Source organism: Pollutimonas nitritireducens (assembly GCF_002849615.1).
GTDB lineage: Bacteria > Pseudomonadota > Gammaproteobacteria > Burkholderiales > Burkholderiaceae_B > Pollutimonas > Pollutimonas nitritireducens.
In genome coordinates, this window is sequence record NZ_PDNV01000001.1 from 345,011 (window position 1) to 459,405 (window position 114,395).

Consider the following 114,395-nt stretch of genomic DNA (forward strand, 5'->3'; position numbering starts at 1 on the left):
CTACGCGCAGCTCATTACTCAAGCGCAGTGCATAGCCAGGGATGCGCGCGGAAATGCGCTGCTTTTCTCCGTCGGCACGTAATTGGGCTGCCGTGAGCAAGGTGTCGTTCAGCAGTACCGAGACCACCGGGGAAGTGCCCGAGGAGTCGGGAGCAATGGCCAGATCCAGTGCGAAGCGGGTTGGCATCTGGCCATTAGGCGATACGGCGCCCAGGGCGAACTCGCTCGTCCAGTGCCCCTGGTTCGAAACTTGGAAGCTTCTGAATGAAGCGCCGAGGCTGGATAAGCGTATCTGATTTTCGTTGGTGAAGTCGGGGCGAGAGGCTGCTTCAACTCGAACACGGCTGGATGTCAAAATCTGGCGCCAGGTATCGGAAAGCAGGCCGGCGGCCTGTGGTCCCGCTTGCGCGCGAACAGCAATGATAGGGCGAGATCCGGAAATCTCCACCCACAGGTCGGCGTTTAATGCTTCGCCCCCCGTCAAGGCGGACCGCTCGCGCCATGCGTCCATCGCCGCTGTCGCCGCGACATCTGGAGCCAGCGCCTCGGCCAGTGCATCGAGGGCTGAACCCATTTTTCTGCGTAGGCTCTCGTCGATGATGACGATATTTCCAGTCGCCGCCTGCGCATCCAGCAGAATGAGTGCGCCGATGTCCGCTTCTGTGCCAATCTCAAACCCTGATTGTGCGCGTCGTATTGCATCAAAAACACTAGTTTGACGCATGGCGTCTGGGATACGGATGCCTTTCGTGTCAATGACATCGCCGATCTTGGGGAATTGACCGACTTTGACACGCTTTCCCGCTCGTTCAAGAACAGTGGCGATACGCCAAGCCGCATCAAACGCAGCCGCGCTGCTTTGCTCGTCGCCGACGAGCAGCAGCGGATCGGGCGGCAAAGCGCCCCACGCCGACTTTAATGAAAAAGGAAGGGCGGTCCTGTAGCGATAACTTATGCCGGTTTCATCGCTGATCGATAGCGTGCTCAAACTTGCGGGCGTGACTTGGCATGCTTGAAGATCGTGGTTGGAAAACCAGTTGATACCCAGCCGGACAAAGCCGGAATTGCTCGATTGAAGTTCCAGCGGGATCGCCACTTCGACTGACCCCTCCTTATCGCTGAAAGATCTGATCATTACCGGCTGACCGTCGACAAGCAGTTGCAGCAGCGCTCCCGCCTCATCCATTAGATAGCGCGCCTTGAACTTCAGTACGATGTCATCCAATGCCACGGCCGCCGGCACTGGAAAATAGACTTCCTGGTAACTATCGGAACCTGGCGTGGCCGGACGCAACGTTATTCCCATGCTGCGTAAGGAATAGGCCTGCTTATCCCAGCCAGGATGGACGGAATGCTCCAAGGATAGATCGGTCGGCTCGGTTTCTATGGGCTGAGCGTTGGATATGAAGGAAAGGCTCAACCCAGCACCTAAGAGGATGCCATGAAGGACCCGTCGGGCCTTTGCGATGAGCCCTCGCCTTGCATCGCTCTTGGAGGAAGTGAAGTGCCGATAATTAAACATAGGAAGCCAAAACTGAATCATGAATATGTAATTCGGCAACGGGCCGCCCACATAATGCGTCAACAATCCGCCGACTTGCCAATCCATCGCCGTACGGATTGCTTCTTCTGCCGAAGCGCCGGTATTGCTCTTCGTCGTCCAGCAAAAGATTGACGTTGGCCACGATACGGCTAGCGTCGGTACCTACAAGCCTTGCCGTGCCGGCCGAAATTGCCTCCGGGCGTTCAGTAACGTCACGCATGACGAGTACCGGCTTCCCTAGGAAAGGTCCTTCCTCTTGAAGGCCACCTGAATCAGTCAACAGAATATGGGCGCGCTGCATAAACCATACGAAATCAAGGTAATCCAAGGGATCGATTAACTTCACATTCGGGGAGGAACCCAGCGCCACGTAAACCGGCCCACGGATATTCGGATTCGGATGAACAGGATAGACGATCTGTAGATCATCCCGCTTGGCCAGCTGCTTTAGCGCTACGCAAATACCATCGACGCCCGATCCGAAGTTCTCGCGGCGATGCCCGGTAACGAGCAGCAGACGGCGGGTAGGATCAAGCCAAGGGAAGCGTTGTTCGATCCCGGCGCGTAGATCGCTATCATTGAGCAACTTATCCTTCATTAAAGAAATTGCATCGATGATGGTGTTGCCCGTGACCCATAACCGTCCAGTGGCGCCAGCTTTTACCGCATTCCTGCGGGCAGCATCAGTAGGTAGGAAGAGGTGTGTGGAGAATATATCCAGAACGCAGCGATTCATTTCCTCGGGAAACGGCTGGCTCATGTCCCCAGTGCGCAGACCCGCCTCCACATGCCCGACGGGAATGCGCCGGTGAAAGGCGGCCAGACCGCAGGCCATTGCTGTGGTCGTATCGCCATGGACCAGCACATAATCCGGTTTGGTTTCTTCAAGTACATTGTCAATCTTTCGCATTAACCGCGACGCAAGTTGATTCAAGCTTTGATTGGGCTCCATGATGTCTAGATCGAAATCTGGCTTGAGGCCAAAAAGATCGATGATGGGGTCGAGCAAGCTACGATGTTGCGCGGTGACGCATAATGCGCTCTGAACATTGGCCTCTTGCTGAAGCGCGAGCACGAGCGGCGCCATTTTGATTGCTTCTGGACGGGTACCCAGGATTGAAAGAACTCTCACACTGCGTAGCCATTAAAGGTGCAATAGGAAATGTGGGATAACCACTTAAATTTTTCGGTGGAGCGGCGTAGGCTTTTGCGCTGGATTGCCATCGCGGGGCTGTTGCCAATCTCGAGCGGCGAAGGCCTACCTAAACCGTTTACGGCGACTTTTTTTCAGCCATGGAAAGAACATGTCGCGCAGCCTAATCAACAATGGGTTACGTTGATTAACAGAATGCGCCAATTCGGGTGCCGTCGAATTATCCTTCAGTGGATAGGAATTAACAAGGCAAACGATCAGTGGCAAATTGCCGACGCCACTATCAAAATGTTATTGGACAAGTGCCTCGATACGGGATTGTCTTTACAGATCGGGCTGCCATATGACGGCGACTGGTGGGATATGTTGCAGCTGAACAACGACTCCAAATTAATGGAGGCGTATCTGGAGACCACCGCGCGATATTGCACCGACTACCTTGCGCGTGCGGCTTGGCCGGATCATCCCGCCTTCTGCGGCTGGTATATCCCGTACGAAATCGAGCAACATAGCTGGTCTACGACGCAGCGCCGAGAGCTGCTAATTCCCTGGCTGGGGAAAATCAGTCAGGCGTGCTTGATGGCATACCCGGAACGCAGCCCCGGAGTTTCGACTTATCTGAGCGTCTTATCTAATAGCGCTCTGCTCCCTGATCTGTGGGACCAGATCTTAGCTGACGTCGCGCTGCATCCCATGATCCAGGACGGCGTCGGGATCAGCGGGCTATCCAATTACGTGGCGCTTGCACCGCTTCGCGGGTTGCTTGTGGATCGCGGCGTCGAGTTCGACCTGATTTTAGAGTTGTTCGAACAGACGTCTTCGCGGAGTGGAAGCGAGCCATTCGAAGCGCGTAGCGCGACCTACGGTAGGTTGCGTTCTCAACTAGAAATTGCAGAGTCCTACGGAGCGAAGGACATCGTTGCGTTTGCAGTGGATCCTTGGATGGTGGGCAACTCGCCAAGCGCACACAAGCTGCAGGCAGCATGGCGCGCCTCATATTGAGAGTGCCATCGCCTGTTCCCCGTGCGTGAAGGTTTGCATACCGCATCGACGCTTCGATGCATGGAGCGGGATTCCATATAGACAACGCTCTGGAATCGAAAATTGGTTGTTTTTGTAAGAAGATGGCGTAACCTTCTTATTCAGCCGGTTCAACTGTCAAAGGTGCGTTGTTCTCCTGGATGACCAATATTTACTTATTGTGCTTGCAATGTGGGCATAGAAAAGCTATCATACGAAACTTGCCTACAGTAGACGCCAAAGCAGCTTTGCGTAGGCAATACGAGTTTTTTTAGCAGATTTCAACCCAGGGCTGGTGCAGCTGCCAGCCTGACGGGACCAAAACTGGTTGTGTGGCGCCACTAATCGTTAGTTGCGCGGTGCGGCTAAGTTGGAACAGGAAAAATCATGATCCAAATGCAGACCACGCTGGACGTGGCCGATAACACTGGCGCACGCAGAATCATGTGCATCAAGGTGTTAGGCGGCTCGAAGCGCCGTTATGCCGCTATCGGTGACATTATCAAAGTTAGTGTCAAAGATGCGGCCCCACGCGGGCGCGTCAAAAAGGGCGAGATTTACAACGCTGTAGTGGTTCGCACCGCTAAGGGCGTTCGTCGTAAAGACGGCTCGCTGATCAAGTTCGGTGGCAACGCTGCCGTGTTGCTCAACGCCAAACTGGAACCCATCGGTACCCGTATCTTCGGACCTGTCACGCGCGAATTGCGTACAGAAAAGTTCATGAAGATCGTGTCGTTGGCTCCAGAAGTGCTGTAAGGAGCGAACCATGCAAAAAATCCGTAAAGGCGACGAAGTCATTGTGTTGACTGGTCGCGACAAAAAACGCCGTGGCACCGTGTTGCAACGTGTAGACGCCGACCATGTATTGGTCGAAGGCATCAATGTCGTCAAGAAACACGTGAAGGCCAATCCTATGGCCGGCTCGCAAGGTGGCATTATCGACAAGACCATGCCCATCCACATCTCGAATGTGGCACTCTTCAATCCCGAGTCCGGCAAGGCCGATCGCGTTGGGATCAAAGAAGTCGATGGCAGCAAGGTCCGTGTATTCCGTTCCAGCGGCGCCGTCGTTGGCGCCAAGGCTTAAGGGGCGAAGAACATGGCACGTTTACAAGAGTTTTACCGCAGCAAGGTCGCCGCAGACCTTCAAGCCCAATTCGGCTACGAAAGCGCAATGCAAGTGCCGCGCATCACCAAGATCACCCTGAACATGGGTGTGTCCGAAGCGGTGTCCGACAAGAAGGTTATTGAGCACGCCGTCTCTGACTTGACGAAAATTGCAGGACAAAAGCCTGTTGTCACGAAAACGAAAAAGGCTATTGCCGGTTTCAAGATCCGTGAAGACTACCCCATCGGTTGCATGGTCACATTGCGTGGCCGCCGCATGTACGAATTCCTGGACCGTCTGGTGGCCGTGGCTTTGCCGCGCGTTCGTGACTTCCGTGGTATTTCGGGTCGTGCGTTCGACGGACGTGGCAACTACAACATCGGGGTGAAAGAGCAACTCATTTTCCCTGAAATCGAATACGACAAGATCGACGCCGTACGTGGGATGAACATCAGCATCACCACGACAGCCAAGACCGACGAAGAAGCCAAGGCACTGCTTACAGCCTTCAGCTTCCCGTTTCGCAATTAAGGGGCGAACGTGGCAAAACTTTCACTCATCAATCGCGATATCAAACGCGCCAAGCTGGCAGAAAAATTTGCACCCAAACGTGCTGCACTGAAGGCGATCATCGACGATCAGTCCAAGACTGACGAAGAGCGCTACCAGGCCCGTTTGAAACTGCAACAACTGCCGCGCAATTCCAACCCGACGCGCCAACGTAACCGTTGCGTTGTCACGGGTCGTGCGCGTGGCGTTTATAGCAAGTTCGGTTTAACTCGCCACAAGCTGCGTGAAATGACGTTGCGTGGCGAAGTGCCGGGCATGACCAAAGCCAGCTGGTAGGAGAAATATAAATGAGCATGAGCGATCCCATCGCCGACATGTTGACCCGCGTGCGTAACGCGCAACAAGTCAATAAAACGTCGGTTAGCATGCCCTCCTCGAAGCTGAAGGTAGCTATTGCTGCCGTGCTGAAAGACGAAGGCTATATCGACAGTTACCAGATCGGCGGCGAAAAAGCCAAGCCGGTTCTGGAAATCACACTTAAATACTACGCTGGCCGTCCGGTCATCGAGCGTATCGACCGCGTTTCGCGTCCTGGGCTGCGTATATATAAAAACAGCAAATCCATTCCTCAAGTGATGAATGGCCTGGGCGTCGCTATCGTGTCGACTCCGCGCGGTGTCATGACCGATCGCAAAGCTCGCGCCAATGGCGTGGGCGGCGAAGTACTTTGCTACGTGGCATAAGGAGAATCATATGTCACGCATTGCAAAATACCCGGTCCCCGTACCCCAAGGCGTAGAAGCCACCATCAGTGCAGATCAAATTGTTGTCAAGGGTCCATTGGGCACCTTGAAGCAAGCCCTGAAGGGCGACGTTAACGTCGTTCAAGATGGCGATCAGCTGACGTTTGCTGTAGCCAACGATTCCCGCGAGGCCAAGGCCATGTCGGGTACGTTGCGCGCACTGGTTGCCAACATGGTAACTGGTGTCAGCAAGGGCTTCGAGCGTAAACTCACTCTGGTCGGCGTGGGCTTTCGTGCCCAGGTCCAGGGCGACGCGCTGAAGTTGCAACTTGGTTATTCCCACGACATCCTGCATCCCATGCCCGAAGGCATCAAGATCGAATGTCCTACCCAGACCGAGATCGTCGTCAAGGGTTCGGACAAACAGGTTGTTGGTCAGGTGGCCGCTGAAATCCGCGCTTACCGCGAACCCGAACCCTACAAGGGCAAGGGCGTGCGTTACGCTGATGAGCGCGTCATCATCAAAGAAACCAAGAAGAAATAAGCGCGCAGGCAAGGACGAATTATGGACAAGAGAATCTCCCGTTTGCGTCGTGCAGTGGCGACCCGCCGGAAAATCAGCGAGCTGCGAGTTCATCGCCTCTCTATTTTCCGCTCGAACCTGCACATATACGCGAACATCATTTCGCCGGAAGGCGATCGTGTGCTCGTTAGCGCTTCCACGCTCGAGCCGGAAGTACGCAAAGAACTCGCCGGCAAAAGCGCCAACGGTGGCAACGTTGCCGCCGCTGGTCTGGTCGGTAAGCGCGTAGCCGAAAAAGCAAAAGCCGCTGGTATAGAGCTGGTTGCCTTTGATCGTTCGGGCTTTCGTTATCATGGCCGCGTGAAAGCGTTGGCCGACGCCGCGCGTGAAGCCGGCTTGAAATTCTAAGCAAGGAATTATCAAATGGCTAAAGCACAAGGTAAGCACGCCGCAGAGAAAGAAAGCGACGACGGCTTGCGTGAAAAAATGATCGCGGTCAATCGCGTCAGCAAAGTGGTCAAGGGTGGTCGCACCATGAGCTTTGCCGCATTGACCGTGGTAGGTGATGGCGATGGCCGCATTGGAATGGGCAAAGGTAAAGCTCGTGAAGTGCCCGTCGCCGTTCAAAAAGCAATGGAACAGGCCCGCCGCGGACTGCTTAAGGTCAACCTGAAAAACGGTACCTTGCATCACACGGTATTTGGCAAGCATGGCGCCGCTACAGTCATGATTTCACCAGCACCTGAAGGTACTGGCGTTATCGCGGGCGGTCCTATGCGCGCTGTATTCGACGTAATGGGCGTGCGTAATGTGGTCGCAAAGAGCCTCGGCTCCAGCAATCCTTACAACATGGTCCGCGCAACGCTTAATGGCTTGCGTGCCTGCTCGACTCCTGCTGACATCGCTGCAAAACGCGGCAAGTCGGTAGAAGATATTCTGGGGTAAGTCATGGCACAAAAGCAAATTAAAGTAACTCTCGTACGTTCTGTTATCGGCACCAAGGAATCCCATCGCGCGACAGTTCGCGGTCTGGGCCTGGGTCGCATGAATAGCAGCCGCGTATTGGTCGATACGCCCGAGGTGCGTGGGATGATCCGGAAAGTGGATTACCTCGTTACCGTCTCGGAAGCCTGAAAGGAATCGAGATGTCAGAAACTCAATTAAATACGCTGAAACCAGCCGCAGGCAGCCACCCCGCTCGCCGACGTGTTGGTCGCGGTATCGGCTCCGGCTTCGGTAAAACCGCTGGTCGTGGCCACAAGGGTCAAAAATCGCGTACTGGCGGTTTCCACAAAGTCGGTTTTGAAGGCGGTCAAATGCCTTTGCAACGCCGTCTGCCGAAACGTGGCTTTACTGCGATGAACCAACATCTGTCCGCCGAAGTGCGTTTGTCCGACCTCGAGCGCCTGCCTGTCGACCAAGTTGACGTGCAGGTTCTCAAGCAGGCAGGCGTCATCGGCCAGGCCGTGCGTTACGTGAAGGTCATCAAGTCCGGCGAACTGTCGCGCAAGGTTGTCCTTAGCGGAATCAGCGCAACGGCCGGTGCTCGCAGCGCGATCGAAGCTGCCGGCGGCTCGCTGGCTTAAGGGGTAACGGTGGCTAAAGCTCAGGCACAGAGTAAATCGGGTTCCCGGTACAGCGATCTAAAGCGCCGTATCGTTTTCCTGATACTCGCCCTGGTGGTCTATCGGTTGGGAACGCACATACCCGTGCCGGGCATCAATCCCGACGCGCTGGCCGAACTGTTCCAGCAAAACCAGGACGGTATCCTGGGTTTGTTCAACATGTTCTCGGGCGGCGCGCTGTCGCGGTTCTCCGTGTTCGCACTGGGTATCATGCCCTATATCTCCGCGTCCATCATTATGCAATTGATGGCGGTCGTGGTGCCTACCCTCGAAGCGATCAAGAAAGAAGGCGAATCGGGCCGACGCAAGATCACCCAGTACACCCGCTACGGCACGGTGTTCCTGGCGCTGATTCAAGCTGTTGGTATCTCGGTCGCCCTCGAATCGCAGCCCGGGCTGGTAATCGATGTCGGCATGATGTTCCGCTTTACGACGGTAGTCACACTGGTTACCGGCACGATGTTCGTTATGTGGTTGGGTGAACAAATCACCGAGCGTGGTATGGGCAATGGTATTTCCATACTGATTTTCGCCGGTATTGTCGCAGGCTTGCCTAGCGCCTTGGCAGGAATGCTGGATCTGGTTCGTACTGACGCCATGTCGGTCTTGTCGGCTTTGTTCATTCTTGTGCTGGTTGTTGCCGTCACGTATTTCGTGGTGTTCGTCGAACGAGGCCAGCGCCGCATCACGGTGAACTATGCGAAGCGACAGGTCGGCAACAAGATCTATGGCGGTCAAAGTTCGCACTTGCCGCTGAAGCTGAACATGTCGGGCGTCATTCCCCCCATTTTCGCCTCATCGATCATCCTGCTTCCCGCAACCGTTACCAGCTGGTTCTCCAGCAATCCGAATATGCGTTGGTTGGGCGATCTCGCGGCGGTACTGTCGCCCGGTCAACCGCTCTACATTACGCTGTATTCTGCTGCAATTATTTTCTTCTGCTTCTTTTATACGGCCTTGGTTTTCAATAGTCGTGAAACTGCAGATAACCTGAAGAAAAGCGGTGCGTTTGTTCCAGGCATCCGGCCAGGGGACCAGACGTCGCGTTATATCGACAAGATACTGATGCGATTGACCCTGATGGGCGCTCTCTACATAACTCTGGTGTGTTTGTTGCCGGAACTCATGCAGGCTCGCTGGAATGTACCGTTTTATTTTGGTGGCACTTCTTTGTTGATTATCGTGGTGGTGACCATGGACTTCATGGCACAAGCTCAGGCTTACATGATGTCCCATCAATACGACTCGTTGCTCAAGAAGGCCAACTTCAAGGGTGCGGGATTGCCAATGCGGTAAAAAAGAAATGGCAAAAGACGACGTCATTCAAATGCAAGGAGAGGTTCTCGAGAACCTTCCCAACGCAACTTTTCGCGTCAAGCTGGAAAATGGCCACATAGTATTGGGCCACATATCGGGCAAGATGCGTATGCATTACATCCGGATTCTGCCGGGTGACAAGGTTACAGTGGAGCTCACGCCCTATGACCTGTCGCGTGCCAGAATTGTATTCCGCTCTAAATAAGCGGCCGGTTACAGGAAACTAGGAGTCAACCATGAAAGTAATGGCATCGGTAAAACGGATCTGCCGCAACTGCAAGATCATTAAACGTCACGGCGTGGTGCGTGTAATTTGCACCGAACCACGTCATAAGCAGCGTCAAGGCTAATGGCCGACACGCAACGGATTTAACAAGGAACAGTCATGGCCCGTATTGCTGGCATCAACATTCCGCCGCATCAACACGCCGAAATCGGACTTACCGCTATTTTTGGTATTGGTCGTACCCGTGCTCGCAAAATCTGCGAGGCATCCGGTATTGAGCTCTCCAAGAAAGTGAAAGATCTGACAGACGCCGAACTCGAACGTATCCGCGAACACGTCGGTGTGTTCACGGTTGAAGGTGATTTGCGTCGCGAAGTACAATTGTCGATCAAACGTCTGATCGATCTGGGAACCTACCGGGGCATGCGCCACAAGCGTGGCTTGCCTGTACGTGGTCAACGCACCCGTACCAACGCACGCACCCGTAAAGGTCCGCGTCGCGCTGCTGCTTCCCTGAAGAAATAATCGAGGAATAGAAGATGGCGAAAGCTTCCAACAGCGGCGCATCGCGCGCACGCAAGAAAATCAAGAAGAGCGTATCGGACGGCATTGCGCACGTCCATGCGTCCTTCAACAACACGATCATCACCATTACCGACCGCCAAGGCAATGCCTTGTCCTGGGCGACATCCGGTGGTGCGGGCTTTAAAGGCTCGCGCAAGTCCACACCGTTCGCAGCGCAGGTTGCCGCGGAATCGGCTGGGCGCGTCGCGTTGGAATATGGTATCAAAACACTTGAAGTTCGCATCAAGGGCCCCGGTCCTGGCCGTGAATCATCGGTGCGTGCACTGAATGCGCTGGGAATCAAAATTTCCAGCATTTCAGACATCACGCCGGTGCCTCATAACGGCTGCCGTCCGCCCAAGCGTCGTCGCATCTAAGGGGAAGCATCTTGGCACGTTATATTGGACCTAAATGCAAACTCTCGCGTCGCGAGGGTACAGATCTATTTTTGAAGAGCTCGCGCCGCTCGCTCGACTCGAAGTGCAAACTCGAGTCCAAGCCTGGTCAGCATGGCCGTACTTCGGGCGCTCGTACGTCTGACTACGGTTTGCAGTTGCGCGAAAAGCAAAAGCTCAAGCGCATGTACGGTGTGTTGGAAAAGCAATTCCGCAAGTATTTCTTTGAAGCTGAGCGTCGCCGTGGCAACACTGGCGAGACCCTGATTCAACTGCTGGAATCGCGTCTGGACAACGTCGTCTATCGCATGGGCTTCGGCTCGACGCGTGCTGAAGCGCGTCAGTTGGTGAATCACCGCTCCGTTGAAATCAATGGCCACACTGCCGACATCGCTTCGATGTTGGTCAAGGCCGGCGACGTTATCTCGATCCGCGAAAAGGCGAAAGCCCAGCTGCGTATTCGTGAATCGCTAGACCTCGCAACAGGCCAAGGCCTGCCGCAGTGGGTCGAAGTCGACACCGGCAAGCTGACAGGTACCTTCAAACAGGTTCCTGATCGCGCTGATGTTGCCCGCGACGTCAACGAATCGATGGTTGTCGAGTTGTACTCGCGCTAATTGATACAAGCAACAAGGCAGCAATTTGCAGTGTTGTAAGCCCACTTTTCCAGTTCGCTGGTAAGTGGGCTTTGCGATGCCGCAGGAATCATTCCAGCCAGTCCATCAGCCTTATCGGTGTAACGAGCCGAGGGTATTGAAAAGGAACATACATGTCGTCATTAGGTTTTCTCAAACCCCGTTCTATTGAAGTCGTGCCTGTCGGAAAGAATCACGCCAAAATCGTGATGGAACCGTTCGAGCGCGGCTACGGGCACACGCTGGGTAACGCCTTGCGTCGCATACTGCTGTCGTCCATGGCAGGCTATGCGCCTACCGAAGTTCAGATGACCGGTGTCGTGCACGAATACTCCACCATCGCCGGCGTACGTGAAGACGTCGTCGACATCTTGTTGAACCTGAAAGGCGTCGTATTCAAGCTGCATAATCGCGAAGAAGTCACGCTGGTTCTGCGCAAACAGGGTCAGGGCATCGTGTTGGCCAGCGATATCGAGCTGCCGCACGACGTCGAAATCATCAATCCTGATCACGTCATTGCCACGCTTACCGAAGCCGGGAAGCTGGAAATGCAGATCAAGGTAGAGCAGGGCCGTGGCTACGTGCCGGGCAACGTACGCGCCTTGGTCGACGACCGCACCCACACCATTGGCCGTATCGTGCTTGACGCATCGTACAGCCCCGTGCGCCGTGTCAGCTATTCGGTTGAGAGCGCCCGTGTTGAACAGCGCACCGACCTGGACAAGTTGGTGCTCGATATCCAGACCAACGGCGTTGTGTCGCCGGAAGAAGCTGTACGTCAGTCGGCACGCGTTCTTATGGACCAGATCTCGGTATTTGCTGCCCTGGAAGGCGCCGGCGATTACGCCGACAGCCCTCAGGCCCGCGGCAATGCTCCACAGATCGATCCAGTGCTGCTGCGCCCGGTCGACGATCTGGAACTCACCGTTCGCTCTGCAAACTGCCTGAAAGCCGAAAATATTTACTACATCGGCGATCTGATCCAGCGCACGGAAAACGAACTGCTCAAGACGCCTAATCTGGGCCGCAAGTCTTTGAATGAAATCAAGGAAGTCCTTGCTGCACGTGGCTTGACGCTGGGCATGAAGCTGGAAAACTGGCCGCCAGTCGGCCTGGAACGCCCTTAAGTACCCCTGAAGTCATCCGACAGTGGCAGGACCTAGCCATAACTATGGTAAAGTCCTGCCCGCACCCGGCCCGCAGCATTGCTGATAGAAGAGCCGGATAACCAACGGAATAATCCGTTAAAACAGATTCAAAGGAAATTATCATGCGTCACCGTAGTGGATTGCGTAAATTAAATCGCACCAGCAGTCACCGTTTGGCTATGTTCCGCAATATGGCCGTTTCGTTGCTCACTCACGAAGCCATCAAGACCACCTTGCCGAAAGCCAAGGAATTGCGTCGCGTCGTCGAACCACTGATCACGCTGGGCAAAGAGCCTACGCTGGCTAACAAGCGCCTGGCATTTGCCCGCCTGCGCGACCGCGATGCCGTGGTCAAGCTGTTTGCAGAAATCGGTCCCCGCTACAAAGAACGTAACGGCGGCTACACCCGCGTCCTGAAAATGGGTTTCCGTCAGGGCGACAACGCTCCGATGGCATTTATGGAATTGGTAGACCGTCCAGAAATCGAAGAAACCGACGCTGAATAAGCGCGTGTCTTCGCAGGCGTTCAAACGGGCTTTCGGGCCCGTTTTTTATGGGAGAATGAACCATTGCCAATGAACCGGAGCTGTCCTTCATGAGCACCTTCATTCCGTCCGATCATACCGGCGGCGCCGCGGCATCTGCTGCCGTCAACGGTCGCGCCAGGCTCGAGCAGGCTGACGACATAGTGGTCCTGCTCAGCAATGCGCCTGACATGTTGCTGGCCAAACGTATTGCGCATGTGCTGGTCGAAGAACATCTCGCCGCCTGCGTGAACCTTGGGGCCGCCATGTTGTCCATGTATATGTGGGAAGGGGTGCTGGAAGGCACCGAAGAAATTCCGCTCACGATAAAAACGACGGTTACACGGGCACCAGAGCTTGTGGCCCGGCTGGCCGAGCTACACCCTTACGAGGTTCCCGAGGTGCTCGTCATGGGCGTTTCAGGTGGCTCCGCGAGCTACCTCGACTGGTGTCGAACCCAGACGGCACTAAACCGGTCCCGGATTTGAACAAAAAGGACGCAAGGCGTCCAAGAGGAAGTACAGATGTCGTCTTTGGCGCTGGCCAACTCAGTAAAGCAAGCTCCGCCTGACACCAGGCAGCCGGTTGTACCTTCACCGAACCCCCGCGCGTTGCCCGCCGCAATGCACCGAACCGTCTGGACCTTGCTTGCGGCAGTGATGCTTGTGCTGGCGTTACTGCCTTTCGGCTCTGCTCGCGCTGAGCAGGAATTCCTGGATCCGGAAAAGGCATTTGTGTTTTCCGCGGCGATGACCACGCCCACCCAACTGGACGTGCATTTTTCAATAGCGCCGAAGTACTACAAGTATCGCGAACGGTTCGAGTTCGCGCTCACCCCCGATTCTTCTCCCAGCGTACTGGGCGAGGCTGTCTATCCCGCCGGAACAGTGACCTATGATCCAACCTTCGAGAAAGACCTGGAGGTTTATCACGATCAGGTAACGGTCACACTGCCGCTTGCCACCGGCGCGAGCCAGCCCATGCGCCTCGCCATCACCAGCCAGGGCTGTGCCGATGCCGGCCTGTGCTATCCGCCCATGACGCGGGAAATTACGCTGACACCGATAGAGACGGGGTATCGCGCGGAGGGGCCCGGTGTGGCCGCCAGCGTGCCTGCCGCAAAGCCGCAGCTGGTCCAGACCAAAGGCGCCATCGCATCAACGCAAATCGCGGGCACCGTCGGCGAAGCAAGCCTGGGTAGCGCCTTGAGTCTTGGCGATACGGGGTTTGCCGCCTACCTGTCCCAGGCAGGCTGGTTGCAGGTGATCGCTCTGTGCCTGTTGCTGGGTCTGCTGCTGTCTTTCACGCCTTGCGTCTTGCCCATGGTGCCTATCCTGCTGGCCATCGTGGCGGGCGATGCTGGAAAAGGCAATAGGATCTCACGTTGGCGTGGATTGTCGCTGGCCGCGGTGTTCGTGCTGGGCATGTCCCTGGTCTATACGGCATTGGGTGTGGCCGCAGGGCTGATCGGCGCCAGCCTTGCCGTCTGGTTGCAGACGCCTTGGGTCCTGGCGTTATTTGCGGTGTTGTTGGCCGTACTCGCCTTGGCGATGTTCGATGTATTCACGCTGCAGGCGCCCACGGGAATGCAGACAGCGTTGAATGCACGCCTGGCCCGGATCCCGGGAGGTCGCTACGGTGGAGTGTTCGCCATGGGCATGCTGTCTGCGCTCATCGTCGGACCTTGCGTGGCCGCACCGCTGGCGGGCGTATTGTTGTTCATTTCCCAAACAGGAGATCTGGTGCTGGGTGGAACGGCATTGTTTGCGATGGCCTGGGGCGAGGGCTTGCTGCTGCTGGCAGTGGGGGCGTCATCGGGCGCATTGTTGCCGAAATCGGGACCATGGATGAATGGCATCAAACGCCTCTTCGGCGTTCTGCTGCTTGCCACAGCGTGGTGGATGGTCAACCCGATACTGCCTGCGTGGCTGATGATGCTGGGCTGGGCGTTCCTGGCGTTATGGAGCGCCGTCATGCTGGGGGCCTTTAATGCCGTGCCCGCAGGGACAGGCGTGGCGCGTTTGGCCAACCGCGCATTGGGCCTGATGCTGGCGCTGTGGGCGGTCATCTTGGTGGTGGGCGTAATGGCAGGGGCACGCGATGTTCTAAGGCCACTGGCTCCGCTCACTGCATCGTCCCAAGGTTCAGGCGCCGTAGCGGCCACCCGCCCGGAGTTCACGCGGGTGACCTCGGTGGCAGAGCTGGACAATTTGCTCGCCAATACCAGCCGACCGGTCATGCTGGACTTCTACGCGGATTGGTGCGTGTCGTGCATAGAAATGGAGCGGTTCACCTTCAGCGATCCGTCCGTGGCGGCGCAGATGTCGCAATTGTTGCTGGTGCAGGCTGACGTCACCAAGAATTCCGTCGAAGACCGTGAGTTGTTGAAACGGTTCAAGCTGTTCGGACCGCCGGGAATCATTTTTTTCGATGACCAGGGTAACGAGTTGAATGAGGTGCGGGTGGTTGGATTCAAGAATGCGCGCGATTTTGGCGGGGTGTTGGAGCGGGTGCTTGGGGGCGTGTAGATAGCCATTCTTGCTCCGCGCGTCAGGTCCTATGAGGCCCTGCCCCGCTGTTAAATGGAAGCTTGGGATGCCGAGATCCGTTTCGGGTAAACGATATATAGCCTTGAATACTGTTGCCACAGCTTTTATCGCTGTCAACGAGCAGATTCGTGCCGAATGCCCATTGGCAATACATGTTCACACGTTCAAGCGGCCCGGCAGGCGGGCCGCGCAGGACGAGCGCGCGAGATTTTCTGAACTTGTGAAGGCGTACGCAAGAATGCCCAGCACACAGATCGCCCTAGCGACCTTAACAACTTATACAATGCAGCCGTGGTGGCGGTGATGAGGGTGTTGGCGACTTTCGGGACCCTCCAGCAGGACGTAGGCGAAGGTAGTCCCGAAGGGGACGGACGAGCCAGGCCATGCTGGTTCGGCGCCCAGGGCGCCGAATAGGGGCACGAGGAGCCCACACCCTCATCACCGCCACCACGGCGTGTAATGTGTAGCATTACAATCGCGTGTAATTTGCATTGGCGCGTAATTTCCAACAACGGCATGTAGAACTTAACGGCGCGCAAACTAAGCCAGCGTGGAATGCGCAAGCAAATTGCCGTATGGGCCGCGCATATAACCAAGCTTCGGTAGTCTGCTTAGCGAAACGAATGCGAGTAAACCGCATGCAAATAAATTGCTACGCCTGTTCCTTCAGCAACTTCGCCGCGGCGATCGCGAAATACGTCAATACACCATCGCCCCCAGCCCGCTTGAACGCCAGCAGCGATTCCATCATCACCTTGTCGTGATCGAGCCAGCCGTTCGCCGCCGCTGCCTTGATCATGGCGTACTCGCCACTCACCTGGTAGGCATACGTCGGCATTCCGAAAGCGTTCTTCACGTCACGCAGAATATCCAGGTACGGCATGCCCGGCTTGACCATCACCATATCGGCGCCTTCCCGGATGTCGGCGGCCACTTCGCGCAGCGCCTCGTTGCGATTGGCCGGGTCCATTTGATACGTGAACTTGTTGGATTTGCCCAGATTCGTGGCCGAACCGACGGCATCGCGGAAAGGCCCGTAGAAGGCGCTGGCGTACTTGGCGGAGTAGGCCATGATGCGTGTATAGATATGCTGCTCGGCTTCCAGAGCCTGGCGTATGGAGCCGATACGCCCGTCCATCATGTCGCTGGGTGCGACGATATCGACGCCGGCATGAGCCTGCACGAGCGCCTGGCGCATCAATATCTGCACGGTGGGCTCGTTTAACACATAACCGTTTTCATCCAGCACGCCGTCCTGGCCGTGGCTGGTGTAAGGATCCAGCGCTACATCGGTCAGTACACCAAGCTCAGGGAAATTCTTTTTCAGCTGCGCCACGACGCGCGGAATCAGGCCGTCGGGATTGGCGGCCTCGATGCCGTCCGGCGTTTTCAGGTTGGCGTCGATGACCGGAAACAGTGCAATGACCGGTATCCCAAGCGCGACGCATTCTTCGGCCACCTTTAGCAAGGTGTCCGGCGAGTAGCGCACTACGCCGGGCATGGAAGGGACCGCTTCGTGTATGCCTTGGCCCTCCATGACGAAAACCGGATAGATCAGGTCGTGCGCGGTCAGGATATTCTCGCGCACAAGACGACGTGAGAATTCATCGCGGCGGTTGCGGCGCGGACGGGAGGCGGGAAAGTCGGCGGAAAGAATAAACGAAGTCATGGAACAACCTTTGGAGAAATCCAGTTCTCGATTTGTGCCGCGGCGGTATCAAGGCCGATACGCTTGGTGGCGGAAAATGGCATGGCGTTCAGCGCACCAATATCGGCCAGCTCCTTTTTGACGGCGGCCACGGCCTTGATCCGCTGCCCGTAGGGAAATTTGTCTGCCTTGGTCAACAAGGCGAGAACCGGGATGCGTGTGGGCGCTATCCAGTTGGCCAGCCGGCGATCGAGTTCCGTTACCCCGCGCCGGATGTCGATAAGCAAGACAATGCCGGCCAGGGAGGAACGCTCGCGCAGATAGCCGCCGAGGACGTCGGCCCACTCTTCGCGTGCTTCGCGTGCCACTGAGGCGTAGCCATAACCCGGCAAATCGACCAGGAAACCCAGGTGAGCCCCAGGTTCCATCGGGTCTGGAATGCCGAACAAGTTGATCAGGCGGGTGCGCCCAGGCGTTTTGCTGGAAAAAGCCAGGCGGCGTTGATTGGTCAGGACGTTGATGGCGGATGACTTGCCACAATTGGAGCGGCCCACAAAACAAACTTCGGCCGTGGTGGGAGGCGGGAGCTGGTCGAGGCGGGCCGCCGAAACGGTAAAAGAAGCGCGATGCAGAATGGACACAGGAAGTACCTAGTACGGTTTAATTTAAACGCTATTGTATAATCGCACGTTTGAAACAGTTGCGTCATCTTCGTTAGGGTAGCCCTTCAACGGAATTGGCATTGTCATCGTGGTGTTTACGACACCCGGATCGAATAGCGATCGTCGAGGTCTTCATGAAGCGTGTGCTTTCCAGTATGGTAGTTGCCAGCAGCCTGCTGCTGGGATCTTCCGCAGTTTCCATTGCTTATGCAGCCGATATAGCGGTTGCCAAGCCCGATGCCGCCAAAGGCGAACAGCTCTTTGCCAATGGCGATGCCGCCCGTGGAATACTGGCCTGTGCCAGTTGCCATGGCGCTGCCGGCAACAGCACGATCCCGGTCAATCCGAATCTTGCTGCCATGCCGCACGAATACCTGGCCAAGCAACTGCGAGACTTCAAGTCCGTAGACGGAAAGGCGCCCGCGGCGCGCCGAGGCCCCAATGGCGCCCCGTCCATCATGACGCCATTCGCAGCGGCACTGACGCCTGAAGACATCCAGAATATTTCGTATTATCTGGCCCAGCAGGCTATCGACCCCAAGACGGCGGCAACGGCAAGCAACGAAGCCACCATGGAACGCGGACAGCGTATCTGGCGTGGCGGCTTGCCTGACCGCAAGGTACCAGCCTGTGCCGGCTGTCACTCGCCGAACGGCGCCGGCGTACCGGGTGCTTACCCCCGACTTGCCGGTCAGCACCCTGCCTATATTGCTGAACAGCTCAAATTGTTCCGCAGCGGCGACCGAGCCAATAGCGCGCCCATGTACGATATCAGCGACCGCATGTCCGACGCCGACATCGCGGCGGTGGCCGACTACGCGGCGGGCCTGCGTTAATTTGACATGATCTTGCGGGAACGTATACCGCAACGATAGGTCTAGAATAGGGGAAGGCTACTTTGCCGTCCCCTTTTTTTTGAAGCTTGCCTTGTGAAATCCTCTGTTTCCACGCGCCGAACTGGCGCAGACGTTTTCGAAATGCTGGGCTCGATGCGTTTTGCCGTCAGCTTGCTGATGTTCATTTGCGTGGCGAGTCTGATTGGCACAGTACTCCAGCAAAATCAGGCGGCCAACAGCTACATCGATAAGTTCGGCCCTTTCTGGTTTTCCGTTTTCGACAAATTTTCCGTCTGGCATATTTACAATAGCTGGTGGTTTCTGTTGATCATGACGTTCCTGGTGGTTTCGACGTCCATCTGTGTGTTGCGCAATTCGCCCAAGATGTTGCGCGATGCCCGGTCGTTCCGCGAATATGTTCGTGGCAGCAGCCTTCGGTCGTTCCATCATCGGGTCGAAACCACCAGCGCGGCCAGCCCGTCCGAAAGCCTGTCAGCGCTTCAGCAATGGCTGAGATCGGAAGGCTATAAATTCAAGTTGCGCGAGGATGGCGACAGCGTGATGCTCGCGGCCAAGAAAGGCAGCGCAAATCGGCTTGGATACATCTTCGCCCACACGGCAATTGTGGTGATATGCATCGGTGGACTGCTCGATAGCGAACTTCCCGTCCGTTTGCAGGTGTGGCTGGGCGGCAAAGTGCCGATTACAGAAAACATGCTTATTTCGCAGGTGCCCGATTCCGGGCGCTTGTCCGCCGGCAATCCCAGTTTTCGTGCCAACCTGTTAATTCCCGAAGGTTCACAAAGCAGTAGCGGTGTTGTCAGCGTCGACGAAGGTGTGCTGGTGCAACCGTTGCCCTTTACCTTGAAGCTCAACAAGTTTCTTGTCGATTACTACTCCACCGGAATGCCCAGCAGCTTCAAGAGCGAAGTCGAGGTCACCGATCCGCAAACCGGCAAGTCGTTCAGCCAGACCATCGAAGTCAACGAACCATTGCGCTTCAAAGGCGTAACGGTGTACCAGTCGAGTTTTGACGATGGGGGTAGCAAGCTGCAGTTGGTGGGGTATCCCCTGGTCGGCGCGCACAACCAGTCTTTCGACATCAATGGGGTTGTGGGCAAGTCTACTGAAATTGCCATTCAAGACTCCGGTCAGCAGGTTCCGCTGACCATCGATTTTTCCGGGCTACGGGTGATCAACGTCGAGAATCTTTCCGGCGACGTGCCGCCCCAGCCCAAGGAAATGATGGATCACGTGGCATCGGTCACCGGTAGCGCGGCCGGAGCCAAGAACGAGAACATGAAGAACGTCGGTCCCAGCGTCCAATACCGCATCGTCGGTAGTGACGGGCAGGCACACGAGTACACGAACTACATGCTTCCGCTCGTGCTTGACGGAAGTCTTGTGTTCCTGGCGGGCGTGCGCGAAACGGCGTCACAACCCTATCGGTATATCCGGATTCCGGCCGATTCCCAGGGGACCATGGACGAGTTCATGGAACTTCGCGCGGCACTCGCGGATCCGGCCTTGGTAAGCCAGGCGGCCCAGCGTTTCGCGCAGAAGAATGCAAGCCAGGAAATGCAGCAGCCCTTGTTACAGAAAGCAGCCGTTGGGGCGCTGGAGACCTTTTCCAAAGCGGGATTCAATGGCATTATCGAGAAAGTGCCTGAGCAGGACCGTGAGAAAGTCCTTGGATTCGCAGTTCCCATGATCCAGCTTTCGCTGCTGGAACTGCACGACATCGTGCGAGCCCAGACTGGCAAGCCCCTTCTCGATCGTACCGGTGCGGCGGGCGAGGAAGCCGACAAATGGTTGCAGATGTCTTTATTGGCCCTGGCGAATCTTCCCGACTATCCGGCACCGGTATTCATGGCTTTGAAGGGCTTCGAACAAATCGAGGCCAGTGTTTTCCAGGTCGCCCGCAGTCCTGGCAAGAATACCGTTTATCTGGGATGCCTGTTCCTGCTCATTGGCATTTTTTCCATGTTCTATATCCGTGATCGAAGAATATGGGTATGGATCCGGCCTGCGGGGCAGGGCAGCGACCTGTTGGCGGCAATGACATCACAGCGTCGCACTCTTGACTTCAATCACGAGTTCGATCGTTTTAAAGAGGCCTTCAAACGCCTCTCTACGTAACGAGGTTTTCTTTATGTCCGAGTCCATCATCAAATCCGATATGCCAATGTGGCAAGAGTCCATGACAGCCAGCGGGGATTCCCGAGGAAGCCGCGGCAAGCCCGACTGGACCGATATCGCCTTCTTCCTGCTGCTGGCGGCAGGCGCTGTGTATGTCCTAGGCGCATACAGCGGGAGCATGGACTACTATGAAAAGCTGATCCTTGCCGGGGCGGTGGTGTGGTTCAGTTGGATGGCGTGGCTATGGCGTCCCTTGCGTACGATCATGCTGACCAGCGGACTGAGCGCCTTGTTTGCGATCTGGCTGTATAGCGATGGCAATGGGCTGGCGAATGGCGATATCACGCGGGCCGAGACTGTCTTTTTTCTCCAGTATCTGTTTTCGTCACAGTCCGCCGTCTTGTGGATGTGCGCGCTTTTTGTGCTGGCCACCATTTGCTACTGGATCGGTATTTTCAGTACGACCGCCGCGTGGGTAGGCACTGCCCTTACCTGGGGCGCCGTGTACGCCGGTGTAACCGGACTGCTGGTGCGGTGGCGCGAGGGTCATTTGTTGGGACCCGATATCGGACACATTCCGGTCAGCAATCTGTATGAGGTGTTCGTACTGTTTGCCTTGATCACGGCATTGTTCTATCTGTATTACGAGCGCCGTTACGCGACTCGGGCGCTGGGCGGCTTCGTATTGCTGGTCATCACCTCGGCGGTGGTGTTTCTTCTCTGGTATACCTTCACTCGTGATGCGTTCCAGATCCAACCACTGGTTCCGGCATTGAAAAGCTGGTGGATGAAACTGCATGTGCCCGCCAATTTCATCGGCTATGGCACTTTTTCGCTGGCCGCCATGGTGGGCTTCGCCTATCTCATCAAAGAACATGGCCAGACACGCACATGGGGAAAGCTGGTGCCCGTCTTTGTGTTGGGTGCCGTTCTTTGCGCCGAACCCATGATGTTCAGCTCGCGCGAACTGTCGGTCACGTGGATGCTCTATTTCGGCATCGGCGCACTCGTCGTAGGAACTATTCTGGTGTTTCGCGGCCCGATTGCCCAGAAATTGCCTTCGCTGGAAATCCTCGATGACATCATGTATCGAGCCATTTCGGTGGGCTTTGCCTTTTTCACTGTTGCCACTATTCTGGGCGCGCTATGGGCGGCCGATGCCTGGGGTACATATTGGCAATGGGATCCCAAAGAAACCTGGGCGCTTATCGTATGGCTGAACTATGCAGCATGGCTGCATATGCGGTTGATGAAGGGGCTACGGGGTACGATGGCCGCTTATTGGGCGCTTGCCGGTTTGCTTATTACCAGCTTTGCCTTCCTGGGCGTCAACATGTTCCTTTCGGGGCTGCATTCTTACGGCGAATTGTAGGCAACGTGGGCATCAGCTCGCAAGTTCGTATTGAAAGGGCCGCGATCTAACCGATGCAGAGTCGACAGGCTCGCGGCTTGGCATTTGTAAGAAAATAATGCTGGTAAATTGGCACATTTGCTTTAAAATTCATACAGCTGTGCAGATTACTCATCGCAATTCATCCGGCACCGCCGTCTGGTGCCCTAAACCTGCATAATTTTTGGTCTCTCGACGCTCAATAGCTTTATAGCCACTTCAAACTTGTTATCAAGAAGATCATCTAAAGAAGACAATTATGTCTCCAGTTAAAGAAGGTCCCGGTATCGAAGTTCGGGCGAATCTTTTGGCTAATAAGGCGCTTGCTGCTCAGCTAAGGGTTTTGCATGCTTTTGTGCCATTGGAAGGATGGCTGGTCGGACCCTGCGCCGAACAATCTTCGTTGTTCGCAACCTCCGGGCGGTTTGAAATCCTGTCTTCGACTGATCTGGCATCACTATTCCAGGGGAACTGGATTCCCGATCCTCTCAACGACGGATTTTTCTATCGTCACGTCGTGGAACACGAAAAGCAGCGCCTTGCGCTGGACTCGACCTCCGGTCGAGGCGCGGCTTACCTGATACGGGCCGATCTGCAAGCCCCTGACTCCGAAAGTCGAGGTTCCGCCATAGGCCTGGCATACGACTGGCCGTTCAGCATCGCCCGGCGTACCCAAGAGGTCCGCTCATGCTTGACCGCATTAGCCCTGACGCTTGCCCTCCACGCGGAACTCGGCCTGGCTGAGCGTCTGATGCTCGAACTGCAACGTGATGCGTTTCTGGATCCCCTGACCGGTACGCTGAATCGTGCAGGCTGGATCAACCGGCTCGCACATATCGACGCAATGACTGGCAACGATGGCACCGATGCGGCCATATTCATGCTCGACCTTGACTACCTCAAGACAGTCAACGACACGCAGGGTCATTCTGCGGGCGATGAACTCATTCGGCTGACGGCGCAAACCATTTCCGCCGTGTTGCGCAATAACGATGCGGTAGGCCGTCTCGGCGGCGATGAATTCGGCATCGTGGCACAATATGCCACGCCGGCTGGCGCCGCCGCCCTGATGCAGCGGCTCAAAGAGTCCTTCATGAAAGTCGGCATCAATATTTCGTTGGGCATGGCGCTAAGGTCGGAAGCCGGTTCATTGAAGAAAACCATGCATATGGCCGACGAGCGCATGTACGAAGAGAAACGCACCAAGACCGCGCCGCGCCGCGTTACGCTTACCAGCCAGCCAACCCGTGTCGCCAGCTACGCCGCCGCCCGATCAAGCACCTGATAAAACCGCATTTTCACCGGGGTTGTAAGCACCGCGCTAGCGCTTGCGTAACCGATGCCGGTCATCGTCATCACGATGTTTCGCGGCAATCTCTTCAATGAACTTCAAAACGTCCTTGTCGTTGATCAGGTCGGCTAAGGAATTGGCGCTTAATATATCTGCTGGTGATTGGGCTTTGGAGACGACAAAGCCTTGAACGTAGTCGACGCCCATGTCCCGGAGGGTACGTAAAGTAGCGTAGTCTTCTGCCCACTCGGCAATGCTCTTCATGCCCAGGTTGCGGGCCAGTTCGATGATCGTACGAACAATGGCCGTGTTGGTTTCATTGGCCATCATATCCTTGATCAACGCACCGTCAATCTTGATGGCATCAGCCGCCAATTCCTTAAGATATGAAAATGAGGTGTATCCGGCGCCGAAGTCGTCCAGTGCCACGAAGGCACCCATCTTTTGCAGACGTTTCATGAATACACGGGTGCGGTCAAGGTCTTGCAATGCCACACCTTCGGTGATTTCGACACAAAGCCGACTGGCAACCGTTTCGTGGCGTTCCAGCATGGCGAAGAATGAGGTGATGAATTTTTCATCGTTCAGCGATACGCCGCTCAGGTTGACATTCACCATTTCCGTATTGGCCAGCCGATGCTCATGTTTAGCCAACCACTCAAGCGTCGCAGAAAAGACCCATTTATCAATAATGGTGATCGTTCCGTTTTCCTCGGCCGCCGCAATAATTTTCCCTGTCGGGACCAGCGCGCCCGTGGAATTTCGCACGCGCAGCAGGACTTCGAAGTTGAGTGTTTGCAGCGGATTTTTCATCGACATGATGGGCTGCATTTCGAGGTATAAGCCGCGCGGTGATTCGCTGCCCTCCAGTTCATCGAAAAGCCGCAGTTCTTCGGTGTGCTCCTGCAGTGCTTCGGAGTCCTGTTCGTAGACTACGATGTCCCGGTGTTGCTTGCGTGCGTCCCTGCACGCGCGTCCCGCTGCCGAGATCATGTCCTTGGAATCCATGTTCGAGGTGATTTCAATGATTCCGATGGCGCTGTTTAACTGGTAGGCTCGTTCCCCTACGTACAGGGCGGTGGAATTGAGATGCTGAATGACCGAGACGGCTGCGACACGCGCCTGAGCTATGGTGGCATTTGGAAATAGGATAAGGAACTCGTCCCCGCCGATACGGCCTACCTGCTGTTGTGGCGTCAGGGCTTTTTTGATGCGTTCGCACACCCGTTTCAGGACTTCGTCGCCCGACATGCGGCCGAACAGACTGTTGATGCGTTTAAAGGGGTCCAGGTTGATGTAAGCCAGAGCGCAAGGTTCCCCGGTGCGCAAGCGCTCCAGAGACGTATTCAACGCTTTTTCTATCCCCCGCCGATTCAGTACGTTGGTAAGCGGATCGTTATCGGCCAGTAGTTGCAACTGATTAATGGTCTCGATGCGCGAAGTGATGTCTTGCAACGAACCTTCAATTTGCTTGTCGGCGAGTGCGATTCGGATGACGAAATGCTGAGGAATGCCAGGTTGGCTGGATTCGGGCAGCCGTTCCAGCTCAACTTCGTCACCCGATTTGGTCTTTTCGGCCAACGCGAGCCAGTCCTGGGAAGGGAAGTAGTCGGTCCAGCGCTGCACATTGCTACGACCAAGCGAAAAGCCGAGCATCCGTTCGAGTACCGGGTTGACGCGCACAAAGACGCCGTCGAGACCCAGAGTAAACATGCCCAGGGGCGCCACCGCATAGTTGCTGACCAGTTCCGTTTGAGCGCGTACGCGCTCCTTGCGCTCTTCGCGCATTCGTTCGGCGACCGCCAAGGCGACGATGATGTTCGACAACAACAGGGCAATCACACTATTGAAGGTGTCAACGAAGGCGGTACGACCAAAGATGGCCAGCATCGTCCCAGACAGTACGATGCTTAGAGACATGCCCAATATGATGAGATGCCAGATCCACCTTTGTGTTCTTGCAAGAAATACGCAGCGTGTGAGCATGAGGATAGCCACCAGGACGCCGAAGCCGCAAGTCAGCCACATAAAGGTCTGGAAGAACGCAGAAGGCAAGACCAGGGCGCCGATCAGTAACGCCAGGCCAGCCCATTTGGCAGCACGCCAGAGCCCGGAGAATCCTGGCGGGAAACCGATCTGATACAGTTTGGTCAGCAAAGAATAGGTAAGCAGATAGTAGGCTGCAACCGTGAGCCGCCTGATAAGCGGCATCCAGTCCAGTGGAATGGCATGGCCCAGCCACAGGCTATCCCATCCCAAGGCAAAGGCTCCCAGACGCAGATTGCCCACGAGCCATGTGGCCAGCAATAAGTAGATCCATTCCCTGTTGGTGATCGCTATGACGAGGATGAACAGGGCGATGGTAAGCAGCCCGCCTTCCAGAAGTCCCGTTCCGCGATCGAAGCGACTTGTCGAGGCACGAAGGTCGGGTTCGGTCCAGAGTTCGGCCGAAAGAATTCCGGTGTCGACAAAGCTTGCATAGCACAGGAGCGATGTGCGAACGGGAACATGACCGAGCGATACAGCGAAGCCCATCTTGCTGCTGCGCACTGAACCGATTGCTTCACTTCGGCTTGCAACGCCCAAGTTGCGCAATAGGTTTGCGTCAGCTTTCCAGCATTCCAGCGTTTGCGTCAGGGGCGAGGGGATGTGAAGCACCGCTTCGTCAATTTTGGGAGACGCCGGGATGTCCGCCAAAAACCAGCTGGGCGATGATGCCTTTGTCAGTTGCACCGCTGGCAGGGTATGCAGCGCCGCCAGCGCCCGTGAAGGCGTGTATTGGGAATCATTCTCCGGCAAGAGCCGGATGGAAACACGGTCGCCATGAGTAAGCGGATATTGGGTACTCAGGGCGTACAAAGCCAGGCCTGACAGGATGATGATCGCAGCCGGCACCACATAAAGCGAGAAGTAGTAAACCAGTTGATCGGCTACTGTGGTGAGCTTCTTGAGAGAAATAGTGCGAAGCGCGTTTCGAGCCGTCATGTTTTGCTTTTATACGGGCCTTTTCCCAGGAAGCTGCTACCAACAATTCCGATTGAACTCAATACTACTGACTTTTGTGGGAGCTTGTTTACTTCATGAGAGAAAAGAGCGTCTTTCATTGATATGTCGATTAGCTACGCAGCATTTTGGGTAGATGGAAATGTATCGGGAACCAACATGCATTAACGGCTGATTATCATATTTCTTTATAGACGAATAACACAAGGATCACTCCAGCGTGGTCTCCGTGGCAAAGAGGCTTTCGAGTGTCTCTCGTGGACGAACGACGTGCGCGTTCGAACCATCGACCATGATTTCAGCCGCGCGCGGCCGGGTGTTGTATTGGCTTGCCATGGTGAAGGCATACGCGCCTGCCGACATGATGGCCAGTACATCGCCTTGCTCAAGACGCAGGCTGCGGTCACGCGCGAGCCAATCGCCGCTTTCACATATCGGACCGACAATGTCGTAGACGCGGGCGCAAGCCGCATTCTTGCGCGGCACCACGGCCTCGACGCTGTGCCAGGCGTCGTAAAGCGTTGGCCGTATCAAGTCATTCATGGCGGCGTCCACTATCGCAAAATTCTTCACATCGCCATGTTTAAGGTATTCAACCGTGGTCAACAAGACCCCCGAGTTGCCGACCAGCGACCGGCCGGGTTCCAACACCAGTTGCAGGTGCGAAAGACCGTGCGCGTCAAGCGCCTGGAATACCTTGTCCAGCAACACTGTTGGCGAAAGTAGCGTTTCGTCGGTGTACCGGATGCCAATTCCGCCGCCCAGGTCGAGGTGCTTGAGTTCGATACCCTTATCGGCCAGGATCTTGATAAGAACGATCAGTTTGTCCAGCGCATCCAGATAAGGGCTGATCTCGGTAATTTGCGAACCGATGTGACAGTCCACGCCCACGATTTCTATGTTGGGCAGGGTAGCAGCGTGCTGGTAGACGGCTACCGCGGTCTCGATTGCTATGCCGAATTTGTTCTCTTTGAGTCCAGTGGAAATATAAGGATGGGTCTGGGCGTCGACGTCGGGATTCACGCGCATCGATATGCGTGCTATGGCGCCTGATTGCTGTGCCACGTCAGACAATCGGGCAAGCTCAGCTTCCGACTCGATATTGAAACACTTCACTCCCGCTTTCAGGGCGGCTTGCATTTCCCAGACCTGCTTGCCTACCCCGGAGAAAACGATTTTTGACGGGTCTCCTCCGACGGCCAGCACCCGTGCCAGTTCGCCGCCCGAGACGATATCAAAGCCGGACCCCAGTTTTCGGAACTCGTTAAGGACTGCCAGATTGGAATTGGCCTTCATGCCAAAACAAACCAGCACATCGCGGCCCCGCGTAGCGATCCGGTAAGCCTCCCAGGCATCGTGCAAGGCTTGTCGCGAATAGACATAGAGCGGCGTACCAAACTGATTGGCCAGATGAGAGAGAGGGGTGTCTTCGGCGTGCAGGACGCCGTCGCGGAATTCGAAATGTGGAGAGACGGTCATGGTCGGCGGGGTGGCGAAAGAAGGGTTAACGATGCGATGCAGGATTACTGCGCGCGCACGGGGCTGGTGGAGGCGGCGCCTCCATTGTCGTTGTTGTTTGCAGATCCGGTCTCCGGTGCGCCGGCAGGCCGCGGCGGTGTTGTCAGCGACTCTTCAGGCGGAGGCGGTGGCGGCATGTAGAGTGGCCCTTTATACCCGCAAGCAAGCAGCGTGGAAAATATGGCGAGGCTGGCTGCCAGGCGACATAACGGACGAGCAGCGGTCGATGCACGGGGCGCTTGCATGATAAGACTCCAAAGGTGGCCGGGTAGCGGAAATGTTGATCGTATTGATCGACAATGGAATGATACGCGAGGCAGCCCCCGATGTCGGGGGCGCCTGGCAATCTTTTCGGAAACTGTCGACCGGCCGCTAGGGGTAAGGTCTAGAAGGGAACATCAGGAGGTTGTTCGCGGCGAGGTCCGCCGCCGCTGGTGAGTTCGTGCAGCAAGTTGCCGATTCCATCCAGCCCGCCGCCGTCCACAGGGGTTTCAGCCGGAGTGGGCAGCCCCACACGGGCCACTGCCTGGCCTGGAGGGAACTCTGAAAAGTAGTAGTCGCCATTGATCTTGCTGAGTCCGGCCGGCATGGGGCCCGGTGGCGTTTCAGGTTGACCTTTCAATGCAGAGCGCATGTAATCTAGCCAGATAGGCAAGGCGGCTCCGCCCCCTGTTTCGCTGGAACCCAGCGATTTGGGTTGGTCGTAGCCCATCCAGACCACGCTCACGAGCTTGGGCGTGAACCCGGCAAACCATGCGTCGTGGGATTCATTGGTTGTTCCGGTCTTGCCGCCAATGTCGTTGCGCTTGAGTTCGCGATATACGCGGGCACCGGTGCCTGAAGTGGCAACGCCGCGCATCATATCGTTCATGACATACACCGTGCGCGGGTCGATGGCACGGGCAGCCGTGTCGCCCGCGATGATGGGCTTGGCCTGCATGATGACCTTGCCGCTACTGTCGGTGACGTGATCGATGAGATAAGGCGGGACACGGTAGCCGCCATTGGCGAACACCGAATAGGCACCGGCCAGTTGCAGCGGCGTGACGCTGCCGGCGCCTAACGCAAGCGGCAACACCGCGGGCTGCCGTTCACGGTCGAAGCCGAAACGCGTCAGGTAGTCCTGGACATACTTAGGACCGACGGCCTGCATGATCCGTATGGAGACCATATTCTTGGATTTGTACAAGCCCTGGCGCATGGTGAGCATGGGCTCGTAGGTGCGGCCGTAGTTCTTGGGCGCCCATGCCTTGGATCCCGTTTGCGCCGCAGTCAGGACAAAGGGCTCGTCGGAGATCTGGGTGGCCGGCGTCAAGCCGCGTTCAAGCGACGATGCGTAGATGAACGGCTTGAACGCCGATCCGGGCTGACGCCAGGCTTGCGTGACCCTGTTGAACTTGCCTTCCTGGAAGTTGAAGCCGCCGACCAAGGACTGGATGGCCCCGTCTTGCGGACGTACAGCCACGAATGCCGCCTGCACGGTGGGCATGTTGATGACTTCCCAGTACTCTCCGTTTTTGTGCAGGTAAACCACTGAACCGCGCTGGATGCGAACTTTCTCTTTGGCATTCTTGACCAAGCCGCGGGCTACGACCTTCAGGGCGCGCTTGTCGGTGACTTCGATGATTTCCTTGGCACTGCGTGCCACGGTGATTTTAGTGGGGCTGGCTTCCAGGACTACCCCGGTCAGCACATCGCCATTGTCGGAGTATTTTTCCTGCAGGTCGTCCAGTATGGCATCGAGCTTGGTCGGGTCGTTTTCGATTCCGTCGGGGAGATCCAAATTGGTCTCTGGACCGGGATAGACTGAGCGGCGGGTGTAATCGAGGATGCCTTCCCGTACGGCCTTGTAGGCGTTTTCCTGATCTTTGGAATTGACCGTGGTGTATACGTTAAAGCCGCGGGAGTAAATGTTGTCCTGGTAGACGCCATACAATAGCTGGCGCGCCAGTTCGGCGACATACTCGCCATGCACGGAATAGCCGCCCGCAGGAGTTCCGAGCGCGGACTTGATGACGATTTCTTCGTCGGTTGCCTTCTGGAACTCTTCCTCGGTCAGGTAGCCCAGGCTTTTCATGCGGCCCAGGACATAGCCTTGGCGGGATTTGGCGCGTTCGAAGTTGGCAATCGGGTTGAAGCGCGAAGGGGCTTTGGGTATGCCTGCCAGCATAGCCGCTTCGGCAGGCGTTATTTCGCCCAGCGGCTTCCCGAAATAGGCGCGCGAGGCGGCGGCAAAACCATAGGAGCGATGGCCCAGGTAGATTTGATTCATGTAAAGATCGAGAATCTGATCTTTGGTGAGTGTCGCTTCTATCTTGAAGGTAAGCAGCAGTTCATAGAACTTGCGGGTGTAGGTCTTTTCTGACGACAGGTAGAAATTGCGCGCCACCTGCATGGTAATGGTGCTGGCGCCCTGGCTTTTTGACATATTGGTCAGGTTGGCCAGTACTGCTCGTGCAACGCCGGACCAATCGATACCGCCGTGCTGATAGAAACGGTCGTCTTCGGCTGATAGAATCGCCGACTTCATGACATCGGGAATTTCATTGAAGCGCAGGACATTGCGCCGCTCTTCTCCGAATTCGCCAATGAGCACCTTGTCGGCTGAAAAGACGCGCAGAGGCACCCTGGGCCGATAGTCGATCATCGCTCCGAGATCAGGTAAATTCGGCCAGGCCAGGGCCAGTGCGAGTGAGCCGAGCAGAGCGCCACACAGACCGAGTCCCGCAACGAATATGGCTATCTTCAGAAAGAAGCCGCCAATCCAGGAACGGGACACGTCGGGATTACTATTTGGGGAATTGGTAGAAGAACTCATTACGGGCGATTTTAAGTCTAACCATGGTCAGACTATGATTTACGCATCAGGTTTATGTAACCGAAGGATGCAGTGTAGCGGCGTATGGTCGGATTGCAAGTGGGATAATACACAAATGAATGATTCTTTACCTATGGGCGCAAGCCCGGACAACACCATGGCAGGGGGGCCGGAAGACCCTGCCATAGTGCTATTGCCTTATGATCAGCCATTATTCCTGGTGGGCATGATGGGAGCCGGAAAAACAACGATAGGTCGTAGCCTGGCTCGCATCCTGGACCGTGAGTTCCTGGACCTGGACCACGAACTGGAAGCACGTTGCGGTGTCAGGGTGTCATTGATTTTCGACATCGAGGGCGAAGAAGGCTTCCGTAGACGTGAGACCACCGCACTCGACGAATGTTCCCGTCGACGCGGTATTGTACTGGCCACAGGAGGCGGTGCCGTCCTTTCGCCCGAGAATCGTAAATATTTGAAGGAGCGGGGTGTTGTCGTTTATTTGCGCGCCAGCGCCGATGAACTCTTTCGCCGCGTATCGCGCGACCGGAATCGTCCGCTGCTGCAGACGTCTGATCCCAAAGGGCGTCTTCGTTCCCTGCTTCAGGAGCGCGAGCCGCTCTACGAGGAAGTTGCCAGTATTACATTCGACACGGGCTCCATGGCCGTGGCCCAGGTGGTGCGCAGCCTCGTTCCCCTGCTTCAACACTACAAGGTAAATCCATGAATACGGTTCAGGTTGAAACACCAGGCGGTTCCTATCCCATACACATTGCATCGGGGCGGCTCGATCTGCTGGGGCAGAGCATACCGGACGATGCAACAGCGATCGCGCTGGTCAGCAACCCCACCGTGTACGCGTTATATGGCCAGCGCGCTTCTCAGGCACTGGCCAAGACCGGTAAGCGTCTTGTCCATATCGAGCTGCCGGACGGAGAGGCTTATAAAAATTGGGAAACCTTGAATCTGATTTTTGACGGATTGTTACAAAATCGCCTGGACCGCAAGGCCGTGCTGGTGGCGTTGGGCGGCGGCGTCATCGGCGATATGGGGGGCTACGCGGCTTCCAGTTATATGCGCGGGATCCGGTTTTTGCAGGTTCCAACCACCTTGCTGGCGCAGGTCGATTCGTCAGTGGGCGGAAAGACCGGCATCAATCATCCCCTGGGCAAGAACATGATAGGCGCGTTCTACCAGCCTGTGGCCGTGGAAATAGACACCGATGTGCTCGCGACCTTGCCCGGGCGCGAAGTCGCTGCCGGACTGGCCGAGGTCATCAAGTATGGCCTGATCATCGACGCCAAATTCTTTGCCTGGTGCGAGGAGCATGTCGACGCGCTGCGCGCGCTCGATTCGCAGGCCATTACGTACGCGATCCAGCGTTCTTGCGAGCTCAAGGCCTATGTCGTATCGCAGGACGAGCGCGAGTCGGGCCTGAGAGCCATACTGAATTTCGGCCATACGTTCGGTCATGCGATCGAATCGGGACTCGGATATGGCGAATGGCTGCACGGCGAAGCGGTGGGTTGCGGCATGGTGCAGGCAGCAGAATTGTCGGCGATCACCTCTGGACTGTCGGCAGAAAGCGTGCAGCGTGTCAGAGCGCTGACCGCCGCCATAGGCTGTCCGGTGCGTCCGCCCGATCTGGGCACCGATCGCTGGCTCGAACTCATGCAGGTCGATAAAAAGACAGAAGGAGGTCGGCTTCGATTTGTCCTCATTCCCGAAATCGGTCAGGCTGTATTTGAATCTGTGCCAGCCGAGGCACTACGCCGCGTGCTCGACAACGCGGCTTTGCCACAGGAATAGGCGCCGCCATGAATGCCATCGCGTCCTACGCCTGCGATCCTGATCAGACTCGGGGGCGCCGCCACGCCGAAGCGCCACCCATAGGCCGCAGTCAGTTCCAACGCGACCGGGACCGCATCATTCATTGCAATGCATTTCGCCTGCTTGAGTACAAGACTCAGGTCTTCGTCAACCACGAGGGCGATCTGTTTCGCACGCGGCTTACGCATAGCATTGAAGTCGCGCAGATTGCCCGCACGCTGGCACGCAACCTGGGGCTGCACGAGGACCTGACGGAAGCCATATCGCTGGCGCACGATCTTGGTCACACGCCTTTCGGGCATGCCGGACAGGACGAACTCAATGCGTGCATGCGGGAATTGGCGCCCGGCGCGGGTGGTTTCGAACATAATCTGCAAAGCTTGCGCGTCGTGGATGAACTCGAAGAGCGGTATGCCGAGTTCAACGGCCTGAACCTGTGTTTCGAAACACGCGAAGGCATACTCAAGCATTGCTCGATCAAGCATGCACGCATGCTCGGCGATATCGGCGAGCGGTTTGTCGCACGCGCACAACCTTCCCTCGAAGCGCAGATCGCCAATCTGGCCGACGAGATCGCCTATAACAATCACGATATTGACGACGGTATCCGGTCTGGCCTGATTTCGATCGATCAATTGTTGGGGCTGGAAATCTTCGCCACGCACCATGCGCAAGTGCAGAGCAGGTATCCTGATATCGAGAAGCGCCGGCTCGTGGCCGAGATCATCCGCGCCATGATCAACACACTGGTCGTGGACCTGACGGAAACCACGTTGGCCAATATACGCCAGTACCGCCCGGACAGCGTGGATGCCGTCAGGATGGCGCCTCCCCTGGCCTCTTTTTCCGAGTCGATGCGACGCCAGGCGGATGCGCTCAAAAGCTTTCTCATGGACAACCTGTACCGGCACAGCCGCGTGATGCGAATGTCGATGAAGGCGCGCAACATCGTGCGCGAACTGTTCGTCGCGTTCCAGAACGAGCCGCGCTTGCTGACCATTGAATACCGGCGCACCGAGCCGCTGGAACAGGCCCGTGCCATCGCAGACTATATTGCCGGGATGACGGACCGCTACGCAATCCGTGAACACCGGCAGTTATTCAGCATGGATGCCGGCTAGGCGTTTTAGAACGTCATAATTCCTTGTGGTTACAGCAAGGGGCCCAGGTAGCCGCCCGTGTGGCTCGCTGGACACGCGGCGACATCTTCCGGCGTGCCTTCAACAACAATGCTGCCCCCGCCGTTGCCTCCTTCGGGGCCCATGTCGATGACCCAGTCCGCGGTCTTGATGACATCCAGGTTGTGCTCGATGATGACCACGGTATTGCCGCCTTCGACCAGTTTGCGCAGGACTTCCAGCAGCAGCGCGATATCCTGGAAATGCAGGCCGGTAGTGGGCTCGTCAAGAATGTACAAGGTTCGTCCGGTGCTGCGTTTGGACAGCTCCAGGGACAGTTTCACGCGTTGGGCTTCCCCCCCGGACAATGTGGTGGCGCTTTGGCCCAGCCGCAAGTACGAGAGGCCGACGTCCATCAGTGTATGCAGCTTGCGTGATACCGTTGGCACTGCATCAAAGTAGGTGAGCGCCTGTTCGACGGTAAGGTCCAGCACTTCGCTGATGCTGCGGCCGCGGTATCGGATTTCCAGTGTTTCCCGGTTGTAACGCTTGCCCATGCAGACGTCGCAGGGCACGTACATGTCGGGGAGAAAGTGCATTTCCACCTTGACGACGCCGTCGCCCTGGCAGGCTTCGCACCGGCCACCCTTTACGTTGAACGAGAAACGGCCAGGGTCGTACCCACGCGTGCGGGATTCCGGAACGCCAGCAAACAGTTCGCGTATGGGCGTGAACATGCCGGTATAGGTGGCCGGATTGCTGCGCGGCGTGCGACCGATGGGACTTTGGTCCACGTTGATGATCTTGTCGAAGTGCGACAAGCCTTCCAGCGTATCGTAGGGCGCCGGTTCGGTTTGTGCGCGGTGCAGTTGTTGCGCAACCGCCGTGGCCAGCGTGTCGTTGATCAGGGTCGACTTGCCCGATCCGGACACGCCGCTGATGCAGACCAGGCGTCCGGCCGGAATGGCCAGGTCTACGGACTTGAGGTTGTTGCCGCGGCAACCCTTGATCTGCAAGCGCGGAAGATCGGCCGTGACTGGTCGACGTTGTGGAATCGCAATGCTGCGCCTGCCGCTGAGATACTGGCCGGTGAGCGAGTGTTCATTGCTCGCCAGTTCGTCGGGCGTTCCCTGGGCGACGATCTGTCCGCCGTGCTCGCCTGCGCCCGGGCCCATGTCCAATACGAAGTCGGCGGAGCGGATCATGTCTTCGTCGTGTTCGACCACGATGACGCTATTGCCCAGGTCGCGTAGATGCTTGAGGGTAAGTATGAGTCGGTCGTTATCGCGTTGATGTAGCCCTATGGAGGGCTCGTCAAGCACATACATGACACCTGTAAGTCCGGAGCCTATCTGGCTGGCCAGGCGTATGCGTTGCGCTTCGCCGCCTGAAATCGTGTCGGCGCTGCGGTCCAGTGACAGATAACTGAGTCCTACGTTATTCAGGAACTGCAGTCGTGCTTCAATTTCGCGAACGATGCGGTCGGCAATTTCTTTCTTGGCTCCGCTGAGCTCCAGTTCCTGGAACCAGGCCAGGCAGGCCGAAAGTGAAAGCGCTTCGACTTCAAAAATGGCGCGCCCGCGGCGTTCAGCCAAGCCCGGCTCGTTTCCGATCAGCACGTGGCGCGCTTCAGGGCGCAGGCGCGAGCCTTCGCAGGCGGGGCATACTTTGCTGTGCCGATATTTGCCAAGTTCTTCCCGGACAGCGCTTGAATCCGTTTCGCGCCAGCGTCTTTCAAGATTCGGAATCACACCTTCGAAGGGATGCTTCTTGACGGTTGTTCTGCCCTTTTCATTCAGATAGAGAAAGGAAATTTCCTCGTCGCCCGAGCCAAACAGCACACGCTGCCGGAGTTCTGTGGAGAGTTCCTCAAAGGGCGTTTCGATATCGAAATCGTAATGGGCGGCCAGGCTGGTCAGCAGCGTATGGGTAAAGGCGTTGCGTCGGTCCCAGCCATTGATGGCACCACTGGCGAGGCTGAGGTCGGGAAAAGCCACGACGCGTTTCGGATCGAAGACATCTACATTGCCCAGGCCGTCACAGGTTGGGCACGCGCCCACGGGATTGTTGAAGCTGAACAGCCGGGGTTCCAGCTCGGTGAGGCTATGGTGGCATACAGGACAGGCGTAGCGACTGGAGAAGGCATGTTCTTCACCTGTGTCCATGTTCAAGGCTATGGCGCGGCCCTCGGCCAGTCCCAATGCAGTCTCGAAGCTCTCGGCCAGGCGCTGCTGGCTTTCAGGCTTGACGCGCAAGCGATCCAGCACCACATCAAAATCATGTTTCTCGGTTTTCTTCAGGGGCGCCAGCTCGTCGATACTGACCATTTCCCCGTTCACGCGCAGCCTTACAAAGCCTTGAGCCTGCAAACTGGCGCATTCATCCTCGAAGCTGCCTTTTCGGGACCGTGCCAGCGGCGCCAGGATGGCGAGTCGCGTTTCGGGCGTCCAACTCAAGACCTTGTCGACCATCTGGCTGACATTCTGCGCCTGTAGCGGCAAGCCATGTTCGGGACAATAGGGGGTCCCGACCCGCGCGTACAATAGCCGCAGGTAGTCATGAATTTCAGTGATCGTGCCCACGGTGGAACGCGGATTATGTCCTGCGGATTTCTGTTCTATTGATATCGCCGGCGAAAGCCCTTCTATAAGGTCGACATCCGGCTTGTCCATCAGTTGCAGGAACTGCCGCGCGTAGGCTGAAAGACTTTCCACGTAGCGGCGCTGTCCCTCGGCGTACAAGGTATCGAATGCCAATGACGATTTGCCCGAACCGGACAGACCGGTCACCACCACGAGCTTGTGGCGTGGCAGGTCTACAGAAATGTTTTTCAGGTTGTGCGTACGGGCGCCCCGGATGCGGATCGCTTCCATCAAGTTCACGAAGGTCTTTCAAAGGCTAACTTGCTACTATAACGCGCAGCGCTGTTACGTGCGAAGTACAGCGCTCAGATATGTTTTGATACAGCGCCGGCCGTAACGTTAAATTTACCGAGTTTTTCATGAGCACCCCTAGCACCCATCACGCTGCATCTCCCCGGACCAGGCTCAGACTGACCCCCGTCGAACGGCGTGCCAGCGTCATGCTCGCCTTGCTGTTTGCCTCGCGCATGTTGGGATTATTTCTTCTGACACCCATTTTTGCGGTGGCGGCCCAGGCGATACCTGGCGGCAACGATGCTGCGCGTGTGGGCCTGGCTCTAGGGGCTTACGGCTTGACACAAGCCTTCATGCAGATTCCCTTGGGCATGGCGTCGGATCGCTTCGGACGCAGACCGGTGATTGTTTTCGGGATGGTGCTCTTCATTATCGGTGGCGTGATCTGCGCCCTGGCACCGAATGTCGATTGGATCATCGTCGGGCGCGTCGTGCAGGGACTGGGCGCAATTTCTGCAGCCATCACGGCGTGGGTAGCCGATGCCACCCGTCCCGAAGTACGTACCCGTGCCATGGCCATGGTGGGTGGTTCCATAGGAATATCATTTGCCGTTTCGCTGGTGGCGTCGCCCATGCTGGTGGGCGAATTCGGATTGTCGGGTCTTTTCTGGGCCATCAGCATCCTTGGCTTTGTATGTTTGCTGATTGCCGCCTTTGCCGTCCCGGCTGTCCCCCGGGCCAAAGCGCCGATCGTACAAGCCACGCCCCGTGATGTGCTGGGACACTCCGATTTGTTGCGTTTGAACTTCGGGGTATTCTGCCTGCACTTTATTCTGATGGCCCTGTTCATCGTCGCCCCCGGATTGATTTCCACCCTGGGCGGCTACGAATCGGCGCGCTTATGGGAGGTGTATCTGCCGGTCATTCTGCTGTCCTTCGTATTGATGGTGCCGGCGGTTTTCTATACCGAGACGCGGCATGCGCACAAGGTGGCCATGGAGATCGCCGTGGCGGGGCTGGTGGTGGTGTTGGCCCTGATGCCCCTGGCCAGCAGCAGTTTCGTTGGAACGGTTGCCGCCCTGGTGGGATTCTTCATTGCCTTCAACATACTCGAAGCACTGCAGCCGTCGCTGGTTTCCCGCGTGGCCCCGCCTGAATACAAGGGGCTGGCACTTGGCTTCTACAATACGGCCCAGTCGCTGGGCATATTCGCCGGCGGAGTCATAGGCGGCCTGCTGGCTGCCGGCGGTCGCTCGTCTGACGTTTTCCTGGTTTCAGCCGGCCTGGCATTTGCGTGGTTCCTGACTGCGCGCGGGTTTAGAACGCCGTCATGAGGCGGTTGTTTCGGTCCAGCGCAATAGTACGCAAGTATATGGAAAGTAGCGCTGTTATCGTCGATAATAGCGGTAATGTGAAAATTTCAAGTTAAAGGTATCGTCATGGCCTCAGTCAACAAAGTCATTCTCGTCGGCAACCTCGGACGAGACCCCGAAGTCCGCTACAGCCCAGACGGCGCAGCCATTTGTAACGTATCCATTGCCACCACGTCGCAATGGAAAGACAAGGCCAGCGGCGAAAAGCGTGAAGAAACCGAATGGCATCGCGTCGTGTTCTACAACCGCCTCGCCGAAATCGCCGGCGAATACTTGAAAAAAGGGCGCTCGGTGTATGTGGAAGGGCGCCTTAAAACGCGCAAGTGGCAAGACAAGGATACCGGCGCAGACCGCTTCAGCACCGATATCGTCGCCGACCAAATGCAAATGCTGGGCGGTCGCGAAGGCGACGCCAGCATGGGCGGTGGCGGCAACGAATACAACCAGGCGCCCGCACAGCCTCGCGCGCAGCGTCCCGCCCAGCAACCTCGTCCCGCCGCGCCACAAGCGTCGCCTGCGGCCAACTTGGCCGATATGGACGACGACGTTCCTTTCTAGCGGGTACCGCGCTAAATAGTGTTAATAGAGCCCCAGCAAGAGTTGTTTTTGCTGGGGTTTTTTCTTGTTTACATTTTTTGCTTCAGGCTATGCCTTAAACGGATGTAAACAATGAGTGTTGGGTATAGGGTGAAACTCCTGAAATCTACCTCTGCCGAGAGATTTCCATTGCTTCTTGATAGGGTAGGGACGCCGCTGTTCGAACCAACCGTCTGCGCATTGACGGAGCTGCGTGCGAGGAATCAAGCAACCAACACCATTGGCGCTGCACTCGGATCGATTCAGGTTCTTTACCTTTTCTTCGAGCAACATTGAGAGCTGCGCCGGCGTTAAATGCACCACGCCTGACTCGGCATTGGGCCACACGAAGTGACCGTGTTCCAGACGTTTAGCCAACAGACACATGCCATCGCCGCTCCACCATAAGACCTTAATGTGCGGCCACGGAACACGAAGACGTGCCCGCTAAACGGATCCTCCTCAAGCTTGACCTGAACAATAACAGCGAGGCCGTCGAACCCACGCCTCATATCGGTGGCCCTGACGCCAGCCAGACACGCGTAGCGTCAACAAGTAGCAGTATCGAAGGCAAGCCCACGCGCGCAGGCCGCGACGGGAGATCGGTCAGCCCTGGCGCAATGCCTGCGCTAGCGCTTAGCCGTTATAGCGTTGAAAAATCAGGGTTGCGTTAGTTCCGCCAAAGCCGAAGCTATTCGACATGATGGTATTTAACGTAACGTTATCCTGACGCTGGCGAACAATAGGTATGCCTTCAGCCGCCGGATCGAGCTGGACAATATTGGCGGAAGCGCTCAGGAAATTCTGATTCATCATCAATAAAGAATAAATCGCCTCGTTGACACCCGCAGCCCCCAACGCATGGCCAGTCAGCGACTTGGTTGAACTGACCGGAGGCACATCGCGTTCGCCGAACACGGCGCGCAACGCTTCCAACTCTTTGGTATCGCCGACCGGTGTGCTGGTGCCATGAGCGTTGATATAGTCTATCTTTCCATTTACAGTAGCCATGGCTTGCTGCATGCAACGGACAGCGCCTTCGCCCGATGGTTGAACCATATCGTAGCCATCGGAGGTAGCACCATAGCCCGTAAGTTCGGCGAGTATTTTGGCGCCGCGAGCCTTGGCGTGCTCGAGTTCCTCGATAACCAGGACGCCGCCGCCACCAGAGATGACAAAGCCATCCCGGTTGGCATCGTAAGGCCTTGAAGCCGTTGCGGGCGCGTCATTGTATTTGGAAGATAAGGCGCCCATTGCATCGAACAACACGGACATGGTCCAGTGCTCTTCTTCGCCGCCGCCGGCAAAAACAATGTCCTGCTTGCCCATCTGGATAAGCTCCATGGCATGGCCAATACAGTGCGCGCTGGTGGCGCATGCCGAGCTGATTGAATAATTCACGCCCTTGACCTTGAAGGGAGTTGCCAGGCAGGCCGTCGTCGTACTGGACATCGTTCTTGGCACCCGGTAAGGCCCCACCTGCTTTACCCCTTTCTGGCGCAATATGTCGGCCGCCTCAACGATATTCGACGTTGAAGGCCCGCCCGATCCCATGACCAGCCCGGTTCTGAAGTTTGAAACCTCTGATTCTTCCAGGCCGGCATCGACAATAGCTTGCTGCATCGCAATATAATTAAATGCAGCGCCATCGCCCATGAATCTTTTTATCCGGCGATCGATGAGCGAATCCAAGTCTATATTCAGCGGGCCGTGGACATGGCTGCGAAAACCCAGCTCTTTGTATGTTTCTGAAAAAACAATTCCCGAACGGCCTTCTCTCAGGGAATCGGCAACCTCTATTTGGTCATTCCCTATGCTTGATACGATACCCAAACCGGTCACCACAACTCTTTTCATTGACATGGCCTTTAAAAATCCTTTATGGATGTGAACAGGCCAACGCGCAAATCAGCCGCTTTATAAATGACCGAGCCATCAACCTGCATGGTGGCATCGGCGATGCCTAACACTAATTTACGCAAAATGACTCTTTTTAAATTGATGTGATAGGTTACTTTCTTGTTGGTCGGCAGAACTTGGCCTGTAAACTTTACCTCGCCCACGCCTAAAGCGCGCCCTTTGCCCGGACCGCCCAGCCAGCACAAATAAAACCCAAGCATCTGCCACATGGCATCCAGCCCGAGGCATCCGGGCATGACGGGATCGCCCTGAAAATGACAACCGAAGAACCACAAATCGGGGGTAATGTCGAGTTCGGCGATTATTTCCCCTTTGCCGTAGGTGCCGCCCTCTTTCGAGATATGCGTAATGCGGTCCATCATGAGCATTGGGGGTAGCGGCAACTGCGCGTTTTCTGGCCCGTATAGTTCTCCCCGGCCGGATTTCAGCAATTCTTCGTAGGTAAAGCTGTGCTGGCGTGTCATTGTATTGAGATGAGTTGGTTAATTATGATTTCGTAGATTCTCAACGGAAGTACACCACGAGAACGGCCCAATTTCCTTGTGCGTCGTCAATTTTAACGCGGATTCGCGCGCCCGATCCCCTACAGCTATTCGACATCCCGCCAAGTACCCGAATTAACCTTTCGCCATCAGGGCATTACCGCACTCAAATCTGTAAGCATGCCGCCCGACGCGCCCACGGATCGTCCCCGGGCTATGGGACTTGAGCCATATGTCCTCCGAAAAAAAACACTCAATGACCCTGTCAGGAACTGCATTGCGTGCCGAGTTGTCCAGGCAAAGTCGTATTATGAAGTTTGTCAAATCTTTTTATGAAAAGGAATATCGTGGAACCACGCCTGAATTATGCTGCTGCCTCGCCCGAAGCAATGAAAGCCATGATGGCGCTGGAAGGCACTGTACGGAAACTTGGCATCGAACAACCCTTGATCGAGCTCATCAAGCTTCGCGCACCGCAAATTAACGGTTGCGCATTTTGCGTAGACATGCACACCATATAGCGGGAGCTTGCTTTTACGTATGGGGCATGCATCTCAAAAAGCAACTGACTGGCACTTGAGAAGGCCGCCACTGCCATGAATCCCGAGCCCCGGTCATCTGTTTTGCCATCGCGGCCACGGTGCAAACGCTGCCTGCGACCAAAATCGCATTGCCTGTGTACCCACCTGTCCAAAATTGCCAACCGTACGCGGGTGCTGATATTGCAGCACCCCTCGGAATCTCGTCATGCCTTGAACACGGGTCGCCTGGCAGCGTTGGGTCTGCAGCGATCACAGGTGCTGGTTGGCGAACACTTTCCCACCTTGGGTGCCATCGTGGCCGAATCGACGCTCGTTTTTCTACTGTTTCCGGGAGAAAACGCCATCGCACCGCAGCCGCTGGAGGACCGCTCCGATTCAAATACCGCATTGTTGATCGTGCCTGATGGAACATGGCGCAAAGCCCGCAAGATACTGTATGCCAATCCCATACTGGCGACCTTGCCGCGCCTGTGCCTGGAAAACGGAGCCCCGTCGAGCTACAGGCTGCGTCAAACCCGCGAGCCGGCTGCCGTGTCCACGATCGAGGCGGTGGTGCGTACGCTGTCGCGTCTGGAACCGGACCAGGATTTCAGTTCGGTTTTGACGCCCTTCAACGTCCTTATCGAACAACAGATCCAGGCAATGGGCAGGGAGGTGTATCGGCAAAATTATGGCGGATTGCACACTGCTGGAGATTCTGATCTGCGCTTTGATTAATACATCGCAAGGTCACACTGACCACCCGGTGTTCAAGGCAGCGGCTCGTGCACCTTCAAAGGCATGTCGTCCCGTATAGGCACTGTCTGGCGTTCGATCATGCGGTGAACTCGTGGCGGTTCTTTACCGCGGTGCAGTGCAAGCAACTGATCGGACACTACAGCATCGGCAAAGGTGCGCCGCTGATGGTGCCTGACGTATTCGACCCAGGTTGCCACATGGTAGCTTTCCGTCCAGACGCGCGGGTCTTGTAGATCGCGCAACAGGGCCCACTGGCGTGCACCGTCGCGAAGGCGTATTCGTCGCCGTAATGCCATGGCCGTGAGGAAGGCCGGTATATCGGCCTGTGCGATCTCGTAATCCACCATCACCATGATGGGACCACTGCGCGAGCTGAGATCCAGCTTCAGCTCGGGTTCGTTGAAGCGATCCAGTGGGGCGAGGTTCAGTTTGTCAAACTCCGGCAAGGCAAAGCGCAGCCCTATCAATGCTCCACCCAGTAGCACCGCGCCGGATACGATCAGTGCCTGGTCGGCTCCGTGAGATTCGGCCGTCAGTCCCCAGATCCAGCTGCCTGCCGCCATTCCGCCGAAGGTGGCGGTTTGATACAGCGCAAGCGCGCGGCCCACGACCCAGCGCGGCGTCGACAGCTGCACCGTTACGTTGAACAGTGACAGCGTCAGTACCCAGCACGCGCCAGCGGGTAGAAGAACCAGGCAGCTTAGCCATAAGTCGCGGCTCAGTGCCAGCAACACCGCGCTTATAGCGAATCCGGTGAAGGCGGCCCGAACTATGGTCTCATTACGCCAGTTTTCCCGCACGCGCGCATTGAGCATGGCACCCCCAATGGCGCCGGCACCAAAGCAGCCCAGCATGATGCCGTAGGTGAAAGCGCCGCCTTGCACCAGGTCGCGTGCGACCAGTGGCAATAAAGCGAGTACGGCTACGGCAGCCAGTCCGAACACGAACCCGCGGAACAGTACTTTTAGCAGATTGGGCGACATGGCGATGTAGCGCAGGCCGGCCCAGATAGCGCTGCCGAAGGCTTCGCGCGGCAAGCTGCGGGGTGGTCTTTGCGGTTTCCAGCGCCACAAGGCGTAGATCAAGGCGATGTAGCTGATGGCATTCAAGGCGAATGCAAAAGCCGCGCCGGCCAACGCGACGATCAGACCGCCGACGGCGGGTCCGACGCTGCGCATGAGGTTGTAGCTCATGCTGTTCAGGGTGACGGCGCCGGGCAGGTCCTCCCGTGGAACAAGATCACCCATGGACGCCTGCCATGACGGATTATGCAGCGCGGTTCCGCAGCCGATGAAGAATGTGAAGGCCAGCAGCAGCCAAGGCGATAGCATCCCGGAAATGGCAAACACTGCCAGAACGGCGGATACCAGCATCATCAGGACTTGGGCCGCCAGCATGATGTTGCGGCGGTCGAAATTATCGGCGAGCGCGCCTGCAGCGAGGGAAAAGATCATGATGGGCAGCGTTGTTGCCGCTTGCACCAGAGCCACCATGTCGTCCGAATCGGAAATCGTTGTCATGAGCCACCCGGCACCTACCGCCTGGATCAAGCCGCCTAGATTGGAGGCTAGCGTCGCCGTCCATAATGCACGGAATGTGGCATGTCGGAACGGGGCTAAGGCTGAGGCTCTTTGCGGAATTGGTAAGCTCCTTGCACATGCCTGGATCGTATGACGTCGCCTGCTTCATGAGTGAATTTATTGTATCAGCAGATTGCTCGGATCAGCGCCGTTCAGCACGCGAGCGCCTCCAGGCTGGCGAGTTGGTCTTCGATGGGAAGGCTCGCGTCGAGGATGGAAATGCGGCCATCCTGCACGGCGTATGGCCGCTTCAACGCAGTGGTGTATGCCTCCCAGTGAGTGAGTTTCCACTGGTCACGCGGATCATTCCGGTCCACGATGCGTTGCCTTCGCACAGCCAGCGGCAGTTCCAGCCACACGTGGCGTAGCCTGGTCTGCGAGGGGAACCCGAGTTCCTGAGCGGAGAAAAGCGCCGACGATGCGGTCTCACGGCTCCAGGGACCCGGGAAAATCACATCCAGGCCGATGTCCAGTTGATCTTTTGCGATGCGCAGGGTGCTCTGGTATTCCAGGTCGCGGACCTTTGCCTTGAACAGCGGACTATCACGGTCGTTGGGATCCTGACCCAGGGCTGCCAGCATCGGTCCCGCCCATTTCTCGCTTACCACGTCCTTATCAAGCACGCACCAGGCGCGCCCCTTGTCACGTTGCCGCAGAACGAAATGCGTAGTCAGGTAGGATTTGCCTGTTCCGGCATGACCGAGCACGAACAGGGCTGTTGGATCATTCATTTGTGTGCCTCGTCGACATTTCTGGCGTGGTTGCGCATTGCGGCAACGAATTGTGTTGCCGCCGGGGAAAGAGTCTGGTTTCGCCGCGTGATGAGATGTATGGGTTGCAGGTGTATGGGAAGATCGACCGGCAATACCCGTATGACTCCCAGGCGACCGTAGTGCTCAGCCAGTGACGCCGGCATGACCGCTACCATGTCGGAGATCTCAAGCATGGCCGTGGTTGCGATGGTTGAGGCAGTTTCCGTGATGTTCAGATGCATGTCGACGCCGGCTTCGTGCAGTGCCGCTTCGAAGCGGACTCGTTGGGGCGCGCCGGCGGGCTGAAGTATCCATTCCATGGATATCAACTCGTCGAATGAAACTGTATCGTGCTGGACCAGGGGGTGCGATGCCCGCGCCACCACGACAAGTGCCTCGTTCAGCAATGGGGCGCTCGAGTAATCGCCTTCGCCGTGACCAGCGGTCAGGCGGCCCAGTACCAGATCCACTTCACCGCGTGCGAGCTGACGTATCATCATATTGCTGGTGTCAACCAGTATTGAAACTGCTACGTGGGGATGTTGTTGCTTGTAATCCACCAACATCGGGGCAAGCAACTGGGGAATGGCTCCCGGCACGGTTCCGATCCGCAACGCGCCCTGCAGGCCGGAATGTAAGGCGATGATTTCCTGGTGCATGTAGTCAAAGTCGGTCAACATTCGGCGCGCGTAACGCACAATGACCTCGCCGTAAGGTGTTGGCGCCATGCCGCGAGCATGGCGCTCGAAGAGCGGAACGCCGAAGGTATCTTCTGCCTGTTGAAGCAATTTGCTGGCGGCGGGTTGGCTAATGTTCAACGCGGTGGCCGCGCGTCCCAGGTTGCGTTCGGCGTCGAGCAGGCTCAGCAGTGCAAGCTGACGCGTTCGCAAGCGCAGAAGCAAGGGCGGATATCCCGGCGGAGTAAGCATGAATGAATTATATACATAGGTGTATGTAATCTTGCTTTAATTCTATTGGAGTGGAATGACGGCTTCCTTTAAGCTGTTGCGAGTCCCCGGTTGTACAGGAGGATTCATAAAGGAGACATCACATGATCACCCGTTCGCTGCTGCGCGTTTTCCTGCCCTGTGCCCTGGCATTCACCCTGAGCCTGCCTTCCATTGGCAGCGCGCAGGACTTTCCCAGCAAATCCCTGAGGATATTAGTGGGCGCTTCGCCAGGTGGGGGTACCGACATCCTGGCACGTGTTCTCGCCGATAAGTTTTCGGCCGGCCTCAAACAATCTGTTGTAGTGGAAAACCGGCCAGGTGCGTCGAACACCATTGCGGCCGCCCTGACCGCGCATGATCAACCCAATGGCCTGACCCTGCTGGTTGCCACCAACACAGGCCAGGCCATTGCTCCACATCTGATCAAGCTCTCTTACGATCCGCGCAAGGACCTTCAACCAGTCGGCCTTGTCGCCATCATGCCCAATGTGCTGGTTGTTCCGAGCTCCTCGCCGTACCAGAACCTGAAGGAACTTCTGGCAGCAATGAAAGGCAAGCCGGGCGAGCTCAAATTCGCTTCCTCGGGTGTCGGCAGCACCCAACACGTGGGCGCCGAAGCGTTCAGTCTGGCGACCGGCGTAAAGGCCGTCCACATCCCTTACAAAGGCAGTGCTCAGGCGCACATGGACATCATTTCGGGACAGGTCGACATGATGTTTGACTCGACATCGTCGGCGATGTCGCAAATTCTTGCCGGCAAGCTTCGCCCGCTTGCCGTCACGTCTCCCAAGCGGTCGCTGGCCTTGCCGGATGTGCCGACGCTGGCAGAGCAGGGCATTACGGGTGCCGATGTGAATACGTGGTATGGCCTTTTCGCCACGGGCGGCACGCCTCCAGCCATCATCGGGCGCCTTCATGACGAATTGATCAAGAGCCTGCAAATGCCGGATGTCCAGGCCAGAATCAAGGGCCTGGGCGGAGAGATCGAACTCATGAGCGTTGAGCAGTTCACCGCCATGAATCGGAATGAATACGACCATTACGGCCAGCTTCTCAAAGCCTCGGGCATCAAGTTAGAGTAAAGCGTCGGGGCCGATTACGGCCCATGCGTTTCAATGCAATTCCAAAGGAAAACCCATGAGCATCAAACGTCCTCGTCTCGCCGTCCTGCTGGGCGACCCTGCCGGCGTCGGTCCTGAAATGGCTGTCAAGCTTCTGGCGCGGGCGCAGAACCGGGCGGTAGCGGATTTGCTGTTGATCACCGACCCAGTCATGCTTGCCGATGCGCAACGCATTGCCGGTGTTGAACTGGATACCCTGAACGTAACCGACCTCGGTGAAGTCCGATACGAGGCCGGCCGGGTCACACTGCTTCACCACGATTGGTTGCAGGGCAAGTCGCCTGCGCTGAGCCAATCCACGTTCGAAGCGGGACGAGCCTCGTTTCTGGCATTGGAAATGGCTCTTGACGCCGTCAAGCTGGGCGCAGTCGATGGCATCATCTTTGCGCCGCTGAATAAGCATTCATTGCGACTGGGCGGGCTGACCGAAGAAGACGAGCTGCGTCACATACAAGCCCGCTTACAGGTACATGGCTTTGTTTCCGAGTTCAACATCACCGGCGATCTATGGACCTCACGCGTCACATCGCATGTACCAATACGCGAGGTTGCCGATCTCATCACGCAGGAAGGCATTTGCGAGGCCGTGAAAATCGTCGATGAGGCGTTGCGCCAGGCGGGTATTGGCAAACCGCGCATTGCGGTATCTGGACTGAATCCGCACGCCGGTGACGGCGGTTCAATCGGGATGGAGGAGATCGAAGTGATTGCGCCAGCCATCAAGCAGGCTCAGATGCTGGGGCTGGACGCCCGCGGCCCGTTCTCGCCTGACACTGTATTCATTGCGGCTCGCCGGGGCGATTTCGATGCCGTCGTCTCAATGTTTCACGATCAGGGGCAGATTGCGATGAAACTCATCGGTTTCGATCATGGTGTCACCTTGCACGGCGGCCTGCCGGTGCCAGTGGTGACGTCGGCCAGTGGCAGCGCCTTCGATATCGCAGGACAGGGAAAAGCGAATATCGAAGGACTTCAACAAGCGTTCGAGCTTTGCGTCCGGATGGCGTCGCATCATAAATCGCACGCCGCAGCAGTATGAAAACGATGCGTCGTTCGTTGGCAGTCGCGAGCCGCGGTCGATCCGTCCAGCGCGCCGTTGCCGAGTGACGGAATGCTCACAGCTAACCAGGCGACCCTGCCGATCGCGCGCGTTGCCGTTTGCATAATTGGCATTGGCGCGGAGCCCCTCGGCCCAACGCATACCTGTTGCCACCTGCTCGACAGTGCTGCTGTAGATGCGATATTTTGCAAAGCTGGGATCGACGATCAGTATGGATGGGTCCCGATAGCGCTGATTGGGTGTGCATCCACGCGATCTTGATGGTATGGCGGTTGCTTCCTGGTGCCGGGACCTATCAATATTCGAGGACTCCTCATAATTCTGGGTTATGCGGGGTAAAAAGGAAAGCCGGTCAAAGGCCTCAGTTTCTTTTTCAAAATCAGGAGCTTGTTGCGCCGCCGGAGAAATTTCGGATCAGTTGCCCAACGTGCCGGTTCCAGTTGCGGACAACGCGACATACGCGCATGCTGGCACGTGCAGGCAGCCACACGGCATCCATGATTCCGCCTGCGAATGAATGGAAATTGAAATGCATGCAATGCTAAAGAGTCCCGTCTGGAACCCCGGGGGCAGAATGCTGGGCGTTCTCGGCGGTATGGGACCATTGGCGGGCGCCTCATTTGCCTACCGCCTTGCCCAGTTGACGCCTGCGCGCACTGATCAGGAGCATATTCCGGTTTTGCTGCGCAACGACCCGCGCATACCGGATCGCTCCTCGTCAAGATTGAATGGCGGCACAGATCCCTTGCCCGCCATGCTGGAAGGAATGCGGTTTTTAGAGCGGTCTGGTTCTGATTGCATTGCCATTCCCTGCAATACAGCCCATTTATGGTTCGATTCCCTTCAATCGGAAGTCACCGTGCCTGTGATGCACATCGTGGAGTGTGTCGTCGAAGATCTGCACCGACAGGGCATCCGAGGTGGCAAAATCGGCATCATGGGTACGCCGGCCACCCTGGAGTTGGGCCTCTATCAGCAATATTTGATCCAAGCGGGCTACGATCCGGTAGTCCCCTCGCAGACCGAAATGCAGGCCAGCTGCGTACCGGCCATCAGTGCCGTAAAAGCCAATCGGGTCGACGCGGCGTTTGCCCCAGCTTCGCACGGGATTGCCGCGCTGGAACGGCGGGGCGCCCAGGCGGTGGTGCTGGGATGCACGGAACTGCCCTTGGCAGTGCCACACCATCGGCGCGCTGAGTTTGGCCTTGTGTTGACGGATTCGATCGATGCATTGGCGCTTTCCGTGCTGGAACGCTTCTATGCTCCGGAAGCTGTCGTCCTGGCCGTCTAATGTCGATCCAACGACAGGCGGCTCAGGACGCGTCCAGGGCGGTTGCCGCAAACATCGGCGCCTGTCCAGACCTCTTCACCATTCACCCATACACCGTGTATGCCTTGGCTTGTTTGTATAGGAGCCTCGAAGGTGGCACGGTCGGTGACCAGCGCTTCATTCATCAACACCAGATCGGCAAAATAGCCGGGCCGAAGCAGACCGCGCTTCTCGAGGCCATAGTTGCTCGCGGCCAAGCCTGTCATCTTATGTATGGCCTGTTCCAGCGTCATGAGTTGCTGTTCGCGTACCATGGCGCGCAGTACGCGGGTGAATGTGCCCCATTGTCTGGGGTGCGGATGCGAGTCGAACGGCAGGCCGTCGGACCCGACCATGGTCATTGGATGCGCCATGATCCTGGCCACGTCGTCTTCATGCATGAGAAAGTAGATTGCCCCAGCAGGCATCAGACGGTCCATCGTGCCCTGTTCGTCCAGTCCCAACTCTTGCATGATTTCGGCAAAGTCGCGGCCTGCCGCTTCAGGGTAGCCTTTGGACCACGTCACCATGGTTCGTTTGGATATCATGACGCGGTCCAGGCGCAGCATGGTCGATGTCGCGGGATACGGGTGGCAGTCGACGCATACGGCTTGGTGCTTGCCCGCATCCTCGATCAGCTTCAGTGTTTCCTTTGAGCGTCCATGATTCTTGCTGCCTGCCAATTTATGGTGCGAGAATACGACCATGCTGTCCAGGGCCCGGCCAATCTCAAGCGCTTCTTCCATGGCTGGAACGATATGGTCGGCCTCGTCGCGCAAATGCGTGGCGTATAGACCCCCTCGTTGTTTCATGGCCGCGCCGACCTGAATGATTTCGCTGGTGGGTGCGTGCGATGCCGGCGGGTAGAACGTGCCGGTAGACATCCCGAAGGCGCCCGCATCCAGTGCTTCGGCGAGCAGATGCCGCATGGCCTCGATTTCCGATGGTGTCGCTGCGCGTTCTGTGTCGGCCATGCTGGCAACCCGCAAGGTTGTATGGCCTACCAAAGGAATAACATTCACTGCGGCCGGGGTTTCCCGTAGCTGAGCAATCCATGCGGCGAACGTCCTGAACCGAAAAAGTTCGGGCGGACCCAGGAGGTCCAGTGGCTGCGGCACAGCGCCGCCCGGAGGCAACGGCGCAAGGCTGATGCCACAGTTGCCGGTGACGACCGTGGTGACCCCTTGCGAGACCTTCGGCTTCATGTCAGGATGTGCCAGCAAATAGCCGTCGTCGTGAGTGTGGGAGTCGATAAAACCAGGCGTCAGAACCAGGCCGTCGGCCTTGTTCACGAGGACGCCATCACCCTTGTCGAATTGGCCAATTTCCTGAATTAACCCGCCCGACACGCAGACGTCGGCCCGAAATCGGGGGGCGCCTGTCCCATCGACCAGGGTGGCGCCTGAAATAATAAAATCTGTTGGCATAGCCACCGCCTTATCAATCTAGTTTGGGAATGCCGGCATCTTCGATGATGGATGTCCACTTCTTTGCTTCGCTGGCTATCAGACTCTTGAACTCGTCGGGAGTGCTGTACGAGCCGTCAGCGCCAAAGGTCGCCAGTGAGTTCTTGACGTCTTCGTCGTTCAAGGCATTCTGCAGCGACTTGTTGAGTTTGGCGATCACTTCCGGGGGCGTGCCGGCGGGCGCAACAATTCCGCCCCAGGACACAGTCTCATAACCGGTGACGCCGGCTTCGGCCACTGTGGGTACCTTAGGCAGCAAAGCGAGACGTTTTGAGTTGCTTACGCCCAGCGGGCGTACCTTGCCGGACTGGATCAAGGGGATGGCCTCGGAGGAATTTGAGAACATGTAGTCGAGGCGACCACCAACCAGGTCTTGCAGTGCAGCGGGTCCACTGTTGTAGGGGATGAAAAGGGCATCGATCTTGGCCAGGCTTTTAAACAGTTCGCCTCCCATATGGCCGGTTGTTCCTACGCCGGAGGCGCCGTACGACAGTTTGCCGGGATTTTCTTTTGCTGCCTTGATGAGGTCGCCGACCGATTGCGCGGGCGACCCGGCAGGTATGATGAGCACGTTGTAGATACTGAACATCTGGCCGACCGGTGCGAGGTCTTTGTTGACATCGTAAGGCAGCTTGTTGAACAACGCCTGGTTCACCGAAAGGGTATTGATATTGCCATAGCCTATCGTGTAACCATCATTGCGCGCTCTTTTCAGTTGCACGATGCCGATGTTGCCCGCGGCGCCCGGTTTATTTTCTACAACGATCGACTGGCCCAGGTCTTTTGACATGGCGGTCGCGATAACGCGCGACAGCACATCAGGTGACCCACCGGCTGCCGACGGCACGATAAACTTGATCGGTTTTTCGGGGTACATGCTTTCAGCGTGCGAGGCGGAGGCGATTCCGAGTCCTATGGCGGCGATGGTAATACCCTTGAAGATCGAATTGGTCTGCATGTTTAGTCCCTGGTTAACGATGAAAGCGACAAACTATCACTCTATTCGCCCAACATATTCATGCAAATATATGCCTAACCCATAACCTTGATATATTGATGCCCAACTTGCCACCATCGGACTACTCCCTGCCCAGCCTGCGGGACCACCAGCGCAAGACCGCCCGGGTACCCATGAGCCTGCGACAGATTGAAGTCTTCAGGGCGATTATGGTCACGGGTTCCATCAGCGCCGCGGGGCGCATGCTGCATGTATCTCAACCGGCTATTAGCCGCGTATTGGCACTGACGGAAAGCCGTCTTGGCTATTTGCTGTTCGACCGGGTCAAGGCGCGACTCATCGCGACACCGGAAGCTACGCGCTTGTTTATGGAGGTCGAACAAATCTACGAGGGTATTCAATCGGTCAATGACCTGGCCGTAAGCCTGGGCGAGAAGGGCTCCGGCACTCTCAAGCTCGTCAGCAGTGCGACATTCGGACGGCGTTTGATTCCCTGCTCCCTGAAACATCTCTACGCCAAAAGCCCGCACGCGAAAGTGAATTTTCGTACGGCCACCTTCGACCAGATGGTGGGCCACTTCCTGGCCGGGCGTGCTCATTTGGGTATTTCGCTACAGCCCTCCGACAGTCCCTCGTTGACCTCGATTGCGTTGGGTACGGCGTCCATCGTGTGCATTGCGCAGAAAGGTCATCCCCTTGGAGACCTGGACATCGTATATCCGGACGACGTGACGCGCTATCCGTGGATCGGCTATCCGGCGGATGCGCCAGCCGGGCGGATGCTGAGCGACTTTTTCGGGGAGGTCAGGCATCCACGGAACACCATCGAGGTGCACTCGCCATCAAGCGCCGTTTCATGTGTGACACATGGACTCGGCATCGCCCTGGTGGATCTATGGAGCTTGCCTGCCGAAATCCTGCCCTATCTGGAAGTAAAGCCGGTTTCGGTCGACGGCTTGACCATATGGGCCACCTACTCCAATGTCGATCCGCTCCCTTTGCTGGGCCGACGGCTGCTGGATGCTGTCAAAAAAGTCATTGATGAAGAAGTCATCAAACTTTGATCCCGGGCCATAACCCGGGGCTATCGAAATTTGCGCGGAACAGCTGTAATAAGCGGCCAAGTGCAAGGTGCATAAGGCTTTTTTGGACTTTAGTCACCTAAGGCCGGGGCGGCGCGTCTGACCGGCGGAAGGTTTACGGCTGGAGCAGTTATAGGCATGCTTGGTGTTTCATTTATAAAAAGGAATTGCCATGGGTGGATCTCACCGTAAAGTCGGCCTGGCCGTCGCTCAGATGGGTCCGGTGAATCTGGCCGACGACCGGGGCAGCGTCGTGAAGCGTCTGATCGAGATGTTGCGGGAGGCCCATGGCCGTGACGCCGATTTCGTGGTTTTTCCTGAACTGGCACTGACGACGTTTTTCCCCCGCTACTGGATGTCGATGCAAGAGGCCGAGGAGCGTTATTTTGAAGCGGCCATGCCCAATAGCCACGTTCAGCCGCTATTCGACGAAGCCAGGCATCTGGGAATCGGATTTTATCTGGGCTATGCCGAACTGACTCCCGATGGCCAACGCTTCAATGCCTCGATATTGGTCGATAAGTCGGGCACGATTATCGGCAAATACCGCAAGATCCATTTGCCCGGCCATGACGATCACAAGCCCGACGCTCCCTTCCAGCACCTGGAGAAGAAATACTTTGATGTCGGAGACGAAACCTTCGGAGTGTGGAATGTCGAAGGCACGAAAATGGGCATGTGTTTGTGCAATGATCGGCGCTGGCCCGAGACTTGGCGCGTCATGGCTTTGCAAAGCGCTGAAGTGGTCGTGCTGGGTTACAACACGCCGTCGCAAAACATTCACTGGCCGGAGCCTGTCCACCTTAGAATGCACCATCACCTTATCGCCCTGCAGGCCAGCGCCTATCAAAATTGCGTTTGGGCGGCAGCGGCGGCAAAATGCGGTTATGAAGATGGCCACCATATGATAGGCGGTTCGGTCATCGTGGCGCCCACGGGCGAGATTGTTGCGCAGGCTAGCACCGAAGACGATGAGGTCATTACCTTCAATGCCGATCTGGCGTTGGCGGAGACATTCAGGAAGAACGTGTTCGATTTCGCCCGCCATCGCCGCCCCGAGCATTACCGGATCATCGTGGATCGGGTCGGACCAGGCGAGCCGCTCAAACGCTGATCGTCCGACACACCGACAGGGGGAGTCATGGCCACACAGGAAGAAAAGGGGCGTGCATTCAGGGCATTGCACCAGCAAACATCCGCTTTCATCATTCCCAATCCTTTCGATATGGGCACGGCAAAGCTACTGGCTTACCTCGGATTTCCCGCGCTGGCGACAACAAGCGCCGGATACGCCTTCACCATGGGTCTGCCGGACTTCCGCGTCGGTCGCGAACGCATGCTGGCCCATGTGGCCGACATTGCTGCAGCCACCGATCTTCCTGTCAGCGCAGACCTGGAAGACGGGTTCGGCGACGATCCCGGCACAGTGGCTGAAACCATACGCCGGGCGGCCCAGGCGGCTGCCGTGGGCGGTTCCATCGAAGATGCAAGCGGACGAGCGGATATGCCCATCTATGACATCGGCCTTGCCGTCGAGCGTATCCATGCCGCAGCCGAGGCGGCGCGCGCGCTGCCATTTCCGTTCACCCTGACGGCGCGTGCGGAAAACTATCTCAATGGTCGCCCCGACCTGGCCGATACTATAAAACGCTTGCAGGCCTACCAGGAGGCTGGCGCCGATGTTCTGTATGCTCCCGGCTTGACCAGCAAGGATGAGATCGCAGCCGTGCTGGGGGCCGTTGATCGCCCGCTGAACGTCGTAATGGGTTTGCAAGGCGTAAGCCTGGGATTGGGCGAGCTTCAGGACTTGGGCGTGCGACGGGTGAGTGTAGGCAGTGCGCTCAGCCGCGCGGCACTGGGCGCCTTCATGCGCGCAGCCAAAGAGATGCGCGAGCACGGAACGTTCGACTTTGCCGAAGAGGCCATTCCCTACAAGGCGATTAGCGAAATATTCGATCGCTGATCCGGGATTTTTGGGGGTAATATTGCGCTTTCCGGCCAATCCGATCCCGCGTCCCCACTTGAAGAGAACCCGAATGAGTATGGTAAGTCGCCCCGTCACGATACCCATCTGCGGGATTCATCTGTCATGCCGTGACAGTGATAGCGGATCGCAACGCTTGATGGATTATTTGGACAAGCTGGACTTGCGGCGATTCGTACATCTTGCCGATGAAGGCAACGGTGTTGGTGTCAGGATCACCGACGATTTTGCTCAGCGCTACACGCCACAGTTCGATACGACCTTGTTGTGCCAGCAGTTGAGGCTGTCCACAGAAAGGGACCCTGACGACCTCGACCGCGAGATCGTGCTGGCCTTGCTGGCTAGTCCCCTGCGCTTCGATTACCCCAGCTTCGACGAGTTCGTGTCGGCGGTCAACATTCGCCGGAATATTGTCCGGAACGCGCGCGTGACGGCCCTGGCCTTTGATACGGAACATGCTGAGCGCCCCGAGGAGTATTGGAACTACGAATTGTCCAGCGGCTTTACGCTGAAGCCTGGCAAGCCGCTGATTGAAGCGCTGCAGAAAACCACCCAGCCGGATCGTTCTGGCAAGCTCTATTCTTTTTCATGTTATCGGGCGACTGAGTACGTTATTTTACTGAGCATTGCGCAGGAACTGGCTACGTGCAATCCAGCCGTCCTCGCCCAACTGCAACGGCAATGGCAAACGCGAGCCGTCATGTCGGGGCAGTTTCACGATGTATTCCTGCACGAATATGGATCCATGGAGGATCCACTGCCGCCACGCTATTACGTGCCGGGCGACCGTTTATGGTTTCGCAACCCCGACGAGCAGTCATCCAATGTCGAAGGCTATGAGGGTTCGTGGGTGTTTTATCTGGGCGACGGTTTCTTTACCAATTTCTGGAAGCGCGATCAACCCTTCACGCTGCGCTCCAAGTGTGTGGAACTGTTCCATTGGCGGAACGCCACATATCGCACGGCCGACGGCAAACTATTGGTGGACGATGATGTGGTTGATGCGCGAGTGGCGCAGTCCCTCCAAGACCCGGACGAAGTTGATCGTATCGTGAGCCGAATGCTAAGACTGCGCGACCCTCGCGGGGTTTATGGCGATGGCGGATGCATAGACACGACGCGCGAGTGCGTGCGGCGCGTGCGTCCTGGAACCGGCGAGCTCGTCTTCGATTGCTGATTCACAGAAAGTGGTCGAGCAGGCGCCGGCTGATTCGGTCCAGGGCAGGCACATCGCGTATCAGATATTGCACCCCATGCGCATCTGCAATCAGCAGCGTGCTTGCGGAAAGCCTGCGGATGTCCTCTTCGGCCTTGAGCAACAGCGTGGCGACTCCCCGGTCTGTTTCCACTTGCCAGCGGCTGGGTGTGGCGAAACTGGAGACGTGTCGTATCCGCTTTATCTCGGGCATGAATTCACGGCTCGACAGCTCATCCTCCAGCAGCGCGCGCGTGTCCGCGGGCAAATCAGCCATGCTGTCTATCCAGACAAGCTCCGAACCGTCGGGACCGACCAGCGCAATCCCTTCGTTGGCTGCCGAAATGGGAAAGCTGCGCACCGGAACAATGGTGTCATGGAGACGCCCATCGATTTGCAGGATCAGCCGCCCATGCGGATCTCGGCCAAGCTGAAAGTGTGGGGTCGTCATGGTGTACCTTGCTCTGTGTCGTCGTCCCAGCCGTCGCTGATTTCCGCCTGCTGCGCTGCCTGGGCCTGGTGCAGCTTGAAATAGTGTCCATTCCGGGCCATGAGTTCGTCATGCTTGCCCACTTCCACGATCTCTCCCCGGTCCAGCACCACCAGACGGTCGGCCTGGCGCAGCGTGCTTAGCCGGTGTGCGATGGAAATGGTCGTGCGTCCGCGCACGAGATTATCCAGCGCCTTCTGGATTTCCTTCTCGGTCGCGGTGTCCACCGACGAGGTGGCTTCGTCGAGTATTAAAATGGGCGGATCGATCAGCAAGGCGCGGGCAATCGAGATGCGTTGGCGTTCGCCGCCGGACAGGGCCTGGCCGCGCTCGCCCACCAGCGAATCATAGCCATGGGGCAAGCGCAGAATGAACTCATGCGCATTGGCGGCGCGCGCCGCGGCAATGATTTCCTGTCGGCTGGCATCCGGTTTGCCATAGGCAATGTTTTCAGCAATCGTGCCGAAGAACAGAAATGGTTCCTGCAGCACCAGCCCGATGTTGCGCCGGTATTCGGAAATTGGCAGTGCGCGAATATCGACGCCATCAAGGCGTATGGCTCCGTGCGATACGTCATAGAAACGGCAGATTAGATTTACGAGTGTGCTTTTCCCTGATCCGCTGTGGCCGACCAACCCGATCATTTCGCCGGGCGCGATGTCCAGGTCGATGCCACGCACGACGGCGCGGTTGCCATAACGAAAGCCGATGTTGCGCAATTCGATGCGTCCCTTCACATGTTCGATATGAACAGGGTTGGCCGCTTCTGGGACGCTGGACACATGGTCCAGGATATCGAAGATGCGTTTTGCACCAGCGGCGGCTTTTTGTGTAAACGATACGATGCGGCTCATGGAATCGAGCCGCAGATAAAAGCGGCTGATATACGTGAGAAAAGCGGTAAGCACCCCTACGGTGATGTCGTTGTGCGACACCAGCCAGATACCGAACGCCCACACAACCAGCAATCCGACTTCAGTCAGCAAGGTGACAGTGGGCGAGAACAGCGACCAGATCCGGTTGACACGGTCATTGACGACCAGGTTGCGGTTGTTGGCCTCCCTGAAACGCGAGACTTCCCTACGTTCCTGGGCAAAGGCCTTGACCACGCGGATGCCCGGGATCGTGTCGGCCAATACATTGGTGATTTCCGACCAGATGCGATCCACTTTTTCAAAGCCGCGACGCAAGCGATCCCGCACCAGGTGAATCAGCCACGCGATGAAGGGCAGGGGGATCAACGTGACCACCGCAAGCCACGGATTAATGGAAATCAGGACGGCGGCTGTCATCACGATCATCAGCACGTCGGTGGCAAAATCAAGCAGATGCAGCGAAAGGAAGACGCAGATGCGGTCAGATTCAGAGCCGATCCGCGCAATCAGGTCGCCCGTACGCTTGCCGCCGTAGTACTGCAATGAGAGCTTTTGCAGATGTTCATAGGTGGTTGTGCGCAAGTCGGCGCCAATGCGTTCGCTGACCCAGGCAAGGATGTAGGTACGCGCCCAGCCCAATACCCATGCCAGCAACGAAGAGGCCAGCAAGGCTCCAAGGTAGAGGTGGACCAGATTCCAATCTATGGGTACCCCATTTTGAAAGGGAATGAGGACCTTGTCCATCAGCGGCATGGTCAGATAGGGAGCCACCAGTGCGGCAGCCGTGGAAGCCAGAGTCAACAGGAAACCTGTGAGCAACAGCAGCCGGTAGGGTTTGGCAAAGCGCCACAAACGCAGCAGTGCCCACGTGGAGGGCGGTGAGTCCGTGTGCGTCGTGCTGGCGGCATGGGCTTCAGCCTCACGCAGGACCGGCGGGGCGACGCCCAGCGCCAGATTGCGCTGGCGCTCAAAACTCGCAACCCACTGCAGCGCGGCAGCGTTGTGCCCGAGGGTATAGCGCCAGACTGCCAGGCGTGCCGCGTTATCGTGCAGCTCAAGTGTGCCGATGCCTGCATGATCGTGGTGGCGCAGTTCCAGGTCGGACCGATATGGCCACGTCTGCCATTCGGTCTGGCTGGCCCCCAGGCCCAGTACTTGCACGTTGGTTATCACCAGGACGGTGGGCGCAAAGTTCAGGTGGGTATCGAGATCCACTATCAACCATGAAACCACGGTTTCCCCGTCGGCGAGCCGGTCAACCAGCGATGCGTGCCAAGGTGCAGGCAGGTCATCAAGGGCGTGACCGATATCATTTGTTTGTATCTTCATTGATTTGGGGCGATTCGCGGGCTGGTGGGCACACTGAGTAAGGGACGGGGCGTTATTGTCGCGTTGCAGTGGCCTGGGGGTGAAGAAATGAATTGACAGTGTCGTTTTTTTGCGTCTCGCTTTGCAATTTTCGTCTCATTGGATACGAATTGCAAACACTTGAAGCACGATTTGCCGTTAAATACGCTTCACTCACGGTAATGTCCTCTCGCAACATCTTCTTCCATTCTCGATGCAAAAGAAATACATAGAATTCATCAGTATGATGTCTTTGCAGGGGCCGAATATCTGGGCCTACCGCCCCGTTATCGAGGCTTTGGTCGATATAGGCCAGCTTGAAGATTTTCCGTCCAATACCATCCCCGGCTTTTATGAACGCCTGAGTACATGGATGCCGTCATTGATCGAACATCGATGCAGCGTCGGTGAACGCGGCGGCTTCCTGCAGCGTTTAAGGCAGGGAACATGGCCAGCTCATATCCTTGAACACGTCACGCTGGAGTTGCAGAGTCTGGCGGGCATGCCCGGTGGACTGGGTCGCGCCCGGGAAACCCCTATGCGGGGTGTCTACAAAGTGATTGTGCGCGCCTGGCATGAGTCGGTCACCACGGCGGCGCTTTATGCGGGTCGTGATCTGGTGATGGCGGCCATCGAAGACCGTGAATTCGACGTTCAGGCTGCCATCGATCACTTGCGGGAACTGGCCGAAACGTTGCGATTGGGCCCCAGTACGGCCTGTATCGTCGATGCGGCGGATGACCGCGATATTCCCACTATCCGACTGAGCGAAGCGAATCTGGTGCAGTTGGGATATGGCGCCCGCCAGCGTCGTATCTGGACAGCAGAGACGGACCGCACCAGTGCCATTGCCGAAAGCATTTCCCGCGACAAGGACTTGACCAAGAGCCTGCTGAGCGCTTGCGGCGTGCCGGTGCCTGAAGGGCTTCTGGTCGATACATTGGAAGAAGCCTGGGATGCCGCGGAATCGATCGGACTGCCTGTCGTGATCAAGCCTCGCGATGGCAACCATGGCCGGGGTGTGTTCACCAACCTGATGTCCCGGGCGGAAATTGAAACGGCCTACGCTATTGCTGTCCATGAAGGCAGTGGCGTCGTAGTCGAGCGATTTATCCAGGGCGACGAACATCGATTACTGGTGGTGGGCGACCGGATGGTGGCTGCGGCTCGGGGCGATGCCGCCACGGTTGTGGGTGACGGCATGCAGACGGTGCGTGAGCTGATGGAAAGTCAGTTAAACTCCGACCCCCGCCGGGGGCGCAGTGAAGACCAGCCGCTCAATTTCATACGACTGGACTCGGCGGCCATGCTGGAGCTTGCGCGCCAAGGTCTGGATGCCGAGTCTATTCCAGCAGAGGGTACACGCGTACTGATCCAGCGTAACGGCAATGTCGCGATCGATGTCACGGACGTGGTGCACCCGAGCGTGGCCGCGACCGTCACATTGGCGGCTCGCGTGATTGGTCTGGACATTGCGGGCGTTGACCTGGTGGCAGAGGATATTTCCCGACCCCTCGAGGTCCAGCGCGGCGCGATCGTCGAAGTGAACGCGGGACCTGGCTTGTTGATGCACTTGAAACCGGCTGCGGGCGAGCCGCGTCCGGTTGGCAAAGCGATTGTCGACCACCTGTTTCCCGATGGCGACACCGGTCACATTCCGATTGTCGGAATTTCCGGCAGCCGGGGCAAGACTACCGTAGCGCGGCTGGTGGCCCACTTGTTGCAGCTCAGTGGCCAGTACACCGGGCTCGCGTGCAGCGACGGGCTGTTTTTCGCTCGACGCCACGTGCAGAAGACCGATGGCGCCAACTGGGCTGCAGGGCGTCGCGTGCTGATGAATCGGGCGGTCCAGGCCGCCGTCATTGAAAATGGCTGCCGCAGTATTCTCAGCGAAGGTCTCGCCTATGATCGCTGCCAAGTTGGCATAGTGACCAATCTTGATCCCAACGAGACATTCCCCGAGTTCTACGTTTCTGATCCGGAATACATGGCCAGGGTGTTGCGTACTCAAGTCGATGTGGTGCTGCCGGGCGGCGTCGCGGTTCTGAATGCCGATGATCCGCCAGTCGCCGATATGGCTACTTTGTGTGATGGCGAAGTGGTTTTCTATGGTCTGGATTCGGAATCGTCCGTTCTGGTGTCCCACCGGCAACAGGGCGGGCGGGCCGTATTCATCCGCTCCTCGCAAATAATCCTGGCCCACGCCGACAAAGAAACTCTGTTGACCGATACAGCCAGCGTGCCCATGAGCCAGAAGGGCCAATGCGGCGGCCAAACATCGAGTTTGCTGGCCGCTGTGGCTGCCGCCTGGGCGCTGGACATAGGAACGGATCTCATACGCGCCGGCATCGAGGCTTTTGAGCCAAAAGGGCCTGTATCAGTATTCGATCCTGCAACGATGACCTCGGCGGCGTCCGTTTAGTCCGTCGTCTTGATGGCATCTGTATGGCCCTCTGGGCACCAGTGGAAATAAGGAAGTCAGTCTGATGGAAGTTTCACGTGTACGGGCCCTGCGCGGTCCGAATCTCTGGTGCCGGCAGACGGTGATAGAAGCCATTGTGGCCTGCACCGAATCCGAGTGCGTCATCGAAGATATCGACGTCTTCGAAACCCGGATGCGGGTGCGCTTTCCCGAGCTCGATATCCTGAAACCGCCGGGGCACGAGCAGCCGGGTTCGATAGCCCATGCCCTCGCTTCGGCTGCCTTGTGCCTGCAAACGAAGGCCGGATGCGTGCTTACCTATAGTCGTACAGCGCTCACAATAGACCCGGGCGTCTATCAGGTTGTAGTGGAATACAGCGAAGAAGCCGTAGGCCTGCTGGCTTTCGAGCTGGCCCAGGAACTATGTCTGGCTGCCCTGTACGACAGTCCGTTCGACGTCAATGATGCATTGGCTCGCCTGCGGGCAGTCAATGATGACGAGCGCCTCGGCCCAAGCACCGGTTCGATCGTGCAGGCCGCTGTAAAACGCAACATACCGTACCGGCGTCTGACGCGCGGCAGTCTGGTGCAATTCGGCTGGGGCAGCCGACAGCGGCGCATCCAGGCAGCGGAGACCGATCGCAGCGGAGCCATCGCCGAGTCGATCGCCCAAGACAAGGAACTCACCAAGAGCTTGTTGGCAGCAGCGGGCGTACCGGTGCCGCAGGGACGCCTGGTGGACAGCGCAGAGGACGCATGGGCGGCTGCATGCGAACTGGGCGGGCCCGTGGTCCTGAAACCGCGCGACGGCAACCAGGGCAAGGGCGTGGCGGTCAATGTCCAGGGCCGTGAACAAGTGCTAGCGGCTTATGAGGGCGCAAGAGCGAACTGCCGGGACGTTATCGTGGAACGGTATTTTCCAGGTCATGATTTTCGCTTGCTGGTGGTGGGCGACAAGCTCGTGGCGGCAGCCCGGCGCGATCCGCCGCAGGTCACAGGTGACGGCGAGCACACCATTCTGGAGCTGGTCGAGTTGATCAACGCCGACCCGTTGCGAGGCGAAGGTCATGGGTCATCATTGACCAAGATAAAGCTGGACGATACAGCCTTGGCCACGATGGCGGCCCAGGGATATCGGGCCGATTCCATACCTTCCCAAGGCACTCTGGTCACCTTGCGCAACAATGCCAACCTCAGTACGGGCGGAACCGCCACCGACGTAACCGATCATGTGCATCCGGAACTCGCCGCAGGGGCGGTCGCGGCGGCCCAGATGGTGGGCCTGGATATCTGCGGTCTCGATTTCGTGAGCCACAATGTTTACGAACCGTTGGACACGCAACAGGGTTGTATTGTTGAAGTCAATGCCGCGCCCGGCCTGCGTATGCACCTTAGCCCTTCATTCGGCAAAGGCCGCGATGTGGGCGAAGCGATCATCGATGAAATGTTCGAAACGGACGAAGATGGGCGTATACCATTGGTCGCCGTCGCAGGCACCAACGGCAAGACCACCACCGTGCGGCTGATCGCACATCTGATCGCGCATAGCGGTCGGCGCGTAGGCATGACAAATTCCGATGGCGTTTACATAGGCGCCAAACGTATCGATACGGGCGACTGCAGCGGACCACGCAGCGCGCGCAATGTGCTGCTGCATCCCGACGTGGACGCCGCCGTGTTCGAGACGGCCAGGGGCGGCATATTGCGCGAAGGATTAGGGTTCGATCGGTGCAATGTGGGTGTGGTGACCAATGTGGGAATGGGCGATCACCTGGGGCTGAGCTATATCAGCACTGTCGAGGACTTGGCTATCGTCAAGCGGGTCATCGTCGAAAATGTTGCGCCTGACGGTGTGGCGGTATTGAATGCCGCCGATCCAATGGTGGTTGCTATGGCTGACAACTGCCCGGGCGCCATTACGTACTTTTGCGCGGACCGGCAGCAGTCTGTGCTTGCCATGCACCGTGCGCAGGGTCGTCGCGTAGTGTGTGTCGAAGAGGGCGCGGTCCTGCTTGCCGAGGGCGATTTCGAACAGCGTTTTGCGCTCAATGCCATCCCTCTCACGCACAACGGCACCATAGGTTTTCAGGTGGAAAACGTAATGGCCGCATTGGGCGCCGCATGGGCCTTGAAGCTGGAATGGGACGACGTGCGGCAGGGACTTGCTTCATTTGTCAGCGATGCAGACACGGCGCCGGGGCGCTTCAATCTGTTTCCTTATGGCGGGGCCACGGTCATTGCCGACTATGGTCATAATCCGGATGCCATCCAGGCGCTGGTGAATGCCATCGACACCATGCCGGCCAAACGACGCTCTGTTGTCATCAGCGGCGCCGGCGACAGGCGGGACGTCGACATCCGTCGCCAGACCGAGATTCTTGGCGACGCCTTCCACGACGTTATCCTGTACCAGGATATGTGTCAGCGCGGCCGCACCGATGGCGAAGTCGTCGCGCTATTGCGCGAGGGTTTGGCCAATGCCGTTCTCTGCACGCATATACAGGAAGTCCGTGGTGAGTTCCTGGCCATCGACACCGCGTTGGCCCGATTGGCTGATGGTGATTTATGTCTGATTCTTGTCGACCAGGTCGAAGAAGCGTTGGCACATATCGCACAGCGTGTTGCCGATCGCGTACCCTCGATGAGCGTATAGGGCACGTAGCAGGAATTCATTCTTTCTTACTTTTTTACGGCCCACGATAAGGCGGCACTGCGTTACAGTATTCAGTCCGTGCAGGCTTGAGGCCGCACGCAGTCAATGAAATACCAAAACGCTGAAATATCCTCAAGGCGTACTTGTCAGGAGGTCGCATCATGCCAGCCAAGTCCCAAGCTCAACAAAAGGCAGCCGGTGCCGCGCTGTCGGCAAAACGCGGCGAGACCAAAGTCTCGGATCTCAAAGGCCCATCGAAATCGATGTACAAGTCGATGAGTGAAAAAGAGCTCGACGACTTGGCCGCGACCAAGCGCAAAGGCAAGCCAGAACACAAATCCGAATCGTGAACATGCCGGCGGCCCATGCGGCATGCCAGCTTTCTAAAGGGGATCACCATGAGCCGTTTGCCGGATACCGATTTCGACAGCTTGTTGCCACCGCTCGTCATGACGCGGCGAGGTTTCATCGTCACCTCTCTGGCTGGAGGCTTCGCGATGGCGGCCGGACCTGTGGCGGCGCAGACCGCCATCAAGACGGACGCTGAAGGGCTGCTTGCGGGCGAGGTAAAGATACCGGTGAAGGATGGCAGCATTCCCGCCTATCGCGCAGCGCCCGAAGGCAAGACTGTGCTGCCCGTGATACTGGTCGTGCAAGAGATATTCGGCGTGCACGACTATATCAAGGACGTCTGCAGAAGGCTTGCCAAGCAAGGCTATATGGCCATTGCTCCGGAACTGTATTCCCGCCAGGGCGATCCGTCGCGGTATACGGAGATCTCCCGCCTGCTCAGCGAGGTTGTCAATAAGGTGCCCGATGAGCAAGTGATCGGTGACCTGGACGCGACGGCGGAGTGGGCCGCCAAGAATGGCGGAAACACCGAACGCCTTGGCATTACGGGATTTTGCTGGGGCGGTCGCATCGTGTGGCTGTATGCGGCGCATAATCCGAAGGTCAAGGCCGGTGTGGCGTGGTATGGGAGATTGGTGGGCGATAAGGGCCCCTTGCAGCCGACGCAACCGATCGACGTGGCGGCCGAATTGCACGGGCCTGTACTGGGTCTTTATGGTGGGAAGGATGCCGGCATCACGCAAGATTCCATCGACACCATGAAGCAGGCCCTGGCCAACGGCAATGAAGCGGCCAAGGCGTCGACTTTCATGGTGTACCCGGACGCCGGACATGCCTTCCATGCCGACTATCGGCCCAGTTATGTGGAAGCTGCGGCCAAAGATGGCTGGACGCGCGCAATGCAATGGTTCGATAAGGCACTGAAAGAATAGCGAAAAACGTCTAAGAGCCCGAACGGAATATGCCATGGCCGATGTAATGGTAGGCAAAACGCCCTGCGGCCGGTACGATTGCATGATTTGCCTCAGCCTGGAGTGAATCTATGCATTTAGCCGCCTTTCCCCGTATCCGCCTTGGACACTTCCCCACGCCGCTCGAATTCATGCCCAACCTCACGCGACATCTGGGCGGGCCGAATCTTTACATTAAAAGAGACGATTGTACGGGGCTGGCTACGGGCGGCAACAAGACCCGCAAGCTCGAGTTCCTGGTTGCCCAGGCGCTGGAACAGGGCGCCGATACCCTGATCACCCAGGGCGCGGTCCAGTCGAATCACGCGCGCCAGACCGTGGCCGCCGCCGCCCGGCTCGGCTTGAAATGCAAGATCCTGCTTGAACAGCGGGTGTCGGACGCGACAGAAGAATACGAAGAGTCCGGCAACGTTCTGCTCGACCGACTGATGGGGGGGCAGATCGTTGCACGTTTGCCCGCCGGCAGCAACATGCAACAGGCCATGGAAGACCTTGCCGCCGAGTTGCGTGGCGCCGGTCATAAACCGTATGTCATTCCCGGCGGCGGCTCCAATCCTGTCGGCGCACTGGGCTATGTCGGCTGCGCACAGGAACTGTTGAACCAGTCATTCGAAATGGGTGTGCGCATTGACCACGTTGTGCATGCCACAGGCAGCACGGGCACGCAGGCGGGACTGGTGGTTGGTCTGCGTTCCAGCAATAGTGGAATTCCGGTGTATGGCGTAAGTGTGCGTGCTGCCCGCCAGCAGCAGGAAGAAAACGTATGGAAACTGGTTCAGGCCACGGTGGACTATATGGGTTTGCCAACGGCATCAGTACAGCGTGAAGACGTCGTCGCCAATTCCGACTATGTGGGTGACGGTTACGGCCTGCCGACCGATTCCATGATCGAGGCTTTACGCCTTACGGCGGAACAGGAGGCCATACTGCTGGACCCTGTGTATTCAGGGAAGGGTATGGCGGGGCTAATTGACTTGATACGCCGCGGCCACTTCAAGAAGAATCAAAACGTGGTCTTCGTTCATACCGGCGGGTCGGCAGGCTTGTTTGGTTACCGCCAGGTATTTGCCGACCACGCCGACCACCCGTAAGGGAAAACGTGAGAAATGCGACGGGTTCTTTCGGGAAGAAACTCTTTATCATGGCATTGTTCACCCACGACTCCTCAAGGAATTCACCATGAAGAAATCCATAGCATTCTTACTGACAGGGCTGGCAGTGGCCGCGACGGTGCCGGTACACGCTGAAGGCAGGCTGGACAAAATCAAGAGCACGGGCGAAATCGCCCTGGGCCACCGGGACGCTTCCATTCCGTTTTCCTATCTCGACGACAAACAGCAGCCCATCGGCTACTCCATGGACATCTGCAGCAAGGTAGTTGAAGCGGTGAAGGTCAAGCTCGGTATGGAAAAAATCAATATCAAGCTGGTGCCCGTGACCTCTTCAACGCGAATTCCCTTGTTGGCCAATGGCACTGTCGACCTTAACTGTGGTTCATCCACCAACACAAAAGAGCGCCAGGCTCAAGTCACTTTTGCGCCCACCACGTTTGTGACGGCCACGCGTTTCGTTTCCAAGAAATCGTCCAACCTTAGCGATCTTCCCGACCTGAAAGGCAAGACCGTCGTATCCACCGCCGGTACCAGCAACATCCGGTGGCTGACATCAGCCACCGAAGAAAAGAAACTTGATCTGAAAATCATTCCTACCAAAGATCACGGGGAAGCTTTCCTAACGGTCAATAACGGACGTGCGGCGGCGTTCTTCATGGACGATATTTTATTGGCGGGTCTAGTGGCTACCTCACGCAATCCGGATGAATGGGTGATCAGCAAGAATGCCTACACGGTGGAACCCTATGCCATTATGGAACCCAAGAATGACCCCGAGTTCAAGAAGGTGGTCGATGACGCCATTATCGGAATGATGAAAGATGGGACCCTGGCTACGCTATATAAGAAATGGTTCGAATCTCCCATTCCGCCAAAGAATGTGAACCTCAACTGGCCCATGAGCGATCAACTCAAGCGCGTGGTGCAGAATCCTACCGACTCTCCCGATCCTGATGACTACAAGTAATTCTTCCTGCGCATGAATTACAACTGGAATTGGCTGGTCTTTTTCGATGAGGCGCCGGGAGGCAGTACCTATCTGGATACGCTGCTCTCCGGCCTCGGCTGGACAATAGGCACGGCCGTTCTGGCATGGGCGCTGGCGCTGACCCTGGGCACCGTCATAGGGGTGGCGCGCACCACCCGCCTGACTTGGGTCAGGCGTATCGGCGCCGCCTATGTGGAATTGTTCCGCAATGTGCCTCTGCTGGTTCAAATGTTCCTGTGGTATTTCGTCATTCCCGAACTCGTTCCAGCCGCTCTTGGGGATGCCATAAAAAGCGTTTCGCCGCCGTGGGGCAACTTCATTCCGGCCGTGCTGTGCCTGGGTTTTTATACATCGTCCAGGGTGGCCGAGCAGGTGCGTGCCGGCATCGAATCCCTGCCGGCGGGACAGGAAATGGCCGCCCGCGCGCTGGGACTTGAGACCGCACAGGTGTATCGCTATGTATTGCTGCCCACATCTTTTCGCATCATTTTGCCGCCATTGACCTCAGAGCTTCTTAACCTGATCAAAAACACCTCGGTCGCCTTCACAATAGGCTTGTTCGAATTGGTGGGAGCGGCACGGTCCATGCAGGAATTCAGCTTTCAGGTGTTCGAGACCTTCGCGGTGGCGACCCTGTTCTATCTCTTGCTCAATCTGGTGGTTGTCTACGGCATGGGATGGCTGGAACGTCGCCTTTCGGTACCTGGCTTCATCGCCGCCCCTTCGACCTTGCCCGAGGTCGCCCCATGAACAGTTTCGATTTTGACATCATCGAACGATCATGGGTGTACCTGTTTCGAGATGGAATGGCATTCACGCTGAAGCTGACGCTGTTGTCGGCAGCCGGGGGGCTGGTACTGGGTACCCTGCTGGCCATGTGCCGGCTCTCCGGTATCCGCGTGCTGGCGGCGGTCGCTGGGACATATGTAAATCTGTTGCGTGCCTTGCCGCTGATCCTAGTCATATTCTGGTTTTATTTCCTTGTGCCTTACATTGGCGCATGGCTCACTGGCGCCGACCGGCCCATCTCGGTAGGCGGCTTCACGTCGGCGTTGATCACCTTCACATTGTTCGAGGCGGCCTATTTTTGCGAAATCATGCGGGCCGGCATTCAGTCGGTGCCGCGCGGACAGGTGGCCGCCGGCTCGGCGCTGGGGCTGACTTATTGGCAGGTAATGGCCAGTATCGTGCTGCCGCAGGCATTCCGCAACATGACACCCATATTGCTGACGCAAACAATCGTGCTGTTCCAGGATACGTCGCTGGTCTATGTGCTGTCCCTTACCGACTTCCTGGGCGCTGCCTCCAAGGTTGCGCAACGCGATGGCCGGCTGATTGAAATGTATTTGTTCGTCGCCGTGGTGTATTTCATAATCAGTTACGGCGCATCGCTTTTCGTGCGCTTTTTGCGGCAACGCACGCGTATTGCCCGCTAGCGCGAAGACAGGATCTGGAGTTCAAATGATAGAGATAAAGCATGTCAGCAAGTGGTATGGAACCACGCAGGTGCTGGATGACTGCAGCACTGACATCGCGCATGGTGAGGTAGTCGTTGTGTGCGGTCCTTCGGGGTCGGGCAAGTCGACGCTGATCAAGACAGTCAATGGCCTGGAACCTTTCCAGAAGGGTGAAATCATTGTCGATGGCGTCTCCGTGGGGGCGCGTGACACCAATCTGCCGAAGCTGCGCGCGCGCATCGGCATGGTGTTCCAGAGCTTTGAATTATTCCCGCACTTGTCCGTGACGCAAAACCTGGTGCTTGCGCAGGTAAAGGTGTTGGGGCGCAGCCAGGAAGAAGCGGCTGCGAGAGCAGTCAGCTTGCTCGATCGCGTCGGTCTGCGGGCGCACCAGGACAAATTCCCGGGGCAGCTGTCTGGTGGCCAACAGCAGCGCGTCGCCATTGCCAGGGCACTGGCCATGGATCCGGTTGCCATGCTTTTCGACGAACCCACTTCAGCACTCGATCCCGAAATGGTCAATGAAGTGCTGGACGTTATGGTGGATCTGGCCAGCGAGGGCATGACCATGATGGTCGTCACCCACGAAATGGGCTTTGCACGCAAAGTGGCGGATCGCGTGATTTTCATGGATATGGGCAAAATCGTTGAAGATTGCACCAAGGATGAATTTTTTGGCGATCTCGAAGCGCGGTCCGAGCGTGCGCGCCTATTTCTCTCAAAGATCCTCCAACACTGAACCATTACATGAGCCACGATTTTCAGGGACGCTTTCTGGGTGTGCTGGGCGGTATGGGTCCCATGGCCGGGGCTGCGTTCATGGCACGCCTTATCGCCTTGACGCCCGCGCCCTCGGAACAGCAACATATTCCCGCCATCTTATGGAATGACCCCCGGGTTCCCGATAGGCCGGCGGGTTACGCCAAGCAGGGTCCTGATCCTTTTCCGTGGATGCACAATGGCATCAGGCAGCTCGAGCGGATCGGCGCCATGGCTATTGCGATTCCCTGCAATACCGCGCATCTTTGGTACGATCGGCTCGCTGCGGCGACCGACCTGCCCGTGCTGCACATCGTGCAGGCCGTCATCGACGACTTGCGTCGTCAGGGCATATATAGCGGGCGCATCGGATTGATGGGAACGGCAGTGACGCTGAAACTGGGCCTGTACCAGCATGCATTGCAGCAACAAGACTACGAGTGCATTACGCCAGCCGACGACGCCATGGCGACGTCATGCATTCCGTCTATCATGCATGTCAAGGCAAACCGCATCGACGAGGCATACGCGCCCGCATCGGATTGCGTCAGGTTGTTGCAAAAGCAGGGTGCGGACGCCGTGGTCTTTGGCTGCACGGAACTGCCGCTGGCCATTCCACACGCGCTGCGCGGGCAGCTGGACGTGCCCATCACCGATTCCATCGATGCCCTGGCCTTGGCGGCTATCCGTTGGTATCAGTCCGGAACATGATCGCTGCGGAACCAGCCGGTAAGGCTCCAGCGGGGCTGCACACACGGCAGGACCTCATGCGGGATGATATCGCTGCGAAACACCACCAGCCGTCCTGGCTTTGGGAGAATGCGCAGGATTTCCGCGGCGTCGTTGTCGGGTGAGTAAAGGCAAAGCTCCCCGCCGTCCGTATCGTTCCACTGGCGGTTAAGGTACAGCACCAGCGATAGGCGCCGTTGCGTATTTTGATGATGCTGATCCAGGTGTTTCTTGTAGCCGCGCCCTTCGGAATAGCGCGCGAAATGAAATTCAGCGCTGTTCAGTCCGGCGTAGAATTCCCGATTCAGATCCTGACGCAGCGTATCGGCCCAGGCCAGGAAATCGTCCGCTTCCATGCCGGCATTTTCCGGGGTCATCCAGCAGATGGAGTCCCCGCGAATTTCTATTCGCAGGGAGTCGCTATGCTGCCGTCCGATGCGTGCTTCGCGGAAGTGCCCGGCATCCCATTCCTGGCGGCACGCATGGTACAGGCTCTCATAGAGGGGTGAGGGGACCAGTGTGTCGGAAACGGCCCAATGGTGTGCGGCCAGCGAGTCAAAAAGCGCCTCACGGTCGTCCATGTTGCACCGCCACGGTGACTGTTTTGTGGTTCATGGTGCGCCCGCCCTGGCGGATCGCCGGATATCGTCCAGCGCCTGCTGGATCGCGCCCCGAATTACAGGCGCCACTGCGGCGGCCCGTTCTTCATCGTAAGCATAAGGACGGCTCTCAGACATATAGGCGATCTGTGCCAACTCGAGCTGGATGGCATGTATGCCCTGCTCTGGATTGCCATATTGCCGGGTGATGTAGCCGCCTTTGAAGCGCCCGTTGGCCACCGCGCTATAGCGCCCTTCCTGGTTGATGGTGGCGGCCAGGCCGTCCGCGACGCCGGGTGCGGCGCTCCGGTCATCAGCTGTTCCGAAATTGAAATCGGGCAGGCGGCCTTCAAACAGGCGTGGCACCTGCGACCGTATGGAGTGGGCTTCCCATAGCAACACGTGGCCATGTAGCGATCGAATCCGTTCGAGCTCGGCCTGCAAGGCGGCGTGATAGGGGTGCCAGTAGTGGTCGCGGCGACGTGCTTGTTCAGCCGCGTCAGGTTGCTTGCCATCCAGATACAGGGCTTCCTCGTTGAAGGTGTCGACAGGGCAGAGCAGGGTGGTCTTGCGCCCGGGATAAAGGTTGGCGCCATCTGGCGGTCGGTTCAAGTCGATTACGTAGCGCGAATTTTTGGGGAAGAGCACCGAGGCGCCCAGCGCATCGGCGAAGCTGTATAAACGATCCAGGTGCCAGTCGGTGTCATCCAGATGCTGCGCCGCCGGTGCCATGGAACGTGCAATTTCCGCGGGAATTTGCGCGCCCAGATGCGGTATGGAGATCAGCAGCGGAATCGTGCCTTGATGCAGCGTGAATACGGAGGGTTCGGTGGCGATGGTCATGGTCTAGTTTGTCATTTTGGTGCTTGGTTGGGACTGTCATCATAGTGTTCGCATAGGCGACAGGGTGTCAATGGTAAAGACTAGGTCATTCTTTATAATGGGGCACGTTGACAGAGCGACCCTCTGTCATTTTGTTCCGCTTTCATCACCGAGACCCGCAATCATGTTCGAACACATGGAAAAATACGCCGGCGATCCCATTTTCCGGCTTAACGAGGCATTCCATCGGGATGCCCACCCCCAGAAGGTCAATCTGACTGTGGGTCTTTATTATGACAACGAGGGTCACATTCCGGTGTTGTCGTCGGTGAAGACGGCCGAGCAGCGTCGCGCCGTCGAACCGGCGCCACGGCCTTACCTGCCAATGGAAGGCCTCGCATCTTACCGCGACGCCGTCCAGAAACTGGTTTTCGGTCCCGATTATCCCGCCCTGCGGGATAAGCGAATTGCCACCATACAAAGCGTCGGGGGCACCGGTGCGTTGAAGGTGGGCGCAGATTTCCTGCATCTGGCCTATCCCGATAGCGAGATCTGGATCAGCGACCCTGCCTGGGACAATCACCATTCCATATTCCAGGGCGCCGGCGTCCGGACCCATACCTATTCCTACTACGACCCGGAAACCAGATCCCTGCGTTTCGACCAGATGATGTCGGAGCTGCAGGCATTGCCGCGCAAGAGCTTTGTGTTGCTGCATGCATGTTGCCACAATCCTACGGGCGTCGATCCGTCGCCGGAACAGTGGCTGCAGCTTATTCCCGTCCTCGCGCAACGCGAACTCATCGCTTTTGTGGATATGGCCTATCAGGGCTTCGGGACAGGCCTGGACGAGGACGCCTTTGCAGTGCGTGCGATGGCCGACGCGGGCCTCACGTTCGTGGTGGCCAATTCCTTCTCCAAGAACCTGTCGTTCTATGGTGAGCGTTGCGGCGGACTGTCAGTAATGTGTGCCAGCGCTGAAGAGGCCGACGGGGTGCTGGGCCAGTTGAAAGCGGCAGTGCGACGCAATTATTCCAGCCCGCCGGCCCATGGCGGGCAGATCACCTCCGATGTGCTGAATGACGCAGACCTCCATGCGGCCTGGTTGCGGGAAGTCGCAGAAATGCGCCGGCGCATTGCCTTTGTGCGCAAGGAGGCGCATGGGCAACTGAAGACCAAGCTGCCCGGCTACGATTCCAGCTACTTCGTGAAGCAACACGGCATGTTCACCTATACCGGCCTGTCGAGCCAGCAGCTGCAGATCCTGCGCGAGAAGCACGGTGTGTACATCATTGAATCGGGCCGGATCAGCGTGCCCGGCTTGAACACCCGCAATATTGGCTACTTTACCGATGCCATGGCCGACGTCCTGGGCGCCAGCTGATTTCCGGTTTACCAAAAATGGACGTAATAATGACTGCAGGCGAATGGATAGTCGTGGCGATTTTCGGGATAGGCCTGCTTTGCTCGCTTTCCCTGTTTTGGTGGCTGTTGCGCATCGTGCGCCGTGACCGACGCAATGGCGACGCCGGGCGCACGGACGTGGAAGGGTGACTCGGGCATGGCACAAGCGCGCGTTTCGCGTGTCTGTGCCAGCCTTGTGGCGTGCTGACCTCGTAAAAGGCCGCGAAACACGCGAGCCACGGCCAAATCGCTGAATCTTCAATGAAGTTGCGGTAATCTAAGTGGTTACCAATTTGTTCTTTATCGGGAATCTTTCGGAATCATGGACTCGTACACCCACCCCTATACTTTTTCGCAGCGTGCGCAACAACTGACCAGCTCGACAATCCGAGAGATTCTGAAAGTCACTGAGCGGCCCGAAATCATCTCTTTCGCGGGCGGATTGCCTGCGCCCAAAGGATTTCCGATCGACGTCATGCAAGCCGCATTCAACTACGTCCTGGAAAACAAGGGCGAGACGGCGCTGCAGTATGGGCCGACGGAAGGCTATGCACCTTTGCGCGCCTGGGTCGCCGAAGACCTCAAGCGCGTCGGCGCCGATGTTTCGCCCGATGAAGTGCTTATCGTGTCGGGCTCGCAACAGGCGCTGGACATGCTGGGCAAGCTGTTCATCGACCCGGGCAGCAAAGTGCTGGTCGAAGCCCCCAGCTATTTGGGCGCATTGCAGTCATTTTCGCTGTTCGAACCGAAATACGTCGCGGTGCCAACCGATGAAGGTGGTTTGGTCCCCGAGGGATTGACCGATGAGTGCACGGCTGGCGCGCGTTTTATCTATGTTTTGCCCAACTTCCAGAATCCCACTGGTCTTACGCTGGACCTGGCGCGACGCAAGGCATTGGTGGAGCGATGTGCCGCTGCCCAAGTGCCCATCATTGAAGACGATCCCTACGGCGACCTGCGTTACGCGGGCGTTGCCTTGCCTGGACTGCTGGGCCTGGGGCGCGCCGCGGGTGCCACAGTCATCCGCCTGGGCACGTTTTCCAAGGTATTGGCCCCCGGCTTGCGACTGGGCTATATCGTGGCGCCCAAGCCCATCATCGCGAAACTGGTGCAAATCAAGCAGGCTACCGATCTGCATACCGCAAGCCTTACCCAGATGGCCGTTTACGAAACCGTGAAAGACGGTTTCCTGACCACGCATATGCCTATGGTGCGCGAGCTCTACAAAGAGCAATGCGGATATATGCTGGAAGCCATGGACCAGCATTTCCCCGCAACGGTCAGCTGGACGCGGCCGGAAGGCGGCATGTTCATCTGGGTCACGTTGCCTGCCCATATCGATGGATCCAAGTTGCTGGCTCGCGCCATTGAACAAAACGTTGCGTTTGTGCCGGGTGCGCCATTCTTTGCGGGCGCCCATCCCCAGACCAACACCATGCGCCTGAGCTTTGTGACGGTTTCCGAGGCAAAGATTCGTGAAGGCATTGCCATTCTGGGCAAGTTGATCAAGGAGAGCTGATCTCCCTCGTTTTTGGCAGGCGTTTTGCGAACACTCATTACTACGCCGGTTCAGTCCTCGGGGATTGAGCCGGCGTAGTTATTCGGGAATCGTCCTATTCGATCTTTATGCCAGCGCGGTCTATGACTCCCGTCCACTTGGCCACTTCGCTGGCTACCAGTGCTTTGAAACGCTCAGGCGAACTCGCCACGATCTCAACACCCTGTGAGCCGAATTTCTCGACAATGGAGGGCTGGCGCAACATTTCGACCAAGTCTTTATTGATTTTGGCCACGACCTCTTTTGGCGTTCCGGCCGGGGCCTGCATGCCAAACCAGACAGTCACTTCATATCCTGGCACGCCGGCCTCTGCAACCGTCGGCACGTCGGGCAGCAATGGCGCGCGGTTCGTACCCGTTGCGGCAAGGGCAGTGAGTTTATCTGCCTTGATGTTCGGATAAACATTTGGAAGGTTATCGAATAGCACGTCGATGTCGCCCGCCAACAAGGCGGTGACAGCTGGAGCACTGCCCTTATAGGGGATGTGCGTCATCTTCGTTTTGGTCATGTCCAGGAAAAGTTCCATGGACAAGTGATTGGACGAGCCGGAGCCGGTAGAGCCATAGTTGATCTCGCCCGGGTGCTTCCTGGCATGTTCGATAAGGCTCTTCACGTCTTTGAATGGCGAATCGGCTCGTACGGTGAGAATATTCTGTGTGCTGCCCGCCCAGATCACGGGTTCGAAGTTCTTGACGGCGTCATAGGGCATCTTATCCCGGTATAAGCCCGGTAGTGCGGAGAAAGGCAGGGGGGTGATGAGCAGGGTGTAACCGTCGGGATCGGCTTTCGCGACGGTAGAGTTCCCGATCAATGTATTCCCTCCGGGCCGATTCTCGACGACGACAGCCTTGCCCCACTTTTTGGTCAGGAATTCGCTGGCCGTCCTGGCCAGTGTGTCGTTGAAGCCACCGGGCGGGTAGGGAACGACCAGCCGTACCTGTTTTTCAGGATAGGCATCTGCCGTACTCGCCAATGCCGCGACGTTTGCGGATAGCGCTAAACAAATACCGGTCAGAAATATTGGAATTTTTTTCATGCTGTCTCTCCTCGGCCCTTTGGCCTTTGTTTTAGAATTTCACGACATAGCCTGGTCCATCTATCAAAGGAAAATCCTTGAATATCGCTTCGTCGACCTCTACGCCCAGGCCGGGACCGGACGGAGGCTCCACGCAACCATCGGCGCCGATCTGGAAGGTGCTGCCGAACATGTCGCGGAAAGGGTTGAACTTCGACACGCATGCCTCGAAATAGCCGGCATTCTCGGTTGCCGCCAAGAAGTGCAGCGTCGCGGCATGATTCAGTCCGGTTGCGGAACTATGCGCGTGTACCGGAATCCGGAAAGCGGAGGCCAGGGCAGCGATACGAACGCCTTCGGTAATGCCTCCTGTCTTGGACAAGTCGGGTTGCCACACTTGTACGGCCCCTGCTTCCAGCATCTGTGCGAATTCAAAACGTGTGAAGTGGTTTTCGCCGGCCGCAATGGGCACCAGGGGAGTGATGCGTGCCGCTTCGCGATATGAGGCAAAGTCATTGCAAGCAAAGGGTTCCTCCAGCCAGCCGGCTTTAATATCGGCCAGCGCCGGCAGTACGCGGCGTACCTGGGCGATGGTGTATGCCGTGTTGGCGTCGGTGAGAATATCGATATCGTCGCCGAGCACTTTACGCACATGCGTCGCACGCCCGATATCGTCCTTCACGGTATCGCCCAGGCGAAGCTTGACTGCCTTGTATCCAGCGTCTACGTATCCCTGCGCTTCTTCAGCCAGCGCTGCGGCAGGCTGATAACCCATGGAAATGCCGCCAGCGTAGGCCGGAATGCGGCGTTGCGAGCCGCCCAGAAGTTTATATAGCGGCATATTTGCAGCTTTGCCGCGTATGTCCCACAAGGCCATGTCGATGCCGGAATGGGCCAGGGCCGCCCCGGCGCCAAGTCCATGGCTGGAAAATTGCATGCGGTGCACCCGTTGCCACGCCCCCACCACATCGCTGGCGTCCATGCCTTGCAGCAAAGGTGCCAGCGTATTATGGATCAAGCTTATGATGGCGCCAGGGCTGCGGCCGGGGTGCGACTCGCCGTAGCCAATGACTCCTTCGGACGTTTCAACACGAATGATGATGGCATCGCGCTTGAGGGTGCTGCCCACCCCCATGGTTACAGTCTTGCCTTCCGGAAGGCGGTAGGACAAAGGAATGGCAGTAATGCGGGTTATTTTCATTAGTTCTCCAGGCTTTAGGTATAGATTTCAGCGTTGACGACGTTCGCGGGACGTTCGCCTCGGATCAGCGCAAGCTGTGTCTGCACAGCCAGCATTCCCATGGCGCGTTCCGCGTCCATGGTCATGCCGGCCAGATGAGGCGTAAGCATCACGCCAGGATGTGCCCGTAAGCGGCTGGTCGCCGGCAGGGGCTGAACTTCAAAAACGTCAAGGGCGGCAGAGGCGATTTGCCCCGATTCGAGTGCGGCGGCAAGATCCCTTTCATTGACTACTGGTCCGCGAGCCACGTTGATCAACATGACATTTGGCTTGGCATGTGCCAGTACATCGGCATTGATCATTCCTCTGGTTGTCTCGGTCAATGGGCAAGCCAGAACAATGTAGTCACTGGTGGAGAACAAGGCCTTCAAGCCAGCGCTCTTCACATGTGCTGGCAGTTTGGAAGGGGTCCTGGTATACGCGATGACCCGCATGCCAAAACCGTGAAAGGCGATTTCTGCCAATCGCTTCCCAATAGCGCCGAAGCCAACGATCCCGACGCAACGGCTCTTTAATTCGAAGGTAAGTTCGCCGGCGTGGCGACGCGCACCCCAATTGCCGTCCCGTACGTTCTGGTCAAACTCGGCAAAGCGGCGCGTCATAGCCAGCATGGCGCCGATCGCATATTCGGCTACGGAATTCGCATTGACCTCCGGCGTGTTCGCTACAGGAAGCTTTTTTGACGTGGCCGCTGCGACCGGAATGAAATCCAGGCCGACGCCATGGCGGAGTACGCCGCGCAAGTCGTGCTGGCCCTCGAAAATGTCGCCGGGCAGCTGGCGCCGGACGATCAGTCCCTGGGCATGGGCGAGCGCGCGACGCAGGGCGACATTGGCTTGGTCCGGGGGTAATGCCGGGTCGAGGATGGTGACTTCCGCGTTGTCGCACAAGTAGCGGTAGGCATCGGAATGGATCTGATCAGTCAGGACAACCAGGGGCCGAGTCGTCTGGTTCATGTGTAGCCGCCGTTGCAGAGGGAAGTGCCACGCTGAGTGCTCATTCTTGTCTCCTCATCAGATCAATGCACCGGCCCGATGAACGTGGCCAGAGAACTGTCTTCGATAAATTGTATGACGAATATATCACACAACAAAAGAAACAATGGCGGTGAATTGATCTGAAGACAAACGCGGGCAGTACAGGCCGCCCAGAACGAATGCTCAGGATCTGGTCGTGCGCTTAGTGTTTTTCTGCTGGCGTACGACAGTACCGAGATTGGCGCGTGCCAGTCTGTGGGCGGCCGCGCCGCTAGCTCCGTTCCAATAGCTTTCGTCAACGTTCTCTATTCGTCGCGCCGTGTTTTCCATGTGACGGAAAGCTGCCATCCTTGCGCTATCGACCTCGCGCGCCTCGATGGCAGCCCGAATGGCCTCGTGTTCGGCCCGTACGTCGTCGGCGAGGTCGGTTCGTTGGGCTTCATTGCCTCGCGTGACGCGGATGGCGTCGTGCAAGGCCCGGGTCAGCAGGCCCAACAACTCGGTGTAATGCGGATTGTTCGCTGCCCGGGAAATTGCAATATGGAATGCCAGGTCTTCAGCCACGCCATCGCCACCCAGTTGCACGGCTTCTTCAATATGCGCCAGCGCCTTATTGATCTCGGTCATCTGCATTTCGCTGCGCCGTTCGGCGGCCAGTGCCGCCATTTCGGCTTCTATCCCTCGGCGCAGTTCGATGATACGCAGCACGCCTCTTGCGGGATTGTCGTCGGGCAGTCCCAGGCGGAAGGCTTCGCTGGTTTTTGGATCCAGCACCACGGTGCCGCTGCCCTGGCGCGTCTCGACCAGGCCTTCTGACTTGAGCCGGGATATTGCTTCGCGTATTACGGTACGGCTGACACCGTACTCTTTCGTCATGAATTGCTCGGTGGGCAACCGGGCATTGACCGGATAAGCACCGCTACGTATCTGGCTTTCCAGGATGTGGGTGACGCGATCGGCCAGCGTCATCTCTGTCTTGTCTTTTTGAACGCTGTTTGGAGCCTTGAGCATGTCCGCTTTCTCCTGTGCCGTTATAGGAACATAATACCATTTCGACGAATTTGATTGACAAACTCATCATATAAATTGGTATTATAAATAACCGTTATTCTCGACGACAGAAAAATGAATGCTCAGGAATTGCCTCGCGCCTATCTATGCCGACGTTTTACGCCAACGGTGGAAGCCGCGATGCAGGATCGCTATGATTTACGCAAGAATGAAGATGATTCCATTTTGCCGCCCGACCGTATCATCGCCAATGCACGCGGCGCGCAGGTACTTTTTGTAAGTGCCACCGAGACCATCTCGGCGCCGGTGCTGCAGGCCTTGTCGCCAACGTTGAAGTCAGTGGCAACGCTGTCGGTGGGTTATGACCATATCGACGTAGCTGTCGCGCGGGCAATGGGAATAAAGATTCTCCATACGCCGGACGTGTTGAGTGACGCGTGCGCCGAAATTGCCATGATGCTCATGCTCAATGCCTGCCGCCGTGGCTACGAGGCGGATCGTATGGTTCGAAGCAATCAGTGGCCTGGCTGGAGTCCTACGCAGCTCCTGGGACGGGGTCTGACTGGAAGGCGGCTCGTTATCTTTGGAATGGGGCGTATCGGCCGGGAAATTGCAGCCCGGGCGCGTCCATTCGGCTTGGAAATCCACTATCACAACCGCAGTCGCCTGGCGCCGGAACAAGAGCGCGGCGCTATCTATCACGCCACGCTCGACGAGGCGGTGAAGGTGGCCGATATTCTCATGATTGCAGCCCCGGGTTCCCCGGGGATCAAGGGAGCTATAAACGCCAGCCGAATTGCCCTGTTGCCCGCCAATGCCGTGGTGGTTAACATTTCCCGTGGAGATCTGATCGTGGACGATGCACTGATTGCCGCACTGGTTTCAAATCAGATCTTCGCTGCCGGATTGGATGTGTTCGCCAACGAGCCCCTGATCGATCCGCGCTATCGCACATTGGACAATGTATTTCTTACGCCTCATATAGGTAGCGCAACACACGAGACCAGGGATGCAATGGGGTGGCTTTTAATTAACGGCCTTGACGATCTGATGCACGGCCGCAGGCCCCCGAATCTTCTCGCATGATTACTTGAAAGGATTAACCATGAAACTCGATCGCCCAACTCTTTTTCGCCAGCAATGCCACGTAGACGGCCAGTGGATAGGCGCCTCTGATGGAAGTTCGGTCAGCGTCAGCAACCCTGCGGACGGCAGTACCCTGGGCAGCGTGCCCAGGCTGTCTGCCGCCGATGTACGCAATGCCATCGAAGCCGCCAACAATGCCTTGCCTGCCTGGCGGGAAAAAAGTGGGAAGGATCGTTCCAGATTGATCAGGCGCTGGTACGATTTATGCATGGCGCATCAGGAAGACCTGGCAACCATTCTTACCCTGGAACAAGGCAAACCCTTGAAAGAGTCGCGCGGCGAAATTGCCTACGGGTCCTCATTCCTTGAATGGTTCGCCGAAGAAGCCAAGCGTACGTATGGCGACGTGATTCCGGCGGCCACCAATGACAAGCGCATCATTGTGATCAAGCAGCCGGTGGGTGTGGTCGCCGCCATCACACCGTGGAATTTTCCCAATGCCATGATCACGCGCAAGGCGGGTGCGGCCTTGGCAGCCGGATGCACGATCGTGGTCAAACCGGCCACGGCCACTCCCTATTCCGCACTGGCACTTGCCGAATTGGCGGCGGAGGCCGGCATACCGGCGGGCGTGTTCAACGTCGTGACGGGCAATTCATCGGTGGTCGGCGGCGAACTGACCGGCAACCCACTGGTGCGCAAACTGTCGTTCACAGGCTCCACCAGCGTGGGCAAAGAGCTTATGGCTCAATGCGCCCCCACGATGAAAAAGGTGTCGATGGAACTGGGAGGTAACGCGCCATTCATCGTGTTCGACGACGCCGATCTGGAACAGGCGGTGGCGGGTGTCATGGCCTCCAAATTCCGCAATGCCGGGCAGACGTGCGTATGCGCCAACCGAATATTCGTGCAGGAAGGCATCTACGATGCGTTTGCGGCGCGACTCAAAGAGGTCGTGGAAGCCCAGAAGGTGGGCAACGGCATGGCGGACAACGTAGACCTCGGTCCGCTGATCGATGACGCCGCCATCAGTAAAGTCCAGGAACACATCAGCGATGCCTTGTCGCAAGGCGCCAGCGTATTGACGGGCGGGCAGGCCCATGCCTTGGGCGGCTTGTTCTTCCAGCCTACCATCCTGCTTGACGTATCGAAGAATTCCAAGCTGATGCAGGAGGAAACGTTCGGGCCGGTTGCGCCGTTGATCCGTTTTTCGACCGAACAAGAGGCTGTCTCGATGGCCAATGACACGCCATTCGGCCTGGCCGCTTATTTCTTTACGACGGATTACGAGCGTTCATGGCGGGTGGCCGAAGCGCTGGAGTGCGGCATTGTGGGCGTAAACGAAGGCATCATTTCGACAGAACTGGCCCCTTTCGGCGGCACCAAGGAGTCGGGAGTCGGCCGGGAAGGCTCCAAGTATGGACTCGATGATTATCTGGAAATCAAGTACATCTGCGCTGGCGGTCTGCGCAACAGAAGCGCTGCCTGAATCCTGAACGCCGGTGCGACGCCGTCGAGGTCCGGTGCTCCGGTCGGCGTCGCACACAACAAGATCAACATCTCATACAACGAGAAACTGAAATGAATGAAACACGTATAGGCCTGATAGGCGTCGGTTTGATGGGCCATGGCATAGCTGCCAGTCTTTTGCGCAATGGGTATGGCTTGACCGTGCTCGAACACGCAGGCAATCAGCCGCTTGACGATCTGATCGCCGCCGGAGCAACAACGATCGATACGGCGGTGGCATTGGCACAGGCGGTGGACGTCGTGATTCTCTGCGTTACCGGCACGCCGCAGGTCGAGGACGTGCTGTTCAGGAAAGAGGGGTTGCTCGAGGGCATGCAGCCCGGTGTCATTGTCATCGATTGTTCAACGGCCATTCCTTCCTCCACGGTAAAGATTGCGGAAGCCGTGCAGCAAGCGGGCGGGCAGTTCCTTGACGCGCCCATGACGCGCACGCCCAAAGAGGCGGCCGAAGGCAGGCTGAACCTGATCGTAGGGGGCGAACGCGACTTATTCGACCGCTGCCTTCCCATATTGCAGGCTTATGCCGAGAATATTGTCTACGCCGGCAAGGTGGGGGCCGGCCACCAGCTTAAGCTTTTGCACAATTTCGTATCGCTGGGATTTTCGACGGTGCTTGCCGAGGCAGCCGCTTGTGCCAGGCTCGCCGGCGTAGATGCGCAAGTGTTCGCAGATGTCTTGCACAATGGTGGAGGGGGAGCGGTCGTGCTCAATCGACTTCGTCCCTATATCGAAACAGGCGATGCCTCGGGCTTTCGCTTTTCCATTTCCAATGCACTCAAGGACATGGGCTATTACACGGCCATGGCCGACGACGTGGGTGCGCCGCGCGCGGCGGCGTCGGCTATCCAGCGGGTCTTTGCCGAAGCCAGTGACGCCGGGATGGCCCAGGCCGCTGTACCGGAACTCATCGCTTACCTGGCGCGACCGGGCGACGTGTCCTGATCGGCAACGGGTTGCATACGAGGTAGAATCATCGGAGTCGAATCGACGTGATTCCACGTGATTCCTTTTGGCCCGCGGCGCGCGGGTGCTTTCCGCCTGCAATCCCGTTCTTATAGTGCAATGACACCTTCTTTTTCAGACTCCACCCAGAAACCCGCCTCGGGTTCGGGGACTTCGCCCGATCTATCCGATATGCGGCCAGACGACTGGGTAGAGCGGTGGTTGCCACGGTCCTGGGGCCCCTACGCGCGCCTGTGCCGCCTGGATCGACCAGTGGGAACCTGGCTTACGCTGCTGCCTTGCATGGCCGCCCTGGTCCAGGCTGCCGATGGTTGGCCCACGTTATTCCGAATCTTTATCTTTTCCCTCGGCGCACTGTTGATGCGCGGCATCGGATGCTGTTTCAACGATATTTTCGATCGCGATATCGACAAGAAAGTCGAGCGCACCCGTTTTAGGCCGCTAACCAGCGGGCAGATCACGCTGAAGAACGCGTTGTGGTTTGTGCTGGCGCAACTTGTTGTGTGCGCAATGCTGCTGCTGGCTCTGAACGAGTACAGTCGATGGCTGGCCATTGCGCTGATGCCTATCGTCATCATCTATCCGCTGTGCAAGCGATTTACCTATTGGCCGCAGGTGGTGCTGGGAATAGGTTTCAATTGGGGCATGCTCATGGCATGGTCCGATACTCAGAACAGTGTCCCGCTTTCGGCCGTTGCCATGTGGCTGGGCGCGGTATTGTGGCAGGTCGGCTACGACTCTATTTATGCCTATGTCGACGTAAGGGATGACAAACGGCTGGGATTGCATTCGACGGCGCTGCGTTTCAACGACAAGGGCAAGATCTGGATCAGCGGCTTTTACGTCGCGACGGTCGCGCTATGGGTATGGGCCGGTTCCGCCATGCAGATGGGCTGGCCTTATTATCTGGTCATGGCCGGGATCGCTGCACACTTTTCCTGGCAGATGCGGGTTTTCGACCTGGCCCGCCCGGAACGCAATTTCATGCTGTTCCGCTCCAATATGGGCGTAGGCGTGTTGTTGCTTATCGCAGCACTGGCGGGAACGATCACCGTTTAGAATGCAGTCACGGAAATAACAACAAGCGGCCCAGCCGCGGGAGACAAAAAATGATCGACGCTGCAGCGGCACAGCTTGCGCAGGAATTCGATTACATCATTGTGGGCGCGGGTTCGGCCGGCTGCCTGTTGGCGAATCGCTTGTCCGCGAACCCTGCTCACCGGGTCTTGTTGCTCGAGGCCGGAGGGCGCGATAACTGGCACTGGATCAACATACCGGTCGGTTATCTTTACTGTATCGGCAATCCGCGCAGTGACTGGTGCTACACCACCCAGCCCGACCCCGGCATCAATAACCGCATACTCGGCTATCCGCGCGGCAGGGTGCTCGGAGGTTCCTCGGCCATTAACGGCATGATCTACATGCGCGGACAGGCCGCCGACTATGACGGCTGGGCGGCGCTTGGCAACCCTGGGTGGGGCTGGAACGATGTATTGCCGGTCTTCAAACGGGTCGAAAATCATCATGCGGGTGAAAGCGAATTCCATGGCGCGTCGGGCACATGGCGCGTGGAACGCCAGCGTCTTTCCTGGAAAATCCTGGACGCATTCCGCGGGGCGGCACAGCAGGCCGGCATCCCGCCCATCGAGGACTTCAATCGAGGCGATAACGAGGGCTGTGCCTATTTCGAGGTGAATCAGCGGCGAGGCGTGCGCTGGACATCGGCAAAGGCTTTCCTGCATCCTGTGATCCGCCGCCCGAATCTTACCGTGCTGACGGGTGCGCAGGCCGAGCGCATCGTCTTTGACGGTCGCAAGGCTGACGGCGTGCGCTACATGCATGACGGACAAAAAAAACTCGCGCGCGCCAAGGCGGAAATCATCCTTTCATCGGGCTCCATCGGGTCTGCACAATTGCTGCAAGTATCAGGCGTAGGGCCGGGTGCCCTCCTGCAATCGCTGGGCATACCCGTCGTGCAGCATGTGCCCGGGGTCGGACAGAACCTTCAAGACCATCTTCAGTTGCGGCTCATCTATAAAGTGCAGGGTGCAAAAACGTTGAATACCATGACGGCTTCGTTATGGGGTCGATCGCTGATGGGGCTGCAATACGCCATACAGAAACGCGGACCGCTTACCATGGCGCCCTCCCAGCTCGGCGCGTTTGCCCGATCCGGTCCGGAGCAAACGCGAGCCAATCTCGAATACCATGTGCAGCCTTTATCGCTTGAGAAGTTCGGCGATTCTTTGCACGCCTTTCCTGCCATGACGGCGTCGGTCTGCAACCTCCGGCCGACCAGCCGCGGACATGTCACCATCACCTCGCCGGATGCGGCCGATGCGCCGGCCATCCTGTGCAATTACCTGCAAACACCGGAGGACCTCAGGGTGGCCGCCGACAGCATACGGCTGACGCGCAGGATCATGTCGCAGGAAGCCCTGGCGCCGTACAGGCCGCAAGAGTATCGGCCAGGCACACAACTCGAATCCCAGGCCGATCTCGAGAAAGCGGCGGGCGATATCGGAACCACTATTTTTCATCCGGTGGGCACTTGCAAGATGGGCATCGACGACCTGGCAGTGGTCGATCCACAGTTGCGCGTGCGTGGCATACAGGGATTGCGTGTGATCGACGCATCCATCATGCCGACCATTACGTCGGGCAACACCAATTCGCCAGCCATCATGATCGCCGAGAAGGGCGCCGACTATATTCTTGGCGTGGCGTGAACCCGTTCCACCCGATCTCAAAACTGCTCGGCGGGCCGGGACTGTAAGTTCGTGCGACAATTTGCACCTGTCTGTTTGGATTTGGAAGCGTGATACATGCCTAATTTCATGGAGTATCTGGCCACCGCCGTGTTCGCGGTGGCCATCATCCACACCTTCTCGGTGCCTGTCTTTGCGCGGCTGGCAAACCGCGGCGGCGCGCACGCCGGGCTGTGGCATTTGCTCTCGGAAGTGGAAGCCGTATTCGGTGTCTGGGCGTGTGCCCTCCTTGCCATCATGGCACTGCTCTCCGGGGTAGGCGAAACAGTCGCCTATATCGACACTCGCAATTTCACAGAACCCGCATTTGTCTTTGCCATCATGGTCGTGGCTGCGAGCCGCCCCATTCTTGAAGTGGTCGGTATGTTCGTGAAGGCCTTGTCCCGCATGCTGCCGGTACGCAATGAACTTGCCATGTTTTTCATGACCATGGCCTTCGTGCCGCTGGCGGGCTCATTCATTACCGAGCCGGCGGCCATGACGCTTGCCGCGCTGATGTTGCGTGATGCCTATTTTCGCCGTCCCGGCCAGGCCGGCTTCAAGTACATGACCATAGGCGTGCTGTTCGTCAATGTCTCCATAGGCGGTGTACTCACGGCCTACGCCGCGCCGCCGGTACTTATGGTCGCGCAGACCTTTGGTTGGGATACGGCCTATATGGCAACACACTTCGGATGGCGAGCCGCCGCTGCCGTGATCATCAACGCAGCGGTACTCACTTTCATCTGTCGTGCCCATCTCCTGGATGGCAGCATAGGACCTGGTCCTGTCGACGAGGGCGCCCCTGTGCGTTCTCCAGTGCCCTGGATAGTAATCGCCATTCACCTGGTATTCCTTGTGGGAGTGGTAATCTCCGCCCACCATCCCGTTATCTTCCTCGGTTTCCTCATGCTCTTCATTGGGTATGCGCACGCCTATAAGCGGCATCAAAATCCTTTGCTGATCCGGGAAGGACTGATGGTGGGATTTTTCCTGGCCGGCCTGGTGGTGCTGGGCGGCCTGCAGAAATGGTGGTTGCAGGACTTGCTGGCCGGCCTTTCGCCGATCGTCCTGTACTGGGGAGCCACCGCACTTACCGCCGTGACCGATAACGCGGCACTTACTTATCTGGGGTCGCTGGTTGAGGGCACCAATGAAATATGGCGCTACATGCTGGTGGCCGGTGCGGTAACGGGCGGCGGACTCACCGTGATTGCCAATGCACCGAATCCCGCCGGCTTCTCGATATTGAAAGGCACCTTTCCGGATGGCGCCATTTCGCCGCTGAAGCTGCTGGCGGCAGCGGCAATACCGACGCTGGTCGCCGCCGGCATGTTCCTGTTGCCCCAGCCATTTTAAGGGGTGGGCTCGGTGAATATGGAATCCCGGTAATGGCCGCTGACAAAACCGGCTAAAATTAAGGGATTTTTATGCTTCGCCGCGTCTACCCGTTCTTGCACGGCGGGGCGGCCGCAAGCGGGTTTTTCCTTTGGTAAACTTTCTTGGGATTGTTACGTGCCTATTTATGCTTATAAATGTAGCGCCTGCGGACATGCGCAGGACGTCTTGCGCAAAATGTCGGATCCGCTCCTGACAGACTGTCCCGAATGTGGGCAGAGTACCTACACAAAACAAGTCACGGCCGCCGGGTTCCAGCTGAAAGGATCCGGCTGGTACGTCACCGATTTCCGCAATAATGGCGGGGGTTCCGCCGGTGCGACAGCCGCCGATAGCGCCAAGGGTGCGGGTGGCGCCGGCGACAACGCTGCGCCCAGTAGCACGCCAGCGTCGCCAGCCGCCGGTACGCCGCCCGCCGCAACGCCGTCCGCCACCGCGTCCAAGACACCGGCCGGCCCCGCCGCCACCTGACAGGGCAGTACAAGCAACGCATGCGTTTCTTCAAACGATACTTCATCACCGGCCTGCTGATCTGGATCCCCCTAGTCATCACGCTGTGGGTGATTGCGTTGCTTTTCAGCACGCTTGAAAGTGTCGTGCCGGCATTTTTGTCGTCGCAGTCGCTGTTCGGATACCGCATACCTGGATTCCAGCTCATACTCGTCGTGGCCGTGGTTTTGCTTACCGGCGTGCTTGGGGCGAATTTCCTGGGCCGCGCGGTCGTCGAGCGCTGGGAACAACTGCTGGGACGCATCCCACTGGTTCGCTCCATCTATAACTCAGTCAAGCAAGTCAGCGATACCATACTTGCCCCGAATGGCCAGGCTTTCCGCGAGGCGGTGTTGGTTCAGTATCCCCGGCACGGGGCATGGACAATCGCATTCCTGACCGGAGCCCCCACGGGCGAAGTGGCTGAAAAGCTGGGCGACGATTATGTCAGCATCTACGTGCCGACGACCCCCAATCCCACTTCCGGTTTTTTCCTGATGATGCCGCGCCACGAAGTCCAGGTGCTCGATATGAGTGTCGACGCGGCGCTGAAGTACATCGTTTCCATGGGCGTTGTAGCGCCCGTTTCCATTAAAGGCCTCGAGGCCGGCAACGAGGCGGTGTCGATCATCGATGCTGCTCACGATATTGATCGCGCCGATGAAGCGCGCCATCCCGGCACCGATCAACCCTGAATCCATTCCAAGAATTTATAAACGGAGTAATCCTTGATGCGTACCTGCTATACCGGCGAGGTCAATAAAGACCATTTGAACCAGACAGTAACCTTGTTCGGGTGGGTCCATCGTCGCCGCGACCACGGCGGAGTCATCTTCATCGATCTGCGCGATCGGGCCGGACTGGCACAGATTGTGGTGGATCCCGATAACGAGGAAGCGTTCAAGACGGCCGAGTCCATACGCAACGAGTTCTGCGTGCGCATTACCGGCCTTGTTCGCCAGCGGCCCGAAGGCACCAGCAACCCCGATCTGGCTTCTGGCGACATCGAGATTCTGTGCCGTGAAATCGAGATCCTGAATGCGTCGGTGACACCGCCGTTCCAGCTCGATGACGACAATTTGTCCGAAACGACGCGGCTTACACACCGTGTGCTAGATCTGCGCCGCCCGCAAATGCAGCGTAACCTGATGTTGCGTTACCGTGTTTCCATCGAAGTGCGCAAGTTCCTGGATAACCTGGGCTTCATCGATATTGAAACCCCCATGCTCACCAAGAGCACGCCCGAAGGTGCCCGCGACTACCTTGTTCCTTCCCGCGTGAATGCCGGCGAGTTCTTTGCCTTGCCGCAATCGCCCCAGTTGTTCAAGCAGATGTTGATGGTGGCGGGCTTCGATCGCTACTATCAGATCACCAAGTGCTTTCGCGACGAAGACCTGCGCGCCGATCGCCAGCCTGAATTCACACAGATCGATTGCGAAACGTCGTTCCTGAACGAAGTACAGATCCGTGAGATATTCGAAGGCATGATCCGTCACGTATTTTCCAGCGTACAGCACGTGGAATTGCCGAGCTCCTTCCCCACCATGACATGGGAAGAGGCGATGCTCCGTTACGGTTCGGATAAACCAGACCTGCGCGTCAAGCTGGAATTTGTCGACGTTGGCGATCTGATGCGCGAAGTGGACTTCAAGGTGTTCTCCGCGCCAGCCAACGATCCGGCCAGCCGCGTCGTGGCCTTGCGTGTGCCTGGCGGCGGCGCCATGCCCCGCAGCGAAATCGATGCTTACACCAAGTTCGTGGGCATATATGGCGCCAAGGGGCTGGCGTATATCAAGGTGAATGACGCTGCTGCCATCCCTGAAGGGCTGCAGTCGCCTATCGTCAAGAACATCCATGTAGACGTCCTGACGCAACTTATCGAGCGCACCGGCGCCCAGAGCGGCGACCTGATCTTTTTCGGCGCCGACAAGGCCAAGGTCGTCAACGATGCCATTGGCGCGTTACGCGTGAAAATCGGTCATAGCGAGTTCGGCAAGGAGTCCGGACTATTCGAGGCCGGCTGGAAACCTCTGTGGGTGGTCGATTTTCCCATGTTCGAGTATGACGAGGACGAGGGCCGTTATTTCGCCGCGCATCATCCGTTCACCAGCCCCAAGGACGGTCATGAAAACTTCCTGGAAACTGACCCCAGCCAAGCGCTGGCCAAGGCGTATGATATGGTCTTGAACGGCTGGGAAGTGGGTGGCGGCTCGGTGCGTATCCATCGTGCCGATGTGCAAAGCAAAGTGTTTGGTGCCCTGAATATCGGCCCCGAGGAAGCCCGCGAGAAATTCGGTTTCCTGCTGGATGCCTTGCAGTACGGTGCGCCACCGCATGGCGGCGTGGCATTCGGCCTGGACCGTCTGGTCACCATGATGGCGGGCGCGGAATCCATACGCGACGTTATCGCGTTCCCCAAGACGCAACGCGCCCAATGCCTGCTCACGCAAGCGCCTTCTCCGGTCGACGAAAAACAGTTGCGCGAACTGCACATTCGTTTGCGCAGCCCCGAAGCCAAACCAGCGCAGTAACAAGAGGGGGCCGCAGTGTCGGTAATCCGGGTCGTAAGCTATAACATTCACAAGGGTCGCTCGGCAATGGGCAGCCGTGAGTCGTTGGCAGAATTGCGGCTCGGGCTTTATAACCTTGGCCCCGATCTGGCCTTTCTGCAGGAGGTCCAGGGCCGCAATCAATCCCGGTCCAGCCTTCACGCCCAGCATGAGTCCTTGGGCGCCGTGCTTTGCATGGAAACCGCCTATGGTTGCAACGCCGTACGCGACCATACCGATCACGGCAACGCCTTGCTATCGCGTTTTCCCATTCTGAAACACGAAAACCAGGACATTTCCGATCACAAGATGGAGCAGCGCGGGATCCTGCACGCGGTGGTCGAAATCGGCAGTACACCCGTGCATTGCCTGGTGGTCCATCTGGGTTTGTTCGCCGGCGGGCGTTCGCGACAAGTGGCCGCCCTGGTCGAACGGATCAAGCGGCTGGTGCCGGACGATGAGCCGGTGCTCGTCGCCGGCGACTTCAACGACTGGAACAATCGCCTGGCGCCATTGTTCGTCCAGCAATTGGGTTTGTACGAAGTGTTTGCCATTGCGCCGCAAAATATCGAGCCCGGCAATTTGCGTGGATCGGTTGCGCGCTGGCGCGACGGCTTGCGTTCATTACCCAAGCCTTTGCCTTTGGCCCAGCAAGTACATCAGTTGGGCATCAACGGGGCGGCGCGCCTGATTCCTCCGCCACGCACCTTTCCCGCCGCGTTTCCCTGGCTGCGTCTCGACCGTATCTACCAGCGCGGTTTCGCGGTGCGCAGTGCACGGGTGCTGCACGGTTCGCCCTGGAAGCAGCTATCCGACCATGCTCCCCTGGTTGCCGAGCTTGAGTTGCCGTGAACGCTTCCATGGCGCGTAGAACATTGCGCTTGAAGTGGCACGAAGGCAATCATATTGAACTCCTGCGCAATGGCGAGGAATTTTTTCCCGCCCTTTGCGCCGCGATCTCGGCCGCCAAACGCAAGGTCCATCTGGAAACTTATATCTTCAACCTGGACAAGACCGGTTTTCTGGTACTGGATCATCTGCGGGACGCCTGCGCGCGAGGCATTAAAGTGCGCGTGGTGATCGATGGATTCGGGAGTCATGAGCATGCCAGGGAAATAGGTGCGAGGTTGGCCAGTATGGGAGCGCAATTCCGTGTCTATCGCCCGGAACCCACTGGTCTGCGCCATATGAAATTTGACCTGCGCCGCTTGCGCCGCCTGCACAGGAAAGTGACAGTGGTCGACGAGCGTGTCGCCTTCGTGGGCGGTATAAACATACTGGACGATTATGTGGACGTACCAGACGATGGAAAAGGCGCGCGTCCGCGGTTCGACTTTGCCGTGCGCCTGCAGGGCCCTATTGTGGACGACTTGGCACGCGCGCAGCGCGCCCTGTGGCTTCGTATGGCATGGCGGCGGCGCGACGACTGGGCGACTTTTTATCGGCGCTTGAAGGAATGGAGCAAGCGGCGCAGTTTGCGCGTGAAAGCTCCGGTCGTTCCACTGGACGGGCATGGACACCGGGCGGCGCTGCTATTGCGAGACAATCTGCGATTTCGCCAGACGATCGAAGATGCGTACCTGGGCACCATGGAAAATGCCCGTCACGACATTCTTATCGCCAATGCCTATTTCTTTCCTGGCCGACGCCTGCGCAAGGCGCTCGAAGACGCGGCCCGTCGGGGTGTAAGGGTGCGGCTGCTGTTGCAGGGACGGTCTGAATACCCCATGCAGTACCGGGCGGGCCGATACATGTATGCCAAGCTGCTGCACGATGGTATCGAGATCCACGAGTACATGGCCAGTTATCTGCATGCCAAGGTTGCGATCATGGACGACTGCGCCATGGTTGGCTCGTCCAATCTCGATCCCTTCAGTCTGCTGCTGGCCCGCGAAGCCAACATTTATATCCAGGATGCGCAATTCGCCGATGAGCTGAAGTCGGCGATCGAAACGGAACTCAAGAACAATGGCCAGATCGTCACCGAAGAGGCCTTGCAGGGCCGCGGCGTGATCGGACGCTGGATCGACGCCTTTTCGTACTTCATGCTGAGGGCAGGCGTAGCACTGACCGGCAAATCGTCAGAGTATTGATCCCGGCACCACCGGTGTGTAGGGCAAGGCGATGGTGCCACTGGTTTACTTCAATAGCGTCCATTGACCGTCTTTGACGGTGATCAGTACACGCCCACGTTCGTCGAAGCCGCTGTGGTCTTGCGGACTCATGTTGTAGACGCCTTGCGTGGCGACCAACTCGCGCGTGTTTTCCAGCGCGTCGCGCAGGGCGTTGCGGAATTCGGGCGTGCCAGGCTTGCCGGCCTTGGCCGCTTCAGGAATGGTATGTTCGAGCAGCAAGCCGGCGTCGAACACATTGGCGCCGAACGTAGCCGGTTTGCTGCCATGCAGCTCGGTGTATCGCGTCACATAGTCTTGTGCGATTTTCTTGGATGGATTGCTGTCATCGATTTCCGGCAGGACCAGCATCAGGCCGGCGGCCAGTATGGTGCCTTCCACCTCTTTGCCGCCCAATTTCAGAAACGCCGGCAGGGCCGCCCCGTGGGTTTGATAGAACTGTCCTTTATAGCCTTGCTTGGCCAGCGTGGCCTGCGGTAACACGGCGGCGGTGCCGGTTCCAGCAATAAGCACAGCGTCGGGCTTGGCTGACAGTACCTTCAGCGCCTGGCCTGTCACCGAGTTGTCCGAGCGCTGGTAGCGCTCGACGGCGACGATCCTGATATTGTTTTCTTTGGCCAGATCGCCAAAGACCTTCAACCAGTTTTCGCCATAGGCATCGTTGAAGCCGATGAAGCCGGCCGATTTGACGCCGGCGCCGACCATATGGGCGACGAGCGCTTTGGCAATGAGGTCATCGTTCTGCGTCGCCTTGAACACCCACTTTTTCTCGGGCGTCATGGGCAGGATCACGGACGCGGTGCCAACGGGAGAAAGCATGGGCGTGCCGGATTCGGCAATGAATTGAATGACTGCCATCGCATTGGGCGAACCGGTAGGACCGATGATGGCGTCGACTTTCTGTTCAGTGATGAGCTTCTTGAATATGGTGACGGTCTGAGTGGGATCGCTGGTGTCGTCCAGCGAGATATATTCGACCATCAGATCGCCGATCTTGGTGGGTAGCAGTGCAACGGTATTCTTTTGCGGAATACCGACCATGGCCGTGGGGCCGGTCGCCGATGTGACCACGCCTATCTTGACCTGAGCCAATACGGGGGCGGTGGCCAGCGCGGCAAGCAGCGTTGCGACGTACGCAAGCGGTTTGAAGGACATGGGCGGGTTCTCCGTTAATGAATAAATAGAGGGCGAGGCACGAGGCGTCAGCCTGCGGCAAACGTTGTTGCCTTCGGACGCCTATTCTAAACGGCATCGTCGATTTGTACTTGCTGCCGCATCAATCTTCCTGTTCATGTGCCTTCACCCTCAGTGCAGCAAGCCGGTGACAGGAGGTGCACAAACTGACATGTGTCGGTGCACACCGGCACACGACCTTGCACACCGAGGAACTTCGGAGTTTGCCGGCTTTCCTCCTGGTGTCATCAACGTAGTTACAGGCCGCGGTGAGGTGACTGGGTGCTTCTCTTGTAGCGCACCCGGATATCGATAAAATTGTCAGGCGGCGCTATGGAATTTCGCCGACTGAATGGCGGCGCCAGCAGATCCTTCAATGATCCTGAGGCCGAATCAACGCTAGTCCAACGCCAATTCGGCCTGCTCGCCAACTACTTGACCAGGCGCCATTCTCCGTCTTTGACAGTAATCAGCTCGCGCCCACGGTCATCGAAGCCGCTATGATCCTCGGCGGTAATGTTGTATACGCCTTGCGTGGCGACCAGTTCGCGCGTCTTTTCAAGTGCATCCCGCAAAGCGCTGCGGAACTCTTTGGTGCCCGGTTTGGCGATTTTTGCCGCTTCGGGAATGGCCTGCTCGAGCAACAGCCCCGCATCGTACACATTGGCGCCGAAAGTCGCCGGGGCGCTGCCGTATTCCTTGGTGTAGCGTGCAATGTAGTCTTTGGCGACTTTCTTCGAAGGGTTGCTTTCGTCGATTTCGGGGAGGACCAGCATGAGGCTGGCGGCCAATATTGTTCCTTCGACTTCCTTGCCGCCAAGCTTCAGGAAAGCAGGCAGGGCCGCGCCGTGCGTTTGATAAAACTTGCCTTTGTAGCCTTGTTTGGCGAGGGTGGTCTCCGGCAGGACCGCTGCCGCCCCGGTGCCCGCAACCAGCACGGCGTCGGGATTCGCGGCCAGAACCTTCAGGGCCTGCCCTGTAACCGAGCTGTCCGAGCGCTGATAGCGCTCGGTTGCAATGAGTTTGATATTGTTTTTGGCGGCCAGATCAGTAAAAACTTTCAGCCAGTTTTCGCCATAGGCATCGTTCAGTCCGATGAAGGCGGCCGTCTTGATGCCCGACTTCACCATATGGCCGACCAGCGCTTTTGCGATAATGTCATCGTTCTGCGTTGTTTTGAAGACCCATTTTTTTTCCGGCGACATAGGTAGTACGACCGATGCCGTGCCTACCGGAGCTAGCATTGGTGTGCCCGATTCAGCGGCAAACTGGATCACGCCCATGGCGTTGGGGGATCCGGACGGTCCGATCAGCGCATCGACTTTTTCCTCGGTAATCAGTTTCTTGAAGCTGGTCACTGATTGGGTTGGATCGCTGGCGTCGTCCAGCGAAATATATTGGACCGTCAGATCGCCGATTTTGCTGGGCAATAGCGCCACGGTATTTTTCTGTGGGATGCCTATCAGTGCGGTCGGGCCGGTTGCCGAGGTGACAACGCCTATTTTCACCTGCGCCAGAGTCGGGGTGATGCCAAGCGAGGCAAGGATGACAGCAGAGATGGAAAGTTTTTTTAGTAGCATGGGGTTGATCTCCGGTGGAAAAAGGAATGCTGCTTCTGCTTTCTAGATGGTTACCGAACTGATGCTTGCACCGCCGCAAACATAAAGCGTCTGACCGGTGATAAAGCTGTTTTCGGGGTCGGAAAAAAACATGACGGCCCGCGCCACGTCATCGACGCGGCCGAGGCGTTGTACGGGGATGCCTCGTGCGATACTTTTTTCGCGGTCGCTATGTGCGGGAATGACGTCGTAAAACATGTCGGTTTGGACTGGGCCCGGGGCCACGACGTTGACCGTAATGCCTTTCGGGGCAAGTTCCAGCGCCCATGTCCGCGCCATGCCTATCATGCCTGCCTTGGTGGCCGAGTAGGCGGTTCGAGTGGGCAAGCCCAGCGCCCCCCGCGATGACATCAATACGATACGGCCAAAACACCTGTTCTCCATGCCGGGCAATACAGCCTGGACAAGCGAAATGGCCGCTCCCAGGTGAATCTGCGTCAGGCCTTGGAGGTCGTCAAGCGAGACGTCGCGCAGCAGCTTGGGCCAGATCACGCCCGCGTTGTGGATGACATGGCTCACTGGGTATTGCTGTGCGATGTCCGCGCTGGCCTGTGTGGTGGCCTGGGCATCCAGCAGATCCACCTGTACGGAATGCAGCCTCGGGTGGATGAATTCGGGTGCGCGGCGCGCCATGGAAATCACCTCATAATCCGCTTCCAGCATCTGGCGGCAAATCTCGGCGCCTATGCCGGCGCTTCCTCCGGTCACCACGGCTATACGACGATCGGTCACGTTGCTTCTCCGCTTAAGTCGATGATGAGGGCGTCAGCGCCAGGACACGCAAAGGGCTTCCTGAACCACTGCGGATCTTCAAGGGTGCCGAGAAAATGACAGCACCTTTTGGCGGCAGCTGATCGAGGTTGGCCATGCATTGCAGGCCATAGCGATTGTTGCCATGCATGAAGTAGTGGCAAGGAAAGGGAGGGTCGAGATGCTGCGCCTGTCCTGCATCGGTGCCGACGGATTCGGTACCGAATCCGTGTACGTCGCGCTCTTTGATCAGCCAGGGAACGACGTCGGCATTGGGACCTGGTGAATGGGCCCCGTCTTCTTTCTGATTAAGATATTCAGTGCGCTTTTCGCGCTTGGACCAGTCGGTGCGCATGAAAACCCAGCACCTGGCCGGTATCTCGCCGTGCTGTGCTTCCCATTGCTTGACGAAGTCTATCGTCAGCAGGAAGTCCGGATTATCTTCAGATTCGCGCGAGCAGTCGATCACGCAAGCCTCGGCGATGAAGGCGTCGAGTGGAATGGTGTCGACGCAATTATTGGGCTGGTCTTTGCCGGTTATCCAGTGTACGGGCGCATCGAAATGGGTGCCGGTATGTTCGGACATCGAAAAATTATTCCAGTACCAGGCCGGTCCGCGTTCATCGTAGCGGGAGATCTCTTCGATGCGAAATGGCCAGGCTTGGCCGAATTCGGGCGGCAGGACGATAGTGGGAAAGTCCGGCGTCAGGGTTTCGGTCAGATCGACCATTCTTATTTTGCCGGACAAAAGTTCGGCCATGAACTGGGTCAGTACGGTGCTTGTCATCAGGTCTCCTTTCATGCGCCCAGCTCGCGTTCCAGACCTTTGGGGTTGTCGTGCAAACGTGCCAGGAATTCTTGTGCGATATCGCCCACATAGACATCTTCGACGCCGTCCTGCAGCGCGCGCACGATGGCGGCGGCTATGGCACTGGGATTCACACGGGGCGGGGGAGTCAGCTGTTCCCACTCGTGGTCGATGGGGCCTGAAAATATATTGAGCACCCGGATGCCGGATTGCAGGAATTCGTTGCGCAGGCATTGCGACACCGACAGCGCCGCCGCCTGGGATGCCGACCAGATGCCGCGCGACGCCAGGTTGAGATGGGCGTAGATGGACATGATGTTCACCCACGCGACCGCACTGTTCACGCCATCGGCCGCACGGCTGGCCATTGCTGGACCGAATTGCTGTGCAAGTCGCATGAGGCCCATGCAGTTGACGTCGAGGGCTTCATGAGCTTTACCCAAGTTACGATTGTGAAGTATGCCGCCTTCGCGCTCGTAGCCCGTGGTGTTGACCAGGATATCGACCTTGCCGCCTATTGACCGCGAAAGGCGTTCGACCGAGTCGGAATCGGTGATATCCAGGTCCTGTCGCTGTACGCGCTCATCCGTGCACAGAATGTCGAATCTGTCGGAAACCTGCCAGCGTCGCGATTCTCCGGCAAACACCGTCGTGGCGCCTGCCGCCAGCAACGCGTCGATGGTCGCGAGCCCTACGGCTGATTTACCGTCGGTGACCAGCACGCGACGAAACTTGGGGTCGCACGACGTTTCGCGCACTATTTTGTCGTCTGCCATGTTCGGGGTCGCCTGTTGTGGGAGTGCAAGAATGACGGCCTGTCCGCTGCGGTCCAGCTTGAGCGCCAGACGAACGTTGTCGCCGTCGCGGCAGTCGCCATGGACATGAGCAACGACGGAAGGGCCGACCGCCATCTTCACCGTGCCGATGCGCCATGGAATCCGCTCGCGGAAATATAGGTCGTTGCTGTGGTGCAAGGTGGTCGTGACCAGTAATTGGCCCGTCGGGTCGACGGCTTGCCAGCTCAAGCGATCCGACAGGCAGACGTGGCAAACTTCACGGGGAGGGTACTGGACGGCATTGCATTCCTGGCATACCTGCAAATCGAACCGTCCGGCGGCCGCTGCGGCGGTAAGGCCCAATGCGCGGCGGCTGCGCGCGCCGGGCGGGAGCGTGGCCTGCCGTGTGCGCGCCAGCGGATTCTTGCGAGGCGGTCGGGTGAGGGCCTGGGTCATGAGTCGCTCCTGGCCAGCAGGGCGGCTGCCGTGCAAATACCGCGGTCATAGTTGATCATGCCAAATCCGCTGACCAGGCCCACCCGGGCGTTCGCCACCTGAGTGTCCCCAGCGTGGCCGGTAAGCTGGCGCAAGTTCTCGACCATGCCCAGGTACCCGCCAGCCGCGCCAGCCTGCCCTACGGACAATTGTCCGCCATTGGTATTGAAGGGAAAACTTCCGTCGATAGTGAAGGTATTGGCGCGCACGAATTCGGGCGCGCCACCTTTTTCGCAGAATCCGAGGTCCTCAATCTGCATCATGTTGATCACGGGATAGTCATCGTAGGCCTGCATGACGTCGACGTCGGCCGGCCCCACTCCGGCGTGCTCATAAAATTCTTCCCGGTCCACTGTCCAGCCTCCGCGTGTCTGGATGACATCCTGCGTCCATGCGTTATGCCGTTCGATCGTGGACAGGATCCGTACAAAAGGCAGTTGCAGTGCAAGGGCTTGTTCTTCACGCATGACCAGGAACGCATCTGCACCTGCGCATGGCATCACGCAATCGAACAGATGTATCGGATCGGTGATTTCCCGTGCGTCCAGATATTGCCGCAGCGTCAGCGGCTTTTTCATCAGCGCATGGCGATAGTGCAGGGCATTGTCGCGCTGTGCGACGCACAGCTTGCCGAAGTCTTCACGCGTCGCGCCGGTTTGTTGCATATAGTGCTTAGTCAGCAAGGCGAAGCTGGCGTTGGGACCGCCTGCGCCATAAGGATAGACCGCGTCCTGTGCGAAGCGCGAAAATTGGCTGACCGTATTTCGAAACGAATCGACCTGGTTTGCGTCGCCGGCAAGGCAGGCGACAATGCTGGCGTCGCCCGCCTGGACGGCACGGGCGGCGCGGCGCAGGCCGATGACGCCGCTGGCGCCACCCATGGGGATATGGTCCAGCCATCGTGGGCTCATGCCCAGGTGTTGTGTGAGTCCGACCGCTGTGTCCGGGGCAAGGGTGAAGCTCGATACGCACATCCCATCGATATCGTGCTTGGCGATGCCTGCTTCACGCAGCAGTGCGCCCAATGCCCTGCCCAGCCACCAATGTGCGCTGTTGATCGAATATCGCTGATAGGGCACGGTGATCGGTACGGTGGCGACAATGCCTTCATACCCGGCGCGGCGCGGCCTCATGCGACCGGTTCCTGTCGTTTTTTCAGCGCACGGGTGTCGATGCACATCGGGCTGCCGGGCAGGGTCCGAGCCAGCGTTTTCAACTCGCCACGCTGCACTTTGTTGGTGATGGTCAAGGGCAGCTCGGGGACAAAGGCGATATAGCCGGGCACTTTGTAGTACGCCAGCTGGGTCAGACTCCACGTTGCAATGTCGTGGGCAAGTTCCGCCGCCCGGGCGGCGTCCCGTGCGGCGTCCCGGTCGGCGTCCATGGGTGCATGGCTCACGATGCAGGCCAATACTTCGTCGCCCCGGAGTTCGTCCGGCACCGCCGCGACGGCAACGGCCTTCACCGCAGGATGCTGCAGCAACACGCTTTCCACTTCGACGGCCGCGATGTTTTCTCCGCTACGTCGAATCACGTTCTTCTTGCGATCGACAAAATGCAGGAAGCCTTGCCGGTTGCGTCGGACGATATCGCCGGTGTGGAACCAGCCGTCCTGCCAGGCCAACCGGGTTGCCGCGTCGTCTTTCAGATAGGCGGCAAAGAAGCCGAACCTGGGGTCGGGACCGGCATGTCTGACCAGCAGCTCGCCATTTTCGTCGGCCGCCGTGGACTCGCCGGCATCGTTGACGATACGTACCTGAATATCGTCGCTCTCTTTGCCGAAACAGCTTGAACCGACAAAGCGCGGCTCATGGTTGGCAATGATCACGGCGCCCGCCCCGGTTTCGGTCATGGCCCAGGCTTCCAGCAACGGGAAGCCGAAACGCTGCTCGAAAGCGGCGTGCAATGACCGGTCGACGCCTGCGCCAAAACCCATGCGCACGTGATGCGCGCGATCTTCGTCTGTTGCCTGCGCCTGCATCAAAATGGCGGGCATGACGCCCAGGTAATGGATTATCGTCGCGCGCGATTCGCGTACCGTATCCCACCACGTTCCTGGATGGAAGCGGTCAATGGAAATCAGGCATCCGCCTATCACGACCATTGCCATCACCGAATACGCCATGGCATTCATGTGTACCAGCGGTAACGGGGTAAGCATGCGGTCTACGCCTGGATGCAGGGTTGCAAGTCCGCCGGCTTTGGCATACCAATGGCCAGCGGCCAGGAAATACTCGTTAGGCAGTATGCAGCCTTTCGGGCGCCCCGTGGTGCCAGAGGTATAGAGCAAAGCGCATTCCGTCGAACTGTCGACAAGAGCGGCAGCCAATGGGGCGACGCTGGGCGCAGCGGGCGGCAGTTCGTCCGTGCCCATGATCAACAGTTTGCTTCCCGCTGCCTGCGCGGCGGAACGCAGCAGGGCGTGGCGTTTGGGCAGCGCGACGGCCAGCACGATTTCCGAATGATCGATAAGGTATTCCAGCTCCGCTGCACGCATGTCGACATTGATTGGCACCACCGAGACGCCCAAAGCGTTCAGGGCGAACCAGTGCAGAATGAAGGCAGGCCGATTCTCGAGCAACACGCCAACGCGATGGCCATGGCCATAATTGGCGGCCTGGAAGGCCGCCTTGAGCGTCTCGATTTCGACGAGCGCATCCTGGTAGCTGATTTCGCCAGCCGCAATGCCGTATATCGCTGCGGTTTCGGGTGTCACGCACAGGAAGGGATGGCTTGGCCACCTTAGAGCGGCGTCGGTAAAGGCCTGATATACCGTCGTAGACAATGAGGGCCTCATCACATGAATAATTGAATGCTGCGCAATGCGGCGTCGCAATTGACCAGATCCACGCGCTTTTGAGTGATGCGCAGTTCGCTGTCGACTGTGATCAGCTCGAAGGTGGACCAACCTGCATAGATCGTTTGCAGATCTTGCCGACTCTCCACATAGTGAAAGGCCGCACGCACCACGTATTGTCCCTGCTCGGGCTTATGTTCCGGGTGATCGGTCTCGACTGTAGGCTGTTGCACGAGGTGATGGCTGCGGCTTCTTGGTTGTTGCGAATACGTGCGCTGGCCCGCCAGGCGCTCGACACGGACGCGCAGCAATAGTTTGTCTTCATACATCAGCGAGCCCTGCAGCAACGGGTCGGTCTGGCCGTGTGTGAGCGGCATCCAGTAGTGACCGTCGTCGGTGAAGAGGGCAAGCCACTCTTCGAACTGTTGCTCATCGAGTAGCCGCGCCTCGCGATAGACGAAGGCGAAGAGCTGCTGGTCGTTGACAGGGCTCATGTGGACTCCTTCATGGTGGCCGTCATGTAGCGCGCCCAGGCCTGGTACTGGTTGCGCATTTGCCATTCACTGGTGCCGTTGACGACTTCATTCTTGCGATTGGCCTCGTCGGGGTCGTACAGCCGGGCGACATTGACCCACTCGCGACCTCTGCTGTGCAATCCGTGCTGCGAACGTTCGTAAACCTCGTGATCGTCGTGCCCGACCACCGACGTGGGCGCGTTGATGAGGCGGTTGTACATCAAGGTGCGCTCCAGGAGTTTATCGGGCGCTCCGACCAGCCGGAAGGTCCATGATTCCACGAGCGTCTTGTTGGCGCCCAGGGGCTTGAAGATACGCAGGGTCTGAATGGGACCCTTGACCATGATATTGGGGAAATAGGTGGTGTTGTGTCGGGTGTTGGCCAGGATTTCCGCGGCGCGTTCGTGGCCATAGGCCTGGTTCATGGCCTCAAGATAGCCTGGCACTTCCGAATACGCAGCATGAATGGAGTTATGGACGCCGGTGTGGCCATGACCGTTCTCCCAGACCCGGATGCCCATGCCTTCAAAGAACTCATAGGATGAAATAAAGGGGGCGAATTGCTCAACCGCCATTGGTTTGGGCGTTCCTTCGGGTGCTTCCTCCCACACGCGTACTGCCGTCCCTGCCGATGATTCATGCGCCACCATGGGGTGGCAGGTGTCAGTCTGGTTGTCGACCAGCATTTTCCAATTGCAATCGTGCATGTAGCGCAGCACCCCCCCAGCGACCTCGAGCTTGCCTTCGGGCGAGCGCTCTATCATGTTGTCCAGTGTCGACAGGGACTCGCCGAAGAATTCATCAAATGACTGGCCCTCGGGGCTGAGGCGACAAAAAACGAAATCACGGTAGTCGCGTACGTTTTCCACAGCGGCCATGCCGTGGCTGGCTTCGCAGTCATTGAATGTTTCGGGGTCGTAGCCTTTCTTCAAGGGAATCGAAAGCAGCTTGCCGTCGGTTTTGAATGTCCACGCATGGTAAGGACACCGGAAGAACTTGCCGGTGTTGCCGCAGGCGTCGCCGGCGACCTTCACGCCTTTGTGCGGGCAGCGATTATGCAGGACTTTGATGGTTTTGTCGGTATGCCGCACCATTACCACGGGCTGGTCGCCCACTGTGGTGGTGTAGAAATCACCGCTATTTGGAATCTGGCTGCCATGCCCGACGTATACCCAGGTATTGGCAAACAAGTGCTCCATTTCCAGCTCGAAGATTTCTTCGCTGATGAAGATATCCCGATGTACCTCGGTGGGACGCACGAGGGTGTCAATGGCAGCAGGATTATTGCGGTAGTTCATGTCGGGCACCTATGAATCAAAGGTCTAATACCAGGCGGTCGGAATGGCTCCGTGAAACGCAAATCTGCATGACCTGGCCTGCTTTGCGTTCCGGGTCGGAAAGGTAGTAGTCGCGATGATCGGGGGTTCCTTCCAGCACTGTCGCCTGGCAGACCCCGCATTCCCCGCGCCTGCAGTCGTACATTGGATCGCAGCCGGCCTCTTCCAGTACTTCAAGTATGGTTTTATCCGCAGGGATGTGCAGCATCCGGCCGGACTGGCGCAACTCAAGATCGAAGGCTTTGTCGCCCGGCAGGGCCGCGGCGTTGTTGAACAGCTCGAAATGAACATGCGATTGCGGCCATTGCCTGTCACGTGATTGATGGATGACAGCGTCGATGAGCCCTTTCGGTCCGCAAACATATAAATGCTGATTGGGTCCAACCTGCTGCAACAGATCGGAAAGCGCAAGCTGGGTTGTTTCGTCGTCGTCGGCGTGAACCCGCAACGCGTCGCCATGCTGGGCGGTGAGTTCTTCCAGAAATGCCATCTGATCACGACGGCGACCGTAATAGTGAAGCTGGAATGGATGCTGCGCTTGCTTCAGCGCCGTTGTCATCGAGATGATGGGCGTGATGCCGATGCCGCCCGCGATCAGCACGGTGCGCGGTTCGTCAGATGCCAGGTCGTGCAGTGGAAAATCGTTCTGCGGGCCTTCCACCTCGAGTGTGTCGCCGATCTGCAGGCTATGCATATGCCGGGACCCGCCTGTACCAGGTTCTTCCAGGCGCACACTTATGCGGTAGCGCCGGGGGAAGTCGAACGCGGAGTTGTCGGTGTCCAGGCACACAAGAGAATAGCAGCGAGGCACTTTCTGCCCAGGGATGCTGACCTTCAAGTGGGCACCGGCGGTGAACCTGGGCAATGCCTGCTTGCCGGCGGCTTCGAGGAATAGTGAGCGGATAATCGGCGTTTCGACGTGTATTTCGACGACCGTCAGATTCAAATGGGCCATGGTATGTCTCGTTTCTCCGGGCTCAGGGCTTTGTCCAGCAGTTCGTCCAGTTTCAATCCTTCGTCGTCGGCAAGCGCCGCCGCCAGCAAGGCCCGCAGCGTGCCCGCTGCGTCAGGCTGCCCCGTCAGATGCCCGACCGCGCTGCTAAGCCGTTGGTACTTGCTGTTGCCACGTTCATGTGTGTCGCTATAGCCTTTGACCAGCCGCCGGCAATTGACGACTTCGACCGCAAGCTCATAGTCATGCTCGACAGTTCGGGCAACCAGTCCCAGCCATTGCTCAAGACTGTTGGTTTCCACGTGATGACGCAAGGTGGCGCGCCGGAAGCGTCGCATCCCGGCCAGGGAGTACAGCAAAAGAAAACCGCCCAAGGTGCCGCTGCGCAGAAATCGTCCTTTGCGCAAAAAGCGGCTAAGGTAGCGGCCCGCCGCGGGTGAGTTTTCAATCGCCCGGCCCAGTGCGACGGGAAGGGTTCCGCACACCTCGTCAAGACGTGGGTGCATATATTCGGTGGTGTAAACCAACTGATCTGGTTGCGCGCCGACCTCGGTGCGGACGCGCTCGAAACGGGCGCTGCGGGTTTTGAGGTCGGCCACGCGAATGACGTCGTCGTAGGACATGGACACCGCGACATATCGTGCAGCCGCGCAGGTAAGCGCCCAAGCTTTGCCCGGCCCGCCAAACTGTGTATCCAGTTTGCAGATGCGGCGCATATGCTCCATGTATTCGCTGGCATAGGGCACATCCTGGAATTCGAGGGTGCGGCGCAAGCCGGCGACCATCATGGGCTGGGCCTGCAGCGGGAAGTGCTGCTTCAGGTCATCGAGCAGGAACTGCACGTGTGGACTTTCGGCGTGTTCGGGAACGCCGGGCATAGGGCGACCGGTGTCGATAGCGGCCGGGGCGGCAAGCGCCTGGGCCGCCGCGTCGAATCCCAGGGCGAAAGCGTTCAAACTGGGGTCGACGCCCACGCCCGCGCGGCGGATGGTTTGTTCATAGTCGGCACGGCTGAACGGCAGGGTGGCGCTGCCGGCGATGGCCCCAAATAGACTTGCACTGATAATGCTGCCTGCCTGCTCGGCCAGTGCCTGAAGATCAAAACAATAGAATCTTTTTGCGGCCTGGTTACCGGCCTTGATCACCTTGTTGGGATCGGCAATGCCATTGCCGTGTGCCGCTTTTTCCGCCACAGCATAGCTGCGGTGCGACGAAGAGATCAATGTCGTGCGGTCGGGAGTGACCAGGCCGCGTTGAATTGCCCTGCCACCTTCCATGAGCTCGGCGGCGACCACCAGGTCGACATCGCCGGGCGTGGGCATCATTGCCAGCGCGGGATCTCGTCCGGCTGCCTTGACCGTCGATTCGGGCAGCATTTCGAGATAGTAAATCGTGGCGCCGGTGCGTTGAGCCACGCCGGGGACGGAGGTGGTCTGGGCCCACCAATCGGCGTGTTCCGCCATATCGACGATCCAGTCGGCCAGGACGCCGCCACCTTGCCCGCCCATGGCAAGAATGGCAATCTTGATCGGGGTGCCGGAGCGGAACAGGGTTCGATCGGTCATGGATTCGGATTTATAAGGAGCATTCGTTCATGCCGGCGTCACGGCGCGACTGCAGGTAATGGATGAACCGGCCGCGCATGCGCGCCAAGAATCTATCCCAGCGGCTGGGGTTATGTACGAGGTCAGCCCGGTAAAAAGAAGGACACAGCACGGCGGCGTGGGCCACTTCACCGCAGTTGCCACAGCCTACGCAGCTGTTGTCGATATGGGCGACAGGGTCTTCCTTCAGCGGGTCGCCGCTATCCTTGACCGTCAGCGATGGACAGCCCGATAGGCGGATACAGGCATGATCGCCGTTACAGACATCGGGATCGACCCCGAAACGTTCCTTGATGACGCGCTGTCCATCCTTTACAGCCTTGTTGAACAGGGGTTTTTCGCGCCGCTGCTTGTTCAACATGCACTCTGACTGCGCAATGATGACTTTTGGGCCTTTTTCAGATGTGGTCAATGCCTCTTCGATGGTGGCCTGGACCTTGGCGACGTCGTAGGTCCGGTCCAGCGTGCGCAGCCATTTCACCCCTACGCCGCGTACGGCATTCTCGATGGAGTTGTTGGTGGAACGATGCGTATTGCCCGCGCGCGAGGACAAGATGTCTTGCCCGCCGGTGGCCGCGGAGTAAAAGTTGTCGATAATAATGATGACGCCGTCATATTTATTGAAGACGGCGTTGCCCACACCCGATGCCAGGCCGTTATGCCAGAAACCGCCATCGCCCATGATGGAAATGGGTCGCTTGGCCGACGGGACATTGAATGCCGCGATGCTCGACGCCCCCAGTCCATATCCCATGGTGGTCGCACCCAGGTTGAAGGGCGGAAGTATGGAGAAAAGGTGGCACCCGATGTCGCAGGCAATGTGATGATCGCCGAGGTTTTTTTGCGCGAGAGTGAGGGCTGAGAACACCGGCCGCTCGGGGCAGCCGGTGCAGAATCCGGCGGGTCGCGCGGGTACCACGTGCGCCAGCCCGTCGGCGGCGGCCGAGGAATTGGGCGTGGGCTGAAAGGTGATGATTCTTTCTTTTACCGTGGGACGCGCTGCCTGGGACACGGACATACGGGCGCCGACATCTTCGTTTGCCGGCCTGATGACAGGAAGAAGTTCCCGCTTGTGGGCCGCCAGGAAACCCTGAAGGCCGTCTCGTATGGCAACCGTTGTGTATTCCCCTGCCACAGGCAGGTAGTCTTTGCCTGCCAATGCCGTGGCAATGCCAGCCTGGCGCAGGATAGTGTTCAGATTCTGTTCAATGTAATTGGGCTGGCCTTCTTCAATAAGCAGCACCGCCTTTTTATCCCGACAGAACGCCTGGACCTCGTCGTCGATGACGGGGTAGGTTATGTTCATCACGTATAGCGGGATTCGGCTATTGCCGAAATGATCGGCCAGACCCAATAATTGCAAAGAACGGATCACGCCGTTGTACAAGCCGCCTTGCAGGATGATTCCAATATCCTTTTGATCGCCCTCGAAAAACTCGTTCAGCTGTTTTACTTTGATGAACTCGGCGGCGGCCGGCCATCGCGATGTTATTTTTTCATGTTCGTGCAGGAAAGACGCAGGAGGCAGGACGATGCGACTGACATCGCGTACCGGGTTCTCCAGCGCCTGGCGCAGTGTGAAAGCGGGGCGCTGATTGTCTTTGGCGATGAAACGCCCGTGTACATGGCACCCGCGTATGCGTAATTGCAGGATGACGGGCGTGTTGCTTGCCTCGGATAACTGAAAGCCATCTTCGACAGCCTTGACCATGCTTTCCAGGTTGGGGCGCGGGTCGAGCAACCAGATTTGCGATTTCATGGCAAATGCGTGGGTGCGCTCTTGCATGATGGATGAGCCCTCACCGTAGTCCTCACCTACGATGACCAGTGCGCCGCCGGTGACGCCGCCGGAGGCCAGGTTTGCCAAGGCGTCCGAGGCCACGTTGGTGCCGACTGTGGACTTCCATGTGACGGCGCCGCGTATGGGGTACATGACGGAAGCGGCGAGCGTGGCCGCAGCGGTGGCTTCCGATGCACTGGCTTCAAAGTGCACACCCAGCTCGTCCAAAATTTCCTGGGCATCCGCCAGCACATCCATCAGATGGGAAATGGGAGAGCCCTGGTAGCCTGCGACATAGCCGACTCCGGATTGCAACAAGGCTTTGGTCACAGCCAGGATTCCTTCGCCACGGAATTCTTCCCCCGCCCCGATACGAAGTTGTTGTACTTCCTTCTTGAACGAGCGTTCAGCCATGGTCTCTCCTGGCACTATTTCGGGCAGTCGGCAGGGCGGACATCCGGCCTGATACTTTGATCCGGGGGCCGCGGGCAACGAGTCATAATACTTTAGGCTTCAATCTAATTGCCGTCAATAAAAACATGAATATTCATATATAAACAAAATTTAGTATAGATAACAGCGATTTGGGTATAAGTGCTTACCATTATTTTTCTAGCGAAATGAGCCGTTTCGCATTAAAATTGAAAGCCATATGCAGAAGAGTCCGAAAATTGTGCAGGGTACAGAATCCCCATCAAGGCAAGCGATAGGCTCGTCCCGTTTTGTGCACCGATACCTTGCTTCTGTCTTGGCGCAGGCCAGCCATCGCATCTCTGCCGAGTTCCACGTCGAGGTCAGGAAGGCCGGACTGACCGTGACGGAATGGCGGGTGCTGGGTAGCCTTGTCGAAGGCGATGGCGAAACCGTGGGTCAACTGGCCAGGCTGGCGGTCACTAAGCAGCCCACCCTAAGCAAGGTGTTGCCGCGCCTGCAAGAACAGGGCTACGTCAGCATGCAGGCGTCACGGCTCGATCGGCGCCAGACGCTGGTAAGTATCACACCGAAGGGCGCTAAATTGATTCATGGCCTATGCGAGCAAGCCATGGAGCATCAGCGCCGAGTACTGGAAAAACTGGATCCCGATCATGCGGACAGACTGGTCGATATGTTGCGCGCCATCATTTCGCGGTGAACTTTTAAAACGCGGTTTCGTCTAATGTGGTATTAGCAGTCTGCAAGCCAGAGTGCTAATATTAGATAACACCAATCTTTGAAGGATCGTCCAGCCTATGAACCATAGTACCCAATCCTTGGCGATGACCAACCAGCAGTTGGCCATGGCCATTTCCAATCCTGGTGCGCTGGGCACGATCGAGGCCTACATAAGCGCTGTCAATCGTCTGCCCATGCTCACACAAGAGCAGGAATTGGCATTGGGTAAGCGTTTGCGCGACGAATCCGACCTCGATGCGGCTCGCCAGCTCATCACCTCGCACCTGCGCCTGGTAGTATCCATTGCGCGACAGTATCTCGGATATGGTCTGGCTCATGCCGATCTCATCCAAGAAGGTAATGTTGGGCTCATGAAGGCCGTCAAACGTTTCGACCCCGATCGTGGCGTACGGTTGGTTTCGTTTGCGGTGCACTGGATCAAAGCCGAAATCCACGAGTACATCGTGCGCAATTGGCGCATGGTCAAGGTGGCCACCACCAAGGCGCAACGCAAGCTGTTTTTCAACCTGCGGCGCATGCGTCCCGATGGCCAGACACTCGATCCCGACCAGGTCGATACAATTGCGCGCGAGCTCAATGTCCGACCGGAAGATGTCAGCGAAATGGAAGTGCGCATGTCCGGCCGAGAAATGGCCCTTGAAGCGCCCGGCGACGACGATGACGCGTATGCGCCCATTTCGTACTTGTCCGACGAGGGGCACCAGGAACCTTCAAGCATACTGGAACGCCGCGCGCTCGATGCCTTGCAGGGCGCCGGGCTTACCGATGCCGTTGAAGGCCTCGATCCGCGATCGCGCCGTATCGTGCAGGCGCGCTGGCTGCAAGACGATGGCGGGTCCACCTTGCATGACCTCGCCGCCGAATTCGGCGTTTCGGCCGAACGCATACGCCAGATCGAAGTGGCCGCTTTCAAGAAGCTGCGCATTGCCCTGACGTCGTAAGTTGTCGTAACGACAAGTTTTTTTACATTTGAATTAGAGAAAAGTCGAACTAATCCGCATACACGTTGACTAATTATTTATAGACAATGTGTTTGCCGTGCGATGCGCGAGCCATTCGTCTATCGTCCGCTTCGGCTTCTCCTCTTCCCCTCCCTTTTGAAGCGGATGTTTATGGGACACCTCCAGGTGTCCCGTTTTTTTTATCGGCCCGCTACGCAGAATAGTACGGGCAGCGGCTCTGGCGCGAAAAAAAGCGATATCCTAGCAAGGCATTTACGCGTTGCAAGGATGGGATATGCAAATAGGGCATCTGGTGTTTGGCCTGGCCGGTCTGCTGGCCATGGTCTCTTTCATGCCGCCGGTCGCGGGACGACTGCGCTTACCCTATTCGGTACTGCTTGCTATCGTTGGATTCGTGTTAGGCCTGATCATCCATGTGCACAGCTGGGCGCCTCTGGTCATGTCGGATTTTCTTGATTCGCTCCAGCAGTTCGAGGTGTCTTCGGAGACCTTTCTCTTCGTTTTCCTGCCCATTCTTTTATTCGAAACCGCCCTTGCCCTGAACGTGCGTCGGTTGATGGATGACATCGGACCCATCCTGATGATGGCCATTGTCGCCGTCATTGTGTGCACGGTGGCGGTGGGATTCTCCCTGGACAGTGTTTCCGGCTATGGATTGGTGGTATGCCTGATGCTGGGGGCCATTGTGGCGACGACGGATCCTATTGCGGTGGTCGGCGTCTTTCGCGAGGTGGGCGCACCCAAGCGTCTCACGACCCTGGTGGAAGGCGAATCCCTATTCAATGACGCCGCCTCCATCGCGCTGTATTCGGTATTGGTGACCATGCTGTCGGGCGGCGGTGACCTCTCGGTCGGCCATGTGTTTTACCGTTTCGTTTTCAGCTTTGTCGGGGGCGGGGTGGCAGGTTTCCTGATGGGGCGCCTGGCCAGCGGACTGTTTATCTGGCTGCGCGGTTGGCCGACTGCGGAAGTCACGCTCACCATCGCGCTGGCGTACCTTACCTTTTATATTTCGGAGCACTACCTGGGTGTTTCGGGTGTGGTCGCCACGGTCATTGCCGGCCTGGTGGTCGGCTCCAGCGGCCGCACCCGAATGTCTCCCACGACGTTCGAGCAGTTGTCGGCATCCTGGTCCCAATTCGGCTTCTGGGCCAACTCCCTGATATTCGTTTTCGCCGCCATGCTGATCCCGCGCATGATCGCCGCGATCACCTGGACCCAGGTTTTGCTGATACTGCTGGTCTTTGTCGTCACGTTGGCGGCGCGGGCTGTGATGGTCTTCGGTGTCCTTCCCGTGTTGGGACTTACGCGGCTGGGCACCAAGGTGAGCCCCGCCTATCGGGTGGTGATGTGGTGGGGTGGACTGCGCGGGGCGGTCTCACTGGCGCTGGCCCTTGCCGTGACCGAGCAGGAGAATATTCCGTATGAGGCGCGCCAATTCATTGCCGTGGCAACCACTGGGTTCGTGTTGATGACCCTGTTCATAAACGGGATCAGCCTGCGTCCTTTGATACGCCGGCTCCGCCTGAACGAGCTTTCTCCCTTCGACCGTACGTTGCGCAACCAGGCCTTGGTCATTGCCCTGGAAGACCTGCGTACCAGGACCGACGAAATTGCGGCCCACGAGAACATAGGAAGCGACGTTCAGGGGCGCGTGCACGCCGTGTTCGACGCCGCACAAGCCAGCGTGGACGGCAGTGAAATCCGGCAGTTGTCGCACGAGCAAAAAGTCTCGATGGGCCTGGCCATCCTGGCGTCGCGCGAAGAGGAAATGTTCTTCGACACGTTGAAAGCCCAGGTGGTGGATTGGCGTACAGCGGAATCGCTATTGGCGCGCGCGGAGCGCATGCGCGAGGCTGTGCGATCGGGTGGACTGGACGGCTTTGATGCCGCCATCGCGGCCGATGTACGTTACTCGACGGCATTCCGATTGTCGTTGCGCGTGCACCACCTTTTCGGCTTCCAGAGCTGGCTCGCGCGTGAGCTGGCCAAGCGCTTTGCCAATCTGATCAACAAACGGTCGGTGGCGCAGCGGCTTATCCAGTTCGCCGAAAAGGAAATACAGCCGCTGCTAGGGGTGGAAGCCACCGCGGCCATCATCAAGGCCCACCGCCGCCGTCTGTCGTTGCTTGAAACCGCATTGCAGGCGTTGAACCTGCAGTACCCGCTCTTTGCACATTGGCTCCAGGAATCGTATCTGGGACGAATGGCACGGGCGCTGGAGCGTTCGCACTATCGCGACATGCTATCCCACTTTCTCATCACCGGGGAGATGTACGCGGATCTGAGCAAGCAAATCGATCAGCGCTGGAGCCACATAGACAAGCGTCCCGCGCTGGATATCGCGATGAGTGCAGCCGAATTGATCAAGCGCGTACCCATGTTTGAAGGCTTGTCCGCCGAGTCGTTGAGATTTGTGGCCAGACTGCTGAAACCCAGGCTCGCCGTACCCGATCAGGAAATCGCGATGCAGATAGGCCGCACGCGCGTCATGTATTTCGTGGCTTCGGGCGCGGTGACCATACACTTGCCGGATCAGACGACGGTGGAACTCGGCACCGGGGAAATCTTCGGAGAAATGGCACTTGCTGCTGCCACTGAATTCGAAGCCAGGGTGACATCGCTGGGGTACAGCCGTTTGCTCATGCTGACTGAAGGCGATTTCGCTACATTGCTGGCGCGGGATCCTGCTTTGCGCGAAAAAATCGATGCGGTGGTCAAGCAGCGTTTGCGTGCGCTGGAAGTGTGGCAGCAGTTCCAGTCTGGCGCGCGCCAGCATGAAGCGCTGCCGGAACTGAGCACGAAGCCTTTATAGCAACTGCCTGATATCGCTGGCGATGTCTTTTGCCGACGTGTTGCCGCTGACCAGTACCCGGGCTTCGCCGTCCTGATCAAGAATGTAGAAGGACGAGGCGTGATCCATGCCGTATTGGTCGGCCGTACCGCCCGGCGACTTGGCATAATAGGCCTTGAACGATTTGGCGGTCTTGCCGAGCTGTTCCGGCGTGCCCGTTAGCCCCACGAATGAAGGGTTGAACGCCTTGACATAGGCAGATAGCACTTCCGGCGTATCACGCGCTGGATCGACACTGACCATCAGTACTTGCACCTTGGAGGCATCGCTACCCAGCAGATCCATGGTTTCTGAGAGTTCCGCCATGGCAGTGGGGCATACGTCCGGGCATTGGGTAAAGCCGAAGAACACCACGGCGACCTTGCCTTTGTAGTCAGCCAGCGTACGCGGCTTGCCGCTGTCGTCGATCATGTCCAGGTCGCGGCCCAGCTGGGTACCCGTGATGTCCGAGCCCTGGAATGCCAGCTCTTTCTTGCCGCAAGCGGCCAAGGCGGTCGATACCGCCAACGCTGCGGTGGCGGCTAAAAGAATGCGACGCTTGCTTGAAAAACCAGACATGAATACCTCGTGGTGTGAATCAGATGAATGCAACCCAATGGTCTACCAGTAGTGCGCCAAACAACAACGCCAGATACAGGATGGAGAAGCGGAAGAGCTTGCGCGATAGCTCGTCGGAATACTCTTTATATAGACGCCAGGCGTACGAAATGAACAGACCGCTGAGGATGATGGCGGCCACCAAATACACCAGGCCGCTCATGCGCACGACATAAGGAAGAAGCGTAGCGGCGAAAAGCACAAAGCTGTAGAGCAGGATATGCAAGCGCGTAAACTGCTTTCCATGGGTGACGGGCAACATGGGCAGGCCTGATTTGGCGTAATCGTTGTTGCGGTACAGGGCTAGCGCCCAGAAATGGGGTGGCGTCCAGATGAAAATGATCAGGACCAGTACCCATGCCTCGGCCGGCACGGCGTTGGCAATAGTTGCCCACCCAAGCGCGGGTGGCATAGCCCCCGACAAGCCGCCGATCACAATATTCTGCGGTGTAAGAGGCTTCAGGATGATGGTATAGATAATGGCGTAGCCGACGAAAGTAGCGAAGGTCAGCCACATGGTCAGTGGATTGACCAGGGTGTATAGCACCAGCATGCCCAGCCCGCCCAGCAGCCCGGAAAGAATAATCACTTGCAAGTTGCTGATGGTGCCGCGCGCGGTGCCGCGTCGGGCTGTGCGCAGCATGCGGGCGTCGATCTCTTGTTCAATCAGGCAGTTCACGGCAAATGCCGCGGCGGCCAGCAGCCAGATGCCGACGGTGCCGGCCGCGACCTTGCCCATGTCGGGCAGACCGGGGCTGGCCAGGAACATGCCTATCACAGCACAGAAGACGGCAAGCTGCGTGACGCGCGGTTTGGTCAGGACAAGATATTGCCGAAAAATGGCGGGCGTTGGGGCGGGAACGGAAGTCATGCCGGTATTTTAGCCCTATAGTCGTCGCGCGACAGGCGCACCAGAAGAGTGACGCAGGCCAGGACCAAGCCCGCTGCGCCGCCGTTATGCAATACAGCGATCAGGAGTGGCCACTGGAAGAAAATGGTGGTCAGCCCTGTCAGCAACTGGGCCAATAACAAAGCCAGAACCAGCTTTGCAGGATCACGCAGGCCGGGCTCCGCCAGCATCTTTGCCGCGAGTATACCCAAGTAGGCAAACACGATGAACGCGAAATTGCGGTGCACCCAGTGTATGGCGGTGAGGGCGGACTGGGATATGAATTCGCCCGAGGGCAACAGGCCCAGGCCGCGAATCAGCGAGTAGCCACCTTCAAAATCCATGGGTGGAACCCATACCCCATGGCATTTCGGAAAATCCATGCAGGCCAGCGCCGCATAGTTCGTGCTGACCCAGCCTCCCAGGGCTATCTGAATAAATAGCAGCATGACCCCGAGCACCATCCAGGGACGCCAACGCAGTGCTTGCAAGGTGAGCGGCTGATGGAGCTTTTCGCGGGCAGCCAACCAGGTCATGAGCGCCAGCAGGATCATGCCGCCCAGCAAGTGGCTGGTGACGACGACAGGCATCAGTTGATGCGTGACGGTCCAGGCACCGAATGCGCCCTGTATGCAGACGGCAATCAACGTCACAATGGCCAGGCGCGGCGTGTGACCCAACTGAGCGCGATAGCGCCAGGCCATGTAGACGATGCCGATGATCATCATGCCCAGTATGGAGCCGACATAGCGGTGGATCATCTCGATCCAGGCCTTGGAGAAACTGACCGCGCCATGCGGCATTGCTTGCAGCGCCTGTTCGATATGGCCGCTGGCACCGATAGGCGTGATCTTTCCATAACAGCCCGGCCAGTCGGGACAACCCAGTCCCGAATCGGTAAGGCGTACAAAGGCGCCGAACATGATCAGGTCCAGCGTCAGGAACCAAGTCAGAAACACCAGTTTCCGGTAGCGCTTGATAATTCTTTCCTGCATGCCTGATCAACCTATGCGTGAATTGCGTATCAATTTCCGGATGTCGTCGCGGACTGAAACGGGATCGGCATCGGCGGGAAACTCAAGCATGAGGTTGCCCAGCGGATCTATGATCCACATCGGTGCCTTCAGCGCCGCCTCGCGTTCGGCGGCACTGGCCTGGGGAGCCAGGTAATTGGCGAGCTTTTCAGGATCGGCACGCAGCATATGGGTGCCTACATAGGCCTGCTTAATCTGCTCAGAAACAGGGGCACCGTCTGTCAGGAACCAGACGCGTGCCAGGCGCTCAACGTTCTTGCCCTGGCTGGCGTGCGAATTGCGCAGAATGAATAGTTTTTCTACACAAGATTCGGGACAGGCGCCCTCATCGGCGCTGACCAGCAGCCATTTCCCGCGCAAAGTGTTCAGATCGAAGGGCTGGCCGTCGAGGGTGGTCAGCGGCAATGCGGCGGCTTCAGGCATGGGCCTTTGCGGCTGTATCAGTTCGCCATAGGCGGTGGATTCTGCCGGACGCAGTCCCAGGGCCGGCACATAATAAGCCAGCAAGGCAAGAACCAGCGGCGCCAGGCAGAGTGCCAGAATCACGAACAAAGGTGCCTTCGACCGCAGTCGTGAGGGCTGTTTGGGTGGAACTTGAGTAGGGCTGACCACGATGTTTCCTTACAAGGTCGGAGGCTTAATTTTTCGGCGCAAGACGCGCCATACAATAACCAGCCAGGCGCCAGCAGCTATGGCGGCGAAGCCAAACCACTGCAACGCATAGCCACGGTTCTTGTCGGAATCCAGTGACGGCTCCGGCCATTCCTGCAGCAATGGTGTGCCCGACTGCACATCGGCGGCGAGCGCAC

General features: G+C 57.7%; 106 protein-coding genes and 3 pseudogenes (2 of these 109 running past the window's edge). 66 read left to right on the forward strand and 43 right to left on the reverse strand.

Annotation, left to right across the window (positions count from 1 at the left end):
• Positions 1–1,420, reverse strand: partial view of a hypothetical protein gene (locus CR155_RS01640; protein WP_102068255.1) — the 5' portion only. The gene continues 737 nt to the left of window position 1, outside the view; only the first 1,420 of its 2,157 coding nucleotides appear in the window; the start codon lies at positions 1,418–1,420; its stop codon lies beyond the left edge, outside the window.
• Positions 1,421–1,514: 94 nt separating this feature from the next.
• Entirely contained in the window at positions 1,515–2,675 is a 1,161-nt protein-coding gene (gene wecB, locus CR155_RS01645; RefSeq protein WP_102068256.1) for a non-hydrolyzing UDP-N-acetylglucosamine 2-epimerase, read from the reverse strand.
• A gap of 30 nt (positions 2,676–2,705) precedes the next feature.
• On the opposite strand from wecB, the gene CR155_RS01650 reads away from it, so the two are divergent.
• From CR155_RS01650 to dsbD, 21 genes are all read left to right on the forward strand, one after another.
• Entirely contained in the window at positions 2,706–3,698 is a 993-nt protein-coding gene (locus CR155_RS01650; RefSeq protein ID WP_102068257.1) for a DUF4434 domain-containing protein, read from the forward strand.
• A gap of 405 nt (positions 3,699–4,103) precedes the next feature.
• Complete coding sequence (gene rplN / locus CR155_RS01655) at positions 4,104–4,472, forward strand: 50S ribosomal protein L14 (RefSeq protein ID WP_073104517.1); 369 nt, start codon at positions 4,104–4,106, stop codon at positions 4,470–4,472.
• A gap of 10 nt (positions 4,473–4,482) precedes the next feature.
• Positions 4,483–4,803: a 50S ribosomal protein L24 gene (gene rplX / locus CR155_RS01660; protein ID WP_102068258.1), complete on the forward strand. Its 321-nt coding sequence runs from the start codon at positions 4,483–4,485 to the stop codon at positions 4,801–4,803.
• Positions 4,804–4,815: 12 nt separating this feature from the next.
• A complete protein-coding gene (rplE, locus tag CR155_RS01665) occupies positions 4,816–5,355 on the forward strand; it encodes a 50S ribosomal protein L5 (protein WP_102068259.1) in 540 nt (179 codons plus the stop codon).
• A gap of 9 nt (positions 5,356–5,364) precedes the next feature.
• Positions 5,365–5,670, forward strand: coding sequence for a 30S ribosomal protein S14 (gene rpsN, locus CR155_RS01670; protein ID WP_102068260.1), 306 nt, complete (start codon positions 5,365–5,367; stop codon positions 5,668–5,670).
• Positions 5,671–5,681: 11 nt separating this feature from the next.
• On the forward strand, positions 5,682–6,077 hold the full coding sequence (gene rpsH, locus CR155_RS01675) for a 30S ribosomal protein S8 (protein WP_102068261.1): 396 nt from the start codon (positions 5,682–5,684) through the stop codon (positions 6,075–6,077).
• 10 nt (positions 6,078–6,087) lie between these two features.
• Complete coding sequence (rplF, locus tag CR155_RS01680; protein ID WP_102068262.1) at positions 6,088–6,621, forward strand: 50S ribosomal protein L6; 534 nt, start codon at positions 6,088–6,090, stop codon at positions 6,619–6,621.
• Positions 6,622–6,642: 21 nt separating this feature from the next.
• Positions 6,643–7,008, forward strand: coding sequence for a 50S ribosomal protein L18 (gene rplR, locus CR155_RS01685; protein WP_102068263.1), 366 nt, complete (start codon positions 6,643–6,645; stop codon positions 7,006–7,008).
• 15 nt (positions 7,009–7,023) lie between these two features.
• Entirely contained in the window at positions 7,024–7,545 is a 522-nt protein-coding gene (gene rpsE, locus CR155_RS01690) for a 30S ribosomal protein S5 (protein ID WP_102068264.1), read from the forward strand.
• 3 nt (positions 7,546–7,548) lie between these two features.
• Positions 7,549–7,734: a 50S ribosomal protein L30 gene (rpmD, locus tag CR155_RS01695; protein WP_102068265.1), complete on the forward strand. Its 186-nt coding sequence runs from the start codon at positions 7,549–7,551 to the stop codon at positions 7,732–7,734.
• Between the two features lie 11 nt (positions 7,735–7,745).
• The gene (gene rplO / locus CR155_RS01700) at positions 7,746–8,186 is read left to right on the forward strand and encodes a 50S ribosomal protein L15 (RefSeq protein ID WP_102068266.1); all 441 of its coding nucleotides are present in this window, start codon (positions 7,746–7,748) and stop codon (positions 8,184–8,186) included.
• A 9-nt stretch (positions 8,187–8,195) separates the two neighbouring features.
• Entirely contained in the window at positions 8,196–9,521 is a 1,326-nt protein-coding gene (gene secY / locus CR155_RS01705; RefSeq protein ID WP_102068267.1) for a preprotein translocase subunit SecY, read from the forward strand.
• A gap of 7 nt (positions 9,522–9,528) precedes the next feature.
• Positions 9,529–9,747, forward strand: a complete 219-nt coding sequence (gene infA / locus CR155_RS01710) for a translation initiation factor IF-1 (protein WP_073104500.1) — start codon at positions 9,529–9,531, stop codon at positions 9,745–9,747.
• Between the two features lie 31 nt (positions 9,748–9,778).
• The gene (rpmJ, locus tag CR155_RS01715; protein WP_073104498.1) at positions 9,779–9,892 is read left to right on the forward strand and encodes a 50S ribosomal protein L36; all 114 of its coding nucleotides are present in this window, start codon (positions 9,779–9,781) and stop codon (positions 9,890–9,892) included.
• A gap of 35 nt (positions 9,893–9,927) precedes the next feature.
• On the forward strand, positions 9,928–10,293 hold the full coding sequence (rpsM, locus tag CR155_RS01720; protein ID WP_073104496.1) for a 30S ribosomal protein S13: 366 nt from the start codon (positions 9,928–9,930) through the stop codon (positions 10,291–10,293).
• Between the two features lie 14 nt (positions 10,294–10,307).
• Positions 10,308–10,709 carry a 30S ribosomal protein S11 gene (rpsK, locus tag CR155_RS01725; RefSeq protein WP_102068268.1) on the forward strand — a complete coding sequence of 134 codons (402 nt, stop codon included), beginning with the start codon at positions 10,308–10,310 and terminating at the stop codon, positions 10,707–10,709.
• 11 nt (positions 10,710–10,720) lie between these two features.
• Positions 10,721–11,344, forward strand: coding sequence for a 30S ribosomal protein S4 (gene rpsD, locus CR155_RS01730; RefSeq protein ID WP_102068269.1), 624 nt, complete (start codon positions 10,721–10,723; stop codon positions 11,342–11,344).
• A 152-nt stretch (positions 11,345–11,496) separates the two neighbouring features.
• A complete protein-coding gene (locus CR155_RS01735; protein ID WP_102068270.1) occupies positions 11,497–12,489 on the forward strand; it encodes a DNA-directed RNA polymerase subunit alpha in 993 nt (330 codons plus the stop codon).
• 143 nt (positions 12,490–12,632) lie between these two features.
• Positions 12,633–13,016, forward strand: a complete 384-nt coding sequence (rplQ, locus tag CR155_RS01740; RefSeq protein ID WP_102068271.1) for a 50S ribosomal protein L17 — start codon at positions 12,633–12,635, stop codon at positions 13,014–13,016.
• An 89-nt stretch (positions 13,017–13,105) separates the two neighbouring features.
• Positions 13,106–13,522 carry a divalent-cation tolerance protein CutA gene (gene cutA, locus CR155_RS01745; RefSeq protein WP_102068272.1) on the forward strand — a complete coding sequence of 139 codons (417 nt, stop codon included), beginning with the start codon at positions 13,106–13,108 and terminating at the stop codon, positions 13,520–13,522.
• Positions 13,523–13,657: 135 nt separating this feature from the next.
• Positions 13,658–15,562 carry a protein-disulfide reductase DsbD gene (gene dsbD / locus CR155_RS01750; protein ID WP_233213847.1) on the forward strand — a complete coding sequence of 635 codons (1,905 nt, stop codon included), beginning with the start codon at positions 13,658–13,660 and terminating at the stop codon, positions 15,560–15,562.
• 673 nt (positions 15,563–16,235) lie between these two features.
• Here dsbD and hemB read toward each other — a convergent pair.
• Positions 16,236–17,252: a porphobilinogen synthase gene (hemB, locus tag CR155_RS01760; protein ID WP_102068274.1), complete on the reverse strand. Its 1,017-nt coding sequence runs from the start codon at positions 17,250–17,252 to the stop codon at positions 16,236–16,238.
• Positions 17,249–17,872, reverse strand: a complete 624-nt coding sequence (gene yihA, locus CR155_RS01765; protein ID WP_102068275.1) for a ribosome biogenesis GTP-binding protein YihA/YsxC — start codon at positions 17,870–17,872, stop codon at positions 17,249–17,251. The genes hemB and yihA overlap by 4 nt, the downstream gene beginning before the upstream one ends.
• A 155-nt stretch (positions 17,873–18,027) precedes the next feature.
• Here yihA and CR155_RS01770 point away from each other — a divergent pair, with 155 nt between their 5' ends.
• The 4 genes from CR155_RS01770 to CR155_RS01785 all read left to right on the forward strand — a co-directional run bounded on the left by CR155_RS01770 (position 18,028) and on the right by CR155_RS01785 (position 23,543).
• Positions 18,028–18,729, forward strand: a complete 702-nt coding sequence (locus tag CR155_RS01770) for a c-type cytochrome (RefSeq protein WP_199171645.1) — start codon at positions 18,028–18,030, stop codon at positions 18,727–18,729.
• A gap of 153 nt (positions 18,730–18,882) precedes the next feature.
• Complete coding sequence (locus tag CR155_RS01775) at positions 18,883–20,868, forward strand: cytochrome c biogenesis protein ResB (RefSeq protein WP_102068409.1); 1,986 nt, start codon at positions 18,883–18,885, stop codon at positions 20,866–20,868.
• Between the two features lie 13 nt (positions 20,869–20,881).
• Positions 20,882–22,240 carry a c-type cytochrome biogenesis protein CcsB gene (gene ccsB / locus CR155_RS01780; protein ID WP_199171646.1) on the forward strand — a complete coding sequence of 453 codons (1,359 nt, stop codon included), beginning with the start codon at positions 20,882–20,884 and terminating at the stop codon, positions 22,238–22,240.
• 277 nt (positions 22,241–22,517) lie between these two features.
• Positions 22,518–23,543: a GGDEF domain-containing protein gene (locus CR155_RS01785; protein ID WP_102068276.1), complete on the forward strand. Its 1,026-nt coding sequence runs from the start codon at positions 22,518–22,520 to the stop codon at positions 23,541–23,543.
• A 36-nt stretch (positions 23,544–23,579) separates the two neighbouring features.
• Here the strand turns inward: CR155_RS01785 and CR155_RS01790 are convergent, their stop codons facing one another.
• From CR155_RS01790 to CR155_RS01800, 4 genes are all read right to left on the reverse strand, one after another.
• Positions 23,580–26,534, reverse strand: coding sequence for a putative bifunctional diguanylate cyclase/phosphodiesterase (locus CR155_RS01790; RefSeq protein WP_102068277.1), 2,955 nt, complete (start codon positions 26,532–26,534; stop codon positions 23,580–23,582).
• 228 nt (positions 26,535–26,762) lie between these two features.
• Entirely contained in the window at positions 26,763–28,031 is a 1,269-nt protein-coding gene (lysA, locus tag CR155_RS01795; RefSeq protein ID WP_102068278.1) for a diaminopimelate decarboxylase, read from the reverse strand.
• A 44-nt stretch (positions 28,032–28,075) separates the two neighbouring features.
• Positions 28,076–28,315, reverse strand: coding sequence for an LPS translocon maturation chaperone LptM (gene lptM / locus CR155_RS20615; RefSeq protein ID WP_143705168.1), 240 nt, complete (start codon positions 28,313–28,315; stop codon positions 28,076–28,078).
• 140 nt (positions 28,316–28,455) lie between these two features.
• Positions 28,456–30,888, reverse strand: coding sequence for a penicillin-binding protein 1A (locus tag CR155_RS01800; protein ID WP_102068279.1), 2,433 nt, complete (start codon positions 30,886–30,888; stop codon positions 28,456–28,458).
• Positions 30,889–31,021: 133 nt separating this feature from the next.
• On the opposite strand from CR155_RS01800, the gene CR155_RS01805 reads away from it, so the two are divergent.
• The 3 genes from CR155_RS01805 to CR155_RS01815 are packed head-to-tail and all read left to right on the forward strand — an operon-like array spanning position 31,022 to position 33,836.
• Positions 31,022–31,612 carry a shikimate kinase gene (locus tag CR155_RS01805; protein ID WP_233213850.1) on the forward strand — a complete coding sequence of 197 codons (591 nt, stop codon included), beginning with the start codon at positions 31,022–31,024 and terminating at the stop codon, positions 31,610–31,612.
• On the forward strand, positions 31,609–32,694 hold the full coding sequence (aroB, locus tag CR155_RS01810) for a 3-dehydroquinate synthase (protein WP_102068281.1): 1,086 nt from the start codon (positions 31,609–31,611) through the stop codon (positions 32,692–32,694). Before CR155_RS01805 ends, aroB begins: the two co-directional genes overlap by 4 nt.
• An 8-nt stretch (positions 32,695–32,702) precedes the next feature.
• The gene (locus tag CR155_RS01815; RefSeq protein WP_102068282.1) at positions 32,703–33,836 is read left to right on the forward strand and encodes a deoxyguanosinetriphosphate triphosphohydrolase; all 1,134 of its coding nucleotides are present in this window, start codon (positions 32,703–32,705) and stop codon (positions 33,834–33,836) included.
• A gap of 29 nt (positions 33,837–33,865) precedes the next feature.
• Here CR155_RS01815 and uvrA read toward each other — a convergent pair whose 3' ends face one another.
• The gene (uvrA, locus tag CR155_RS01820) at positions 33,866–36,706 is read right to left on the reverse strand and encodes an excinuclease ABC subunit UvrA (RefSeq protein ID WP_102068283.1); all 2,841 of its coding nucleotides are present in this window, start codon (positions 36,704–36,706) and stop codon (positions 33,866–33,868) included.
• A gap of 128 nt (positions 36,707–36,834) precedes the next feature.
• Here uvrA and CR155_RS01825 point away from each other — a divergent pair, with 128 nt between their 5' ends.
• Positions 36,835–38,043 carry an MFS transporter gene (locus CR155_RS01825; protein ID WP_102068284.1) on the forward strand — a complete coding sequence of 403 codons (1,209 nt, stop codon included), beginning with the start codon at positions 36,835–36,837 and terminating at the stop codon, positions 38,041–38,043.
• Between the two features lie 105 nt (positions 38,044–38,148).
• Positions 38,149–38,640 (forward strand): single-stranded DNA-binding protein, encoded by a 492-nt coding sequence (ssb, locus tag CR155_RS01830; protein WP_102068285.1) that lies wholly within the window; start codon positions 38,149–38,151, stop codon positions 38,638–38,640.
• 87 nt (positions 38,641–38,727) lie between these two features.
• On the opposite strand, the pseudogene tnpB reads toward ssb, so the two are convergent.
• From tnpB to fabA, 3 genes and pseudogenes are all read right to left on the reverse strand, one after another.
• A pseudogene (gene tnpB / locus CR155_RS21310) lies at positions 38,728–39,170 on the reverse strand (IS66 family insertion sequence element accessory protein TnpB).
• A gap of 124 nt (positions 39,171–39,294) precedes the next feature.
• Positions 39,295–40,521: a beta-ketoacyl-ACP synthase I gene (gene fabB, locus CR155_RS01840; RefSeq protein WP_233213825.1), complete on the reverse strand. Its 1,227-nt coding sequence runs from the start codon at positions 40,519–40,521 to the stop codon at positions 39,295–39,297.
• A 5-nt stretch (positions 40,522–40,526) separates the two neighbouring features.
• Positions 40,527–41,042, reverse strand: a complete 516-nt coding sequence (gene fabA / locus CR155_RS01845) for a 3-hydroxyacyl-[acyl-carrier-protein] dehydratase FabA (protein WP_102068287.1) — start codon at positions 41,040–41,042, stop codon at positions 40,527–40,529.
• A gap of 365 nt (positions 41,043–41,407) precedes the next feature.
• Here fabA and CR155_RS01850 point away from each other — a divergent pair.
• Together CR155_RS01850 and CR155_RS01855 are read left to right on the forward strand one after the other, a co-directional pair.
• Positions 41,408–41,575: pseudogene (locus CR155_RS01850) on the forward strand (carboxymuconolactone decarboxylase family protein); the annotation flags it as partial.
• A gap of 81 nt (positions 41,576–41,656) precedes the next feature.
• Positions 41,657–42,319: a tRNA-uridine aminocarboxypropyltransferase gene (locus CR155_RS01855; RefSeq protein WP_102068288.1), complete on the forward strand. Its 663-nt coding sequence runs from the start codon at positions 41,657–41,659 to the stop codon at positions 42,317–42,319.
• Positions 42,320–42,351: 32 nt separating this feature from the next.
• On the opposite strand, the gene CR155_RS01860 is transcribed toward CR155_RS01855, so the two are convergent.
• From CR155_RS01860 to CR155_RS01870, 3 genes are all read right to left on the reverse strand, one after another.
• A complete protein-coding gene (locus CR155_RS01860) occupies positions 42,352–44,007 on the reverse strand; it encodes an MFS transporter (protein WP_369406164.1) in 1,656 nt (551 codons plus the stop codon).
• Between the two features lie 65 nt (positions 44,008–44,072).
• Positions 44,073–44,651, reverse strand: coding sequence for a P-loop nucleotide/nucleoside kinase family protein (locus CR155_RS01865; protein WP_102068290.1), 579 nt, complete (start codon positions 44,649–44,651; stop codon positions 44,073–44,075).
• Complete coding sequence (locus CR155_RS01870) at positions 44,648–45,601, reverse strand: LysR family transcriptional regulator (protein ID WP_102068291.1); 954 nt, start codon at positions 45,599–45,601, stop codon at positions 44,648–44,650. The genes CR155_RS01865 and CR155_RS01870 overlap by 4 nt, the downstream gene beginning before the upstream one ends.
• Positions 45,602–45,723: 122 nt before the next feature.
• Here CR155_RS01870 and CR155_RS01875 point away from each other — a divergent pair, with 122 nt between their 5' ends.
• Together CR155_RS01875 and CR155_RS01880 are read left to right on the forward strand one after the other, a co-directional pair.
• A complete protein-coding gene (locus tag CR155_RS01875; RefSeq protein WP_102068292.1) occupies positions 45,724–46,704 on the forward strand; it encodes a Bug family tripartite tricarboxylate transporter substrate binding protein in 981 nt (326 codons plus the stop codon).
• 55 nt (positions 46,705–46,759) lie between these two features.
• Positions 46,760–47,782 carry a 4-hydroxythreonine-4-phosphate dehydrogenase PdxA gene (locus CR155_RS01880; protein ID WP_102068293.1) on the forward strand — a complete coding sequence of 341 codons (1,023 nt, stop codon included), beginning with the start codon at positions 46,760–46,762 and terminating at the stop codon, positions 47,780–47,782.
• A 21-nt stretch (positions 47,783–47,803) separates the two neighbouring features.
• On the opposite strand, the pseudogene CR155_RS20965 reads toward CR155_RS01880, so the two are convergent.
• Positions 47,804–48,043 (reverse strand): annotated as a pseudogene (locus tag CR155_RS20965) (SMP-30/gluconolactonase/LRE family protein); the annotation flags it as partial.
• 289 nt (positions 48,044–48,332) lie between these two features.
• Between CR155_RS20965 and cuyB (CR155_RS01890) the strand changes: the two are divergent.
• Positions 48,333–49,094, forward strand: a complete 762-nt coding sequence (gene cuyB, locus CR155_RS01890) for a cysteate racemase (RefSeq protein ID WP_439650404.1) — start codon at positions 48,333–48,335, stop codon at positions 49,092–49,094.
• On the opposite strand, the gene CR155_RS01895 is transcribed toward cuyB (CR155_RS01890), so the two are convergent.
• Both CR155_RS01895 and CR155_RS01900 read right to left on the reverse strand, forming a co-directional pair.
• Positions 49,091–50,539, reverse strand: a complete 1,449-nt coding sequence (locus CR155_RS01895) for an N-acyl-D-amino-acid deacylase family protein (RefSeq protein WP_102068294.1) — start codon at positions 50,537–50,539, stop codon at positions 49,091–49,093. The two genes, cuyB (CR155_RS01890) and CR155_RS01895, sit on opposite strands and share 4 nt — an antisense overlap.
• Before the next feature lie 13 nt (positions 50,540–50,552).
• Positions 50,553–51,536, reverse strand: a complete 984-nt coding sequence (locus CR155_RS01900) for a Bug family tripartite tricarboxylate transporter substrate binding protein (RefSeq protein WP_102068295.1) — start codon at positions 51,534–51,536, stop codon at positions 50,553–50,555.
• 98 nt (positions 51,537–51,634) lie between these two features.
• Here CR155_RS01900 and CR155_RS01905 point away from each other — a divergent pair, with 98 nt between their 5' ends.
• From CR155_RS01905 to CR155_RS01920, 4 genes are all read left to right on the forward strand, one after another.
• A complete protein-coding gene (locus tag CR155_RS01905; RefSeq protein ID WP_102068296.1) occupies positions 51,635–52,600 on the forward strand; it encodes a LysR family transcriptional regulator in 966 nt (321 codons plus the stop codon).
• Between the two features lie 190 nt (positions 52,601–52,790).
• A complete protein-coding gene (locus CR155_RS01910; RefSeq protein WP_102068297.1) occupies positions 52,791–53,732 on the forward strand; it encodes an N-carbamoyl-D-amino-acid hydrolase in 942 nt (313 codons plus the stop codon).
• Positions 53,733–53,759: 27 nt separating this feature from the next.
• Positions 53,760–54,581, forward strand: a complete 822-nt coding sequence (locus CR155_RS01915) for an isocitrate lyase/PEP mutase family protein (protein WP_102068298.1) — start codon at positions 53,760–53,762, stop codon at positions 54,579–54,581.
• Between the two features lie 73 nt (positions 54,582–54,654).
• Positions 54,655–55,779: a TGL-type protein-glutamine gamma-glutamyltransferase gene (locus CR155_RS01920; protein WP_102068299.1), complete on the forward strand. Its 1,125-nt coding sequence runs from the start codon at positions 54,655–54,657 to the stop codon at positions 55,777–55,779.
• A gap of 1 nt (position 55,780) precedes the next feature.
• Here CR155_RS01920 and CR155_RS01925 read toward each other — a convergent pair whose 3' ends face one another.
• Positions 55,781–56,248, reverse strand: a complete 468-nt coding sequence (locus CR155_RS01925; RefSeq protein WP_102068300.1) for a cyanophycin metabolism-associated DUF1854 family protein — start codon at positions 56,246–56,248, stop codon at positions 55,781–55,783.
• Complete coding sequence (locus tag CR155_RS01930; protein ID WP_102068301.1) at positions 56,245–58,491, reverse strand: cyanophycin metabolism-associated ABC transporter; 2,247 nt, start codon at positions 58,489–58,491, stop codon at positions 56,245–56,247. Before CR155_RS01930 ends, CR155_RS01925 begins: the two co-directional genes overlap by 4 nt.
• 232 nt (positions 58,492–58,723) lie before the next feature.
• On the opposite strand from CR155_RS01930, the gene CR155_RS01935 reads away from it, so the two are divergent.
• The 10 genes from CR155_RS01935 (at position 58,724) to cuyB (CR155_RS01980) (ending at position 69,933) form a co-directional block, all read left to right on the forward strand.
• The gene (locus CR155_RS01935; protein ID WP_102068302.1) at positions 58,724–60,931 is read left to right on the forward strand and encodes a cyanophycin synthetase; all 2,208 of its coding nucleotides are present in this window, start codon (positions 58,724–58,726) and stop codon (positions 60,929–60,931) included.
• 64 nt (positions 60,932–60,995) lie between these two features.
• The gene (gene cphA, locus CR155_RS01940) at positions 60,996–63,584 is read left to right on the forward strand and encodes a cyanophycin synthetase (RefSeq protein WP_102068303.1); all 2,589 of its coding nucleotides are present in this window, start codon (positions 60,996–60,998) and stop codon (positions 63,582–63,584) included.
• A 161-nt stretch (positions 63,585–63,745) separates the two neighbouring features.
• Complete coding sequence (locus CR155_RS01945; protein ID WP_102068304.1) at positions 63,746–63,934, forward strand: DUF3008 family protein; 189 nt, start codon at positions 63,746–63,748, stop codon at positions 63,932–63,934.
• Positions 63,935–63,982: 48 nt separating this feature from the next.
• A complete protein-coding gene (locus tag CR155_RS01950) occupies positions 63,983–64,867 on the forward strand; it encodes a dienelactone hydrolase family protein (RefSeq protein ID WP_102068305.1) in 885 nt (294 codons plus the stop codon).
• A gap of 110 nt (positions 64,868–64,977) precedes the next feature.
• A complete protein-coding gene (gene cuyA / locus CR155_RS01955; RefSeq protein WP_102068306.1) occupies positions 64,978–65,997 on the forward strand; it encodes a D-cysteate sulfo-lyase in 1,020 nt (339 codons plus the stop codon).
• An 88-nt stretch (positions 65,998–66,085) separates the two neighbouring features.
• Positions 66,086–66,985 (forward strand): amino acid ABC transporter substrate-binding protein, encoded by a 900-nt coding sequence (locus tag CR155_RS01960; protein WP_102068307.1) that lies wholly within the window; start codon positions 66,086–66,088, stop codon positions 66,983–66,985.
• A gap of 12 nt (positions 66,986–66,997) precedes the next feature.
• Positions 66,998–67,756 (forward strand): amino acid ABC transporter permease, encoded by a 759-nt coding sequence (locus CR155_RS01965; protein ID WP_102068308.1) that lies wholly within the window; start codon positions 66,998–67,000, stop codon positions 67,754–67,756.
• Complete coding sequence (locus tag CR155_RS01970; protein WP_102068309.1) at positions 67,753–68,442, forward strand: amino acid ABC transporter permease; 690 nt, start codon at positions 67,753–67,755, stop codon at positions 68,440–68,442. The genes CR155_RS01965 and CR155_RS01970 overlap by 4 nt, the downstream gene beginning before the upstream one ends.
• A 25-nt stretch (positions 68,443–68,467) precedes the next feature.
• Positions 68,468–69,202: an amino acid ABC transporter ATP-binding protein gene (locus CR155_RS01975; RefSeq protein ID WP_102068310.1), complete on the forward strand. Its 735-nt coding sequence runs from the start codon at positions 68,468–68,470 to the stop codon at positions 69,200–69,202.
• Positions 69,203–69,210: 8 nt separating this feature from the next.
• Positions 69,211–69,933, forward strand: coding sequence for a cysteate racemase (gene cuyB / locus CR155_RS01980; RefSeq protein WP_102068311.1), 723 nt, complete (start codon positions 69,211–69,213; stop codon positions 69,931–69,933).
• On the opposite strand, the gene CR155_RS01985 is transcribed toward cuyB (CR155_RS01980), so the two are convergent.
• Both CR155_RS01985 and hutG read right to left on the reverse strand, forming a co-directional pair.
• Positions 69,918–70,532, reverse strand: a complete 615-nt coding sequence (locus CR155_RS01985; protein ID WP_102068312.1) for a 2OG-Fe(II) oxygenase — start codon at positions 70,530–70,532, stop codon at positions 69,918–69,920. The two genes, cuyB (CR155_RS01980) and CR155_RS01985, sit on opposite strands and share 16 nt — an antisense overlap.
• Before the next feature lie 30 nt (positions 70,533–70,562).
• The gene (gene hutG / locus CR155_RS01990) at positions 70,563–71,393 is read right to left on the reverse strand and encodes an N-formylglutamate deformylase (RefSeq protein ID WP_102068313.1); all 831 of its coding nucleotides are present in this window, start codon (positions 71,391–71,393) and stop codon (positions 70,563–70,565) included.
• Positions 71,394–71,556: 163 nt separating this feature from the next.
• Here hutG and CR155_RS01995 point away from each other — a divergent pair, with 163 nt between their 5' ends.
• The 3 genes from CR155_RS01995 to CR155_RS02000 all read left to right on the forward strand — a co-directional run bounded on the left by CR155_RS01995 (position 71,557) and on the right by CR155_RS02000 (position 74,295).
• Positions 71,557–72,756 (forward strand): amino acid aminotransferase, encoded by a 1,200-nt coding sequence (locus CR155_RS01995; RefSeq protein WP_102068314.1) that lies wholly within the window; start codon positions 71,557–71,559, stop codon positions 72,754–72,756.
• A gap of 29 nt (positions 72,757–72,785) precedes the next feature.
• Positions 72,786–72,926, forward strand: coding sequence for a hypothetical protein (locus CR155_RS20865; protein ID WP_199171647.1), 141 nt, complete (start codon positions 72,786–72,788; stop codon positions 72,924–72,926).
• A gap of 172 nt (positions 72,927–73,098) precedes the next feature.
• Positions 73,099–74,295, forward strand: a complete 1,197-nt coding sequence (locus CR155_RS02000) for an aminotransferase-like domain-containing protein (protein ID WP_102068315.1) — start codon at positions 73,099–73,101, stop codon at positions 74,293–74,295.
• A gap of 94 nt (positions 74,296–74,389) precedes the next feature.
• On the opposite strand, the gene CR155_RS02005 is transcribed toward CR155_RS02000, so the two are convergent.
• The 4 genes from CR155_RS02005 to CR155_RS02020 form a co-directional block, all read right to left on the reverse strand.
• The gene (locus CR155_RS02005) at positions 74,390–75,370 is read right to left on the reverse strand and encodes a Bug family tripartite tricarboxylate transporter substrate binding protein (RefSeq protein ID WP_102068316.1); all 981 of its coding nucleotides are present in this window, start codon (positions 75,368–75,370) and stop codon (positions 74,390–74,392) included.
• Between the two features lie 31 nt (positions 75,371–75,401).
• The gene (locus CR155_RS02010) at positions 75,402–76,550 is read right to left on the reverse strand and encodes a mandelate racemase/muconate lactonizing enzyme family protein (protein WP_102068317.1); all 1,149 of its coding nucleotides are present in this window, start codon (positions 76,548–76,550) and stop codon (positions 75,402–75,404) included.
• Between the two features lie 14 nt (positions 76,551–76,564).
• Positions 76,565–77,545, reverse strand: a complete 981-nt coding sequence (locus tag CR155_RS02015) for a hydroxyacid dehydrogenase (protein WP_102068318.1) — start codon at positions 77,543–77,545, stop codon at positions 76,565–76,567.
• Between the two features lie 204 nt (positions 77,546–77,749).
• A complete protein-coding gene (locus tag CR155_RS02020; RefSeq protein WP_102068319.1) occupies positions 77,750–78,577 on the reverse strand; it encodes a FadR/GntR family transcriptional regulator in 828 nt (275 codons plus the stop codon).
• Between the two features lie 114 nt (positions 78,578–78,691).
• On the opposite strand from CR155_RS02020, the gene CR155_RS02025 reads away from it, so the two are divergent.
• The 11 genes from CR155_RS02025 to clsB all read left to right on the forward strand — a co-directional run bounded on the left by CR155_RS02025 (position 78,692) and on the right by clsB (position 91,432).
• Positions 78,692–79,663, forward strand: a complete 972-nt coding sequence (locus CR155_RS02025) for a 2-hydroxyacid dehydrogenase (protein WP_102068320.1) — start codon at positions 78,692–78,694, stop codon at positions 79,661–79,663.
• Positions 79,664–79,682: 19 nt separating this feature from the next.
• A complete protein-coding gene (locus CR155_RS02030; RefSeq protein ID WP_102068321.1) occupies positions 79,683–81,152 on the forward strand; it encodes an NAD-dependent succinate-semialdehyde dehydrogenase in 1,470 nt (489 codons plus the stop codon).
• Positions 81,153–81,226: 74 nt separating this feature from the next.
• Positions 81,227–82,135 carry an NAD(P)-dependent oxidoreductase gene (locus tag CR155_RS02035; protein WP_369406165.1) on the forward strand — a complete coding sequence of 303 codons (909 nt, stop codon included), beginning with the start codon at positions 81,227–81,229 and terminating at the stop codon, positions 82,133–82,135.
• 120 nt (positions 82,136–82,255) lie between these two features.
• The gene (gene ubiA, locus CR155_RS02040) at positions 82,256–83,215 is read left to right on the forward strand and encodes a 4-hydroxybenzoate octaprenyltransferase (RefSeq protein WP_102068323.1); all 960 of its coding nucleotides are present in this window, start codon (positions 82,256–82,258) and stop codon (positions 83,213–83,215) included.
• Positions 83,216–83,265: 50 nt separating this feature from the next.
• A complete protein-coding gene (locus CR155_RS02045) occupies positions 83,266–84,885 on the forward strand; it encodes a GMC family oxidoreductase (RefSeq protein WP_102068324.1) in 1,620 nt (539 codons plus the stop codon).
• A gap of 96 nt (positions 84,886–84,981) precedes the next feature.
• Complete coding sequence (locus CR155_RS02050) at positions 84,982–86,262, forward strand: putative Na+/H+ antiporter (protein WP_102068325.1); 1,281 nt, start codon at positions 84,982–84,984, stop codon at positions 86,260–86,262.
• A 156-nt stretch (positions 86,263–86,418) separates the two neighbouring features.
• On the forward strand, positions 86,419–86,772 hold the full coding sequence (locus CR155_RS02055) for an FmdB family zinc ribbon protein (protein WP_102068326.1): 354 nt from the start codon (positions 86,419–86,421) through the stop codon (positions 86,770–86,772).
• Between the two features lie 20 nt (positions 86,773–86,792).
• A complete protein-coding gene (locus CR155_RS02060) occupies positions 86,793–87,485 on the forward strand; it encodes a DUF502 domain-containing protein (protein ID WP_102068327.1) in 693 nt (230 codons plus the stop codon).
• Between the two features lie 36 nt (positions 87,486–87,521).
• Positions 87,522–89,321, forward strand: a complete 1,800-nt coding sequence (gene aspS, locus CR155_RS02065) for an aspartate--tRNA ligase (protein ID WP_102068328.1) — start codon at positions 87,522–87,524, stop codon at positions 89,319–89,321.
• A 15-nt stretch (positions 89,322–89,336) separates the two neighbouring features.
• Complete coding sequence (locus tag CR155_RS02070) at positions 89,337–90,191, forward strand: endonuclease/exonuclease/phosphatase family protein (protein ID WP_102068329.1); 855 nt, start codon at positions 89,337–89,339, stop codon at positions 90,189–90,191.
• Positions 90,192–90,199: 8 nt separating this feature from the next.
• Positions 90,200–91,432, forward strand: coding sequence for a cardiolipin synthase ClsB (clsB, locus tag CR155_RS02075; protein WP_102068413.1), 1,233 nt, complete (start codon positions 90,200–90,202; stop codon positions 91,430–91,432).
• Between the two features lie 45 nt (positions 91,433–91,477).
• Here clsB and CR155_RS02080 read toward each other — a convergent pair whose 3' ends face one another.
• The 12 genes from CR155_RS02080 to CR155_RS02135 all read right to left on the reverse strand — a co-directional run bounded on the left by CR155_RS02080 (position 91,478) and on the right by CR155_RS02135 (position 106,491).
• On the reverse strand, positions 91,478–92,626 hold the full coding sequence (locus CR155_RS02080) for an ABC transporter substrate-binding protein (RefSeq protein WP_102068330.1): 1,149 nt from the start codon (positions 92,624–92,626) through the stop codon (positions 91,478–91,480).
• Positions 92,627–93,075: 449 nt separating this feature from the next.
• On the reverse strand, positions 93,076–94,224 hold the full coding sequence (locus tag CR155_RS02085; RefSeq protein WP_102068331.1) for an ABC transporter substrate-binding protein: 1,149 nt from the start codon (positions 94,222–94,224) through the stop codon (positions 93,076–93,078).
• Positions 94,225–94,266: 42 nt separating this feature from the next.
• The gene (locus tag CR155_RS02090; RefSeq protein ID WP_102068332.1) at positions 94,267–94,995 is read right to left on the reverse strand and encodes an SDR family NAD(P)-dependent oxidoreductase; all 729 of its coding nucleotides are present in this window, start codon (positions 94,993–94,995) and stop codon (positions 94,267–94,269) included.
• 13 nt (positions 94,996–95,008) lie between these two features.
• On the reverse strand, positions 95,009–95,800 hold the full coding sequence (locus tag CR155_RS02095; protein WP_102068333.1) for a cyclase family protein: 792 nt from the start codon (positions 95,798–95,800) through the stop codon (positions 95,009–95,011).
• A gap of 11 nt (positions 95,801–95,811) precedes the next feature.
• The gene (locus CR155_RS02100) at positions 95,812–97,053 is read right to left on the reverse strand and encodes an SDR family NAD(P)-dependent oxidoreductase (RefSeq protein WP_102068334.1); all 1,242 of its coding nucleotides are present in this window, start codon (positions 97,051–97,053) and stop codon (positions 95,812–95,814) included.
• On the reverse strand, positions 97,050–98,225 hold the full coding sequence (locus tag CR155_RS02105; protein WP_102068335.1) for a thiolase family protein: 1,176 nt from the start codon (positions 98,223–98,225) through the stop codon (positions 97,050–97,052). Before CR155_RS02105 ends, CR155_RS02100 begins: the two co-directional genes overlap by 4 nt.
• Positions 98,222–99,877 (reverse strand): AMP-binding protein, encoded by a 1,656-nt coding sequence (locus tag CR155_RS02110; protein WP_102068414.1) that lies wholly within the window; start codon positions 99,875–99,877, stop codon positions 98,222–98,224. The genes CR155_RS02105 and CR155_RS02110 overlap by 4 nt, the downstream gene beginning before the upstream one ends.
• 11 nt (positions 99,878–99,888) lie before the next feature.
• Positions 99,889–100,383: an aromatic-ring-hydroxylating dioxygenase subunit beta gene (locus CR155_RS02115; protein WP_102068336.1), complete on the reverse strand. Its 495-nt coding sequence runs from the start codon at positions 100,381–100,383 to the stop codon at positions 99,889–99,891.
• A complete protein-coding gene (locus CR155_RS02120; protein WP_102068337.1) occupies positions 100,380–101,702 on the reverse strand; it encodes an aromatic ring-hydroxylating dioxygenase subunit alpha in 1,323 nt (440 codons plus the stop codon). The genes CR155_RS02115 and CR155_RS02120 overlap by 4 nt, the downstream gene beginning before the upstream one ends.
• A gap of 16 nt (positions 101,703–101,718) precedes the next feature.
• Positions 101,719–102,696, reverse strand: a complete 978-nt coding sequence (locus CR155_RS02125; RefSeq protein ID WP_102068338.1) for a PDR/VanB family oxidoreductase — start codon at positions 102,694–102,696, stop codon at positions 101,719–101,721.
• Positions 102,684–104,258, reverse strand: a complete 1,575-nt coding sequence (locus CR155_RS02130) for an indolepyruvate oxidoreductase subunit beta family protein (RefSeq protein WP_102068339.1) — start codon at positions 104,256–104,258, stop codon at positions 102,684–102,686. The genes CR155_RS02125 and CR155_RS02130 overlap by 13 nt, the downstream gene beginning before the upstream one ends.
• 10 nt (positions 104,259–104,268) lie before the next feature.
• The gene (locus tag CR155_RS02135) at positions 104,269–106,491 is read right to left on the reverse strand and encodes a ferredoxin family protein (RefSeq protein WP_102068340.1); all 2,223 of its coding nucleotides are present in this window, start codon (positions 106,489–106,491) and stop codon (positions 104,269–104,271) included.
• Between the two features lie 238 nt (positions 106,492–106,729).
• On the opposite strand from CR155_RS02135, the gene CR155_RS02140 reads away from it, so the two are divergent.
• The 3 genes from CR155_RS02140 to CR155_RS02150 all read left to right on the forward strand — a co-directional run bounded on the left by CR155_RS02140 (position 106,730) and on the right by CR155_RS02150 (position 111,027).
• Positions 106,730–107,209, forward strand: coding sequence for a MarR family winged helix-turn-helix transcriptional regulator (locus tag CR155_RS02140; protein ID WP_102068341.1), 480 nt, complete (start codon positions 106,730–106,732; stop codon positions 107,207–107,209).
• A 97-nt stretch (positions 107,210–107,306) separates the two neighbouring features.
• A complete protein-coding gene (rpoH, locus tag CR155_RS02145; RefSeq protein ID WP_102068342.1) occupies positions 107,307–108,191 on the forward strand; it encodes an RNA polymerase sigma factor RpoH in 885 nt (294 codons plus the stop codon).
• A 295-nt stretch (positions 108,192–108,486) separates the two neighbouring features.
• A complete protein-coding gene (locus CR155_RS02150) occupies positions 108,487–111,027 on the forward strand; it encodes a cation:proton antiporter (RefSeq protein WP_102068343.1) in 2,541 nt (846 codons plus the stop codon).
• Here the strand turns inward: CR155_RS02150 and CR155_RS02155 are convergent.
• The 5 genes in view from CR155_RS02155 to CR155_RS02175 are tightly spaced (at most 19 nt apart) and all read right to left on the reverse strand, a layout consistent with a single transcriptional unit that may run on beyond the window.
• Positions 111,022–111,624 (reverse strand): SCO family protein, encoded by a 603-nt coding sequence (locus CR155_RS02155; RefSeq protein WP_102068344.1) that lies wholly within the window; start codon positions 111,622–111,624, stop codon positions 111,022–111,024. The two genes, CR155_RS02150 and CR155_RS02155, sit on opposite strands and share 6 nt — an antisense overlap.
• A 19-nt stretch (positions 111,625–111,643) precedes the next feature.
• Positions 111,644–112,534, reverse strand: coding sequence for a heme o synthase (gene cyoE, locus CR155_RS02160; protein ID WP_102068345.1), 891 nt, complete (start codon positions 112,532–112,534; stop codon positions 111,644–111,646).
• The gene (locus CR155_RS02165; protein ID WP_102068346.1) at positions 112,531–113,547 is read right to left on the reverse strand and encodes a COX15/CtaA family protein; all 1,017 of its coding nucleotides are present in this window, start codon (positions 113,545–113,547) and stop codon (positions 112,531–112,533) included. The genes cyoE and CR155_RS02165 overlap by 4 nt, the downstream gene beginning before the upstream one ends.
• Positions 113,548–113,553: 6 nt before the next feature.
• Positions 113,554–114,198, reverse strand: coding sequence for an SCO family protein (locus CR155_RS02170; RefSeq protein WP_102068347.1), 645 nt, complete (start codon positions 114,196–114,198; stop codon positions 113,554–113,556).
• A 9-nt stretch (positions 114,199–114,207) separates the two neighbouring features.
• On the reverse strand, positions 114,208–114,395 hold the 3' portion of the coding sequence (locus CR155_RS02175) for an SURF1 family protein (RefSeq protein WP_102068348.1). 622 nt of this gene lie beyond the right edge of the window; the window shows 188 of its 810 coding nt (coding positions 623–810); the start codon falls outside the window, past its right edge — the gene reads right to left on this strand; it ends in the stop codon at positions 114,208–114,210.

Bases quoted from the DNA above. Each gene is read 5' to 3' on its own strand.
- CR155_RS01650 (WP_102068257.1), top strand. From the start codon at position 2,706: ATGTGGGATAACCACTTAAATTTTTCGGTGGAGCGGCGTAGGCTTTTG.
- rplN (WP_073104517.1), top strand. From the start codon at position 4,104: ATGATCCAAATGCAGACCACGCTGGACGTGGCCGATAACACTGGCGCA.
- rplX (WP_102068258.1), top strand. From the start codon at position 4,483: ATGCAAAAAATCCGTAAAGGCGACGAAGTCATTGTGTTGACTGGTCGC.
- rplE (WP_102068259.1), top strand. From the start codon at position 4,816: ATGGCACGTTTACAAGAGTTTTACCGCAGCAAGGTCGCCGCAGACCTT.
- rpsH (WP_102068261.1), top strand. From the start codon at position 5,682: ATGAGCATGAGCGATCCCATCGCCGACATGTTGACCCGCGTGCGTAAC.
- rplF (WP_102068262.1), top strand. From the start codon at position 6,088: ATGTCACGCATTGCAAAATACCCGGTCCCCGTACCCCAAGGCGTAGAA.
- rplR (WP_102068263.1), top strand. From the start codon at position 6,643: ATGGACAAGAGAATCTCCCGTTTGCGTCGTGCAGTGGCGACCCGCCGG.
- rpsE (WP_102068264.1), top strand. From the start codon at position 7,024: ATGGCTAAAGCACAAGGTAAGCACGCCGCAGAGAAAGAAAGCGACGAC.
- rpmD (WP_102068265.1), top strand. From the start codon at position 7,549: ATGGCACAAAAGCAAATTAAAGTAACTCTCGTACGTTCTGTTATCGGC.
- rplO (WP_102068266.1), top strand. From the start codon at position 7,746: ATGTCAGAAACTCAATTAAATACGCTGAAACCAGCCGCAGGCAGCCAC.
- infA (WP_073104500.1), top strand. From the start codon at position 9,529: ATGGCAAAAGACGACGTCATTCAAATGCAAGGAGAGGTTCTCGAGAAC.
- rpmJ (WP_073104498.1), top strand. From the start codon at position 9,779: ATGAAAGTAATGGCATCGGTAAAACGGATCTGCCGCAACTGCAAGATC.
- rpsM (WP_073104496.1), top strand. From the start codon at position 9,928: ATGGCCCGTATTGCTGGCATCAACATTCCGCCGCATCAACACGCCGAA.
- rpsK (WP_102068268.1), top strand. From the start codon at position 10,308: ATGGCGAAAGCTTCCAACAGCGGCGCATCGCGCGCACGCAAGAAAATC.
- CR155_RS01735 (WP_102068270.1), top strand. From the start codon at position 11,497: ATGTCGTCATTAGGTTTTCTCAAACCCCGTTCTATTGAAGTCGTGCCT.
- rplQ (WP_102068271.1), top strand. From the start codon at position 12,633: ATGCGTCACCGTAGTGGATTGCGTAAATTAAATCGCACCAGCAGTCAC.
- cutA (WP_102068272.1), top strand. From the start codon at position 13,106: ATGAGCACCTTCATTCCGTCCGATCATACCGGCGGCGCCGCGGCATCT.
- dsbD (WP_233213847.1), top strand. From the start codon at position 13,658: ATGCACCGAACCGTCTGGACCTTGCTTGCGGCAGTGATGCTTGTGCTG.
- hemB (WP_102068274.1), bottom strand. From the start codon at position 17,252: ATGACTTCGTTTATTCTTTCCGCCGACTTTCCCGCCTCCCGTCCGCGC.
- CR155_RS01770 (WP_199171645.1), top strand. From the start codon at position 18,028: ATGAAGCGTGTGCTTTCCAGTATGGTAGTTGCCAGCAGCCTGCTGCTG.
- CR155_RS01775 (WP_102068409.1), top strand. From the start codon at position 18,883: ATGCGTTTTGCCGTCAGCTTGCTGATGTTCATTTGCGTGGCGAGTCTG.
- ccsB (WP_199171646.1), top strand. From the start codon at position 20,882: ATGTCCGAGTCCATCATCAAATCCGATATGCCAATGTGGCAAGAGTCC.
- CR155_RS01785 (WP_102068276.1), top strand. From the start codon at position 22,518: ATGTCTCCAGTTAAAGAAGGTCCCGGTATCGAAGTTCGGGCGAATCTT.
- CR155_RS01790 (WP_102068277.1), bottom strand. From the start codon at position 26,534: ATGACGGCTCGAAACGCGCTTCGCACTATTTCTCTCAAGAAGCTCACC.
- lysA (WP_102068278.1), bottom strand. From the start codon at position 28,031: ATGACCGTCTCTCCACATTTCGAATTCCGCGACGGCGTCCTGCACGCC.
- lptM (WP_143705168.1), bottom strand. From the start codon at position 28,315: ATGCAAGCGCCCCGTGCATCGACCGCTGCTCGTCCGTTATGTCGCCTG.
- CR155_RS01800 (WP_102068279.1), bottom strand. From the start codon at position 30,888: ATGAGTTCTTCTACCAATTCCCCAAATAGTAATCCCGACGTGTCCCGT.
- CR155_RS01805 (WP_233213850.1), top strand. From the start codon at position 31,022: ATGGGCGCAAGCCCGGACAACACCATGGCAGGGGGGCCGGAAGACCCT.
- aroB (WP_102068281.1), top strand. From the start codon at position 31,609: ATGAATACGGTTCAGGTTGAAACACCAGGCGGTTCCTATCCCATACAC.
- CR155_RS01815 (WP_102068282.1), top strand. From the start codon at position 32,703: ATGAATGCCATCGCGTCCTACGCCTGCGATCCTGATCAGACTCGGGGG.
- uvrA (WP_102068283.1), bottom strand. From the start codon at position 36,706: ATGGAAGCGATCCGCATCCGGGGCGCCCGTACGCACAACCTGAAAAAC.
- CR155_RS01825 (WP_102068284.1), top strand. From the start codon at position 36,835: ATGAGCACCCCTAGCACCCATCACGCTGCATCTCCCCGGACCAGGCTC.
- ssb (WP_102068285.1), top strand. From the start codon at position 38,149: ATGGCCTCAGTCAACAAAGTCATTCTCGTCGGCAACCTCGGACGAGAC.
- fabB (WP_233213825.1), bottom strand. From the start codon at position 40,521: ATGTCAATGAAAAGAGTTGTGGTGACCGGTTTGGGTATCGTATCAAGC.
- fabA (WP_102068287.1), bottom strand. From the start codon at position 41,042: ATGACACGCCAGCACAGCTTTACCTACGAAGAATTGCTGAAATCCGGC.
- CR155_RS01855 (WP_102068288.1), top strand. From the start codon at position 41,657: ATGAATCCCGAGCCCCGGTCATCTGTTTTGCCATCGCGGCCACGGTGC.
- CR155_RS01865 (WP_102068290.1), bottom strand. From the start codon at position 44,651: ATGAATGATCCAACAGCCCTGTTCGTGCTCGGTCATGCCGGAACAGGC.
- CR155_RS01870 (WP_102068291.1), bottom strand. From the start codon at position 45,601: ATGCTTACTCCGCCGGGATATCCGCCCTTGCTTCTGCGCTTGCGAACG.
- CR155_RS01875 (WP_102068292.1), top strand. From the start codon at position 45,724: ATGATCACCCGTTCGCTGCTGCGCGTTTTCCTGCCCTGTGCCCTGGCA.
- CR155_RS01880 (WP_102068293.1), top strand. From the start codon at position 46,760: ATGAGCATCAAACGTCCTCGTCTCGCCGTCCTGCTGGGCGACCCTGCC.
- cuyB (WP_439650404.1), top strand. From the start codon at position 48,333: ATGCATGCAATGCTAAAGAGTCCCGTCTGGAACCCCGGGGGCAGAATG.
- CR155_RS01895 (WP_102068294.1), bottom strand. From the start codon at position 50,539: ATGCCAACAGATTTTATTATTTCAGGCGCCACCCTGGTCGATGGGACA.
- CR155_RS01900 (WP_102068295.1), bottom strand. From the start codon at position 51,536: ATGCAGACCAATTCGATCTTCAAGGGTATTACCATCGCCGCCATAGGA.
- CR155_RS01905 (WP_102068296.1), top strand. From the start codon at position 51,635: ATGCCCAACTTGCCACCATCGGACTACTCCCTGCCCAGCCTGCGGGAC.
- CR155_RS01910 (WP_102068297.1), top strand. From the start codon at position 52,791: ATGGGTGGATCTCACCGTAAAGTCGGCCTGGCCGTCGCTCAGATGGGT.
- CR155_RS01915 (WP_102068298.1), top strand. From the start codon at position 53,760: ATGGCCACACAGGAAGAAAAGGGGCGTGCATTCAGGGCATTGCACCAG.
- CR155_RS01920 (WP_102068299.1), top strand. From the start codon at position 54,655: ATGAGTATGGTAAGTCGCCCCGTCACGATACCCATCTGCGGGATTCAT.
- CR155_RS01925 (WP_102068300.1), bottom strand. From the start codon at position 56,248: ATGACGACCCCACACTTTCAGCTTGGCCGAGATCCGCATGGGCGGCTG.
- CR155_RS01930 (WP_102068301.1), bottom strand. From the start codon at position 58,491: ATGAAGATACAAACAAATGATATCGGTCACGCCCTTGATGACCTGCCT.
- CR155_RS01935 (WP_102068302.1), top strand. From the start codon at position 58,724: ATGCAAAAGAAATACATAGAATTCATCAGTATGATGTCTTTGCAGGGG.
- cphA (WP_102068303.1), top strand. From the start codon at position 60,996: ATGGAAGTTTCACGTGTACGGGCCCTGCGCGGTCCGAATCTCTGGTGC.
- CR155_RS01945 (WP_102068304.1), top strand. From the start codon at position 63,746: ATGCCAGCCAAGTCCCAAGCTCAACAAAAGGCAGCCGGTGCCGCGCTG.
- CR155_RS01950 (WP_102068305.1), top strand. From the start codon at position 63,983: ATGAGCCGTTTGCCGGATACCGATTTCGACAGCTTGTTGCCACCGCTC.
- cuyA (WP_102068306.1), top strand. From the start codon at position 64,978: ATGCATTTAGCCGCCTTTCCCCGTATCCGCCTTGGACACTTCCCCACG.
- CR155_RS01960 (WP_102068307.1), top strand. From the start codon at position 66,086: ATGAAGAAATCCATAGCATTCTTACTGACAGGGCTGGCAGTGGCCGCG.
- CR155_RS01965 (WP_102068308.1), top strand. From the start codon at position 66,998: ATGAATTACAACTGGAATTGGCTGGTCTTTTTCGATGAGGCGCCGGGA.
- CR155_RS01970 (WP_102068309.1), top strand. From the start codon at position 67,753: ATGAACAGTTTCGATTTTGACATCATCGAACGATCATGGGTGTACCTG.
- CR155_RS01975 (WP_102068310.1), top strand. From the start codon at position 68,468: ATGATAGAGATAAAGCATGTCAGCAAGTGGTATGGAACCACGCAGGTG.
- cuyB (WP_102068311.1), top strand. From the start codon at position 69,211: ATGAGCCACGATTTTCAGGGACGCTTTCTGGGTGTGCTGGGCGGTATG.
- CR155_RS01985 (WP_102068312.1), bottom strand. From the start codon at position 70,532: ATGGACGACCGTGAGGCGCTTTTTGACTCGCTGGCCGCACACCATTGG.
- hutG (WP_102068313.1), bottom strand. From the start codon at position 71,393: ATGACCATCGCCACCGAACCCTCCGTATTCACGCTGCATCAAGGCACG.
- CR155_RS01995 (WP_102068314.1), top strand. From the start codon at position 71,557: ATGTTCGAACACATGGAAAAATACGCCGGCGATCCCATTTTCCGGCTT.
- CR155_RS20865 (WP_199171647.1), top strand. From the start codon at position 72,786: ATGACTGCAGGCGAATGGATAGTCGTGGCGATTTTCGGGATAGGCCTG.
- CR155_RS02000 (WP_102068315.1), top strand. From the start codon at position 73,099: ATGGACTCGTACACCCACCCCTATACTTTTTCGCAGCGTGCGCAACAA.
- CR155_RS02005 (WP_102068316.1), bottom strand. From the start codon at position 75,370: ATGAAAAAAATTCCAATATTTCTGACCGGTATTTGTTTAGCGCTATCC.
- CR155_RS02010 (WP_102068317.1), bottom strand. From the start codon at position 76,550: ATGAAAATAACCCGCATTACTGCCATTCCTTTGTCCTACCGCCTTCCG.
- CR155_RS02015 (WP_102068318.1), bottom strand. From the start codon at position 77,545: ATGAACCAGACGACTCGGCCCCTGGTTGTCCTGACTGATCAGATCCAT.
- CR155_RS02020 (WP_102068319.1), bottom strand. From the start codon at position 78,577: ATGCTCAAGGCTCCAAACAGCGTTCAAAAAGACAAGACAGAGATGACG.
- CR155_RS02025 (WP_102068320.1), top strand. From the start codon at position 78,692: ATGAATGCTCAGGAATTGCCTCGCGCCTATCTATGCCGACGTTTTACG.
- CR155_RS02030 (WP_102068321.1), top strand. From the start codon at position 79,683: ATGAAACTCGATCGCCCAACTCTTTTTCGCCAGCAATGCCACGTAGAC.
- ubiA (WP_102068323.1), top strand. From the start codon at position 82,256: ATGACACCTTCTTTTTCAGACTCCACCCAGAAACCCGCCTCGGGTTCG.
- CR155_RS02045 (WP_102068324.1), top strand. From the start codon at position 83,266: ATGATCGACGCTGCAGCGGCACAGCTTGCGCAGGAATTCGATTACATC.
- CR155_RS02050 (WP_102068325.1), top strand. From the start codon at position 84,982: ATGCCTAATTTCATGGAGTATCTGGCCACCGCCGTGTTCGCGGTGGCC.
- CR155_RS02060 (WP_102068327.1), top strand. From the start codon at position 86,793: ATGCGTTTCTTCAAACGATACTTCATCACCGGCCTGCTGATCTGGATC.
- aspS (WP_102068328.1), top strand. From the start codon at position 87,522: ATGCGTACCTGCTATACCGGCGAGGTCAATAAAGACCATTTGAACCAG.
- clsB (WP_102068413.1), top strand. From the start codon at position 90,200: ATGGCGCGTAGAACATTGCGCTTGAAGTGGCACGAAGGCAATCATATT.
- CR155_RS02080 (WP_102068330.1), bottom strand. From the start codon at position 92,626: ATGTCCTTCAAACCGCTTGCGTACGTCGCAACGCTGCTTGCCGCGCTG.
- CR155_RS02085 (WP_102068331.1), bottom strand. From the start codon at position 94,224: ATGCTACTAAAAAAACTTTCCATCTCTGCTGTCATCCTTGCCTCGCTT.
- CR155_RS02095 (WP_102068333.1), bottom strand. From the start codon at position 95,800: ATGACAAGCACCGTACTGACCCAGTTCATGGCCGAACTTTTGTCCGGC.
- CR155_RS02100 (WP_102068334.1), bottom strand. From the start codon at position 97,053: ATGACCCAGGCCCTCACCCGACCGCCTCGCAAGAATCCGCTGGCGCGC.
- CR155_RS02105 (WP_102068335.1), bottom strand. From the start codon at position 98,225: ATGAGGCCGCGCCGCGCCGGGTATGAAGGCATTGTCGCCACCGTACCG.
- CR155_RS02115 (WP_102068336.1), bottom strand. From the start codon at position 100,383: ATGAGCCCTGTCAACGACCAGCAGCTCTTCGCCTTCGTCTATCGCGAG.
- CR155_RS02120 (WP_102068337.1), bottom strand. From the start codon at position 101,702: ATGAACTACCGCAATAATCCTGCTGCCATTGACACCCTCGTGCGTCCC.
- CR155_RS02125 (WP_102068338.1), bottom strand. From the start codon at position 102,696: ATGGCCCATTTGAATCTGACGGTCGTCGAAATACACGTCGAAACGCCG.
- CR155_RS02130 (WP_102068339.1), bottom strand. From the start codon at position 104,258: ATGACCGATCGAACCCTGTTCCGCTCCGGCACCCCGATCAAGATTGCC.
- CR155_RS02135 (WP_102068340.1), bottom strand. From the start codon at position 106,491: ATGGCTGAACGCTCGTTCAAGAAGGAAGTACAACAACTTCGTATCGGG.
- CR155_RS02140 (WP_102068341.1), top strand. From the start codon at position 106,730: ATGCAGAAGAGTCCGAAAATTGTGCAGGGTACAGAATCCCCATCAAGG.
- rpoH (WP_102068342.1), top strand. From the start codon at position 107,307: ATGAACCATAGTACCCAATCCTTGGCGATGACCAACCAGCAGTTGGCC.
- CR155_RS02150 (WP_102068343.1), top strand. From the start codon at position 108,487: ATGCAAATAGGGCATCTGGTGTTTGGCCTGGCCGGTCTGCTGGCCATG.
- CR155_RS02155 (WP_102068344.1), bottom strand. From the start codon at position 111,624: ATGTCTGGTTTTTCAAGCAAGCGTCGCATTCTTTTAGCCGCCACCGCA.
- cyoE (WP_102068345.1), bottom strand. From the start codon at position 112,534: ATGACTTCCGTTCCCGCCCCAACGCCCGCCATTTTTCGGCAATATCTT.
- CR155_RS02165 (WP_102068346.1), bottom strand. From the start codon at position 113,547: ATGCAGGAAAGAATTATCAAGCGCTACCGGAAACTGGTGTTTCTGACT.